The organism is uncultured Lutibacter sp. (assembly GCF_947493565.1).
Taxonomy (GTDB): Bacteria; Bacteroidota; Bacteroidia; order Flavobacteriales; family Flavobacteriaceae; genus Lutibacter; species Lutibacter aestuarii.
On record NZ_CANLRG010000007.1, the window covers coordinates 1 to 115,343 of the forward strand.

105 protein-coding genes and 1 tRNA gene (1 of these 106 running past the window's edge) are annotated in these 115,343 nt (G+C 29.9%); 54 read left to right on the top strand and 52 right to left on the bottom strand.

The window, feature by feature from the left end; all coding sequences use genetic code 11:
* Positions 1 to 4,874: LamG-like jellyroll fold domain-containing protein (locus tag Q0714_RS09850; RefSeq protein WP_298264583.1), on the top strand; the 4,874-nt coding region annotated here is incomplete at its 5' end.
* 16 nt (positions 4,875 to 4,890) lie between these two features.
* Here the strand turns inward: Q0714_RS09850 and Q0714_RS09855 are convergent.
* From Q0714_RS09855 to Q0714_RS09870, 4 genes are all read right to left on the bottom strand, one after another.
* Entirely contained in the window at positions 4,891 to 5,340 is a 450-nt protein-coding gene (locus tag Q0714_RS09855; RefSeq protein WP_298264584.1) for a GNAT family N-acetyltransferase, read from the bottom strand.
* 21 nt (positions 5,341 to 5,361) lie between these two features.
* A complete protein-coding gene (locus Q0714_RS09860) occupies positions 5,362 to 6,675 on the bottom strand; it encodes a phosphoribosylamine--glycine ligase (protein WP_298264585.1) in 1,314 nt (437 codons plus the stop codon).
* Between the two features lie 71 nt (positions 6,676 to 6,746).
* Positions 6,747 to 7,052: a hypothetical protein gene (locus Q0714_RS09865; protein WP_298264586.1), complete on the bottom strand. Its 306-nt coding sequence runs from the start codon at positions 7,050 to 7,052 to the stop codon at positions 6,747 to 6,749.
* Between the two features lie 450 nt (positions 7,053 to 7,502).
* Positions 7,503 to 8,813 carry a dipeptidase gene (locus Q0714_RS09870; RefSeq protein WP_298264587.1) on the bottom strand — a complete coding sequence of 437 codons (1,311 nt, stop codon included), beginning with the start codon at positions 8,811 to 8,813 and terminating at the stop codon, positions 7,503 to 7,505.
* A 156-nt stretch (positions 8,814 to 8,969) separates the two neighbouring features.
* Between Q0714_RS09870 and Q0714_RS09875 the strand changes: the two genes are divergently transcribed.
* The 12 genes from Q0714_RS09875 to Q0714_RS09930 all read left to right on the top strand — a co-directional run bounded on the left by Q0714_RS09875 (position 8,970) and on the right by Q0714_RS09930 (position 23,321).
* Positions 8,970 to 9,359, top strand: coding sequence for a hypothetical protein (locus tag Q0714_RS09875; protein ID WP_298264588.1), 390 nt, complete (start codon positions 8,970 to 8,972; stop codon positions 9,357 to 9,359).
* 34 nt (positions 9,360 to 9,393) lie between these two features.
* On the top strand, positions 9,394 to 11,730 hold the full coding sequence (locus Q0714_RS09880) for a PAS domain-containing hybrid sensor histidine kinase/response regulator (RefSeq protein WP_298264589.1): 2,337 nt from the start codon (positions 9,394 to 9,396) through the stop codon (positions 11,728 to 11,730).
* The gene (locus Q0714_RS09885; protein WP_298264590.1) at positions 11,723 to 12,091 is read left to right on the top strand and encodes a response regulator transcription factor; all 369 of its coding nucleotides are present in this window, start codon (positions 11,723 to 11,725) and stop codon (positions 12,089 to 12,091) included. Before Q0714_RS09880 ends, Q0714_RS09885 begins: the two co-directional genes overlap by 8 nt.
* Before the next feature lie 23 nt (positions 12,092 to 12,114).
* Positions 12,115 to 13,215, top strand: coding sequence for a hypothetical protein (locus Q0714_RS09890; RefSeq protein WP_298264591.1), 1,101 nt, complete (start codon positions 12,115 to 12,117; stop codon positions 13,213 to 13,215).
* Between the two features lie 2 nt (positions 13,216 to 13,217).
* On the top strand, positions 13,218 to 14,645 hold the full coding sequence (locus tag Q0714_RS09895; RefSeq protein WP_298264592.1) for a glycosyltransferase family 2 protein: 1,428 nt from the start codon (positions 13,218 to 13,220) through the stop codon (positions 14,643 to 14,645).
* Positions 14,646 to 14,660: 15 nt separating this feature from the next.
* Complete coding sequence (locus Q0714_RS09900; protein ID WP_298264593.1) at positions 14,661 to 17,087, top strand: sulfatase-like hydrolase/transferase; 2,427 nt, start codon at positions 14,661 to 14,663, stop codon at positions 17,085 to 17,087.
* Between the two features lies 1 nt (position 17,088).
* Entirely contained in the window at positions 17,089 to 18,351 is a 1,263-nt protein-coding gene (locus Q0714_RS09905; RefSeq protein WP_298264594.1) for a YaiO family outer membrane beta-barrel protein, read from the top strand.
* Between the two features lie 9 nt (positions 18,352 to 18,360).
* The gene (locus Q0714_RS09910; RefSeq protein WP_298264595.1) at positions 18,361 to 18,834 is read left to right on the top strand and encodes a CYTH domain-containing protein; all 474 of its coding nucleotides are present in this window, start codon (positions 18,361 to 18,363) and stop codon (positions 18,832 to 18,834) included.
* Between the two features lie 49 nt (positions 18,835 to 18,883).
* Complete coding sequence (locus Q0714_RS09915; protein WP_298264597.1) at positions 18,884 to 20,701, top strand: sodium:proton antiporter; 1,818 nt, start codon at positions 18,884 to 18,886, stop codon at positions 20,699 to 20,701.
* Between the two features lie 22 nt (positions 20,702 to 20,723).
* Complete coding sequence (locus Q0714_RS09920; protein WP_298264599.1) at positions 20,724 to 21,323, top strand: alpha-ketoglutarate-dependent dioxygenase AlkB; 600 nt, start codon at positions 20,724 to 20,726, stop codon at positions 21,321 to 21,323.
* A gap of 107 nt (positions 21,324 to 21,430) precedes the next feature.
* Entirely contained in the window at positions 21,431 to 22,294 is an 864-nt protein-coding gene (locus Q0714_RS09925) for a UDP-2,3-diacylglucosamine diphosphatase (protein ID WP_298264601.1), read from the top strand.
* 16 nt (positions 22,295 to 22,310) lie between these two features.
* Positions 22,311 to 23,321, top strand: a complete 1,011-nt coding sequence (locus Q0714_RS09930) for a glycosyltransferase family protein (protein WP_298264602.1) — start codon at positions 22,311 to 22,313, stop codon at positions 23,319 to 23,321.
* Here Q0714_RS09930 and Q0714_RS09935 read toward each other — a convergent pair whose 3' ends face one another.
* The 14 genes from Q0714_RS09935 to Q0714_RS10000 form a co-directional block, all read right to left on the bottom strand.
* Entirely contained in the window at positions 23,322 to 23,648 is a 327-nt protein-coding gene (locus Q0714_RS09935) for a hypothetical protein (protein WP_298264603.1), read from the bottom strand.
* 7 nt (positions 23,649 to 23,655) lie between these two features.
* The gene (locus Q0714_RS09940) at positions 23,656 to 25,059 is read right to left on the bottom strand and encodes an NADH-quinone oxidoreductase subunit N (protein ID WP_298264605.1); all 1,404 of its coding nucleotides are present in this window, start codon (positions 25,057 to 25,059) and stop codon (positions 23,656 to 23,658) included.
* A 45-nt stretch (positions 25,060 to 25,104) separates the two neighbouring features.
* Positions 25,105 to 26,592, bottom strand: coding sequence for a NuoM family protein (locus tag Q0714_RS09945; protein ID WP_298264606.1), 1,488 nt, complete (start codon positions 26,590 to 26,592; stop codon positions 25,105 to 25,107).
* Positions 26,593 to 26,601: 9 nt separating this feature from the next.
* A complete protein-coding gene (nuoL, locus tag Q0714_RS09950) occupies positions 26,602 to 28,521 on the bottom strand; it encodes an NADH-quinone oxidoreductase subunit L (protein WP_298264607.1) in 1,920 nt (639 codons plus the stop codon).
* Positions 28,522 to 28,533: 12 nt separating this feature from the next.
* Positions 28,534 to 28,851 (bottom strand): NADH-quinone oxidoreductase subunit NuoK, encoded by a 318-nt coding sequence (nuoK, locus tag Q0714_RS09955; protein WP_298264608.1) that lies wholly within the window; start codon positions 28,849 to 28,851, stop codon positions 28,534 to 28,536.
* On the bottom strand, positions 28,848 to 29,372 hold the full coding sequence (locus tag Q0714_RS09960) for an NADH-quinone oxidoreductase subunit J (RefSeq protein ID WP_298264610.1): 525 nt from the start codon (positions 29,370 to 29,372) through the stop codon (positions 28,848 to 28,850). The genes nuoK and Q0714_RS09960 overlap by 4 nt, the downstream gene beginning before the upstream one ends.
* Positions 29,373 to 29,376: 4 nt before the next feature.
* Complete coding sequence (locus tag Q0714_RS09965) at positions 29,377 to 29,853, bottom strand: 4Fe-4S binding protein (protein WP_298264611.1); 477 nt, start codon at positions 29,851 to 29,853, stop codon at positions 29,377 to 29,379.
* Between the two features lie 5 nt (positions 29,854 to 29,858).
* Entirely contained in the window at positions 29,859 to 30,923 is a 1,065-nt protein-coding gene (nuoH, locus tag Q0714_RS09970; RefSeq protein ID WP_298264612.1) for an NADH-quinone oxidoreductase subunit NuoH, read from the bottom strand.
* A 10-nt stretch (positions 30,924 to 30,933) separates the two neighbouring features.
* Positions 30,934 to 32,055, bottom strand: coding sequence for an NADH-quinone oxidoreductase subunit D (locus Q0714_RS09975; protein WP_298264613.1), 1,122 nt, complete (start codon positions 32,053 to 32,055; stop codon positions 30,934 to 30,936).
* Positions 32,056 to 32,060: 5 nt separating this feature from the next.
* Positions 32,061 to 32,522, bottom strand: coding sequence for an NADH-quinone oxidoreductase subunit C (locus Q0714_RS09980; protein WP_298264615.1), 462 nt, complete (start codon positions 32,520 to 32,522; stop codon positions 32,061 to 32,063).
* A 10-nt stretch (positions 32,523 to 32,532) separates the two neighbouring features.
* On the bottom strand, positions 32,533 to 33,093 hold the full coding sequence (locus Q0714_RS09985; protein ID WP_298264617.1) for an NADH-quinone oxidoreductase subunit B: 561 nt from the start codon (positions 33,091 to 33,093) through the stop codon (positions 32,533 to 32,535).
* On the bottom strand, positions 33,084 to 33,434 hold the full coding sequence (locus tag Q0714_RS09990; protein WP_298264618.1) for an NADH-quinone oxidoreductase subunit A: 351 nt from the start codon (positions 33,432 to 33,434) through the stop codon (positions 33,084 to 33,086). The genes Q0714_RS09985 and Q0714_RS09990 overlap by 10 nt, the downstream gene beginning before the upstream one ends.
* 503 nt (positions 33,435 to 33,937) lie before the next feature.
* Positions 33,938 to 34,951 (bottom strand): 2-oxoacid:ferredoxin oxidoreductase subunit beta, encoded by a 1,014-nt coding sequence (locus Q0714_RS09995; protein ID WP_298264620.1) that lies wholly within the window; start codon positions 34,949 to 34,951, stop codon positions 33,938 to 33,940.
* 2 nt (positions 34,952 to 34,953) lie between these two features.
* Positions 34,954 to 36,813 carry a 2-oxoacid:acceptor oxidoreductase subunit alpha gene (locus tag Q0714_RS10000; protein WP_298264621.1) on the bottom strand — a complete coding sequence of 620 codons (1,860 nt, stop codon included), beginning with the start codon at positions 36,811 to 36,813 and terminating at the stop codon, positions 34,954 to 34,956.
* Between the two features lie 171 nt (positions 36,814 to 36,984).
* On the opposite strand from Q0714_RS10000, the gene Q0714_RS10005 reads away from it, so the two are divergent.
* Together Q0714_RS10005 and Q0714_RS10010 are read left to right on the top strand one after the other, a co-directional pair.
* Positions 36,985 to 37,335 (top strand): 4Fe-4S dicluster domain-containing protein, encoded by a 351-nt coding sequence (locus Q0714_RS10005; protein ID WP_298264623.1) that lies wholly within the window; start codon positions 36,985 to 36,987, stop codon positions 37,333 to 37,335.
* A gap of 91 nt (positions 37,336 to 37,426) precedes the next feature.
* Positions 37,427 to 37,906, top strand: a complete 480-nt coding sequence (locus Q0714_RS10010; protein ID WP_298264625.1) for a regulatory protein RecX — start codon at positions 37,427 to 37,429, stop codon at positions 37,904 to 37,906.
* A gap of 36 nt (positions 37,907 to 37,942) precedes the next feature.
* Here the strand turns inward: Q0714_RS10010 and Q0714_RS10015 are convergent, their stop codons facing one another.
* Together Q0714_RS10015 and Q0714_RS10020 are read right to left on the bottom strand one after the other, a co-directional pair.
* A complete protein-coding gene (locus tag Q0714_RS10015) occupies positions 37,943 to 38,641 on the bottom strand; it encodes a hypothetical protein (RefSeq protein ID WP_298264627.1) in 699 nt (232 codons plus the stop codon).
* Between the two features lies 1 nt (position 38,642).
* Positions 38,643 to 43,478: a thrombospondin type 3 repeat-containing protein gene (locus tag Q0714_RS10020; RefSeq protein ID WP_298264628.1), complete on the bottom strand. Its 4,836-nt coding sequence runs from the start codon at positions 43,476 to 43,478 to the stop codon at positions 38,643 to 38,645.
* Between the two features lie 254 nt (positions 43,479 to 43,732).
* Here Q0714_RS10020 and Q0714_RS10025 point away from each other — a divergent pair, with 254 nt between their 5' ends.
* Complete coding sequence (locus Q0714_RS10025; RefSeq protein WP_298264630.1) at positions 43,733 to 44,089, top strand: nicotinic acid mononucleotide adenyltransferase; 357 nt, start codon at positions 43,733 to 43,735, stop codon at positions 44,087 to 44,089.
* A gap of 1 nt (position 44,090) precedes the next feature.
* On the opposite strand, the gene Q0714_RS10030 is transcribed toward Q0714_RS10025, so the two are convergent.
* On the bottom strand, positions 44,091 to 44,693 hold the full coding sequence (locus tag Q0714_RS10030) for a hypothetical protein (RefSeq protein ID WP_298264632.1): 603 nt from the start codon (positions 44,691 to 44,693) through the stop codon (positions 44,091 to 44,093).
* Between the two features lie 143 nt (positions 44,694 to 44,836).
* Here Q0714_RS10030 and Q0714_RS10035 point away from each other — a divergent pair, with 143 nt between their 5' ends.
* From Q0714_RS10035 to scpA, 9 genes are all read left to right on the top strand, one after another.
* The gene (locus tag Q0714_RS10035; RefSeq protein WP_298264633.1) at positions 44,837 to 45,793 is read left to right on the top strand and encodes an NAD-dependent epimerase/dehydratase family protein; all 957 of its coding nucleotides are present in this window, start codon (positions 44,837 to 44,839) and stop codon (positions 45,791 to 45,793) included.
* Between the two features lie 324 nt (positions 45,794 to 46,117).
* Entirely contained in the window at positions 46,118 to 46,525 is a 408-nt protein-coding gene (mce, locus tag Q0714_RS10040; protein ID WP_298264635.1) for a methylmalonyl-CoA epimerase, read from the top strand.
* Positions 46,526 to 46,542: 17 nt separating this feature from the next.
* Positions 46,543 to 48,102: an acyl-CoA carboxylase subunit beta gene (locus tag Q0714_RS10045; protein ID WP_298264636.1), complete on the top strand. Its 1,560-nt coding sequence runs from the start codon at positions 46,543 to 46,545 to the stop codon at positions 48,100 to 48,102.
* Positions 48,103 to 48,110: 8 nt separating this feature from the next.
* Complete coding sequence (locus tag Q0714_RS10050) at positions 48,111 to 48,461, top strand: OadG family protein (protein ID WP_298264638.1); 351 nt, start codon at positions 48,111 to 48,113, stop codon at positions 48,459 to 48,461.
* Between the two features lie 64 nt (positions 48,462 to 48,525).
* Entirely contained in the window at positions 48,526 to 48,945 is a 420-nt protein-coding gene (locus Q0714_RS10055; protein ID WP_298264639.1) for a biotin/lipoyl-containing protein, read from the top strand.
* Between the two features lie 55 nt (positions 48,946 to 49,000).
* Positions 49,001 to 50,323, top strand: a complete 1,323-nt coding sequence (locus Q0714_RS10060) for a sodium ion-translocating decarboxylase subunit beta (RefSeq protein ID WP_298264640.1) — start codon at positions 49,001 to 49,003, stop codon at positions 50,321 to 50,323.
* Between the two features lie 53 nt (positions 50,324 to 50,376).
* Positions 50,377 to 51,666: an acetyl-CoA hydrolase/transferase C-terminal domain-containing protein gene (locus Q0714_RS10065; protein ID WP_298264641.1), complete on the top strand. Its 1,290-nt coding sequence runs from the start codon at positions 50,377 to 50,379 to the stop codon at positions 51,664 to 51,666.
* A 41-nt stretch (positions 51,667 to 51,707) separates the two neighbouring features.
* A complete protein-coding gene (locus Q0714_RS10070; RefSeq protein WP_298264642.1) occupies positions 51,708 to 53,516 on the top strand; it encodes a methylmalonyl-CoA mutase family protein in 1,809 nt (602 codons plus the stop codon).
* A 5-nt stretch (positions 53,517 to 53,521) separates the two neighbouring features.
* Positions 53,522 to 55,654 carry a methylmalonyl-CoA mutase gene (gene scpA, locus Q0714_RS10075; protein WP_298264644.1) on the top strand — a complete coding sequence of 711 codons (2,133 nt, stop codon included), beginning with the start codon at positions 53,522 to 53,524 and terminating at the stop codon, positions 55,652 to 55,654.
* Between the two features lie 68 nt (positions 55,655 to 55,722).
* On the opposite strand, the gene meaB is transcribed toward scpA, so the two are convergent.
* From meaB to Q0714_RS10120, 9 genes are all read right to left on the bottom strand, one after another.
* Positions 55,723 to 56,736, bottom strand: a complete 1,014-nt coding sequence (meaB, locus tag Q0714_RS10080) for a methylmalonyl Co-A mutase-associated GTPase MeaB (protein ID WP_298264645.1) — start codon at positions 56,734 to 56,736, stop codon at positions 55,723 to 55,725.
* 170 nt (positions 56,737 to 56,906) lie between these two features.
* Positions 56,907 to 57,689, bottom strand: a complete 783-nt coding sequence (locus tag Q0714_RS10085; RefSeq protein ID WP_298264647.1) for an ABC transporter permease — start codon at positions 57,687 to 57,689, stop codon at positions 56,907 to 56,909.
* Positions 57,682 to 58,389, bottom strand: coding sequence for an ABC transporter ATP-binding protein (locus tag Q0714_RS10090; protein WP_298264648.1), 708 nt, complete (start codon positions 58,387 to 58,389; stop codon positions 57,682 to 57,684). Before Q0714_RS10090 ends, Q0714_RS10085 begins: the two co-directional genes overlap by 8 nt.
* Positions 58,376 to 59,614 carry a nitrous oxide reductase family maturation protein NosD gene (locus Q0714_RS10095; RefSeq protein ID WP_298264649.1) on the bottom strand — a complete coding sequence of 413 codons (1,239 nt, stop codon included), beginning with the start codon at positions 59,612 to 59,614 and terminating at the stop codon, positions 58,376 to 58,378. The genes Q0714_RS10090 and Q0714_RS10095 overlap by 14 nt, the downstream gene beginning before the upstream one ends.
* A gap of 2 nt (positions 59,615 to 59,616) precedes the next feature.
* Positions 59,617 to 60,063 carry a nitrous oxide reductase accessory protein NosL gene (locus Q0714_RS10100; protein ID WP_298264651.1) on the bottom strand — a complete coding sequence of 149 codons (447 nt, stop codon included), beginning with the start codon at positions 60,061 to 60,063 and terminating at the stop codon, positions 59,617 to 59,619.
* Positions 60,064 to 60,145: 82 nt separating this feature from the next.
* The gene (locus Q0714_RS10105; RefSeq protein WP_298264652.1) at positions 60,146 to 60,733 is read right to left on the bottom strand and encodes a hypothetical protein; all 588 of its coding nucleotides are present in this window, start codon (positions 60,731 to 60,733) and stop codon (positions 60,146 to 60,148) included.
* A gap of 168 nt (positions 60,734 to 60,901) precedes the next feature.
* Positions 60,902 to 62,881, bottom strand: coding sequence for a Sec-dependent nitrous-oxide reductase (gene nosZ, locus Q0714_RS10110; protein WP_298264654.1), 1,980 nt, complete (start codon positions 62,879 to 62,881; stop codon positions 60,902 to 60,904).
* Between the two features lie 40 nt (positions 62,882 to 62,921).
* Positions 62,922 to 63,386 (bottom strand): cytochrome c, encoded by a 465-nt coding sequence (locus tag Q0714_RS10115; protein ID WP_298264656.1) that lies wholly within the window; start codon positions 63,384 to 63,386, stop codon positions 62,922 to 62,924.
* A 33-nt stretch (positions 63,387 to 63,419) separates the two neighbouring features.
* Positions 63,420 to 63,998 (bottom strand): fasciclin domain-containing protein, encoded by a 579-nt coding sequence (locus Q0714_RS10120; RefSeq protein ID WP_298264658.1) that lies wholly within the window; start codon positions 63,996 to 63,998, stop codon positions 63,420 to 63,422.
* Between the two features lie 243 nt (positions 63,999 to 64,241).
* Between Q0714_RS10120 and Q0714_RS10125 the strand changes: the two genes are divergently transcribed.
* Both Q0714_RS10125 and Q0714_RS10130 read left to right on the top strand, forming a co-directional pair.
* Positions 64,242 to 64,841, top strand: coding sequence for a thioredoxin family protein (locus tag Q0714_RS10125; RefSeq protein ID WP_298264660.1), 600 nt, complete (start codon positions 64,242 to 64,244; stop codon positions 64,839 to 64,841).
* 44 nt (positions 64,842 to 64,885) lie between these two features.
* Complete coding sequence (locus Q0714_RS10130) at positions 64,886 to 65,374, top strand: ABC transporter ATPase (RefSeq protein ID WP_298264662.1); 489 nt, start codon at positions 64,886 to 64,888, stop codon at positions 65,372 to 65,374.
* A gap of 36 nt (positions 65,375 to 65,410) precedes the next feature.
* On the opposite strand, the gene truB is transcribed toward Q0714_RS10130, so the two are convergent.
* From truB to Q0714_RS10150, 4 genes are read right to left on the bottom strand one after another with little or no spacing between them, the layout of a single operon-like run.
* Entirely contained in the window at positions 65,411 to 66,094 is a 684-nt protein-coding gene (truB, locus tag Q0714_RS10135; protein ID WP_298264664.1) for a tRNA pseudouridine(55) synthase TruB, read from the bottom strand.
* A complete protein-coding gene (locus Q0714_RS10140; RefSeq protein WP_298264667.1) occupies positions 66,094 to 66,891 on the bottom strand; it encodes an undecaprenyl-diphosphate phosphatase in 798 nt (265 codons plus the stop codon). Before Q0714_RS10140 ends, truB begins: the two co-directional genes overlap by 1 nt.
* A 2-nt stretch (positions 66,892 to 66,893) precedes the next feature.
* The gene (locus tag Q0714_RS10145; RefSeq protein WP_298264669.1) at positions 66,894 to 67,139 is read right to left on the bottom strand and encodes a DUF3098 domain-containing protein; all 246 of its coding nucleotides are present in this window, start codon (positions 67,137 to 67,139) and stop codon (positions 66,894 to 66,896) included.
* 1 nt (position 67,140) lies between these two features.
* The gene (locus Q0714_RS10150; protein ID WP_298264671.1) at positions 67,141 to 68,019 is read right to left on the bottom strand and encodes a permease-like cell division protein FtsX; all 879 of its coding nucleotides are present in this window, start codon (positions 68,017 to 68,019) and stop codon (positions 67,141 to 67,143) included.
* A gap of 196 nt (positions 68,020 to 68,215) precedes the next feature.
* Here Q0714_RS10150 and rbfA point away from each other — a divergent pair, with 196 nt between their 5' ends.
* The 3 genes from rbfA to katG all read left to right on the top strand — a co-directional run bounded on the left by rbfA (position 68,216) and on the right by katG (position 72,172).
* The gene (rbfA, locus tag Q0714_RS10155) at positions 68,216 to 68,608 is read left to right on the top strand and encodes a 30S ribosome-binding factor RbfA (RefSeq protein ID WP_298264674.1); all 393 of its coding nucleotides are present in this window, start codon (positions 68,216 to 68,218) and stop codon (positions 68,606 to 68,608) included.
* 1 nt (position 68,609) lies between these two features.
* The gene (locus Q0714_RS10160; protein WP_298264675.1) at positions 68,610 to 69,812 is read left to right on the top strand and encodes an FtsX-like permease family protein; all 1,203 of its coding nucleotides are present in this window, start codon (positions 68,610 to 68,612) and stop codon (positions 69,810 to 69,812) included.
* 194 nt (positions 69,813 to 70,006) lie between these two features.
* On the top strand, positions 70,007 to 72,172 hold the full coding sequence (katG, locus tag Q0714_RS10165; protein WP_298264676.1) for a catalase/peroxidase HPI: 2,166 nt from the start codon (positions 70,007 to 70,009) through the stop codon (positions 72,170 to 72,172).
* A gap of 73 nt (positions 72,173 to 72,245) precedes the next feature.
* On the opposite strand, the gene dusB is transcribed toward katG, so the two are convergent.
* Positions 72,246 to 73,226, bottom strand: a complete 981-nt coding sequence (gene dusB / locus Q0714_RS10170) for a tRNA dihydrouridine synthase DusB (RefSeq protein WP_298264871.1) — start codon at positions 73,224 to 73,226, stop codon at positions 72,246 to 72,248.
* Between the two features lie 223 nt (positions 73,227 to 73,449).
* Between dusB and Q0714_RS10175 the strand changes: the two genes are divergently transcribed.
* Together Q0714_RS10175 and lepA are read left to right on the top strand one after the other, a co-directional pair.
* The gene (locus Q0714_RS10175; RefSeq protein WP_298264678.1) at positions 73,450 to 74,556 is read left to right on the top strand and encodes a hypothetical protein; all 1,107 of its coding nucleotides are present in this window, start codon (positions 73,450 to 73,452) and stop codon (positions 74,554 to 74,556) included.
* 77 nt (positions 74,557 to 74,633) lie between these two features.
* Positions 74,634 to 76,430: a translation elongation factor 4 gene (gene lepA, locus Q0714_RS10180; RefSeq protein ID WP_298264681.1), complete on the top strand. Its 1,797-nt coding sequence runs from the start codon at positions 74,634 to 74,636 to the stop codon at positions 76,428 to 76,430.
* Between the two features lie 72 nt (positions 76,431 to 76,502).
* Here lepA and Q0714_RS10185 read toward each other — a convergent pair whose 3' ends face one another.
* Genes Q0714_RS10185 through Q0714_RS10200 form a run of 4 tightly spaced genes read right to left on the bottom strand, consistent with a single transcriptional unit; the run spans position 76,503 to position 83,055 of the window.
* Positions 76,503 to 79,928 carry an efflux RND transporter permease subunit gene (locus tag Q0714_RS10185; RefSeq protein ID WP_298264683.1) on the bottom strand — a complete coding sequence of 1,142 codons (3,426 nt, stop codon included), beginning with the start codon at positions 79,926 to 79,928 and terminating at the stop codon, positions 76,503 to 76,505.
* Between the two features lie 29 nt (positions 79,929 to 79,957).
* A complete protein-coding gene (locus Q0714_RS10190; protein WP_298264685.1) occupies positions 79,958 to 81,094 on the bottom strand; it encodes an efflux RND transporter periplasmic adaptor subunit in 1,137 nt (378 codons plus the stop codon).
* A 12-nt stretch (positions 81,095 to 81,106) separates the two neighbouring features.
* Positions 81,107 to 82,447 carry a TolC family protein gene (locus tag Q0714_RS10195; protein WP_298264687.1) on the bottom strand — a complete coding sequence of 447 codons (1,341 nt, stop codon included), beginning with the start codon at positions 82,445 to 82,447 and terminating at the stop codon, positions 81,107 to 81,109.
* A 2-nt stretch (positions 82,448 to 82,449) separates the two neighbouring features.
* Complete coding sequence (locus Q0714_RS10200) at positions 82,450 to 83,055, bottom strand: TetR/AcrR family transcriptional regulator (RefSeq protein ID WP_298264689.1); 606 nt, start codon at positions 83,053 to 83,055, stop codon at positions 82,450 to 82,452.
* A 161-nt stretch (positions 83,056 to 83,216) separates the two neighbouring features.
* On the opposite strand from Q0714_RS10200, the gene Q0714_RS10205 reads away from it, so the two are divergent.
* Both Q0714_RS10205 and Q0714_RS10210 read left to right on the top strand, forming a co-directional pair.
* Positions 83,217 to 84,188 carry a polyprenyl synthetase family protein gene (locus Q0714_RS10205; protein WP_298264691.1) on the top strand — a complete coding sequence of 324 codons (972 nt, stop codon included), beginning with the start codon at positions 83,217 to 83,219 and terminating at the stop codon, positions 84,186 to 84,188.
* Entirely contained in the window at positions 84,185 to 84,532 is a 348-nt protein-coding gene (locus tag Q0714_RS10210; RefSeq protein ID WP_298264692.1) for a hypothetical protein, read from the top strand. The genes Q0714_RS10205 and Q0714_RS10210 overlap by 4 nt, the downstream gene beginning before the upstream one ends.
* Here Q0714_RS10210 and Q0714_RS10215 read toward each other — a convergent pair.
* Positions 84,516 to 85,037, bottom strand: coding sequence for an alpha-ketoglutarate decarboxylase (locus tag Q0714_RS10215; protein WP_298264694.1), 522 nt, complete (start codon positions 85,035 to 85,037; stop codon positions 84,516 to 84,518). The two genes, Q0714_RS10210 and Q0714_RS10215, sit on opposite strands and share 17 nt — an antisense overlap.
* A gap of 101 nt (positions 85,038 to 85,138) precedes the next feature.
* Here Q0714_RS10215 and Q0714_RS10220 point away from each other — a divergent pair.
* The 5 genes from Q0714_RS10220 to Q0714_RS10240 all read left to right on the top strand — a co-directional run bounded on the left by Q0714_RS10220 (position 85,139) and on the right by Q0714_RS10240 (position 87,525).
* Positions 85,139 to 85,212 (top strand) — tRNA-Ile (locus Q0714_RS10220).
* Between the two features lie 662 nt (positions 85,213 to 85,874).
* Entirely contained in the window at positions 85,875 to 86,309 is a 435-nt protein-coding gene (locus tag Q0714_RS10225) for a hypothetical protein (protein ID WP_298264696.1), read from the top strand.
* Between the two features lie 158 nt (positions 86,310 to 86,467).
* Positions 86,468 to 86,956 carry a hypothetical protein gene (locus Q0714_RS10230; protein WP_298264698.1) on the top strand — a complete coding sequence of 163 codons (489 nt, stop codon included), beginning with the start codon at positions 86,468 to 86,470 and terminating at the stop codon, positions 86,954 to 86,956.
* 52 nt (positions 86,957 to 87,008) lie between these two features.
* Complete coding sequence (locus Q0714_RS10235) at positions 87,009 to 87,170, top strand: hypothetical protein (RefSeq protein ID WP_298264699.1); 162 nt, start codon at positions 87,009 to 87,011, stop codon at positions 87,168 to 87,170.
* A gap of 151 nt (positions 87,171 to 87,321) precedes the next feature.
* The gene (locus Q0714_RS10240; RefSeq protein ID WP_298264700.1) at positions 87,322 to 87,525 is read left to right on the top strand and encodes a hypothetical protein; all 204 of its coding nucleotides are present in this window, start codon (positions 87,322 to 87,324) and stop codon (positions 87,523 to 87,525) included.
* Here Q0714_RS10240 and Q0714_RS10245 read toward each other — a convergent pair whose 3' ends face one another.
* A complete protein-coding gene (locus tag Q0714_RS10245; RefSeq protein WP_298264702.1) occupies positions 87,526 to 88,110 on the bottom strand; it encodes a riboflavin synthase in 585 nt (194 codons plus the stop codon).
* A 62-nt stretch (positions 88,111 to 88,172) separates the two neighbouring features.
* Between Q0714_RS10245 and pdxA the strand changes: the two genes are divergently transcribed.
* The 7 genes from pdxA to Q0714_RS10280 all read left to right on the top strand — a co-directional run bounded on the left by pdxA (position 88,173) and on the right by Q0714_RS10280 (position 93,677).
* On the top strand, positions 88,173 to 89,216 hold the full coding sequence (gene pdxA / locus Q0714_RS10250; RefSeq protein ID WP_298264704.1) for a 4-hydroxythreonine-4-phosphate dehydrogenase PdxA: 1,044 nt from the start codon (positions 88,173 to 88,175) through the stop codon (positions 89,214 to 89,216).
* Positions 89,217 to 89,294: 78 nt separating this feature from the next.
* Positions 89,295 to 89,870 (top strand): DUF177 domain-containing protein, encoded by a 576-nt coding sequence (locus tag Q0714_RS10255; protein ID WP_298264705.1) that lies wholly within the window; start codon positions 89,295 to 89,297, stop codon positions 89,868 to 89,870.
* On the top strand, positions 89,857 to 90,051 hold the full coding sequence (gene rpmF, locus Q0714_RS10260) for a 50S ribosomal protein L32 (RefSeq protein WP_298264706.1): 195 nt from the start codon (positions 89,857 to 89,859) through the stop codon (positions 90,049 to 90,051). The genes Q0714_RS10255 and rpmF overlap by 14 nt, the downstream gene beginning before the upstream one ends.
* A 152-nt stretch (positions 90,052 to 90,203) precedes the next feature.
* The gene (locus Q0714_RS10265; protein WP_298264707.1) at positions 90,204 to 91,199 is read left to right on the top strand and encodes a beta-ketoacyl-ACP synthase III; all 996 of its coding nucleotides are present in this window, start codon (positions 90,204 to 90,206) and stop codon (positions 91,197 to 91,199) included.
* Between the two features lie 27 nt (positions 91,200 to 91,226).
* On the top strand, positions 91,227 to 91,709 hold the full coding sequence (gene accB / locus Q0714_RS10270; RefSeq protein ID WP_298264709.1) for an acetyl-CoA carboxylase biotin carboxyl carrier protein: 483 nt from the start codon (positions 91,227 to 91,229) through the stop codon (positions 91,707 to 91,709).
* A 67-nt stretch (positions 91,710 to 91,776) separates the two neighbouring features.
* Positions 91,777 to 93,123 (top strand): acetyl-CoA carboxylase biotin carboxylase subunit, encoded by a 1,347-nt coding sequence (accC, locus tag Q0714_RS10275; protein WP_298264711.1) that lies wholly within the window; start codon positions 91,777 to 91,779, stop codon positions 93,121 to 93,123.
* Between the two features lie 89 nt (positions 93,124 to 93,212).
* Positions 93,213 to 93,677 (top strand): Lrp/AsnC ligand binding domain-containing protein, encoded by a 465-nt coding sequence (locus tag Q0714_RS10280; protein WP_298264712.1) that lies wholly within the window; start codon positions 93,213 to 93,215, stop codon positions 93,675 to 93,677.
* Between the two features lie 33 nt (positions 93,678 to 93,710).
* On the opposite strand, the gene Q0714_RS10285 is transcribed toward Q0714_RS10280, so the two are convergent.
* On the bottom strand, positions 93,711 to 94,409 hold the full coding sequence (locus Q0714_RS10285; protein ID WP_298264714.1) for a zinc metallopeptidase: 699 nt from the start codon (positions 94,407 to 94,409) through the stop codon (positions 93,711 to 93,713).
* Between the two features lie 78 nt (positions 94,410 to 94,487).
* Between Q0714_RS10285 and Q0714_RS10290 the strand changes: the two genes are divergently transcribed.
* The 6 genes from Q0714_RS10290 (at position 94,488) to Q0714_RS10315 (ending at position 98,902) form a co-directional block, all read left to right on the top strand.
* Entirely contained in the window at positions 94,488 to 95,525 is a 1,038-nt protein-coding gene (locus Q0714_RS10290) for an asparaginase (RefSeq protein WP_298264715.1), read from the top strand.
* A 292-nt stretch (positions 95,526 to 95,817) separates the two neighbouring features.
* The gene (locus Q0714_RS10295) at positions 95,818 to 96,567 is read left to right on the top strand and encodes a MotA/TolQ/ExbB proton channel family protein (protein ID WP_298264716.1); all 750 of its coding nucleotides are present in this window, start codon (positions 95,818 to 95,820) and stop codon (positions 96,565 to 96,567) included.
* 8 nt (positions 96,568 to 96,575) lie between these two features.
* A complete protein-coding gene (locus Q0714_RS10300) occupies positions 96,576 to 97,037 on the top strand; it encodes a hypothetical protein (protein ID WP_298264717.1) in 462 nt (153 codons plus the stop codon).
* 7 nt (positions 97,038 to 97,044) lie between these two features.
* Entirely contained in the window at positions 97,045 to 97,659 is a 615-nt protein-coding gene (locus Q0714_RS10305; RefSeq protein ID WP_298264719.1) for a biopolymer transporter ExbD, read from the top strand.
* Positions 97,660 to 97,667: 8 nt separating this feature from the next.
* Positions 97,668 to 98,138 (top strand): biopolymer transporter ExbD, encoded by a 471-nt coding sequence (locus Q0714_RS10310; RefSeq protein WP_298264726.1) that lies wholly within the window; start codon positions 97,668 to 97,670, stop codon positions 98,136 to 98,138.
* A gap of 86 nt (positions 98,139 to 98,224) precedes the next feature.
* Positions 98,225 to 98,902, top strand: coding sequence for a porin family protein (locus Q0714_RS10315; RefSeq protein ID WP_298264728.1), 678 nt, complete (start codon positions 98,225 to 98,227; stop codon positions 98,900 to 98,902).
* Here the strand turns inward: Q0714_RS10315 and Q0714_RS10320 are convergent.
* The 8 genes from Q0714_RS10320 to nagB form a co-directional block, all read right to left on the bottom strand.
* Positions 98,890 to 99,495, bottom strand: coding sequence for a hypothetical protein (locus tag Q0714_RS10320; RefSeq protein ID WP_298264729.1), 606 nt, complete (start codon positions 99,493 to 99,495; stop codon positions 98,890 to 98,892). The two genes, Q0714_RS10315 and Q0714_RS10320, sit on opposite strands and share 13 nt — an antisense overlap.
* Before the next feature lie 16 nt (positions 99,496 to 99,511).
* The gene (gene rpoN, locus Q0714_RS10325; RefSeq protein WP_298264730.1) at positions 99,512 to 100,975 is read right to left on the bottom strand and encodes an RNA polymerase factor sigma-54; all 1,464 of its coding nucleotides are present in this window, start codon (positions 100,973 to 100,975) and stop codon (positions 99,512 to 99,514) included.
* 77 nt (positions 100,976 to 101,052) lie between these two features.
* Positions 101,053 to 102,483: an asparagine--tRNA ligase gene (gene asnS / locus Q0714_RS10330; protein WP_298264732.1), complete on the bottom strand. Its 1,431-nt coding sequence runs from the start codon at positions 102,481 to 102,483 to the stop codon at positions 101,053 to 101,055.
* Between the two features lie 89 nt (positions 102,484 to 102,572).
* Positions 102,573 to 104,945, bottom strand: a complete 2,373-nt coding sequence (locus Q0714_RS10335; RefSeq protein WP_298264733.1) for an efflux RND transporter permease subunit — start codon at positions 104,943 to 104,945, stop codon at positions 102,573 to 102,575.
* Between the two features lie 55 nt (positions 104,946 to 105,000).
* Positions 105,001 to 107,511 (bottom strand): DUF5686 and carboxypeptidase-like regulatory domain-containing protein, encoded by a 2,511-nt coding sequence (locus tag Q0714_RS10340; RefSeq protein ID WP_298264734.1) that lies wholly within the window; start codon positions 107,509 to 107,511, stop codon positions 105,001 to 105,003.
* A 97-nt stretch (positions 107,512 to 107,608) separates the two neighbouring features.
* Positions 107,609 to 108,163 (bottom strand): ribosome recycling factor, encoded by a 555-nt coding sequence (frr, locus tag Q0714_RS10345; protein ID WP_298264736.1) that lies wholly within the window; start codon positions 108,161 to 108,163, stop codon positions 107,609 to 107,611.
* Positions 108,164 to 108,188: 25 nt separating this feature from the next.
* On the bottom strand, positions 108,189 to 108,896 hold the full coding sequence (pyrH, locus tag Q0714_RS10350) for a UMP kinase (protein WP_298264737.1): 708 nt from the start codon (positions 108,894 to 108,896) through the stop codon (positions 108,189 to 108,191).
* 199 nt (positions 108,897 to 109,095) lie between these two features.
* Entirely contained in the window at positions 109,096 to 111,024 is a 1,929-nt protein-coding gene (gene nagB / locus Q0714_RS10355; RefSeq protein WP_298264738.1) for a glucosamine-6-phosphate deaminase, read from the bottom strand.
* Positions 111,025 to 111,407: 383 nt separating this feature from the next.
* On the opposite strand from nagB, the gene Q0714_RS10360 reads away from it, so the two are divergent.
* On the top strand, positions 111,408 to 112,736 hold the full coding sequence (locus Q0714_RS10360; protein ID WP_298264740.1) for a sugar MFS transporter: 1,329 nt from the start codon (positions 111,408 to 111,410) through the stop codon (positions 112,734 to 112,736).
* 29 nt (positions 112,737 to 112,765) lie between these two features.
* Entirely contained in the window at positions 112,766 to 113,872 is a 1,107-nt protein-coding gene (locus Q0714_RS10365; protein ID WP_298264741.1) for a DUF5009 domain-containing protein, read from the top strand.
* Between the two features lie 57 nt (positions 113,873 to 113,929).
* Here the strand turns inward: Q0714_RS10365 and tsf are convergent, their stop codons facing one another.
* Together tsf and rpsB are read right to left on the bottom strand one after the other, a co-directional pair.
* On the bottom strand, positions 113,930 to 114,901 hold the full coding sequence (tsf, locus tag Q0714_RS10370) for a translation elongation factor Ts (protein WP_298264742.1): 972 nt from the start codon (positions 114,899 to 114,901) through the stop codon (positions 113,930 to 113,932).
* Between the two features lie 48 nt (positions 114,902 to 114,949).
* A protein-coding gene (gene rpsB / locus Q0714_RS10375) for a 30S ribosomal protein S2 (RefSeq protein ID WP_298264743.1) crosses the window boundary here: on the bottom strand, positions 114,950 to 115,343 show its 3' portion. Its footprint extends 341 nt past the window's final position; only the last 394 of its 735 coding nucleotides appear in the window; its start codon lies beyond the right edge, outside the window; it ends in the stop codon at positions 114,950 to 114,952.

Here is a 115,343-nt window from a genome sequence, read left to right on the forward strand (position 1 = left end):
TAAACAATGTGATTCTTACAGTAACTGATACCAATGGGCAATCCGCTACAGGGAATGCCACGGTAACGGTTGAGGATGTAACGGCTCCGAATGTAATTACTCAAAACATAACAGTTCAGTTAGATACAACGGGCATTGTAACGATAGCAGAAGATGCAGTCAACAATGGTTCAACAGATGCTTGTGGCGGTTTAACGTACGATACAGATATTACTTCATTTGATTGTTCAAATGTAGGCGTAAACAATGTGATTCTTACAGTAACTGATACCAATGGGCAATCCGCTACAGGGAATGCCACGGTAACGGTTGAGGATACAACACCTCCAATAACACCAACTTTAGCTACAATTAACGAACAATGTAGTGCTACAGTTCCTATACCTACAACAACAGATAATTGTGGAAAAACTATTACTGGAACAACAAATGACCCATTAACTTATACAACCCAAGGAGCTCATAATATAGATTGGACTTTTGATGATGGTAATGGTAATAGTATTACAGTTACACAAACTGTTGTTATAAATGATACTGAAGATCCAATAGCTTCTTGTAAGGATATTACAGTACAATTAAGTGATACTGATGGTACAGTTTCAATAACTGCGGCTCAATTAGATAATGGATCTTCAGATAATTGTAATTTTACAATTACGCTTAGTAAAACAGATTTTGACTGTACCGATATTGGGGATAATTTTGTGGTTTTTACTGTAACTGATAACAAGGGTAATAAAGATACCTGTACCTCGAAAGTTACAGTTACAAGTCCAAATATTGACGGAGGGACTTTAACAGGTTATCTTGATAATACTGAAACAAGTGCAGATGCGGATGATATTATAGAAGTGACTGCTTGTCCTGAAGGGGAGTTAAAAAATGCCTATTTAAATTTAACAGGAGAACAAGGAACAATTTCACATTGGGAATCTTCTACAGATGGTGGTTTAAATTGGGCGGTAATAAACAATACCAGTGATAATTATTACTTAACAGATATAACAGAAACAACTTTAGTTAGAGCAGTTGTTGAAATAGGCTCTTGTAAAGCAGCATCTACTATTGTTTTAATATCAGTAATACCTCCAGATATTAAACCTACCATTGTTGGCCCTTCACAATATGATACATGTATAGGAACGGCTGTAACTATACAGGCACAAAGTGAGTTTGGTGTAACTCCAGATTTTAATGAAGGAGGACTTTTTAACCAAGCTAATCTTAATACTTTAGGCTGGACTGTTGATGGTGCCGCTGATATGTCTGCTGCAGGTAGTACTACAAATGATACCTATTGGAAAGAAACTACAGGACCTAAAAAATTTAACGGACGTTGTTATGGTTCACCTGATGGAACTAAATTTGCAATTGCAAGTGGAATTCCACCTTATGAAACAGATCATACCATTACTCCAATAAGTACATTAGAAACATCAGTATTTAATACATTAGGTTTAACAACGGCAAGCTTAGAATTTGATCAAGCTTATTTTTTAGAAAGTGGAGCTTGGGTAAAAATTGAATTATCTTTAGACAATGGGGCAACTTATCCTATAACTCTTGACCCAGGGGCTTCCTATGATTATACAGGACCAAGCGATACTGGATTTTCAGATCAAGGGTTTACAGGACAATGTAAAAATTCTTTAGGAACTTTAGTAGATAACCATGTGTCAATTGATTTATCTGATTATATAGGTCTAATAGGATTGCGGATTAAATTCACCTATTCTGGAACCGCTAATAGTGCTTGGGCTTTAGAAAATATTTCAATACCACAAGCACCAGTTGATGAAGTAATTGAATGGACAGATGAAAATGGGGTTGTTGTTTCAACAGGAAGTACGGTGAATATAACTCCAGTAACTCCAGGTATTCAAACTTATGGGGTAACTTCATTAATAAATGGTTGTAGAGCTAATGGAGATGAAGGGACGGAGTATATTACTATGAATGTTAGTTCAGCATATGCGGGAGAAGACATTATACCAATTGCAGGTGAGTGTGGTCTTTCAATTGTTACTTTAGCAGCATATGACAATTCTTTATCAGCACTTCAAAATTATGCCAATGGAGTTTGGGATAGCGCCTACACTTTGCCAGATTTAAGTGCTGGGGATACAGATTATCCAGGAACAGGTGAAAGTGGATATTGGAGTTTGGTTTCTGCCAATGGAGTTTGTGCTAGTGCAAGTCCAGTATTTTCGGATATTAATAGTCCTAATTCTACATTTGCTGCTGAGCCTGGAGTTTATACTTTATCATGGAATGTAGCAGGTTGTTCAACTACAGTTGAAGTTACTATTGATAGTTGTGATAGCGTAGATTTTGATGGAAATAATGATTATATAACTTTTAAAGATAATTTTAATTTTAATGCTAATTTTAGTGTTGAGCTTTGGGTGAAGCCAGAATCAGTAAGTGGAAATCAAACATTATTTTCTAAAAGAGATGTTAATGACACTTCGAATGGGTACGATTTAACATTAAATAATGCAACTTTAGAATTTAATTGGAATAATTCTGGATCAATAAATTCTTCTACATATAATCTTGATACAAGCAGATGGTATCATATAGGTATTGTTTATGATTCTGGAACTTATATAATGTATGTAGATGGCATAGAGATTGAATCTACTTCAGGATCTTTACCAATTTCAAATAACGTGGAATGTTTATTAGGAGCTATAAAAGATGCATCTGTGTCAACTAATAATTTTAGCGGTTGGATAGATGAAGTAAGAATTTGGAATACTGCTATAACTCAAGAACAGCTTCAACAAATGATGAATCAAGAAATTAAAGATAATTCTTTGGTAGCAGGAGAAGTAATTCCTTTAGATGTCAATGGTTTAAACTGGTCAAATTTAGAAGGATATTATCGAATGAATATTAATTGTGGTTCTATTTTACCGTATGCAGGTTTAGTAAGTGGTAAACTGAGAAACATGTATTCATCACAAACAGAAAATGCACCAATTCCTTACGTATCTGCTAACAATGGAAAATGGAATACAAATACCACTTGGGCTGAGCCTATAGATTGGGATGTGCCAAATAGTCAAGGGATTGATGGTAGCTCAATAGATTGGAATATAGTGAAAACCAACCATACAATAAATGCTTCTAGAGATCTAAAGTTATTAGGCTTATTAGTTGAAAGCGAAGAATTACAAATGGATGGAACAACTACCTTGGGTTCTAGTTCAACAAGTTCAGGAACGGGGTATGGATTGTATATTTCCCATTATTTAAAGTTAGATGGAATTATTGATTTGGAAGGAGAATCTCAATTAATACAAAAAAGATATACACCTACTCAATTTAGTGAAAGTATTTTAGACGCAGCTAGTTCAGGTTATATAGAAAGAGATCAACAGGGAGATGGAAATAAATTCAGATATAATGATTGGTCATCTCCAGTACAGCAAATATTTAATGGAAGTACTTATTCAATTCCAGGAAACAACACTTATAATATTTGGGGGGTTTTACGAGATGGAACAACACCTTCAAACCCAAAGAAAATTACATTTATTGGAGGTTTGGATGGACAAAATACCGATCCAATAAAAATTTCAAATTTTTGGTTATATGTTTATACCAATTTTACACATGACGATTATTACAGTTGGTTACGAGCAGGAAGCAATTCAATTTTAAAAGTTGGAGAAGGTTTCTTAATGAAAGGAACAGGTGTGGGGTCAATAGATCAAAACTATGTATTTGTTGGTAGGCCAAATAATGGAGATATTGAATTAACAGTTAGTGGAGATAATGATTATTTAATTGGGAATCCATATCCTTCAGCCATAGACGCAAATCAATTTATATTAGATAATAAAACTTCTATAACAGGAACTCTGTATTTTTGGGATCATTATGGGGGCGATTCACATTATTTATTAGACTATCAAGCAGGTTTTGCAACGTATAATTTATCAGGAGGAATAGGAATTGGTACTGCAGCAGAAGTCCATCCAATCAATGACCCTACAGCACCAGACGGAACAAAAGTTCCTGAGCGGTATATAGCAGTTGGTCAAGGATTTTTTATTCAAGGAGCTGGAGGTGCAAGCCAAACCATTGAATTTAATAATAATCAAAGAATATTTCAAACCGAAGGAAGTGGAAATTCAATTTTTATGAGGCCTTCAAAAACTGCAACCTCAAAAGATGTTTCAAATGGAGATACAAGAACAAAATTTAGAATTGGGTTTAGTACTTCAGAAATTCACAAACAGTTGTTATTAACGATTGATGAGAATGCGTCTGATGAGGTAGACTATGGGTATGATGCGAAAATATATGAAATTACTCCAGAAGATATGTATTGGTTAATAGATGATGAAAAGTTTGTGATTCAAGGAACAAATACTATATCTAATGATAAAGAGTTTCCAATTGGTTTAGAATTGAGTAAAAAATCAAAAATATCAATACATATAGATAGATTAGAAAATAACGAACAATTTGATAAATTATATATAAAAGATGCTTCAACAGGTGAGACCTTTGAAATAACAAATCAACCATTTGAAATTGAATTGGAATCAGGTATTTATTCAGATAGATTTAAGTTAGTGTTCCAACCAAGGTTAAAAAGATTGGATGAAATTTCTTTAGAAAAAGGGATATATGTGTACATGAATAATGCTATTTCAGAATTAGAATTTAATAAAATAGTAGATACAGATATCAAAGGAATTACCCTATTCAACTATTTAGGACAACATATAAAAAATTGGAATTCTGGATTTTCCAATAGAAGGTTTTCGTTGCCATTAAATGAAGCTGCAGGTGTTTATATTGTTAAAATAGCCACTACTAATGGAGCAATAACTAAAAAAATTGTTGTAGAGTAAAGGATATTATAAAAAATTAAGGTATATAGGTTAATAACCATTCTTTTAAAAATGGATTTGAACTTTCTTTTAGAAGTTCAAATCCATTTTTTTTATAAAAAGAAGCTAATGAAAATTCTTCAATTGTAAGCCAATACTTTTGTTTTGGATGCTTGGTTTTTAAACTTAACAACCATTTTGATGCCAATTGTTGATTTCGTTTAGAAGGAATTACCCATACATAACCAATATAAAAATAACTGAGTTTGTATAAATAATCGTTTGAAATTTCAAATTCGTTTTTATGAGGATGGTTTTTTGAAAAAACAATGCCCCCAGCTATAATAGTATTGTTTTCTTTTAAAACATAAATTGTAGCAGAATTTTTAAAAATTGACCAATAAGGAACAATTAAATTTTGCCACTCTTTGGGTAAAATGTTAAAAAATGGTATTGGATTATTTATTTTATAAAATTTTGGAATCATTTTAATTAATTTAAACTAAAATTAAAGCAAGCCCCAAGACCAAAGTTTATCAGAATCTTCAAACCATCTATCTCCAATGTCAGTTCTGTAATAACTGTTGTTTACAATAATATTATTGATCCTGTTATACATCATTTTTTGAGCGTCTTTCATAGTTGTTCCAGTACCAGAAATTAATAAAGCAATGCCAGTATTACCTGTAATTAACCATTCATCATTAATATTTTTTAAATGCATTGGATGCACACCTTCTTTTAATTCTTTTTTAAAAATAACTACAGAATCTTTTGAAAATAAATTGAATGTTTTTTTGTCTTCAAAAGGAAAAGGAGGAACTACAATAAAAGCACCAATTTGAAATCCTTTTTTTACGTTGATAGTAAATTTTTCTCCATTCGCAATTTTATAAAGCAAATTACCAATAGGCTCATTTATACCAGCTCGTTGAATAAATATTTGAGGAAACCCAAACCTAGAAGTAAACTCTAAAGGGTAAATGCCATTGCCATTAACAATACAATTAAGGTCAATATGCCCAATAAAATGATTTTTCTCTAAAGTTTTTTCAAATTTCTTTAAGGTTGCTTCAAAAATTGGAGAGCTTTTTACCCAAAACATGCTAGTACCCATTTCTCCAGTAGAGACTCCCAATTCTTTAGGAAACAATTTTTTATGTTCAAAAGTAATGTTTAATGGTAACAAAAATTCTTTTCCATTAAAAAATGCTGAAACAGAAACCTCCACTCCTTTTACTTTGCGTTGGAGTTGAAATTTCCCAAAGTTATTTCCCCAAGATTTTTCATATGCTTGTAAAACCCTAATTACATCTAGCCCAGATTCATCGTTGCCAACAAATAATAGTTGTTTTAATTCTTGAATTTCACCGCAAGGTTTAATAACATACATATCTGGGTTTTGTTTGATGTACTTAATGGCATCTTCAAAATTTTGAAACTCTTTTGAAGGAAGTACTTTTACCTTATGTTTTTTAAGTTCATTTTGTCCAAAGTTTCTATCGAGTTCTAAAGAGTCTGTATATTGAGAACCTCCAAAAACAATTTTTTTTGCAGCTCTCAATTCTTCACAAATTTCACCATATCCAGTATAATCAAATACTACAATATCAGCCCATTGAAGATGTTTTTTCCAATCTTGAACTTTTTGAACAAAACCATGCCCAATTTCTTTTGAGGGTTTGTCTTCAATAAATAATTTTACAGAATTACCTTCTTGCTGTGTAGTATAAGCAATATCTAAAGATTCACCCCAACGAGATATAAATAAAAAATTTCTTTTAGAGTTTCCTATTTTTAATTGATGTGTAGTTTTTTTCACCTACTTATTTTTTAACTTCATTTGATTATTTTTTAAGAATATAAAAAATGGGAGGTTTAACTCCCATTAAATTATTCTTCCATTTCTAAATTAACAATAACATAGGCCTCATATTCTTCATCATATTCATCGGTCTTTGTTACAATTTTATAGGTTATTTTAAAATTTTTACCAATATATTTTTCTTCTGTTAGATTGTATTTTTTACTAGTTTCTTCGTTAATTTCTTCAAAACTATAAGTATTGTCATCTGTATCTGAAAAGTAATAATAGCCCTCTTCAAATCCGTCAAAAGCAGCTTTTACAGTTAAATTGTCTTGTGTATTTTTTACTGTAATTAATGAAATAAATGCAACTATTGTTAAGAGTGTTTTCATTGTTTTTAATTTTAAATTAGGGTAATAAAATAAGTTGTAAATTAATTTTGAATTATAAGATTTAATAATTCTTGAGCTTACTTTACACATCATTAGGATATGCTTTCAACTCTAGTTCTAGGATGAGAGATAAAAAATTTATTTAGCTAGAAAAGTTATAAAGTTAAACTTAGAAAAAGTTAATACATTAGCAAAGCTCAAATGAGTTGAAGTGTATTTTTGGATAGAAGTTAACTGTATGATTTGGCATTTTACACCGAAAATAATTTTTGAAAATAACTTCTGAATTTTCAAAAAACCAAATCTGAAAATTGTTTTCACGTTTTAAATCAACATGCTAAAATAGCAATTGAACAACACAAAGATAATTTAAAAACAAATAGGTTTTAAAAATATTTTTACAATATTTTAAAGAAATTTAACAAGTGTTAGTTATTGATATATAATAGGTTATAGCTGCTGAATTTCTTTAGCTATTTTTTGAACTTCGTCAAGAACGCGTAATAAATTTTCTCCCCAAAGTTTAGCTATTTCTTCTTCAGTATAACCTCTTTTTACCAATTCAATTGTTACATTTAGAGTCTCAGAAGCATCATTCCATCCTTCAACACCACCTCCACCATCAAAATCGGAACTAATACCAACATGATTTATTCCAATTTTATTCACTAAATAATCTATGTGATTTACAAAATCTGAAACATCCACAGGTTTAGCAATGTTATAAACTTCTTTCATTCTTGGTTTTGCAAGTTTTCTAATTTCAGTATACTTATTGAAATATATTTCACGGGCTTCTTTTTCCATTTTTCTAACATCACTCCAAGGTATAATTTTAAAGTTATGATCGCTCGCAATTTCATTTAAAATAGATTTAGTAGCATCGTTAAATTTTTTGTTTTTTTCTGAATTAACATAGGTGCCAAATGCTACCGTTTGAACAACGCCCCCATTTTGTTTTAGCCATTGTAATTGTTCATCATCTAAATTTCTACTGTGATTACACAAGGCTCTTGCTGATGAATGAGAAGCAATAATAGGAGCTTTGGATAATCTTATCATATCTCGCATTGCTTCTTTTGAAGGGTGAGAAACATCAATCATCATTCCCCATTTATTCATTTCAGTAATTACTTTTTCACCTAATTTACTAACACCATTATGTAACCAAACATTATCTTCTTCTCCAGTATTTGAATCGCATAACTGACTATGTCCATTATGACTTAACGACATATAGCGAGCACCTAAATCATAAAATTCTTTAACTCTGCTAATATCTGTTCCAATGGGGTAACCATTTTCTATACCAATCATAGCAACTTTTTTGCCTTTTTTATGAATTTCTTTCACATCTTTTGAAGTTGTAGCCAATTCAATTTCATTTGGCGCCAGTTCATTTGTTAATTTATGGATGGCATTAAATTTAGAAATGGCATTTTTGTATGCATTGTCATAACCTTCTTTATTTAATTCACCTTGACCCGTATAAACAATAAACCATGAAACATCAAGCCCTCCTTTTTTCATTTTTGGTAAGTTTACCTGATTGTCTAGTTCTTGAGTATAATTAAGACTATCTGTAAAATTTTTGATATTGATATCGTTATGAGTATCAATAGTTAAAACTTTTTCATGAATTTTAGTTGCTATAGTAAGCAAGTTAGGAGTTTCTTCAGTAGGTTTCACAATTTCTTTTTTTTCATTTTTACAAGAAACATTTAATAATATTAAAGAAAATAATAGCAAATATTTATTCATTTTTTTATTTTTAAGAGTTTAAAAATAAGTATTTTAAAATAATTTATGGAAATTTATTTCTAATTGTAATATTTTAGGGGTTTACATTTAATTTTTCTTAAAAAAAGAGTTGTTGATTTTTATAAAATTAAATGTAACTTGTAAACTTAATAACTAATGCAAATTTTTAAAATGCCATACTTAAAAACTTTAATTAAAACTAACTTTAAAATTTTAATAACACTGTTGTTTTTAACTTTTTTTATACAGAGTTGTAAGGTGTATAAAAACCCTACAACATTAAATCAGGCGGCTTTAAGTGAAGAGGAAGGTTATGTTAAAGTAACCATGTTAAATGGAGATGAATATATTTACGAAAGTATTATTATTCAAAATAATCAATACTATGGAATTAGCACAGTAGATGGAAAGAAAGTTGAAACAGCGCTTTTGAATGAACAAGTGCAAGATGTACAAAGAGTAAATAAAAAGTCTTCAAACTTTTTTGGTTTTTTTGGAATTTTAGTGGGAGTTGGCTCTATTATTTTAGGAGTTACAATGCTTTAGTTTTCTTTAAAATTATTTAACCCCAAATTAAACTTTGAATAGTAATAAAAAAATAGAGCAACTGAAATCAGTAGATTTATCATTAAATGAAATTAATTTAATTGCTGTTTCTTGTGATGAGAATGGTAATATTACCTACGTTTCTCCTGCTACCGAAAGCATCATTGGATTTAAGCCTGAAAGTTTATTGGGTGATAAATGGTGGGATTTAACCTATTTTTCAAAAGAAGAAGGACAAATTTTTAAGCAAAAATTATGTAAAACTATTGCAAAAAAGGAGACTTCAAATCCCAAACCATATGATAGAAAATTAAAATGCAAAGATGGAAGTTTAAAATGGATTGAATTTAGAGACTCTTTTACAGTAGATAATAGGTTTGTTTCTGTAGGAGTTGATATTACTGAATGGAAAAAAAATGAAGAAATTAAGGTGCAATCAGATACTATAATTAATAGTATTGATAGCATCGTTTTAGTTTCCGATATTGATGGAAATGTGATTTTCGCATCTCCTTCAGTAACAAAAATGATTGGCTATGCTGTTGATGAAATAATGGGTGATAAATGGTGGAAGGTAACCTATGACAATGAACACAATGCAAACTATATTAAAAACTCTATTTATAAAGAAGTATTTCTTGATCTGAAAAAAGATGCTAACTTTTCTAGACAAAAAATTAAAACAAGAGAAGGAACTTATAAATGGATAGAATGGCAAATTTCAAAAGGGGTAAATAATACCTATATATCAATAGGAACAGATGTTACAAGTAGAAATTTGACTGAAATTGAACTGAAAAAAGCCAAAGAATTTGCCGAAGAGTCTTTAAAAGCTAAAAATGAATTTTTAGCCAATATGAGTCATGAAATAAGAACTCCTTTAAACGCAGTTATTGGTTTTACCGACTTGTTATTAGAAACAAATTTAAGTGCTGAACAAATTGAGTATTTAAAAACAATGCAAAATTCGGGTAATATTTTACTTTCATTAATCAATAATGTTTTAGACCTTTCTAAATTAGAATCAAATAAATTAACAATTGAAGAAATTCCTTTCAATTTGCACAACAAAGTAAAAGAAGTTGTGAAATTAATGAAAATAAAAGCCGATGAAAAAGGAATAAATTTAAATTTAATAGTTGAAAACGGAACACCTACTCAAGTTAAATCAGACCCTACTAAAATTGGGCAAATTTTACTTAACTTAATTGGTAATGCTGTAAAATTTACCAACGAAGGATCCGTAATTCTAACGGTTAAACCATTACAAGAAGAAGGTAAGATTAGAAATGTTTATTTTGAAATTAAGGATACAGGAATAGGTATCGTTTCCAATAAAATAAACACTGTTTTTGGAGCTTTTACACAAGCAAAGAGTGATACTTCAAGAATATATGGAGGGACTGGGCTTGGGTTAGCCATTGTAAAAAAATTAGTAAGCCTTTTAAAAGGAACTATTAAAGTTGAAAGTGTTTTTGGAAAAGGAAGTGTATTTAAATTAACCTTGCCATTAAAGCAAATTTCAAAACAAGTAAGTGATGATAAATTAAATTTAAATCATTCGCAAGAACAACAGTTAGATTTAAAGGTATTATTAGTTGAAGATAATAAAACCAATCAGTTGTTAGCTAAAATTAGATTAGAAAAATGGGGATGTAAAGTTGCCATTGCTAACAATGGGATAGAAGGAGTTAAGCTAACACAAAAAGAGGATTTTGACATTATTTTAATGGATATTCAAATGCCTGTAATGGATGGTTTTGAAGCTACAAAAATTATTAAGAATGATATTTCAGAAAAAGCTTCCAAAATACCAATTATAGCGATGACAGCTTACACCTCCAATGCTGAAATTAATAGAGCTATGAATTATGGGATGGAAGATTATATTTTTAAACCATTTAAGCCAACCGAACTATTTGATATCCTTAAAAAATATGGGAATATAGTAAAAGCTAATCATGATAAAGAAAAGGAAAAAGAAGAAGTTCAAGTAACTCCAAAAAACAATAACTATAAAAAATATACAGATTTAAAATTTTTGAAAGAAGAGTCATTAAATGAAGATTCTATCTTAATTTTATTAATTGAAATTTTTATAAAAGATTTTGAAGAATATTTAAAAACATTTGAAATAGAGTTTAAAAATAAAAATTGGGAAAAATTACATGCTGCCACACACAAAATTAAACCTAATATTAGTATGTTTGGAATAGTAAAATTAGATCCAATAATTTTTTCTTTAGACACAAAGTTTAAAAATGAAACAAATTTAGAAGATGTAGAAATACTCTTTGAAAAGTGCAAAGAAATTTTTAAAATTGTTAAAGTTGAGCTTTTAAACGAACTAAAATCATTAAACCATGAATAATCTTAAAAAAGTTGTTTTAGCAGAAGATAATTCTACCCTTTCTTTATTATTAAAATTTAGGTTAGAAAAAGAAGGCTATGAACTTTTAATAGCTGAAGATGGTAAAGAAGCTATAGAGCTTATTGAAACGCATGAACCACAGCTTATATTAACAGATATTATGATGCCGTTTATAAGTGGCCTTGAAGTAATTAGTCATGTAAGAAATAAGCTGAAAGTTCAAACACCAATTATTGTTTTTTCAGCTGCAGGTCAAGAAGAAATGGTTTTAAAAGCATTTAATTTGGGGGCTAATGATTTTATGGGAAAGCCTTTTAGCCCAAATGAATTGGTGATAAGAGTTAAGCGACTTTTAGCATAATTTATTTTAATTTTAAGATTATAATGATCGATTTTCAACATCTTTTAACGTATTTAGAACAACTGCCATTGTTGGTAAAAGTCGTTTGGATTTTGATAGGGTTTTTAATTATTTTCATTATTCTTCTAATTTTTTACCTTAAATATTTAAGAGGGTATTTAAGAAAAAAAGAAACCATATCAAAAAAGCTCTTCACTGAATATGAAGCCAATCTCATTAATTTTTTATATTCTCAAACGGAAGAAGAAATTAATGAGGAACAACAAATAATAGTTGATAAAATGAAAACTTGTATTACAAACAAGTTTAAAAGAAAAATATTTATTTCGGTAATGTCTAAATTAAAAAATGACATTTCTGGGGAAATGGCTGATTCAATTAATAATTTATACATTAAAACAAATCTTATCAATCATTCCATTACAAAACTTAAAAGCAATAAATGGTATGTAATTACTGCTGGAATTAAAGAATTAAACCTTTTTGAAATAACCAATGTATTTGAACAGGTAAAAAAACATGAAAATCATCCAAAACAAGAAGTTAGAAATGAGGTTCAACTATATTTTGTTAGTTTATTTCACTTCAAAGGGTTAGATTTTTTAAATACGTTAAAATCTCCCATTTCTGAATGGAATCAAATACAACTATTAGAAATACTTCAAAAATTTGATGATCAAGAAATTTCTGACATCACTCCTTGGTTAAAATCAAGTAATGAGTCCGTGGTTTTGTTTAGCTTAAAATTAGCCAAAATTTACAATCAATTTCAAATAATTGATACCCTTTTAGAATTATTAAATCATCAAAGTAAAATAATAAGGTTAAAAACTATTGAGGTTCTTAATTATTTTCAAGTAAATGAAGCTAAGAAAATACTAAAAAATAATTTCAAAAATAGCAGTGAAGATGAGCAAATAGCCTTTTTTCAAATGCTAGAAAATACAGTTGAGATAACAGATGAAGAATTTATAGTGCATAACACAAAGCACGTTAATTTTCAAGTGAGAGTTTTAGCGTTAAAAATTTTAAAACGTTTAAATAATAAAAAATTACTAGATTTAAAAAATAAAGCAACCAATGATGAGGATAAGTTAATATTTAACTATTTGGAAAACAATTAATTATGGATAGTAATACGGTAAGAATCATTCTCTTAATAATACATTATTTATTTTTTATTTATGCCTTCTCTGTTGTAGTATCTTATATTTTATTGGCAATAATTTCAGCTATTGAATCATTTCATTATATGAAAAAAAATAGCTTTGTTAATTATAATGAAATTTTATCTTCAAATATTTCACCTTCTATTTCAATTATAGCTCCTGCCTATAATGAAAGCTTAAATATTGTTGAAAATGTTCGATCATTGCTCTCAAATCACTATGTAAATTACGATGTAATTGTGGTTAATGATGGAAGTAAAGATGATAGTTTAGAAAAACTTATTGAAGCCTACGATTTGGTAAAAATTGACTATTTAATCAATCCTCAAATTAAAACTCAACCGCTTAGAAATGGAATTTTTAAATCTACCAATCCAGCATTTGAAAAATTAATAGTTATTGATAAAGAAAATGGAGGAAAAGCAGACGCTTTAAATTTTGGGTTAAATATTTCGAACAATCAGTATGTTGTTTGCATAGATGTAGATTGTTTACTGTTAGAAGATTCGCTTCAAAAAATGATTAAACCATTTTTAGAAGTTACAGATTCTAAAGTAATAGCTTCAGGTGGAGTTATTAGAATTGCAAATTCTTGTACCATAAAAGAAGGAAAATTGTTAGACGTTAATTTGCCTAAAAAATTTATTGAAATTTCACAAATTTTAGAATACTTAAGATCGTTTTTGTTAGGTAGAATGGCTTGGAGTAGATTAAATGGTTTATTAGTAATTTCAGGTGCATTTGGTATGTTTGAAAAAAAATCTGCCATTGCTGTTGGAGGATATGATACTAGTACTGTAGGAGAAGATATGGAAATTATTGTTCGAATGAGAAGACATATGGAAGAACAAAAAGTGAACTATAAAGTTGCTTATATCCCTGACCCTTTATGTTGGACGGAAGCCCCAGATAATTATAAAATCTTAATTTCTCAAAGAAATAGATGGACAAGAGGAACTATTGAAGTACTAAAAAAACACAGAAAAATTGGTTTTAATCCAAAATATAACCTCTTGGGAATGCTTAGTTATCCTTACTGGTTTTTTTATGAGCGTTTAGCACCAATTATTGAGGTGGTAGGAATTATTTATTTTATCATATTAATAACGCTTAAAAATGTACGTTGGGATTATGCTTTTGCATTTTTTATTTTAGCATATTTATTTTCAGTTTTTTTTACTATCGTTGCTATCCTTTCAGAAGAATTAACCTATCATCAATATAAAAAGAAAAAAACGGGTTTTAAATTAATAGTGGCTACATTTTTAGAGCCATTCATTTTACATCCTGCAATTTTATACGCTGCCATTAAAGGCAATATAGATTACTATTTCAATAAAAAATTAAAATGGGGAGAAATGAAAAGAAAAGGATTATCAAATTAAATTATACAATTACAAATGAGATTTGAAATTTTAACAAAAGGTGTAAATAAAAATATTTATTTAATTCTTTCATTAATTGTAACCTTTTGGATGTTAAGTTTATATGAGGTTTATATGACAATTTCAAATGGAATCGAAATTTCAAATATTGGAACGCATATAGCCTTTAAATTTATAAATGATTTTTGGACAGGATTGATAATTGGATTGATACTATTACCTTTTCAGCTATTAATTAGTTTTTTATTTAAACGTACAGGAATACTATTTTTTAAAATAATATTTATAATTGTTGTAATTTCTCAGTATGCTCTTGTTAAATATAGTTTAACCACTTTATTAAATTTAGGAGGAGATTTACTAGGTTATTCATTCAATGATATTAAACTTACTGTTGCTACTTCAAAAGAAGTATCAATATTATCAAGTATCCAAATTTTTATATTTCCAGTATTATTTATTGTTAGTTATTATTTATTAAAGAAAAGTATAAATAAAAGTCAATCTGTAATTTTATTATTAGTATTTGCAATTTTTTTAGGAAGTTTTAAACTAGTAATTCCTAAACTATCAGAAGATGCTTATAAAAATAAAATTAGCTTTTTGGCAACGGATATTATTAGAGTACAAAGAGAAAAAAGTAGAATAAATTCGTATAATTTAAGTAGTAGGAATGACTATCCTTTTCTTAAGCCTAACAACCAAACAACAGATGTTTTATCTCCCTTTTTTAACTCAGGTGTTGATAAACCAAATATTGCTTTTTTAATAGTTGAAGGTTTAGGAAGTGAATTTATGGATGATAATAAATATAGTGGGTTTACACCATTTATTGACTCTCTAATAACAAAATCTCTTTACTGGGAGAATTTTTTAAGTACCACTGGAAGAACTTTTGGAGTTTTGCCATCACTTATGGGATCGCTTCCCTTTGGTGAAAATGGTTTTTTAGAACTTAAAAACACACCTTCTCATATTTCGCTAATTAGTGTTTTAAAAGCCAATGGTTATACTACTTCATTTTACTCAGGAGATAATTCTAGTTTTGATAGAAAAATTAATTTTTTAGAATACAATGGAATAGATAATGTAATTGATAAAAGTAAATTTGGAAATGAATATATAAGTACCAAAGAAAATGAAGGAGGATTTTCTTGGGGGTTCCCAGATAAAGAAATGTTTAAAAAAACCTTGAAAACTTTCGATAATTTAAAACTACCAAGGTTAGATATACTTATGACATTAACAAACCATGAACCTTTTGAATTTCCTTCTAAAGAAAAATATTTAACTAAGATAGATAGTATTTTAAACTCAAGTAATCATGTGAAAATTGAGGATGAAGAGGTAAATACATATAAAGAAATTTTTGCAGCATTATTATATACAGATGATGCTATAAAGAATTTTATAACAGCTTATAAAGAAAGACCTGAGTTTAATAATACCATTTTTATAATTACGGGAGATCATAGATTAATACCAATAACCCAAAAAGATAAATTATGTAGATTTCATGTTCCGTTATTAATTTACAGCCCAATGCTTAAAAAAGCTGAAAGGTTTAAATCAATATCGTCACATTTTAATGTAGCGCCTAGTTTGCTCGCTTATTTAATGAATAACTATAAATTTACCAGAATGGATGAAATATCTTGGATGGGTAAAAATTTAGATACAGCCAAACAATTTAGAAATATTCACCAAATACCTTTAATGAGGTATAAAGGAAATATTAATGATTTTGTATATAAAGAATATATATTATCAGATGAAAAACTATATGAAATCAATGAAAATATGGGGTTAAATAATATTATTGATGACCAACTGTTAAAAACAGTATCAGATTCATTATCAGAATTTAAAAAATTAAATGCCTATGTAACTTCTCAAAACAAAATTTTCCCAGATTCACTAAATATTTATATAGTGCCAAAATTAGAATTTACAAGCGAACAAACTGCTGAAATTGAAAAACTGACAAAAGATTTAAATTTTGATGAAATTTTTAATTTAGCTAGAAATTTAGCATTTGATAAAAAATATATAAAAGCGCGTTTATTGTGTGATTATATTTTAAATGAATTACCAAACCATGCAGATGCTAGAACATTAAAAGGTAGAACACTTGCCTGGGAAGGAAACTATGAAGAGGCCGAAAAAGAATTATTAAATGTAATAAAAAGAGCTCCTTATTATTACGATTGTTACCTAGCCTTGTTAGATCTTTATTGGTGGTCTGAGAAAGATGAAAAATCAATAGAAATCGCAAAAATAGCATACAATAATGAGTTAGATAATAGTGAAATTAGTTTTAAATTGGCAAAAGCCTATCAAAGGCTAAATAATACTGATAAGGCAATTAAAATAATGGATAGTTTAGTTAATTTATATCCAGAAAATATTACGTATCAATCTTATAAACAATCATTAAATTAAAATGAAAAAGTTCAAGATATTATTAGTTTTTGTGTTGTTATTAAGTATTAATTTATCAATATTTTCTCAACAAAAAGAGTTTAAAGGAAACCCAGATACGGCATTTGAGGTTGCAAGAGAACTAGCATTTAATGGAAAGCGTAAACAAGCTCAAGATTCGTTATTATTAATTTTAACCAAGTACCCTAACTACCATGACATCCGTTCATTTTTAGCAAGCACCTATTCTTGGGATGGAAATTACAAACAAGCAAAACAAGAATTTAAATATATTTTAGATAGAGATCCTAAAATTAAAACTACTTGGGTTGCTGCAATTAATAATGAGTTATGGTCAGATGCACCTTACAACGCTTTAAAAATGGCAAATGAAGCTTTAAAACACTTCACAAAGGATGAAGAAATTTTATTATTGAAAGCCAAAGCAGAACAAAATTCAGAAAACCCAGAAAATGCCTTAAAAACAGTAGAATCTATTTTAAAAAATAATCCAGAAAGCGAAAAAGGGAAAGCTTATAAAGCTAATTTAAATCAAGTACTACGATTTAATGCAATAGGAATAAGTTCATCGGTAGATTTATACTCTGAAGTTTTTGACCCAATGCAATATCATACATTCAAATATAAAAGACTTACAAAGTATGGAAGTATTATTGCTAAAATTAATTTTAATAGAAGATTTAATGATAATGGAGCGCAATTTGAAGTAGATTTATACCCAAGAATAGCCAAAGGATTGTATGCCTATTTAAATATTGGATTTTCAAACTCATATCTTTATCCTGATGTTCGATTTGGAGCAGAGTTGCACAAATCATTACCGCATAGTTTTGAAATGTCATTAGGAATTAGAACGTTAAAATATTCTTCAACAACAAATATATATACAGGTTCTATAGGTTGGTATACAGGAAATAGTTATTGGTCTTTCAGGCCATACATAACTCCAGGCGACTCTGGGTCAAGCGTTTCAGGTACTTTAAATTATCGTAAATATAGAAGTGATGCTGATAACTATTTTAGCATAGCAGCAGGAATCGGATTTTCACCAGAATTTAATCGTTTTAAATTTGATGGAGAAGAAGAAGAAATTATTAAGTTACAATCTCAAAAAATTAATTTAGGGTATTATTTTACTTCTAAAAATAAACAACATGCATGGGGAACCAAATTTGGAGTTGCTCATCAAGAAATTAGTTTTAATCCAGGCAGCTATTTTTGGATATATTCATTAGCACTTTCTTGGGAGTTAAAATTTAAATAACACAAATAAATGAGCAAAGAAATTGAACGGAAATTCTTGATTGTCAATACAAGTTTTAAAAAAGAAGCAATTAAAAGTTATAAAATTGCCCAAGGTTTTTTATCAACGGTACCTGAAAGAACGGTTAGAATTAGAATACAAGATAATCAAGGTTTTATCACTATAAAAGGTATTGGTAATAAAACTGGAACCACTCGTTTTGAATGGGAAAAAGAAATTGATATCAATGAAGCCAATAGCTTATTAGCAATCTGTGAACCTTCAATCATTGAAAAAATAAGGTATATAATACCAACTAATAATCAACTTTTTTTTGAAGTTGATGAATTTTTGGGCTTAAATAATGGACTTATAATTGCCGAAATTGAATTACCATCTGAAGATGCCGACTTTAATAAACCTTATTGGTTAGGCAAAGAAGTTACAGGAAAAGCATCGTACTACAATTCAATGTTGACAAAAAAACCGTTTACTAAGTGGTAAATAATATTTATATTGCAAATCTTATAAAAAAGCACCATAAAAATAGACTATGATTGAACTTGCAGGAATTATAATTTTAGGAATTATTGCACAATGGTTTGCTTGGAAATTTAAAATCCCTGCTATTTTACCACTTATTTTAATAGGTTTAATAGTAGGACCGCTTTCAACATTAGTTTCTTATGATGGTACTAAATGGTTAGAGCCTGTATGGAATGGAACGGAAGGACTATTCCCCGATGAAAAATTATTTAGTTTTGTTTCACTAGCCATAAGTATTATCCTTTTTGAAGGAGGTTTAACCTTAAAAAAAGAGGAGATTTTAAATGTTGGCCCCGCAATTGTTAAGTTAATTTCTATAGGCGCATTAATTACATTTTTAGGTGCTGGAATTGCCGCTCATTATGTTTTTGATTTAAGTTGGTCAATTTCTTTTTTGTTTTCGGCTTTAATTATTGTTACAGGACCAACTGTAATTGCCCCAATTTTAAGAAATATACCTCTTAAAAAAGATATTTCAGCTGTTTTAAAATGGGAAGGTATTTTGATTGATCCAATAGGTGCTTTGGTAGCGGTATTAGTATTTGAATTTATAAGTGTTGAAGCCGGTTATGAATACACCAAAGAAGCTTTAATTGAATTTGGAAAAATTGTAATCATAGGGCTTTCCATAGGTTTTACATCTGCTTATGCTTTGTTTTATGCAATTAAATTTAATATAATTCCTAGGTATTTATTAAATGTAATTACACTGGCAGGAGTATTAACAGTATTTGTTTTATCAGATTTATTTGCACACGAATCAGGCCTTTTAGCAGTAGTTGTAATGGGAATGGTACTTGGAAATATGAAAGTAAAAGAGTTAAAAGAAATTTTATATTTTAAAGAGTCCCTAAGCATTTTATTAATATCTATTCTATTTATTTTATTGGCAGCAAATATCAACTTAGATGATATGTTACTATTGTACAAATGGGAAACTTTAGTACTTTTTGCAATTGTAATTTTTGTGCTAAGACCATTATCAGTATTTTTAAGTACTTCAGGTTCTGGATTAAAATTGAATGAAAAATTATTTATTAGTTGGGTAGGGCCTAGGGGTATTGTAGCCGCTGGAATAGCTTCATTGTTTGGTTTAAAACTAGCTATGCAAGGTGAATCAGATGCAGAATATATTACGCCATTGGTGTTTATGATTGTTTTAGGAACCGTTTTGTTAAATGCTACAACAGCTCGTTTATTTGCTAAATTAGCAGGAGTGTTTTTAAAATCTTCTGAAGGTATTATTATTGTTGGCTCTTCAAATTTTGCAAGATTAATAGCTACTTATTTAAAGAAAAATAATAGAAGAGTTGTACTAATTGATAGTAATATTGAAAATATAAACAAAGCTAAATCTTTAGGATTAGAGGCTATTGAAGGAAATGTTTACTCTGATGAGTTATTAGAAGATATTGAACTAAACGATATTGGATTTTTACTAGCCCTAACCGGAAGCCCTGCAGTTAATAATTATGTAATAGAAAAATTCTCACCAATTTTTGGTGAGAATGGTGCTTTTAGATTAATCTCTACAGATGAAATGAAACAAGGAGAAGATGTTAAAAGCAATCAATTATTCACCCATAATGACGATTATATTAACTTAAGTGAAGTGGTGCGTGACTTTCCATTAGTAAATGAAGTAACTATAAATTCTCCTGAACATTATAAAAGTTTATTAAAAGAAATTAACGAAGAAACACACTCTATACCTATGTTTATTAAGGATAAGAAAGGTGAAATTCATATTATTTCTTCTTTAGATATGTCTTTTGTTATAGAAAAAGGAGATATTTTAATGTATTTAGGAAAAACAATTATATAAGAAGTTTTTCATTAATATTTTTATGGATTTATTTAATAACAATCCTAATCAAAACCTACTCCCTTTTGATGGAGAAGTTTTTTTGAGCCAGAATGTATTAAACATTGCCGAAATTGATTTTTTTTACCACACTTTATTGAATGCTAATTTTTGGAAACAGGATGAACTAATAATTTTCGGTAAACGAATAACTACTTCTAGAAAAGTTGCTTGGTTTGGTGACTTTAATTACAAATATTCGTATTCTAAAATTATAAAAAAGGCAAGGCTTTGGACTCCTGAATTACAATCCCTAAAAAAACTTATTGAACTAAAAACCGAAGAGAGTTTTAATTCATGTTTATTAAACTTGTATCATAATGGAAGTGAAGGAATGTCTTGGCATTCAGATAATGAAAAAGAACTAGGAGAAAATCCTATAATAGCTTCATTAAGTCTAGGTGCAGCAAGAAAATTTTCTTTAAAACATAAATTCAAAAACTATAAAGTAGATATTATTTTAGAATCTGGAGACTTATTGTTAATGAAAGGTGAAACTCAAACAAAATGGTTACATTGTTTACCTAAAACAAAAAAAGTAACTACTCCAAGAATCAATTTAACTTTTCGAAACATCATTTAAAATAACAGAGGTTTTGTTAACCAATAAGTAATAGTTTTTAAACTTTTTAATAACATACAAGTTGTTAATTGCGGTATAAAATTATAAGGGTACAAATAAAATTATTTGTGAATAATAAAAAAAACAAAAGAAAAATAGATATTGTAGTTATTTCTGATGTGCATTTAGGAACTTATGGTTGCCATGCAAAAGAATTATTACAATATTTAAAAAGTATCGATCCTACAATTGTAATTCTTAATGGTGATATTATTGATATTTGGCAGTTTAGTAAACGGTATTGGCCAAATTCTCATATGAAAGTTATAAAATATATTTTTGAATGGATTTCTGAAGGAAAAGAAACCTATTATATAACAGGTAATCATGATGAAATGCTTAGAAAATTTGTAGATTTTGAATTAGGTACTTTCACAATAAAAAATAAATTAGTCCTTAATATTAATGGAAAAAAAGCTTGGTTTTTTCATGGAGATGTATTTGATGTTACTATGCAACATTCTAAATGGTTAGCAAAATTAGGGGCAATTGGGTACGATACACTCATTTTATTAAATAAAGGTGCAAATTATTGTAGTAATTTATTGGGAAAAGGTAAAATATCACTTTCAAAAAGAATAAAAAACAGTGTGAAGTCTGCTGTTAAATTTGTCAATAATTTTGAAGAAACAGCAACAAATATTGCTATTGATAATTATTACAATTATGTAATTTGTGGTCACATTCATCAACCAGTTATTAAAAATTTCAAAAATAATAAAGGAAGTGTTCAATATTTAAATTCTGGAGATTGGGTTGAAAATTTAACAGCTTTAGAATTTGTGGAAAATAAGTGGAGTATTTATAAATATGACGACTCTCATTTTAATAATGTTGAATATACTTCAATTTCTGATGAAGTAGATGTTATAGATAAATCTACTAAAGAACTTTTTGGGGAGCTTGTTGCAGATTTTTATATTCATAAGTAATAATTAGCATCTATTTATGAAAATATTATACGCAATACAAGGAACTGGAAATGGACATTTGAGCCGAGCAAAAGAAATTATTCCTGCATTATTAAAAAGAGCTCAAGTCGATATCTTAGTTAGTGGAACACAGGCTGAAGTTACGTTACCATATAAAATAAAATACAAATTAAAAGGTCTTAGTTTTTATTTTGGAAAAAATGGAGGGGTTGATATTGCACAAACTTTAAATAAAAATAGCATTTTAAATGTATTTTCTGAAATTAAAAATTGCCCAGTAAAACAATACGATTTAGTCATCAATGATTTTGAACCTATTACTGCTTGGGCTTGTAAATTTAAAGGAGTAAAATGCATTTCTTTAAGCCATCAAGGAGCTTTATTTACTAAAGGTGTACCTAAGCCTTCACATAAAGATTTTATAGGGAGTTTTATCATAAAAAATTATGCAAAATGCAATCAAAATTTCGGATTTCATTTTAAAAAATACAATAATAAGGTTTATACACCTATAATTAGATCTGATATAAGATTATTGAAAAAAGTTGAAAAAGATCATTATACAGTTTATTTACCTTCTTATTCCGATGAAAAAATCATTCAGGTATTATCAAAAATTAAAGGAATAAAATGGAAAGTGTTTTCAAAAAATGCTAAAAAATATTATCAGAAAAAAAATGTATATATAAAGCCTGTGAACAGTAAAAAGTTTGAAAAAAGCTTGGCCTCCTGTAAAGGTATTTTATGTGGTGCTGGTTTTGAGACACCTGCTGAAGCTATTTACTTGAAAAAGAAATTGATGGTAATTCCAATGAAAAATCAATACGAGCAGCATTTTAATGCTACAGCTTTACAAGAATTAGGGGTGCCAGTTATAAAATCATTAAAAAAGAAACACCTTCCAACAATAGAACAATGGATAGAAAGAGGAACTACTATTAATCTAGATTTTCCTAATGAAACCCAACAACTAGTTGATCATATTTTACATGAATTTATTATTACTGAAGCATTGCAGTTGACCTAGTTATTTTGAATTTTTCCAATATTGAGGATTTGTCTCTTCAGTTTTTTGATTCCAATAATCTGGAGTTACTTTATGACCATCAAATGTTTTTAGTTTTCGTTCATATACCCATATTGTTGGATTGAACACCATGTCTGTAACTGCTATAGTGTATAATTGGGGATCTTCTTCTGATTTTCTTTTTTCTTCATCAACCACTACTTCAAAACCATTATGTTCTAATAGTTTTTTTAGAAAATCCATGCGAGTTTCGTCAATTTTTTTTTCAACAAAAGTTACTCTTGTATCTCCAATATTTCCAAAAGAATGTTTACCTTCTAAACCCATAATTTTTTTAATTATAAATACTACTTAATTCATAAATGTAGTCGTATAGCGGACTGTATAAGCCTAAAACTAAAATACCAATTACTGTAATTAATAAGCCTAAACGCATATAAAGTTTATTTTTAAAGAAAGGAATTGGATGGTCATTTTTTCTAATAAACATAGCTCTAACAACTAATAGATAATAATATAATGAAATGGTAACATTTACCACCGCTAAGAAAACTAATAGGTAATAACCTTTACTTGCAGCTGCAGTAAATAAGAAAAACTTACCAAAAAACCCAGCAACAGGAGGTATTCCTGCTAATGAAAATAGGGCTAACATCATTACCAAACTTAAGTTTGGATTGGTGCGATACAACCCATTGTAATCATCCATATTTTCTTTACCTGTTTTTAATGAAATAGCTTGTACTACCCCAAAAGCAGCTAAATTTGAGAAAATATAAATCAATATAAAATAAACTACTGTAGCAGTTCCTAATTGAGTTCCTGTAATTAACCCTAACAATATAAAACCCGCTTGAGCTATAGATGAAAAGGCTAAAAAGCGTTTCATATTTTGTTGGCGTAGTGCAAATAAGTTACCAATAAACATTGTAGCTAATGCAACTATATAAACAATGTTTTCCCAAGTATGTATTAAAGGTTTAAAAATAGTAAACATTAAAACCATTAAAATAAATGCTGCAGCTCCTTTTGAAATTACCGATAAGTAAGAGGCAACACTAATAGGTGCACCTTCATATACATCTGCGGTCCAAAAATGGAATGGCACTAAAGATATTTTAAATGATAAACCAGCAAAAAATAAGATAAATCCTAAAATTGTTAAGTTGGTTGAAGTGATAACCTCAATAATATTATGAAAAAATATGGAACCAGATGTGGCATATAATAATGAAATACCAAAAAGCGAAACACCTGAAGCTAACGCTGCTGAAAGTATTAATTTGATACCAGCTTCACTTGATTTTCTTTTTAGGGTTTCATAAGATGCCAACGCTGCAACAGGTAAAGTTGATAATTCAAGACCAATGTAAAACATTAAAAAGTCACCTGCGGAAATCATAAAATACATTCCCAATAATGAGGTGAATAATAATATAAAAAATTCAGTTCCTCTATTTTGATTAACGATCTTTTCTTGGATCCAATCTGCAGATTGTAGCAACAAGGTAAATACTCCAATATTTAATACGTTTTTAAAAAGATGAATTAAATTATTTGTTTGAAACGAGCCTCCAAAAATGCTACATTCATCAATGGCAAAAAAGCCAATAGCTGTATGAATTCCAAATAAGAAAATTGCTAAATGGACTAAACTACTTTTTTTGTTTTTGTTTATAAAAATTTCACCAATCAATAACAATAGTGTAATTGTTAATAGTAAAATCTCGTGTCTCATTAATAAAAAGTTACTAAAATTCATTTTAGTTATCTGTTTTAATTTTTATAATACTCCTTTAATAAAAGGATCTAAACTTGCCATTATCATGTCGCTTAACCAAAGTGGTGCAACACCCATTCCTACAATTGGAATTAATAATAATAAAATACCTGTTTTTTCATACCAAGTAACTTTCGGTAAATTTTTAAAATCTTCATTAACTAAGGGACCCATCATAATTTTCCCTACCAATCTAAGAATATAAACAGCCGTAACAACTATTGATGAAACAGCTAAAACTGTTAAAACTCTTTGAAACATATCAGGATTTTGAAATGCGCCAACAAAAATGTTCATCTCAGCAACAAAACCACTAAATCCAGGAAGTCCTAAGTAAGCCATACCTGTTATAACATAAATAGCTCCAATAAAAGGTACTATTTTCATTAAACCTCCTAATTTATGAATGTCACGCGTGTGAGTTCTTCCGTAAACCATTCCAATCAAGGCAAAGAACATGGCGGTTAATAACCCATGTGATAGTGATTGAAGAATTGCTCCGTTCCAAGCTATTTTATTTAAAGTTAACAAAGCAAACAGCACTAGACCTAGGTGACTTACCGAGGCGTATGCATTAATGTATTTTAAATCGGTTTGTTTAATAGCTCCAAAAGCACCATAAACTACACCTATTGCTGCTAATATAATAAAGAACCATGACCAATGGATAGTTCCTTCAGGTAGTAAAAACATGGCAACTCTAAAAACACCATATCCACCTAATTTCATCAGTACACCTGCATGGAGCATTGATACTGCTGTTGGTGCTGAGGCATGACCATCAGGTGACCAAGTATGAAATGGAAATAAAGCTCCTAAAACTGCAAATCCAATAAAAGTTAAAGGAAAAAACAACTTTTGAGCTTCAAAAGGAATGTTTACTTGAGCAATTTCTAAGATGTTAAAAGTTAAAGCTCCTCCATCAGCATTTGAATTGAAATAAATTCCAAAAATACCAACCATTAGCACTGCAGATGCTCCCATTAACATTAAGGTTAATTTCATTGCGGAGTATTCTTTTGGTCCGCTTCCCCAAATCCCAATTAACAAATACATTGGTATTACGGCTATTTCATAAAAAAGGAACATGGTAAATAAATCTATTGAAATGAAGAATCCATACACACCAGTTGATAAAACTAATAATGAGATAAAAAATTCTTTAGGTAGGTCTGCCATTTTCCAAGAAATAAATACACCAGCAAGTACAACAATTGTAGTTAATACTATTAAGGCTACAGAAATACCATCTACACCAATTGAGTAATGGATGTTAAACTGCTCAAACCAAACAAAATCTTTGGTAAAAACCATAATACTATCATTAATAGCTCGTTCTTTAAAATAAGCTATAACTAAATTTATTGCCATTCCCAGTTGAAATATACTTCCAACCATTGAGACTAAACGAGCCTGTTTTAAACCTTTGGTAAATAACAAAGCGATAATTGTTAAAACAGGTACAATTACAAAAAGTGATAAAATATCCATATTAATTTGTTAGTTTGTCCATAAATAAATAAAAACCAATGCTAAAACTACTGCCCCAGCTATGAAGGATAATGCGTAGTCTTGTACTTTACCAGATTGGATACCCTTAATTTTTTTGGAAATCACTACGGTTTTATTTCCTATGCCTTCCATAGTTCCATCAACTACTTTTTTATCGAACCTAGCTATAGGTCCAGCTATTCTATTAAAGATTATTTTTTTGGTGACAAATAAGTAAATTTCATCAAAATAAAATTTGTTAAACGTCCATTTGTAAAATATTCCAAAAGCATTTGAAAATCTATCAGCTAAATCATTTTCTTTTTTATAGAAAATATAAGCTAAACCTATTCCTATTAAACCTATAATGGTAGCAACAATTGCTAAAGGAATATTTAAATGAGCTTCAAAACCAGCTTTATCAGGAGTTATTAATTCGCTAAAAGGAATGAATCCACTAAAAATGCTAATAAAAGCAAGAATCATCAAAGGAAAAGTCATTGAAATTGGAGACTCGTGAGGGGTGTGTTTATACGTTGTATTTTTACCCCAAAAAATTCCAAAGTACAATCTGAACATGTAAAAAGCTGTTAAGCCAGCAACAAAAATTCCAACAAAGTAGATAAGTTTATTGTGTTCAAAAGCCGCAACTAAAATTTCATCTTTACTCCAAAACCCTGATAAAGGAAAAACTCCTGAAATGGCCAAAGCAGCCACTAAAAATGTGATATTAGTAATTGGCATATACTTGCGTAAGCTACCCATATCTTTTAAATAATTACTATGTACGGCGTGTATAACAGAACCTGCACCTAAAAATAATAACGCTTTGAACATGGCATGAGTAAATAAATGGAACATAGATGCCATATAACCTACACCCTCATGACCATCGTACCCAGAAACACCTAAAGCCAACATCATATATCCTAATTGCGACATGGTTGAAAATGCGAGTACACGTTTGATATCTGTTTGTGTGATGGCTATTATTGCTGCAAATAATGATGAAAAAGCTCCTACATAAGCTACAATATTTAAAGCAAAGCCATCTTCAACAAAATAATACATTGGGAATAATCTTGCTACTAAGTATACCCCAGCAACAACCATAGTTGCTGCGTGAATTAATGCAGATACAGGGGTTGGCCCTTCCATAGCATCGGGCAACCAAATATGTAATGGAAACATTGCAGATTTCCCAGCACCTCCCATAAAAATTAAGATCAATGCCCAAGTTATAATAGACAATCCCATAAAAGAAGATGAAGCCCAATTTAAAATAGTACTTCCTTCAGGGTTGTTTAGAGTTTCAAAATCGTAGGTTCCTGTATAATATCCGATGATTAAAATTCCTATTAAAAAACCTAAATCAGCAAAACGAGTTACTATAAAAGCTTTTTTAGCGGCAGCTACTGCTGAACTTTTAGTATAATAATATCCAATTAATAAAAAGGAAGAAACCCCTACTAATTCCCAAAAAATATAAATTTGGAATAAATTAGTTGCCAATACTAAGCCAAACATAGAGAATGAGAACAAGCCTAAAAATGCAAAGAAACGTGTATAACCATCATCTCCTTTCATATAACCTCGGCTATAAATATGAACCATTAGTGATATTGTAGATACAACCACCAACATCATTACTGAAATAGGATCGATTAAAATTCCCATATCAATAGCTAAAGTGTCGGTGAAATTCATCCAGGTTATTTTCTCAACAAATGTTTGATAAACACCATCTACTTTTCCTATTGTAAAAAAATAGGTATAAGCAGTATAAAAAGATAATGCTGCTGAAGTTGACAAGCCAGCTACACCTATATATCCAGATATGCCTGGTTTAATTTTTTTATTAAATATTCCTAATAGTAAAAATGATACTAGTGGAATTAAAGGTATTAATATTATGTAAGTAAAATTCATAATTTCAACATATTAATATTTCATAGTTTCAGTGTCTTTCACTTCTACTGAAGCAATTTGTCGATATAAATTAATTATAATTGCTACGGCTAATGCAGTTTCAGCTGCGGCAACTGCAATAATAAATATTGAAAAGAAGACCCCTTGTAATAAATCTGGATATAAGTATTTATTGATAACAACAAAGTTTATAACGGATGCATTCAATATTAATTCAATAGACATTAAAATTGAAATCAAGTTTTTTCTAGTAATAAAACCGTATACACCAATAAAAAATAAAATAGAGGTAACAGTTAAAATTTCATAAATGCTAATTCCGGCGATCATAATGTTGAATCATTTTTATCGGTTAATTTCTTTCCTTTTGCTATTACAATTGCTCCAATCATTGATGCTAACAAAAGCACACTAATTACTTCAAATGGTAAAATAAAGCCACCTGTTTCATAACTTAATAAGCCTAAACCAATATCTTCAGTAGTGGTAGTAATATTATTTTCAACCACGTTAAATGGGTGAGAATAAATAGTGGTTAAAAATACTCCTAAACCTATTAAACAGGCTAATCCTACTAAAATTTGCTTAGATTTTTTAGCAAGTTCTAATTCCATTTCAATATGATGAACTAGCACCACTGAAAATATAATTAGTACAATAATTCCACCAGCATATACGGTTAATTGAATAGCAGCAAGGAAATTATAATCTATTAAAAAATAGATTCCTGCAATACCACATAAAACAAATAATAAGTAAATCACTGATCGAAGCATTTTTTTGCTAGTTACAGATGCAATTGCAAAAACAATCATTATTAAAGCTAAGATGTAAAATATATATCTTTCCATAAGTTTAATCTTCTACACCAGGCATTAATTTAGAACCTGGTTTGTTTAAAACTCTTGTCAATTTTGTTCTGTCATAAACAGAATTTTCGAAATTTTGAGCCCATTTTATGGCGTCAGTTGGGCAAGCTTCAATGCATAAACCACACATAGTACACATTCCTAAATGGTAAATGTGTTTGTCTATCATTTTTTTCTTTTTACCTGTTTCAGGATCAATTTGTCTATCCCAAATAATTTCAATAGTTCCGTTTGGACAAGCCAATTCACATTTTTGACAACCAGTACAACGATGTTCGTTATTTTCATTATGTGGCATGACTACTTCGCCACGAAAACGATCAAACATTTTCAAATTATCTCTGTTGTCTGGATATTGTTGCGTAATGGCTCCTTTGCGTGAGGTTATAAAATACTTTCCGGTAACACTCATACCAGTAAGTAGTGTTTTTATTCCTTTATAGATGTCTCCAAAATAACTCATAATCTTTAAAATTGAATTGTTAGGTTTAACCAAACAATTAATGCCATTAAAATGATGTTTAGTAAGTTTAACGGTAATAAATATTTCCACTCAAGGGTTAGTAATTGATCAACTCTTAATCTTGGGAAAGTCCATCTAAACCACATCATTAAAAAGACCAATAACAAGGTTTTTCCTAAAAACCAAAAAGCACCTAACCAAGGAATAGCATCGGTAATTCCAAAAGGAGATAACCAACCGCCAAAAAATATGGTAGTTGCAATGGCTGCAATAATGAACATGTTTATAAACTCGGCTAAAAAGAAGTAAGCGAATTTCATTCCTGAATATTCTGTATGGAAACCAGCTCCCAATTCACTTTCAGCTTCAACCATATCAAATGGAGCTCTATTAGTTTCAGCAGTTCCTGCAATCATATATATCATAAATGCAATAACAGCAGGGATATGACCTTGTACAATTAACCAACCATTTTTTTGAACTTCAATAATTTCGGAAAGTTGTAAAGTGCCAGTAATTAAAACCATGGTTAAAAGTGAAAGTCCTACAGAAAGTTCGTAACTTATTGTTTGAACGCCACTTCTCATTGCACCAATTAAAGCAAATTTGTTATTACTTGCCCAACCTCCTAATAAAATTCCGATAACACCAATTGATGAAATGGCAATTAAAAAGAAGATTCCAATATTGATATCAAATGCTTGAAATTCTTTAGTGAAAGGAAAAACAGCCAATGCCATTAATGATGAAACTATTACAAAATAGGGTGCTAAATTGTATAAAAATTTATCTGCTTTTACAGTTCCTGTTAACTCTTTTGAAACCAGTTTTAATGCATCTGCCATTGTTTGTAGCAAACCCCACCAACCAACTCTGTTAGGTCCAATTCTTAATTGAAACCAAGCGGCAACTTTTCTTTCTAATAAAACTAAGTACAAACCAGCAACGGCAAAAATGGCTAAATAAATGAATGCAATTGTAACCATTGTACCTATGTTAGCTGCTCCTTCAGACATATATTCTGAAAGAAATTTGTAAATAGTTGTTGTAATACTTAATGTTATATTCATAGTATTAAATTTATCTGTCAATATCTGGTACTACAATATCTAATGTTGCCATAGTAGCAACTAAATCTCCAATTTTACCACCTACTGTTATATGATTTAACAGTGAAATATTTGAAAACCCAGGAGATCTAAATTTTACACGATAAGGATTTTTGGTTCCAGTGCTAACTACATATACCCCTAGTTCTCCTCTGGCAGTTTCTACTTTTTGATAAAATTCACCTTTAGGTAATTTTATAACCGCATTGGTAGCAACTTTATAATCACCTTCTGGAATATTATCAATTAATTGCTCAATTATTGAAAGAGATTCCCACATTTCTTCAACTCTTACTTGATAACGGGCAAATGTATCACCTTCAGTTTTTAAAATTTCTTTAAACTTTACTTTGTCTAAGGCACTATATGGATGGTGTTTTCTAACATCACAAGAATACCCCGATCCACGTCCAACTGGACCCGAAGCTCCAAATGAAATAGCATCTTCTTTGGTTAAAATACCCACTCCTTTTGTTCTTTTTTGAAAAATAACATTTCCAGAAAGCAAGGTGTCATATTCAGGTAATTTTGTCTTAAAGTGAGCAATAAAATCTTTAACTCTTTTTACAAAATTTGGATGAATATCAAACATTAAACCTCCAGGAATGTTGTAGTTCATGGTTAATCGTGCTCCACAAGTTTCCTCAAAAATATCGTTAATCATTTCACGATCTCTAAAGCCATAAAAATAAGTGGTAAGCGCACCAACATCCATTCCCATAACTCCCCACCAAAGTGTGTGTGATGCAATACGTGTTAATTCACCAATAATGGTTCTAATTACTTTTACACGTTCAGGAACTTCTAGCTCTAAAGCTTTTTCAACAGTTAAACAAACGGCTTCATTATTTATATGAGAAGATAAATAATCCATTCGATCTGTTAAATGCACAATTTGCTGATAGCTATCACGTTCACACATTTTTTCTATAGATCGATGAATATAACCTAAATCTGGTTCTACTTTTTTAATAATTTCACCATCAATGGTTAATAATAAACGCAAAACACCATGGGTAGCAGGGTGTTGAGGTCCCATATTAATAAAATATTCTTCAGATTTTAAGTTGCTATTTTTAATAGTTGTATCCATAATTACTATTTGATAACCATATTAATTTCATCTACATAATCTTTTCTAAGTGGATATCCGTCCCAATCTTCAGTTAAAAAAAGTCTTTTTAAATTAGGATGGTTGTTAAACTTAATTCCAAAAAAATCAAAAACTTCACGTTCATGAAATTCTGCAGTTTTCCAAATATCACACACTGTATCAAACTCAGGATTATCTCTATCAGTTGTTTTTACTTTTACAACAATAATATGTCTGTGAGTTGTAGATTCTAAATGATAAACTACGCCTAATTCTTTTCCCCAATCCATACCAGTTAAGCAAAACAAGTAATCGAAATTTGTTTCTTTATTGCTTTTTAATTGGTTCATTAATTGGTGTAAATTTTCAGGTTTTACTGAAATGGTTAAGAATTCTGAGCCTTCTTCTGTAAATTCCAATTCTGGAATCCAGCTGCTTATTATATTTTGTAATGCTTCGTTTTTCATAACTTCAGTTTTATAATCCTTCATCAAATCCTTCAATAGGATTTTCTTTATGTTTCATATTTTCAGTTCGGATTTTATCTTGAAGCATTAACATACCTTCCAATAAAGCTTCAGGACGAGGAGGACAACCAGGAACGTAAACATCAACAGGTATTACGTGATCGGCTCCTTTTACTACCGAATAAGAGTTGTAAAAGAATGGACCTCCAGAAATTGCACAAGCTCCCATGGCTATCACATATTTTGGCTCTGCCATTTGATCGTATAAACGGCGTAAAACAGGTGCCATTTTATTTACAATGGTTCCTGCAATTATAATTAAATCTGCTTGTCGCGGGGAAGGTCTAGCAACTTCAAATCCAAATCGAGAATAATCATGGCGTGCTGCTCCAGTTTGCATCATTTCAATGGCGCAACAACTTGTGCCAAAGTAAAGCGACCAAAGTGAATTTGATCGCCCCCAATTAATTATTTTATCTAATGAAGTAACAATTACGTTAGCTCCATTTCCTGCAGGAATTACTTTTCCTGGGAAATCTTCTGGAATTTCTTGTGTTTTTTCTATTCCCATTTTAATGCTCCTTTTTTCCAAGCGTATAATAGTCCTAATCCTAAAATTACTAAGAAGATGGTTATTTCAATAAAAGCAACAGCTCCTACATCTTTAAAAACCACTGCCCATGGAATTAAAAATGCTACCTCTACATCAAATATTAAAAATAAGATGGCAAAAAGGTAATAACCTACTTTAAACTGAACCCAGGTTGGCCCAATTGTAGTCATACCACTTTCATAAGGTTCTCTTTTTTGAGGGTTATCTGATTTGTGCGAAATTAGATTTGATAAAAAATTTGCTCCCGCAACCAAAACAATCCCAGCAATTAAAAATACAATAATGGCTTCTGATCCCATTTTTTAAACGCTTTTTATTAATCTACAAAAGTAGTAGAATATATAGATTTATTAAGAATTTTTTAAAGTTTTAAGAAATACGAATACAAATGTATATTAATATAAGAAAACGATAGCTGATAAAAATCAGTTATTCATGTTACATTTATCACTTAAAGTTTATAGGTTCTAATTGATAAGAATAAAACATCAGTTTTTTAAAGTTTAGAGTTATTTTACTTGCCTATTTAATGCCTTTGATCTTTTAACTAATATTGTATATTAATTAGTATTATTCCAATTATAATAAGCTATTGTGAAAAGTTAATTGGTTTAATATTGGTCTTTTTCTATGGAGATATAGAAAAAGTAAGCCCACTTAAATTAAGTATATTAAATATAATTTGTAATCTAAAATAGAGGATTAAATAGTTAGATTTTTTTAAATTATAAGAAACATAAGTACAGAGGTAAATCAATTAAAAAAGATAGCTGATTTTTATCAGCTATCTTTTTTACAATGATTATTTAACTTCATAGGTTTCGCCAGAGAAGAACAAATCATCAGTTTTTTTGAAATTTGAATTTGCTTTTACTTGTGCAGTTAGGGCATCTTCTCTTTCTTCAAGTGTTACATCATTATAACTTCTTATAATTCCAGTTGCAATAGGATACTCTAATCGAACTAACATTTGGTGTAATGTTGGATCTTTTTCTTTGGCATTATGTACTAAAATATCGTCTTCGGTAATTCCATTTTCGCCAATGGTAACTACTTCTAATTTAAGTCCGTTTAATACCAAACCTTTATTACGATCTTTACCAAAAATCATTGGTTTGCCATCTTCAAGAAATATTTGTTTGTCTTCTTTAACTGCTTTATCCGTTATATTGGTAAAACAACCATCATTAAAGATTACACAATTTTGTAAAACTTCAATTAATGAAGTTCCTTTAAATTTATGTGCTTCAACAAAAATATTAGACATTTCTTTAGGGTTATTTCCACCAATTCTTGCAAAAAAACGAGCTTGAGCTCCTAATGCTAATTCACCTGGAGAAAAAGGTGGTTGTGTATTTCCATAAGGAGATGATTTTGTTTTCTGCCCAACTAATGAAGTAGGTGAAAACTGACCCTTTGTTAAACCGTAAATTTCATTGTTAAATAGTACAATATTTAAATCAATATTTCTACGTAACACATGAATAAAGTGGTTTCCACCAATAGCCATAGCATCACCATCGCCTGTCATAACCCAAACACTTAAGTTAGGGTTTGCTAATTTAACTCCTGAAGCTATTCCGGGCGCTCTACCGTGAATACTGTGCATTCCATAAGTATTCATATAGTATGGAAAACGAGATGAGCATCCAATACCTGAAATAAATACAACTTCTTCTTTTTTAACCCCCATTTCTGGAAGTGCTTTTTGCATAGAACGTAAAATAACATAGTCATCGCAACCAGGACACCATCTTACTTCTTGATCGCTAGCAAAATCTTTAAATGTATATTTTTTTACAGCTGTTGTTTCCATAATTATTTTACTAATTGTTTAAATTTTTCAATTAATTCAGTGTTTCCAAATGGTAAGCCTTGAACTTTGTTATATTGTAAAAATTCAAACCCATTAAAATTCATTTTTAATACTTTAGAGAATTGTCCATTGTTTAATTCACAAACAACAATTTTTTTGAATTTAGTTAAAATTTCTTCCGTATTTTTAGGAAGAGGATTTATGTAATTAAAATGAGCAAAACCAATATTTTTATAACCTTCTTCTTCGTTTAGTTGTTTTACAGCTGAATGAAGAGAACCGTAAGTTCCTCCCCAGCCAATTACCAATAAATCACCAGTTTCTGCAAATTCAGTTTCTAAGTTTGGAATGTAATTTTGAACACGTTTAACTTTTTCTGCTCTAATATTAGTCATATATTCGTGGTTTTCAGGAACATAAGAAACATTGCCTGTAACCTTGTCTTTTTCTAAACCACCAATTCTATGTTCTAAACCTGGTGTTCCAGGAATGGCCCAATTTCTAGCTAAAGACTCTTCGTTTCTATCGTACGGGTGCCAGTTTTCTGTAACGTCTTTTACAATATTATTTTTTATTTCTGGCATTTCACTAACAGATTTCACTTTCCAAGGAGCGGAACCGTTTGCTATATAACCATCTGTAAGTAAAATTACAGGAGTCATATGTTCTAAGGCTAATTTTGCAGCTTGGTAAGCGTAATTAAAACAGTTAGCAGGAGTACTTGCAGCAATTACAATTACAGGACTTTCACCATTTCTACCGTATAATGCTTGCAATAAATCAGATTGTTCTGTTTTTGTAGGTAAACCAGTAGAAGGACCACCACGTTGAACATTTACAACCACTAAAGGTAATTCTACCATCATTGCCAAGCCTAAAGCTTCACCTTTTAAAGCTAATCCAGGACCAGAAGTTGTTGTAATTGCTAAATCTCCAGCAAATGAAGCACCAATTGCAGAAGCGATGCCAGCTATTTCATCTTCGGCTTGAAAAGCCTTAACACCAAAATGTTTATGCTTTACTAATTCGTGTAAAATATCTGTAGCTGGTGTAATTGGATAAGAACCTAAAAATAATTCTAACCCAGATTTCTCAGCTGCAGCTAAAAACCCCCAAGCAGTTGCTGTATTACCCATAATAATTCTATAGGTTCCAGAAGCCATTTTGGCTGGAGTAATGGTGTAAGCATTTGGAATTAATTCTAAAGTTTCAGCAAAATAAAAGCCTGCATTTAAAACTTTAGTATTAGCTTCAATGATGTTTGGTTTAGATTTAAATTTTTTGTTGAAAAAATCTATGGTATGCTGAGTAGATCTATCATACATCCAATATACCATACCTAAAGCAAACATGTTTTTACTTCGGGTAATACTTTTATTATCTAAACCTTCAACGTCTTTTAAAGCTTCTTTGGTTAAGCTAGACATTGCTACCTCAATAACTCTATAGTTTTCAAGAGAGCCATCTTCTAAAGGATTAGTTTGGTATTGAGCTTTTTCTAAATTTTTTTTGGTAAAAGCATCAGTATCAATAATAATTGTGTGCCCTGGTTTTACGGCATGTAAATTGGTTTTTAAACCAGCAGGGTTCATTGCTACCAATAAATCAACATTATCTCCCGGGGTGCTTATTTCTACACTACCTATGTGAACTTGAAACCCAGAAACTCCATATAAACTTCCTTGTGGAGCTCTAATTTCTGAAGGATAGTTTGGGAAGGTTGCTATGTCATTTCCAAACATTGCAGAGGTGTCAGAAAACTGAGTTCCTGTCAACTGCATTCCATCACCTGAATCACCAACAAATCGGATAACTACTGCCTCCAATATTTCGGGTTGATGCTTTGTTTTAGCTGTAACCATAATTTATGCTAATTAAAAAATTTTATTTAAATTTATTGAATTAAATTTTATGTTTAAATTTAAGAGTCAAATATATAGTTACTTTTTATAACAGTAAATGACTTTTGTCACATTGACTTGCATAAAAATGTATAATTTTGTAGAATAAATAAATATTAAAAATTAGTAAACATGGCTATTAAAATAACAGATGAATGTATAAACTGTGATGCTTGTATTTCTGAGTGTCCTAACAATGCAATTTACGAACCAGATAGTGAATGGGCGTATTCAGATGAAACAGCTTTAAGCGGAACTGTGACTTTACCTAGTGGAGGTGAAGCGGATGCTGATGAAATGAATGAACCATTATCTGATGAATTTTACTTTATTGTAACTGATAAGTGTACTGAATGTAAAGGTTTCCATGATGAACCACAATGTGCTTCTGTTTGTCCAGTTGATTGTTGTGTTCCTGATGAAGATCATGAAGAAACAGAAGAACAGTTATTAGGCAAAAAAGCTTGGTTACACGGAGAATAATTTATCATCATTTAATTATAAAGAAGCAGTCTAAAAAGGAAATTAATTTCTTTTTAGACTGCTTCTTTATTTTCAATTATTTTTGTAATTAATGAAAAATAAAAAATCATATACAGTAGATGAAGCTACTAAGGTGTTAGAATATTTTTGTAGTTATCAGGAAAGAAGCCATAAAGAGGTTGAAAAAAAGTTATATGATTTAAAGATGATACCAGCTGCAAAAGAAAAAATTATCCTTCATCTAATACAACATAACTTTTTAAATGAAGAACGTTTTTCTAAAGCATTTGCAAGAGGGAAATTTTCAATAAAAAAATGGGGTAAACTTAAAATTATTAATGAACTAAAGTTTAGAGATATTTCTTCTTATAATATTATAACAGCATTAAAAGAAATTGATGATCAAGAATATAAAAATACATTACAAGCGTTAGCAGAAAAAAAAATAAAATTGATAAAAGAAACTAACTATTTTAAAAAAAGAGCGAAGCTTTCAGCTTTTTTAATTTCTAAGGGATATGAAACATCATTGGTTTATGAAATAGTTAATCAATTATTTTCAGAGGAATAAAAAGAGGTAAATTAATTTACCTCTTTTTATTATAAACTAGTTTATAATTTTAAATTGAAAAATTTCAGAAGTTGATGAGTTATTACTATTGTCTTTAGTAATCACGTTCCAATAATAAGTGTTTCCTTGGCTAACAACAACGTTCTCTATTTTTTGAGTGGATGTAGTGCTTAGTAATTCAGTTGGTGGATTTACAGTTCCAAAATATACATCATATTCTTTTATATCGCCATCAACATCACTTCCATTCCATTCTAAAGTAACATTTTCACCGCTTATGGATGAGCCTAAACTAGGGTTAATTACTTCTGCAGGGAATGGGGCATAAGATTTTACAGCATCTCCAGCATTGTAGAATTTCCACTCAGAGCTTTTAGCAGTGTTGGTGGCTTCGGAATTTTTTGAAATAACCCACCATTTATAAGGAGTATTTTTATTTAATATAGCTGTGCTAAAGTTACTTGTGGTATTGGTATTGAAATTTGTATTGGTCAATAAATTTCTAATTACTAAGGTATATGAAGTGGTGTTGGTTGAAACATTCCATTCAAAATTTATTTTGCTTTGTGTACTATTAATGCTTTCACCAGTGTTACATTCTTCATTATTAATTGGAAAAGTTAGTATAGCAGCAGTTGGAGGATCTACAATTACTGGATCCGGATTGTCTTTACCGCCACAACTTAAAAAGATACTGATAATCCCTAAATTAAAAAGGATGTTTAATTTTTTCATATTATTCAATTATTATATTGAAGCTTCTAGTTACTTCTTTAGATTCTAAATTTAATATATACATTCCTTTAGGTAAATGTTTGGTGCTGATTTCAATTCTTTTTTGTGGATTGTTTAAATAAATATTGGTTGATAATATACTACCTAAAGTATTTAGAATTGAAATTTTAATGTTATTTGATTTGATATATCCAGTAGTTAAAAATAAGCTTCTATGTTGTTTTACAGGGTTTGGATATAATTTAATTCCTTCAAAAGGAACTATAAATGATTCCAAATGCTCACCTTGGCAAGCAGTTTCTGTAGTTACTTTAAGTTTGTTGATGCCTGGTTTTAATGCTAATTTTAACGAAGATTCAAATGTTTTGGTAGTTACTCCGTTTAAAGTTACAAAGTAATTGGTGCTACCGTTTAAGGTAACGATAACTGATTTTGAATGTGCATTAACTTTGGATGAAACAGCTAAATCTTCAGGTTCTGTTATTACTGCATTAAAGCAAATTTCATAGTCAGGTTGATCTTCAACAGTTATACATATCGTATAATTACCAGCTTCTAGGTTATTAAATGTAATGTTATTTGTAAATTCTTTAGAAGTTGAACTTCCACTTCCTGTAATTATTGCTGTGTAATTTAAATTTTCTGTAGCTTTTAATACAATATATCCATTATTATTTGCTCTACAAGTTTCTCCATAAATTTCTAATAAAAAGTTGGTTGTTGGTAAGCTAAATAAAGTACAGCCATTTACATCCACTGAATCATTAATAGGTGTATCGTTACAGCTATCATAATAATTCAGTACACCATCATTATCTATATCATCATCACAAATGTCGCCAATTCCATCATTATCAAAATCTTCTTGATTTGGATTTACTTTATAAGGACAATTATCGGTATCATTTGTAATACCATCTCCATCAATATCCTCATCACAAACATCACCTATCCCATCATTATCTGTATCTTCTTGGTTAGGGTTTGCAGTTAATGGACAATTGTCATTTGCATCTAATATTCCATCATCGTCATCATCGTCATCACATATGTTTCCAATTCCATCATTATCTGTATCTTCTTGGTTAGGGTTAACAGTTAATGGGCAATTGTCATTGTTGTCAAAAATAGTATCATTATCAGAATCTTCACAAACATCACCAACCCCGTTATTGTTAAAGTCATTTTGATCAGGATTGTAATTAAATGGACAATTGTCATTTACATCGAATATTCCATCGTTGTCGTCATCCTCATCACAAACATCACCTATCCCATCATTATCATTGTCTAGTTGATCTATATTAGCATTTTCAGGACAGTTGTCAATAAGGTTAACTATTCCGTCTTCATCACTATCTTCACAAATATCTCCAATACCATTGTTATTAAGATCAATTTGATTAGTGTTTGGGGTTAGTGGACAATTGTCATTCACATCTAAAATTCCATCATTGTCGTCATCTTCATCACAAACATCACCTATTCCGTCGGCATCAGTATCTAGCTGATTTTCATTTGGAGTGTATGGGCAATTGTCAATATCGTCAACTATTCCATCATTGTCAGCATCTTCATCACAAACATCACCAATTCCATCATTATCGGAGTCTTCTTGGTTTGGATTGGCTATTGTAGGACAATTATCATTTACATCTAAAATTCCATCATTATCGTCATCGGTATCATTTATTCCTTCTTCAACAATAATAAAATCATCAATTACAATACCTTCTTGGTTTTCTGCGGTATCAGAATGAAAAACAAATCTGAATAACACATTTCCTTTAGAGTTTAATGAAGATAAATTGTATGAATATTCTTTCATTTCAGTATCGGTACCTGTCCATTGGGCACCAGGACAATTTTGACAATCATTTGAAAAGCCAGAAGAAGCATTTGTTCTATTACTATTGTACCAACTAGGATCGTTATTAGTTCCTAAAATTTCCCAGTTTTTCCCATTATTTAATGAATATTCAATATAAATAATATCCCAATTTTCTTCTAAATCGTAAATCATTTTAAATTTAAAGGTAGGAGAAATTAATGAGGATAAATCATAGTATTTAGAAACTATGTAGCTCTTTTTTAAGTCGTTGTAATTTCCTGTTAAATTTGTTGCGTAAGCATTAGTCCCTGAACCTGTTGTATTAAGTAATGTTCCGTTTGGGTTACCAATGCTCCATTCTGTTGAAAAAATATCGTCTTCATTGTAGGATAGTAATTCTTCGTTTTCATCTTCAAAAGAATTTAAAATATTAGGTACTGTTTTTCTGTTTGAAACAAAAGAAGTTGATAAAGTGTTGTTTTCTGGGAAAGCATCTCCATCTACAGTTACTTCAATATTTAAGCTATGCTTTCCATATTCTATGGGTATATTAGGGATGGTAATAATACCCGTAGAGTTTTTACCAATTAAGCCATTCCATTGGTAACTTTTTTCTTCGTTAGTATCTAATTTATACTTAACAAAAACTTTATCTATAGGCTTTATACCTTTGTTTTCAGCTTTTAACTTAATAGTAAAATTGTCTTCTAAAATATTAGATATTGTAGGAGATACAATTTCTAATAATCTTATTTCAGATTCAGGAAGTTCCACAGAAATATCCGATTGCCAAATACCTCTACCATAGGTTCCTGCAGTTATTTTAGCATCATCTAGCGAAATTTCTAAATCTCGTATTGGTACTGTAGGTAAATTATTAGAAAAAGAAGCCCACTCATTAGCGGTGTCATCTAACCTAAAAACACCTAAACTTGTTCCAATATAAATAGGGTTATCTTTATGTCTTCCCTGATGTACTATGTCAAAAAAAGCTTGATTTGTTGGTAGATTGTAAGTAATATTAGTAAATGTTTCTCCATTGTCTACAGATTTATAAATACCTCTTTGTCCATATCCTGATGTACATACATAAATGATATTGCTATTACTACTATGAACAGCGATTGATGAAATATTAGCTTCAAAAGAGTGTTTTAAATTAAAATTTAAACCTTTATCAATACTTTGATAAAAGTTTTTATCTACACCTACATAAATACTATTAGTATCATTAGCATCAATTTCTAATTCATCAATTTTGCCTTCAAAAGTAGATGATACTTTAATAAATTCAGAGCCAGTAAAATGATATAAGCTTGTATAACCGGCGTAAAGTTCTCCATCCTTATTAATTTCTAAAGGAGTTACCCAATTACCTTCTTCTGGGCCTCCAAAACTAGAGATTCTATTTTCACCAGCATTGGTTGAAATGTTTAATGAACCTCCATACTGGGTAAACCCATAATATTTATTTTCATTATTTGGATCTACTGCATTGTCCATTCCATCACCTCCGTGATAATTACTCCAATCTCCATTATTTGTTAAGCCAAAGCCTCCATTGTCTTGTAATCCACCCGCAATTTTATTTGAATTTCTTGCTGAAACAGAAATTTTATAAAATTGTCCAATTTGCATGCCTTGAGTATAATCTTGAAAAGTAGTACCATGATCAGTACTTTTATAAAACCCACCATCAGTTCCTGCAAATAGTTCATTATTATAAAAACGTAAAAAATGGATATCTGCATGTGTAAATGAGGCTGTATGGTGCGACCAATTATTTAGTTTGTTAAAGCCTACACCACCAGACATAGATCTCCAAATATTTAAACAACCTACATATATTTCTTCAGGGTTTGTATCTGAAACAGCTAAAGCTAGGTCATACCAAGCCTGATCACTTTCTAATATATTTACAGTATTAGATGTTTTTGAAAAATTTTCACCACTATCTATTGATTTGTAAATGCCTTGATAATTATATTCTAAATCAGCACTTAATACATATAAATAACTAGGGTTTGCAGGTGTAACGTCTATAACTAATCTACCAGATGTAACTGGTAATCCAATAGTTTTTTGTTCAAAATTATTACCTCCATCAATCGATTTAAAAATTTTAGATTTAGTTGCAATATAAATAGTATTTGGATCTAAAGGTTTTAACTTAATATCTTTAATATTACCTGCAATTTTTTGGAGCCAAGTATCTCCTCCATTAGTTGTTTTATATAATCCATTATTTGTAGCTACCCATAATACTTCAGGGTTGTCAGGGTGGATATAAATATCATTCATTGAATCAGGTGTGTTGTTAGGATTTAAACCTGTTTCGTTCCAAGTTTTTCCACCATCAATTGATTTAAAGACTCCTGCACTATAAGTATCAGAGGCATCATCATCTCCTGTAGCAATGTAAATGGTATTGGAATCACTAGGATGAATTGCTATTCCTGAAACACCTATTTGTGGTAAGTTGTCTGAAAGAGGAACCCAGGTTAAACCTTTATCAATTGATTTCCAGATACCTCCAGCCGGAGTGCCTACATATATGATATTTTCATTATTAGGATCAGGAAGTATTACGTTTACCCTTCCTAAATTTGCAGTTGAAGTTTTATGATTAATTAATGTGTTAGGCCCAAAAGGCATCCAATTACTATCGTTAGAATTAGCATTTGTTTCAAAAGTTTGAATATTAGTTTTCCATGAATTCCATAATTTAGAAGAGTTTGGTAAATAACCATTTTTATCGGTAAAATGCTTCCAAAATTCTTCCCATCTTTTAAAAGGTTTGTAACCACTCCCTTTTTTAGTATAATCTTTACCTTTCCAATATTCATTAAACATTGATGATATTTCAGTTAATGAAAGTTGATCTGTACCTCCTTTTTTAAATTGGGTTTTATATTTGGATTGCATCCAAGGCGCTGTTTCATTGTACTGAGCTTGAACACTAGTAAAAGAAATAAACAACCCGAGCAATAGTAGAAAATTTTTCATAAAAAATAATTTCACCAAATGTAAAATAATATTTTTTTAAACGTATCTTAATATGCTAATTCAAATGAGTAATTATTAATTTTTATGAAATTAAAACTTGATTTCAAATTCAAGTATAACATTTATAATGAAAATTTAAAAACTTTCTTTTTTAATGAATAGTTGTACTTAGGGTGCTGATTTTAATCACAATTTATAATCTAGTTATTTAATAAATTTGAGTAATTATTTATGGTTGATCAAAATTATTAGTTATGAAAAAAATAGTTACACTTGTTTTACTAGCTTTAGCATCTATTAGCTATGCTCAAAATACATCATTAAAAGAAATCAATATTAAAGGAAATTTAACCGAAGTTACTCTGTTTTATGAAAATGGAATGGTCATGCAACATGGGTTTTATACAAAAGAAGGAAAATTACATGCTTCATGGGAAAGTTATAATCTAGATGGAAGTTTGAAATGTTATGCCACCTATAATAATGGTATTAAAGTTGGTGTTTGGACCTATTGGAGTGAAAATAAAATAACTAAGGTGAAATATAAAGACAATAGAATAATTAATATTATTGAGGTTGATAAAGATAAGCGAATCAAAAACAGTTATTAATTTAATTGTCTTTTTTTGAAGAGACCCTAGTAGGAATTTTTCTAATAGTTGGTTTTCTATGTTCAGGCTCTAATTCAATAGGTGTTTCGATATCAATTTCTAAAGAGTTTTGTAAGTCTTCAGCTTTGTAAATGGTATTAATTTTTGAATTAACGGACGCATATAAATTCAAAATTTTTCCAACTTCTTCATTTACTTCTTCTTCTGTAATAGATGGTATTTTTGCCATATCGGCCAATCGTAATGCTTCATTATGGAGCACATTAAAACGTGCAATAACATTTAAGGTATTTAGTTTATCAACTCTAATGGTATCTTTCATTAATTTTACTAAATCTGATAGTTCTTTAGAATATACCAAAGCTTCCATTGTTGAAATATTGTAATATTTCAACATAAACTCATCTAAGTTTTGATATTCTTTCCAATTAGCTAGCTCTTTTTTTGCTTTTGGTATTAAGGTTTCCCCAATAGTATTAACTATTCTACTCGAATCAATTTTTATTGAATCAATTACTTCATTAACATTTTTTGTCGTTTTGTTTTTATTGCACGAAGTATTTAAACTTAAAATAATGATTAAAAAACCAATTAGATATTTCATAATTATAGCTTAGAATTGTCAAAAGTACTAATAAATCTACTTTTAATTTTTAAAAATTCATTTTTAATAAAATTGCTAATAAAATAACTATAAATTTTAATTTTCAGTATCTTTGAAGCTAAATTAAACTGTTTTTTTATCAAATGAATAAGCGTATATTAATTATTGGTGCATGTGGACAAATAGGTACAGAATTAACTTTGAAATTGCGTGAAATTAATGGAGAAAATGCTGTAGTAGCTTCAGATATTAGAGAAGGTAATGAAGAGTTGATGAGCTCTGGTCCATTTGAATTTATAAACGCAATGGACTATAATTCAATTTTAAAAATTATTGAAAAATACCAAATCAATGAAGTTTATTTAATGGCCGCTATGCTTTCAGCCACAGGTGAAAAATACCCAGCAAAAGCTTGGGAATTAAATATGACCTCGTTATTTAATGTTTTAAATTTGGCTAAAGAAGGAAAAATTGAAAAACTATTTTGGCCAAGTTCAATAGCGGTTTTTGGACCAACAACCCCAAAAGAAAATACTCCACAAGAAACCATTATGGAACCTTCAACAGTATATGGTATTAGCAAACAAGCAGGTGAGCGTTGGTGTGAGTACTATTTTAATAAATTTGGAGTTGATGTAAGAAGTATAAGATATCCTGGAATCATCAGTTGGAAAGCGGATCCAGGAGGAGGGACTACGGATTATGCTGTAGAAATTTACCACAATGCATTGTTACACGGTAAATACGATTCTTTTTTGAGTAAAGATACAAAGCTACCAATGATGTATATGGATGATGCTATTGATGCAACTATTAAAATTATGGATGCTGATGCATCAACAATTAAGGTAAGATCATCTTATAATTTAGCAGCAATGAGTTTTACTCCTGAAGAAATAGCCATTGAAATTAAAAAAATTGTTCCAAAATTTGAAATTACCTACCATTCTGATTTTAGACAAAATATAGCAGATAGTTGGCCAAAAAGTATTGACGATTCTAGAGCAAGAGAAGATTGGGGATGGAAACATAACTTTAATCTTGAAAAAATGTCAAAAAACATGATTGAGAGTCTTCACATTAGATATGATGAAATGTAGTTAAATTATTAATATTTAATTAGAAAGGCTCGAAGAATTTTGAGCCTTTTTTGTTAAAAGTTATTACATGCAACGTTGTTTTATAAACAACTTTATTAACATTGAAAACAATAATTTAATTAAAATTATATGTAGTAGTCTATCAGCTATTTAAGTGTTTAAAAAATTTAATAAAACGTTTTAGTAATTTAATTTAAATTATGATATCTGTCATCTTTTTAAAATTTAGGATACCCTAATTTTGTTATTCAATTAGATAATAGATAAAATTCTAGCCTTTTTTTTAGGTATGGTATAAAAATAACTTACAAAAATATATTATTTATGAATATTTCACATATAGAACACATCGGGATAGCCGTAGAAAATTTAGACGAATCCATTAAATATTATGAAGAGGTCTTAGGAATGAAATGCTATGCGATAGAAGAGGTTGTTGATCAAAAGGTGAAAACAGCCTTTTTTTTGGTAGGTAACACAAAAATTGAATTATTAGAAAGCACTTCTCCAGAAGGACCAATAGGAAAATTTATAGAAAAGAAAGGGCAAGGCATTCATCACATTGCGTTTGCAGTTGATAATGCTACTGAAGCTTTAAAGTTAGCTGAAGAAAGAGGAGTAAAATTAGTGGATAAGGTTTCAAGAAAAGGTGCTGAAGGATTAAACATAGGTTTTCTTCATCCAAAATCAACACAAGGAGTGTTAACAGAACTATGTTCTAAAGAAGAGTAAAAAGAAAAAATATTACAATGGCAAATCAAGATAAAATTAACGAACTCATTGAAAAGAGAGTTAAAGCAAAACTAGGTGGAGGTGAAAAAAGAATTGAATCTCAACACGCTAAAGGAAAATTAACTGCGCGTGAGAGAATTGAAATTCTTTTAGATGAAGATAGTTTTGAAGAATTTGACATGTTTGTAACTCACAGAACTAAATCATTTGGGTTAGATAAACAAGTTTACCTATCGGATGGTGTAGTTACAGGGCATGGAACAATTGATGGAAGAATAGTTTATGTATTCTCTCAAGACTTTACCGTTTTTGGAGGTTCATTATCGGAAACTTATGCGTTAAAAATTTGTAAAATTATGGATATGGCCATGAAAATTGGTGTACCTGTAATTGGGTTAAATGATAGTGGTGGAGCTCGTATTCAAGAAGGAGTTAGATCTTTAGCGGGATATGCAGAAATTTTCCAAAGAAATATCATGGCATCAGGTGTAATTCCACAAATTTCATCAATATTAGGCCCTTGTGCTGGTGGAGCTGTATATTCTCCTGCGTTAACAGATTTTACAGTGATGACCGATCAAACTAGTTATATGTTTGTTACCGGACCAAAGGTGGTACAAGCTGTAACTGGTGAAGTCGTTACAACTGAGCAATTAGGTGGGGCAAATATTCACTCTACTAAATCTGGAGTTTCTCACTTTTTAGCCGAAACTGATGAAGAAAACTTAATGCTTATTAGAAAGTTAATGAGCTACCTTCCATCTAATAATTTAGAAGACCCTCCAGCAATTAAATGTGATGATCCAATTGATAGATTGGACGATATTTTAAATGAAATAATTCCAGAAAACCCAAATCAACCATATGATATAGTTGATGTGATTGCTACCATAGTTGATAATGGTGAGTTTACAGAAGTTCATAGAAATTATGCAAGAAATATTTGTGTTGGATTTGCCCGTTTTAATGGACGTTCTGTTGGTATTGTTGCAAATCAACCAAAATATTATGCGGGTGTTTTAGATACAGAAGCATCTAGAAAAGCAGCAAGATTTGTTCGTTTTTGTGACGCGTTTAACATTCCAATTGTAACATTAGTTGATGTGCCTGGTTTCTTACCGGGAACAGGGCAAGAATATGGAGGGATTATTTTACATGGAGCAAAATTATTATTTGCTTATGGTGAAGCGACAGTACCAAAAGTAACCATTACTTTACGCAAATCATATGGTGGAGCACATGATGTAATGAGTTGTAAACAATTACGAGGAGATTTAAACTATGCTTGGCCAACAGCAGAGATAGCTGTAATGGGAGCTAAAGGTGCAGTTGAAGTATTAGAAGGTTCTAACATAAGAAAAATTGAAGATGCAGAAGAAAAATTAGAATACATCGAAAAGAAAGAAGATGAGTATAACGATAAATTTGCAAACCCTTATGAAGCTGCCAAATATGGTTTTATAGATGATGTAATTGAACCTAGAAATACTCGTTTCAGAGTTATTAGAGCGTTGGAGTTATTAGCCAATAAAAAGGAAATAAATCCACCAAAAAAACATTCAAATATTCCATTATAATGTCACATATGCTTTTATATATAGATCAAATAAGTGAAGGTTATATTATCCTAATAACAGGATTGTTAATTGTTTTTAGTGCATTATTAACTCTTGCAGTGTTTTTTAAGTTTGGATTACCAGTTTTATTGTACATATACAAGGTAATAACCAAAAGAAAAGATAAGAAAATTAAAGACATATCTATTGAAGCCGATGAAAGTTTTACAGGTGAAGTTGCAGCAGCTATTTCAGCAGCAATTCATTTATATCTTCATGAACAACACGATAATGAAAATGCTATATTAACTATAAAACAAGCAAGAAAATTGTACTCTCCTTGGAGTTCTAAAATATACGGAACTCACAATAGGCTTTAACTGAATTATAGATTATTTGTTAATGGTTTTAAGTTAAAACTATCAACAAACAAACATAAAGAAAATGAAAAATTTTAAATTTAGAATACACGATAACAATTACAATGTTAGAATTGTATCGCATGAAGATAATATCATAGATTTAGAAGTAAACGGTACTTCTTATTCTGTTAAAATGAAGGAGGAAATCAAAAAAACGAAAACTCCTACTTTAGTTCGTTCAGCCTCTAAAAGACCATCTGAACCTTTAAAGGTTAATCCGAGTTCATCAACTACTAAAATTGTAGCTCCAATACCAGGAGTAGTTTTATCATTAGATGTAAAAGTTGGTGATACTATTAAAGTTGGTGATAGAATGTTAGTGTTAGAAGCTATGAAAATGGAAAACAATATTGTTTCTGAAAAAGCAGGTACTATTACTGCTGTTAATATTTCTGTTGGACAACAAGTATTGCAAAATGAAGTAATGATTGAACTAGAGTAAAAATTACACAATTATAGGTTTTTTTTAAGACGTATAATTCGTAAAAAATAAAAAAATGAAAAAAGTATTATTAATATTTGGAGTGATATCCTTGCTAGTTTTTATTAGACCTGCTTTAGGGTTAAACAAAGATATAAATCCAAATAATACCATCACATCAGTTCAAGCTGATCAAGTAAATCAGGTAGAAGAAGGGGTCTATGATGGAGCCTTTAAAGGAATCAAACAATTTTATAATTACACTGGTTTTGCAAATGCTTCTGCAGGCAATTTAATTATGATACTTATTGGTATTATATTTATATATTTAGGCATTAAGTTTGATTACGAACCCTTACTTTTAATCCCTATAGGGGCTGGTGTAATTATTGGTAATGTGCCATTTGTTGCAGGAAATCAAACAGGAATTTATGAAGCAGGTTCTGTTTTAAATTACTTGTATTTTGGAGTAGTAAAAGGTATATATCCACCATTAATCTTTTTAGGAATTGGTGCAATGACAGATTTTTCGTCGTTAATTGCAAATCCAAAATTAATGTTGTTAGGTGCAGCGGCACAAATTGGTGTATTTGCAACATTTTTAGGAGCACTTTATTTAGGTTTTAATTTACCTGAAGCTGGGGCTATAGGAATTATTGGCGGAGCAGATGGTCCAACAGCAATTTTCCTTTCTTCAAAATTAGCCAATGGGATAAATCTTTTAGCTGATGGAACAGTTGTAAAAAACTTGATTGGTCCAATTGCAATTGCCGCTTATTCTTATATGGCATTAGTACCAGTAATTCAACCTCCTTTAATGAGATTGTTGATTTCTAAAGAGGATAGAAAAATAAAAATGAAACCACCTAGAGCTGTATCTCAAAAAGAAAAAATGATTTTTCCAATTGTTGCTTTATTATTAACAACATTTATTTCTCCAAGTGCATTACCATTATTAGGAATGCTATTCTTTGGTAATTTATTAAAAGAATCTGGAAGAACGGAACGATTAGCAGATACAGCACGTACTAAATTAATTGATATTGTAACCATCCTTTTAGGAGTTACGGTAGGTGCATCAACGCAAGCAGACATTTTTATCACTAAAGATTCATTAATGATATTTGGTCTTGGGGCAATATCATTCGTAATTGCAACTATGGGAGGACTATTCTTTGCCAAGTTTATGAACTTGTTCTTAAAAGGTGATGATAAAATTAATCCATTAATAGGAGCTGCTGGAGTTTCTGCAGTTCCTGATAGTGCAAGAGTCGTTCATCATGAAGGGTTAAAATCGGATCCAACAAATTATTTATTGATGCATGCAATGGCACCAAATGTATCTGGTGTAATTGGTTCTGCAATTGCTGCGGGTATCATATTGAGCTTTTTAGGATAAATATAATTTTGATAAGTTGAAAAAATAAACAGCACATTTAAAGTTTTAATAAAATGAAAATACCAAATGTAATGACAGCCAAAGAAGCTGTTAAATTAATACAATCAGGAAATAGGGTTTTAATTCAAGGAGGGTCAGCAACACCACAAACTTTAGTCAAAGCAATGGTTGAAAGAGCTCCTGAGTTAAAAGGAGTTGAAATAGTACACCTTCATACAGAAGGAGAATGTGGTTATACAGCACCAGAACTAAGTGAAAGCTTTAGAACAAACGCTTTCTTTATTGGAGGAAACGTAAGAAAAATGGTAGGAGAAACGGTTGATTATATTCCAATTTTTTTGAGTGATATTCCAAGTTTGTTTCGTCAAGGATATATGGATTTAGATGTAGTTTTGGTAAACGTTTCACCACCAGACAAACATGGTTTTTGTTCTTTAGGTGTTTCAGTTGATATTGTTATTTCAGGAATTGAGCAAGGAAAAAAAGTGATTGCACAAATTAATCCACGTATGCCACGTACTTTTGGAGATGCTTTAGTACACGTTAATAATTTTGATGCTTGTGTACTAGTTGAAGAAGAAATTTATGAGATGAAATTTGTGGAACCTACTGAAGAAGAAAAAGCAATAGGTAAAAATATTGCCGAAATTATAGATGATGGGGCTACACTTCAAATGGGAATTGGAGGAATTCCAAATGCAGTTTTAACATTCTTACACAATCATAAAGATTTAGGAATACACACAGAAATGTTTTCTGAAGGCATTGTAGATTTAGTTGAAAAAGGTGTTGTAAATGGCTCTAAGAAAAAACTAAATCCTTATAAAATTATTTCAGGATTTGCAATGGGAACTCGTCGATTATATGACTTTATGGATGACAACCCAGAAATTGAAATGAATGATATTGCTTATGTAAACGATACGGCTGTTATACGTCAAAATCCAAAAGTTACAGCCATTAACTCTGCGATTGAAATTGATATTACGGGTCAAGTTTGTGCTGATTCAATAGGTTCTAGAATGTTCTCTGGAGTTGGTGGCCAAATGGACTTTATGCGTGGAGCTGCTTTATCAATGGGAGGAAAACCAATTATAGCAGTTACTTCAACTACGCACAAAGGAGTTTCTAAAATTGTTCCTATGCTTAAACAGGGAGCAGGTGTGGTAACAACCAGAGCTCATGCTAGATTTGTTGCTACAGAATATGGCGTTGCAGAGCTGTTTGGAAGAAACTTAAAACAACGAGCTCAATCTTTAAGAGATGTTGCACACCCAGACCATAGAGAGGATTTAGACAAAGCTATTTTTGAAAGATTTGGAAGTAGTTTAATGGTTAAATAATTTTATTTAAATTACGCATATCACAATTAATATAAACTATTATGAACGATAAAAACAAAACGCTTTTCTCTGAATTCAATCCTGTTTCAAAACAAGAATGGATGGACAAAGTGAACATTGATTTAAAAGGTGCAGATTTTGACAAAAAATTAGTTTGGAAAAACTTAAGCAAAATTGCAATTCAGCCTTTTTATACAAATGAAGATACCATAAATTGTTTAACAAATACTGGAGAAAACTCTCAGGCTTTAACAAACTACCGTGCTATTAGGGTTCAAAATGCTGAAAACGCAAATAAATTAGCGTTAAAAGCTATTGAAGAAGGAATGAACGGAATAATATTTGAAGTGGTTGAGCATATTGCTGTTTCTGAGCTTTTAAAAAATATTAATTTGAATGAAATTTCAGTTTCATTCATCCTATTTTCAAATGAACTTTCATTTGCAACGGAATTTATTTCATTTGTAAAACAAAATAATGTAGCTTCTCATAATTTGAAAGGGTATTTTGATACTCAACTAATTTCAAATTATGTTACAACTGGAAAATTAGACAATACCAATTTTGATGTAATTGCAGCTTTGATTAACTTAACAGCGGAGTTTCCTAACTTTAAAGCAATAACTTTATCAGGAAGTGAGTATTTAGACGCTGGTGCTAACCAAGTTCAAGAAATTGCATATACGCTAAATTCATTAGTTTATTTAATTGATGAACTTACCCAAAAAGAGATAAAAGTTCAAACTATTTTTGATAATTTAAACATCAATTTTGCAATTGGATTAGAGTATTTTATTGAAATTGGAAAATTTAGAGCATTTAACAATTTATTACAAGAAATTGCTACTAAATATGGGATTGTAGAATTTTCTAAAACAGTAACAGCTAAAACATCAATTTGGAGCAAATCTGTTACAGATGCCCATACCAATATGTTACGTGCTACTACAGAAGCTATGTCTGCTATTTTAGGAAATGTTGACGGTGTTTTAATTGATCCGTATGATAAAGAATTTAATAATCCTTCAGATTTTTCAAGTAGAATAGCAGGAAATATTTCAACTATTTTAAAAGAAGAATCTTACTTTGGAAAAGTTAGTAACCCTGTTGATGGTTCTTATTATATAGAAGAAGTTACATTTAAAATTGCAGAAAAAGCTTTAGAACTTTTCAAAGCAATTGAAGCAAACGGAGGTTTTTATACTTCATTTGAAGGAGAATTAATTCAAGAGCATATTGCTCAAATTCGTCAAGAAAAAGTAAAATTAATAAGTCAAAGAAGATTGCCTTTAGTTGGAGTAAATAAATATCCTAACTTAATGGAAAAAGTATCTTCAGAAATTCTTTCTGATAGTTACAAAATAACATCTACTAAGATTTTAAAACCTAGAAGAGCTTCTTTGGAAATTGAAGCTATTAGAAAAGCAACAGAAGAATTGGTTGCTGCAACCAACAAACGCCCAATAGTTGAATTGGCAAGTTTTGGAAATTTAACAATGCGTAAAGCTAGAGCGGCTTTTTCATATGATTTTATTGGAGTAAGCGGATTTAATGTACAGCAAGAAGAAAGTTACGCTTCTGCATTAGAAGCTGCTGAAACTAGTGCAAATTCTGAAGCAGATGTTGTGGTAATTTGTAGTTCAGATGAGGATTATAACGAGAGTGCCATTGCTTTTGTAAAAGCCTTTAGAGCCTTAAATAATACCAAAGTATTGTTATTAGCAGGAGCGCCAAGTAATATAGATGAATTAACTGAAGCTGGTTTAGATGGTGTTGTAAATATGAGATCAGATGTGATTACAACCATAGCTAGTATTCAGAAAAAAATTCAGCAAACAATTAAAGCTTAAGAGGTATGAAACCAGATTTTTCAGATATAACATTAAACTCAGCAGTAAAACAAACTACTGCAACTTCAGAGAATCAAGAAGTTTGGAATACTCCTGAAGGAATTCCTGTAAAAAAACATTTTTCTAAAGACGACATATCAGAAGCTGAACATTTAGGTTTTGCAGCAGGTATTCCTCCATTTTTAAGAGGTCCTTATAGTGCTATGTATGCTATGCGTCCTTGGACAGTACGTCAATATGCAGGTTTCTCAACAGCAGAAGAATCCAATGCTTTTTACAGAAGAAACTTAGCGGCTGGTCAAAAAGGACTTTCAGTTGCTTTTGATTTAGCTACCCACCGTGGTTATGATTCGGATCATCCACGTGTAACGGGTGATGTTGGTAAAGCAGGTGTTGCTATAGATTCTATTTTAGATATGGAAATTTTGTTCGATCAAATTCCTTTAGATAAAATGTCGGTTTCTATGACTATGAATGGAGCTGTTTTGCCAATTATGGCTTTTTATATTGCTGCTGCAAAAAAACAAGGGGTTTCTTTGGATAAACTTTCTGGAACCATTCAAAATGATATTTTAAAAGAGTTTATGGTGCGTAATACATATATTTACCCACCATTACCTTCTATGAAAATAATTGGAGATATTTTTGAATATACTACTCAAAATATGCCGAAGTTTAATTCCATTTCAATTAGTGGTTACCATATGCAAGAAGCTGGTGCGACCGCTGATATTGAGTTAGCATATACTTTAGCAGATGGTTTGGAGTATATTAGAACTGGATTAAAATCTGGTTTAAAAATTGATGAATTTGCTCCGCGTTTATCTTTCTTTTGGGCGGTAGGAATGAATCACTTTATGGAAATTGCTAAAATGCGTGCAGGGCGTATGTTGTGGGCAAAAATTATAAAGCAATTCAATCCAAAAAATCCAAAATCAATGGCATTGCGTACACATAGTCAAACTTCAGGTTGGAGTTTAAGTGAACAAGATCCATTTAACAATGTAGCACGTACGTGTATTGAAGCAATGGCGGCCGGTTTTGGAGGAACTCAATCACTTCATACCAATGCATTAGATGAAGCAATTGCGTTACCAACTGATTTCTCTGCTAGAATTGCGCGTAATACGCAAATTTTTATCCAAGATGAAACACAAATGACCAAAGCGGTTGATCCGTGGGCAGGTTCTTATTATGTAGAATATTTAACTCAAGAAATTGCAAAAAAAGCTTGGAAATTAATTGAAGAGGTTGAAGAGCTTGGAGGAATGGCGAAAGCTATTGAATCAGGTGTTCCTAAAATGAGAATTGAAGAAGCTTCAGCACGAAAACAAGCTCGTTTAGATTCTGGTCAAGATATTTTGGTGGGTGTAAACAAATATCAAACAAAAGAAGAGTCTAATATTGAAATTTTAGAAGTTGATAACACAGTTGTTAGAAATTCTCAAATAGAACGTTTGAAAAAATTAAAAGCAAACAGAGATCAAGCAATCGTTGACGCTAATTTAGCAGCGTTATCAAAATGTGCAGAAACTGGAAAAGGAAATTTATTAGCATTGGCTGTTGAAGCTGCAGAAAATTTTGCAACTTTAGGTGAAATTTCAGATGCTTTAGAAGTTCATTTTGGAAGACATAAAGCAAATACTAATTTAATAAGTGGTGTGTATAGTAAAGAAGTAAATAACGATAGTACATTTGTAAAAGCTCAAAAGTTGGCAGATAAATTTGCTGAAATTGAAGGACGTAGACCAAGAGTAATGATTGCCAAAATGGGTCAAGATGGGCATGATAGAGGAGCCAAAGTTGTGGCTTCAAGTTTTGCAGATTTAGGTTTTGATGTTGATATGGGATCATTATTCCAAACTCCTGAAGAAGTTGCGAAACAAGCTATAGAAAATGATGTGCATTTTGTGGGAGCTTCAAGTTTGGCAGCTGGTCATAAAACATTAATTCCTCAACTAATTGAAGAATTAGAAAAATTAGGAAGACCAGATATTATGGTATTTGCAGGAGGAGTAATTCCTGCTCAGGACTACAATTACTTATTAGAAAGAAAAGTAGCAGCCATTTTTGGACCTGGTACGGTAATTTCTGAATCAGCAATTACTATTATGGAAAAATATTTAGAACAAGAATAATTTCTAAATAATGAATAGAAAAGCCCAGCATTTTAATGCTGGGCTTTTTTGGTTTTAAGTAAGTTGCTTTAAAGTTTTAAAAATGATTTTTTAAATTCTTCAATAATAAATTGAGCGGCTTTAACAGGAGATATTTTTGCAGAGATAATAGCTTCTTCTAAAGTGTTTAATTGTGCTGCAATATTTTTAGAGCCGTAAAATAAATGTTTCAATTCTTCATTAATATTATTGTACATCCACTGTATTTGTTGATGATTTCTGTTTTTTTCAAAATAACCATTATCGGTTACTAGCTTTTTAAATTTTGTAATTTCTGTCCAAACTTTATCAATTCCAATATTTTTTATGGCAGAAGCGGTACTAACCACTGGAGTCCAGTCAGACTCGGATTGTGGAAATATGTGTAAAGCATTTTGATATTGAATTCGAGCTTTTTCACTCATTCTGATATTATCTCCATCGGCTTTGTTAATGACTACCATGTCAGCCATTTCCATAATTCCTTTTTTAATACCTTGTAATTCATCACCAGCACCAGCGAGCATTAATAATAAAAAGAAATCGGTCATGCCATGTACAGCTGTTTCAGATTGTCCAACACCTACAGTTTCTATTAAAATAACATCATAACCTGCAGCTTCACAGAGTAGCATAGTTTCTCCAGTTTTGTTGGCAACACCTCCTAAAGTGTCTCCAGAAGCTGATGGACGGATATAAGCTTCTTCAGAATTGGCCAATTCTTCCATCCTAGTTTTATCACCCAAGATGCTTCCTTTAGAACGTTGACTACTTGGATCAATTGATAGTATGGCCACTTTATACCCTTGTGTAATTAAATACTTTCCAAAAGCTTCAATAAAGGTGCTTTTACCTACTCCAGGAACTCCTGTTATTCCAATTCTAATAGAATTTCCGGATTTTGGTAAAATTTCTTGAATAATTTCTTTAGCTAGTATTTTATCACTTTTTAGGTTACTTTCAATTATAGTAATTGCTCTTGAAAGTAAAACTCTATCTCCTTTTAAAATACCTTCAATATATTCAGATGCTGTTAATCTATTTTTTGGTTTGTAGTTTTTCATTAAGTCTTCAATAAATATAAGATAGGTTTTAATTTATCTATAGGTGTTTAAAATATAACATTAGCAGGTTAAAAACTGCTATAACAAAGATACGGATATTGGTAAAAATTTACTGTTGAGCTTGGTTATTTTTTAAACATTATTTGTTGAAAAAAGGATGAAATTAAATGTTAAAAATCTTTTCTTTTTAGTTTATGATTCATTCTAAAAATTGGGAATAATACCCAAAGTATAAGTATCGACATTGAAATGAGCATTCCAAAATTTGTTCCAAAAAACTTTCTAAAAACGGCTCCTGTGTAACCTAATAAGGCAGAGATATCTAACTTGAGTAAAATTAAAATTCGAGATAAATCTATAGGGTTAAACATAGTGGCTATTAACGAAAATTTATCTAAAGGATATTCATCAAACATTACTAATGAAATTAAGAAAATACCATCATAAATAACTGCTAAAAATAACCACATTAAAATGGCGTAACCAAATCCTTTTATTTTGTTTTCGGTAGAGAGTGCAATATTGTATGATAATGCAACAAAAATAAAATTTAAGAAAGATCCAACAACTAATAGTAATGTAAAGTTAAAAATAGCTGTAGATTTTAATAAACCGTATAATACAAAAGGAATTCCTAAGCCAAGAACTAAACTAAGAGTTAAAGAAAATGAAATACCTACGTATTGTCCCATAAATATTTTTTTTCTGTTAATAGGCTGAGCCAGTAAGAGTTCGGTAAATTCTTTAGAATTGTAATAATACATCACTCCAAAAATAGTTCCAATTAAAGGAGTTAATACAATTATAATATTCATTAATGTAATTACAGCTTTATTTACGTCGTTGTTTAAAAAAAGTAATACAAATCCTAATAGTAAATAAAATATGAAGTAAACATAACTCCAACGGCTTCGCATTAAATCGTAAAAACTATATTTTAATATTTTAAGCATATTGTTTAGATATTAAATTGGCAATAGCATGTTCTAAATTATTGTTGTTGGTTTGTTTTTTAAGGGCATCTATACTTCCTTTGAAATAAATTTTACCATCTAATAAAAACACAATTTCATTAGCAACCTCATTTACAAAACTCATAATATGAGTAGTAATTAAAATGGTTTTACCTTTCTCTTTTTCTTTTTGTATAAGTTCTTTAAGGTGAATTAATGAAATTGGATCTAAACCTGTAGTTGGTTCATCTAAAATAATTAAATCACTATCAAACATAAAAGTTAACACTAAATTTACTTTTTGTTTTGTTCCGCCTGAAAGATTGCCAAGTTTTTTATTTAAAAAGCTTTTTAATCCAAAAAGCTGAATTAATTCTTGTTCATTTGAACTTTTTGGACGTAAATTTTTTACCATATTTACTAGTTCTATGACAGATAAGTTTGGAGGGAAGTTGGCAATTTGTGGTAAATAGTTTAAATTATTGCGATATTCCCATTTTTTTAAAACACTTTTCCCTTCAAAAAGAATGTCTCCTTTGTTAGGGATTACCATGCCTAATAAGCATTTTATTAACGTTGTTTTTCCAGATCCATTAGGACCTAAAATAGCAAAAATACCTCCTTCTTTAATATCCAAATCTAAACCATCTAATACGGTTAATTTACCAAAACGTTTATGTAAGTTCTTAAATTGAATCATTATTTTTTTTCATTAAAGGTTTTTTATCCATTAAATCATCGGGTGTAAAAACAGGAGATACTTTTTCAGAGAAATTAATAATATCTACAAACAAACTTCTCAACATTACCAAGGCCTCAGGAGTTTTATTAACCACGTACGAAAATAATTTGACTGGTCTATAAGGAACATCACCAATGCCATCATTATCTAAATCATAACCGGTATATTCACTCCAATAATTATTTTCAAATTTATTGTCATTTACCTTGGTGTTGTATGCCAAATCTAATGAATTATGCATAAAATCATTCTTTTCAAAAATATTTGTGTAACAAGCTCCAGCAATTTTAATAGCCCAACCATTTCTTAAAAAGGTGTTGTTTTTGTAGTTTATGCGAGTGCATCCTTCCCCTTTAATTCCAATGGTATTTTCTTGAAAAAGATTATTATAAATTTGTGTGTCGTAAATTTCTTTTAATAGAAGTCCATAAGAAGCTGAACCCCAATTATGAAGAAATTTATTTTGATACATAATAATGAATTTAGAAAACATTACAGCAACACCAGCTCCGTTATTTTTAAAAACATTATTGTAATAAGTGTCGTTATTTGAAAACATAAAATGTAATCCGTAACGAATGTTATTATGACTTAAATTATTATGAACTTTACTTTCGGTAACAAACTCGAAGTAAATACCATCTCGCATTCCAAAAACCTCATTACCTTCTACTTCCATATTAGAGCAGTGCCAAATATGAATACCGTTACCAGAATTGGCTTCATCTTTAGCCGTACTAGATAGTTTGTTTTTTAAAATTTTACCGTGATGAGATTTCTCAATTAAAATTCCAAAAAAGATTTGATCTAAAATTACATTTTCAATTACAAAATTTTTACATCTTACTACTTTTATGGCAGCGTGATCTTTTGTATAACTAACACCTACATTAATAATTTTTAAATTTTTAATGATAAAATTATTGGCTGTAATGTGGAGTACGCTTCCATTATTATTTCCATCAATAATGGTACCTTCTTCTCCAAAAAGGGTAATTTCTTTATTTACTTCAATATCATTTTCTTTATAAACGCCTTTTCTGATAAAAATTTCATCACCATTTTCAGCAGCATCAATAGCTTTTTGAATGGATGAATTTTCACAACTATTACAAACTTCAATTTGTTTGGCTTGTATTACTGAATAGGAAAATAATAAAAGAAGAATGCAGATTTTTTTCATGATTATTTATCAGAAAGTCTTTTTTTGAGAGTTTCCCAAGTGTAAAGCTCTCCTGAAAATTTTTGAAGTAATTCTGTTGCTTTTTCTTTGCTAGATACAGCTGATAAATTAGCTCCCATAGGGCTTTTTATTTTGGGACTAATTAGATAGGTTGCTGTTTTTGCATCAATCATTTTTCCTGGATCAGCGTAATCTGCTACTAATATAATTGCCAAATTATCTTCATTTTTTTCGCTTAAATCATTTACTAAACATTCAATGGCATCAAATTTAAACTGTTTACCTTTTTTAGTAACGTATTGTGCTGCATGAGTTTTGTCTACAATGTTCATAACGCAAAAATTACATTGATCTTTGCCATATTCAATTGGTTGAGGTTCCACCTTACAAGAAATGGTAAGCAATAGTATTGTTAAGCCAATAATTGACTTGTATATAGAAGATTTCATTTTTTTGATTTTAATAGTTATGTAAATATACATTAAAACGGACATATACGCTATATCCGTTTTTGTTATTTTATAATAAAAATTAAGCTTGATGTTCTTTTTTTCCTATAAAAAATGCAACTAAAGTTAATACCATTCCAACAAATAAAAAGTAGGCACCTGTTCTAGGATAAGAATGCGCTACAAAGTTTAAAATGGTTTTAGTTCCAAATAAAGGAGGTTGATAAGCCAAAGGTGATCCATCAGCATTGGTGAATTTAATTGCTGCCTTATCGCTTAAATTGTGTCCATAATCATATTCCCATAAGTAAAAATCATACATGCCAGCAATACCTAAAACGGTCATTAAAATGAACCAGAATAAATACCATTTATAATTTGCTTTAAATGCAATTAATAAACCAAGTACAATCATAAATCCAATTACAATTGGAAAGATATCGAATTCAATCATGTGTTCAGGAATGTCTTTCATTCCAACATAGTGGTTCATTAAATTAATGTTTTTAATGTCGTGAGGGTTCATATCAGCAATTTTTGTGATATAAATATCCATTCCAATTGGTTCAGGGTATTGAGGAGCCTCAAGTGTTATATTCCAAAGAGGAAATACAAATAATCCAAGTAATAGGAGGGTTCCTATTAGCATTAATAATTTAGATTTTTTCATTTTATGTACTAAGTTTTAAGATTAATTTAATTTCTGCTGAAAGTTAATTTTAGAAACTTATGTTGAAAATTAATACTTGGTTTTTTGATTTTTTATGGCATTTTAATTTAAACGGACAAGAAATAATTACTTGTCCGCTTAATTAGATTTTTAAAAGGAATCATAAATTTATTCCGCATCAACAGCATCTCCATCAAGTGTATAAGTAATAGGAACACTTGAACCTTTAGGAGAAACTCTTACATATCCTTGCATTTCTTGGTGTAATGCTGAACAGAAATCTGTACAATAGAATGGCCATACACCAACTTGTTTAGGTTCCCAAACAAATGTTTCTGTTTGTCCTGGCATAATTAACAATTCTGAGGTATTAGCACCAATCATTGAAATTCCATGAGGAACATCGTAATCTTGCTCTAAGTTTGTTACGTGGAAATATACTTTATCTCCAACTTGTATACCTTCAATATTATCAGGAGCAAAGTGAGAACGTATCATTGTCATATATATATGAACTTCGTTTCCATCTCTTACTACTTTAGCTTCAGCCTCACTTTTAACAGCATATTCATGTTCATTTTCTTCTAACTTAAATATTTTTTTAGAGTTAGGTTTTAATAAATCAGCTGGACAACCTGCGGCATAATGAGGTTCACCAATAGTAGGGAAATCTAATAATAATTCCATTTTTTCTCCAGTAATGTCATATAATTGAGCAGATTGTGTTACTTCAGGGCCAGTTGGTAGGTAACGATCTTTTGTAATTTTGTTCATTGCTAAAACATATTTACCAAATGGCTTACGGGAATTTCCTCCAGGAATCATTAAATGACCTACAGAATAATAAGTAGGTTTTCTATCTACCACTTCCCAAGTTCCTAATTTCCATTTTACAACTTCAGATGAAATAAAGAAAGTAGTATAAGCATTTCCTTGTCCATCAAATTCTGTATGTAATGGTCCTAATCCAGGTTGTTTAACTGCTCCAGCTAAAATTTCGTCATATTTTAAAATAGGAATTCCATAAGCTTCACCATCAAATTTTTCACCTTCAATTGCAGCTAACATTTTAGTAAATGAATGTGCTGTTAATTCGGCAGCTAATTTACCACTACCAATAATATACTCACCTGAAGGGTCTACATCACAACCATGTGGAGATTTAGGTGTTGGTAAGAAATATATTGCACCTGGAACTTCAGAAGGGTCTACTACCACTACTTCTTCTTTTATTGTTGAAGTTGCTGTATGAGTAGTTTCATTATAAACATTATGTGCATATCTTGTAGGAGCTTTTGTTCCACCACCATTATTTACATATTCTTCAATTTTTTTCCAGTTAATAGCTGCAATAAAATCTTTATCGTTTTGCGATGCATTTACCTCTAATAATGAATTAGCTTCTTCTGTATTATAGGTAGTAAAGAAAAACCATCCATGAGATTTTCCACGACCAGGGTGTGATAAATCATAGTTAAAACCAGGCATCATAATTTGGAATTTTAAATCCATTGCGCCATCTTCTGGATCTACAGAAATGAAGCTTAAAGCACCTTTAAAGTTTCCTTTGTATTCTTCAATAGGCATATCTCTTTGAGGATAAGGAACAGAAAAACGAGTTCCGGCAACCACATATTCTGTATTTTCAGTTACAAATGAAGAACTGTGATTCCCTGCAGAATTTGGTATTTCAATAATCTCTGTAGTTTCAAAAGTTGTTAAGTCAATTTTTGCAATACGAGGTGTATTGTTACCATTTATAAATACCCAACGACCATCCAATTCACCAGCTGTTTGAGAAATATCTGGGTGGTGTGAATCATCCCAAGGAATAAATCCGTGAGAAGTATTTAACATAGGTTTTGTTTCTTCGTTAAAACCATAAGCTTTTTCAGCATCAACAGAAAAAACAGGAATTACTTTGAATAAACGTCCAGAAGGTAAACCATAAACAGCTAACTGCCCACTAAATCCACCCGAAACAAAAGCATAGAACTCATCGTGTTCTCCTGGAGCTACATAAACTTTTTCTGCAGCACTTCCAGATAAGGCGCCTTGTGCTCCTTTTTTTGAGCCTCCATTTCCACAACTAGTAAATACTACTGAAAGTACGGTAATTGCTAATAAAGATTTTAAAATTGTTTTCATACTATATTTGTTTGTTTGATTGTTTTCTAAATTAAGAAAATTATTTTTCTTTTACAGTCCTAAAGTACTCTAAAATTAATCTAGCTTCTTCTTCGGTTAAACTCTGATTTGCCATTGGAGATAGATATTCTGCTAATAATTTTTTAGCTATTGGATTTTTTTCAACCATTTCTTCAGGATTTAAAATCATATTCATAATCCATTCAGGAGTTCTTCTTTCCGTTATTCCTGCTAAAGCTGGTCCAACAAATCTTTTACTCATTTTATGACAAGCAGAACATTTAGCTGAAAACACAGCTTTCCCTTTATCTGCCATAGCTTGGTCAATTTCAGTAAGCGTAACGCTAGTTATTGGACCAATACCTTTGTCTTTCATTGGATCTACTTCAACAACTTCCTTTTTTTCTTCTTTAGGAGCTGCTTTTTTATCCGATTTTTTTCCATCACTTCCACAACTTGATACCATTGCTACAACCAATGCTACTACTAATACTTTTAACTTCATTTTTTAGTTATTATTAAATTTATAAATTATTGATTATTCGGTTGGAACAAGTACGTTGTCAATTACATGAATCCAACCGTTACTGACTTGTACGGTTTTTAATATTTTTGTTCCTCCAACATAAATACCATCTTCTTTATTTTCAACGACTAAATATTTTCCAGAAGCCATATATAATTTGCGACCTTTTTTTGCTTCTTTTTTTAATTGCGTGTCTGGAAAATTTGCTGGAGCTACATGATTTTTTAATATAAAGGCTAATTGCTCTTTGTTTTCAGGTTTTAATAAATTCTCAACAGTTCCTTCAGGTAATTTTTCAAAGGCAGTGTTCATGGGTGCAAATATGGTTAATGGGCCTACATTTACTACTGCATCTTCAACTCCTGCTGTTTCAATAGCTACTACTAATGTTTTAAAATCATCTAATGATTTTGCTACTTGTAATGCATTTGCAGACGAAACATCGTCATTGACAGCTGATTGTCCTTTTCCTTCAGGTTGAACCTCTGAAGTTGTTTCTTCTTTTTCTTGTTTTTTTTCATTTCCCCCACAGGAAACCATAAAAAACACAAGTACTGCTAAAAGTGTAAAGGTTAGTTTGATTTTTTTCATTTTTCTTCTATTAACGTTAATAAATATATCACAAAAGTAATGTTGTACAGTCACTTAAAAGATGATAAAAATCATCTTTTAAAGATTAAAAGATATTTTAGTCTTTTATTATTGTAACAATAATTACATTTATACCTTGATTACAAGACTTATCTTTGTAATTAAAATAGTATATAACATTTTGTTGTAAGTAATTACAATAAAAAACGTCATAAATTAAGTATTAAAAATAGTAAAAAAATAATGAATAACACAATAATAACCAATAGTATAAGTAAGTCATTTACTTATGAGCAATATCGTTTAAAAATAAAAAATCTATTGGATGAGAGAAAGTCAACAGGCTTGGAACAATCTGAAATATTATTAGAATACAGTTTATTAAATGATAAAAGAATGGATAGGTTGGATAAAACTTTAAAAGTAACCGATGAAACCTTAAACTCTTTAAGCCAATTAAATAAACCTTTTACTTTTTTAGTGATTTCTGAGGGTTGGTGTGGAGATGCAGCACAAATAGTACCAGTATTAAATAAAATTGCAAGTGCATCAACAAAGATTAATTTAAAAATTGTTTTTAGAGATGAAAATGAAGAATTAATGAATCAGTTTTTAACAAATGGAAGTAAATCAATTCCTAAAACAATCTTATTAGATGCTAATAATCAGGTAATAACCTCTTGGGGGCCTAGACCTTCCATAGCTACTAAAATGGTGTTAGATTATAAAGAGAAAAATGGAGTTATTGATGATGAATTTAAAAAGAACCTGCAATTATGGTATAATAAAGATAAAGGGAATAGTACTCAAAACGATATTATTAAGTTATTGAAAGCATCTTAAATTAATGAACTAATTTAGATATATTTACCGTCTAAATTTTAAAAATGATTGTAGCTTATAATAAAATTCCAAATTGGTGTAAATTATGGGTTTTTCCATCGAGTAGAAAATTTTATGCTCAAGAAATTTCTACCTTAAAAGAAGCCATTGAAAATTTTTTAAATAACTGGAATAACCATGGGCAATTTTTAAATTGTTCCTATCAAATTAAATACAATCGATTTATTATTATTACGGTTGATGATTCTGAGCTTAGTTTAAGTTTAAAGTCACACGATCAACTAGTTTCTTTTATACAAGAACTTGAAGCTAAATATGAAATTATTTTATTAGATAAAATTAATGTTTGTTACAAGCAAGGTGAATTTGTGCAATATAAAGAACTAAAAGAATTTAAAAAAATGATTAAAAATAAAGGAGTTTCTCAAAAAACCATTGTTTTTAATAATATGATTATCACTAAGGAAGAGCTAGAAACTAACTGGGAAATTAATATTATGGATAGTTGGTTAGGAAGATTTTTACAAAAGTAAAATATAAAATATAAGTTTAAATTGAGGAGGTTGTAATTATAAGTTAGTAATAAACTCTTCAATTTTTATACTGTTTTTTACATTGAAATTTCCAATTTTAGTTCTACGAAGCTCAGATAAATAAGCTCCAGAATTTAAAGCTATCCCAAAATCATAGGCCAAAGAACGGATATAGGTTCCTTTGCTGCAAACGACTCTAAAAGTTATTTTTGGAAGGTTTATAGTGGTAATTTCAAAAGCTTCAATGGTTATTTTTCGGGTTTTTATTTCAGTGGTTTTACCTTCTCTAGCTAATTCATACAAACGTTTTCCATCCTTTTTTAAGGCTGAAAAAATTGGTGGTTTTTGTTCAATTTCGCCCATAAAATTTTTAGCGGTAGAATGAATTAAATCTTCAGTAATGTGATTTATAGAGTAGGTTTCATTTACTTCAGTTTCCATATCGTAACTTGGGGTAGTTGCACCTAAAGTAATTTCGCCAGTGTATTCTTTAATTTGACCCTGATACTCTTCAATTTTTTTTGTGAACTTTCCTGTACAAATTATTAATAAGCCTGTTGCTAAAGGATCTAATGTTCCAGCATGACCAACTTTTATTTTCTTTATATTAAAATGTTTCCTAATATGCCAACGCAACTTGTTTACTACTTGGAATGAGGTCCATTCTAAAGGTTTATCAATTAAAATAACTTGTCCGTTTTTGTAATCTTCTAAAGTCATTATTGTTTAGTTAATGTAATTGCAATGGCAATAATACCAATAATAAAACAATACAAAGCAAAATATGAAAGTTTACTTTTTTTAACAATTGCTATCATCCATTTACAAGCAAATAAACCCGCAATAAATGAGGCCAAAAAGCCAACGGATAAAACCCCAATTTGCGAACTATGAAAGTTGATAGATCCTGATAAAACATCTTTACTAATTTTACCAAAAATTAAAGGCACTACCATTAAAAAAGAAAATCGAGCTGCTTTGGTTCTGTCAATTCCCAATAAAACTGATGAAGATATGGTTGCTCCAGACCTAGAAATTCCAGGTAATATTGCCAAAGCTTGTGAAATACCAATTACAAAAGCATTAAAAAATGAAACATTTTTTGTAGTGTTAGCAGCTTTATCAGCAAATAATAATAGCAATGATGTAATAATTAACATAAAACCAACCAGTAAAATTTGACCGCTAAAAAAGGCTTCAAATTGGTCTTCAAAATAAAGGCCAGCAAAAACTGCTGGAATCATTGAAATGCAAATTTTTAAAGAAAATTTTAGTTCGTTATTCCATTTAAATTGAAACAAGCCTTTTAAAATTTGAAATACTTCATTTTTAAAAATAACAATAGTACTTAATGCAGTAGCAAAATGTAATACTACGGTAAAGGTTAAACTTTCTTCGGGTAATGAAGTGTCTCCTAAAAGTACTTTCATTAATTCCAAATGACCGCTAGAAGAAACAGGTAAAAATTCGGTTAATCCTTGAATAATACCTAAAATAATTGCTTCAAAATAACTCATGGTTATTTTTTTGGTTTCGCTAAAATAGCGTAAATTTCAATAGCTAAACCAATAATAACTAGGGTTGGAGCCAAACGAATTCTTCTAAAATTATAAATTTCTTCATTAAAAACTTCGGGATTGTCACTACCACCACCAGCCATTAAAATAAATCCTAGTGCAATAAATACAATTCCAACTAGCATAATGCTATAATTTCTTTTACCAAATAAGAATTGGCGTTTGTTTTGTTCTTTTTTCTTATTCATTTTAATAATAAAGTTCGTCTGTTCTTAAATTTAAAAAACGCTGAGTGGCAAAAAATGTACTTATCCAAGTAATTAAAATTCCTAAACCTATAACAGCTCCAAATAGGGTAGCTAATATTTTATAGTTATTTAATAACTCAATTTCAGGAATCATTTTATTTAGATACAGAATAAATGCTATTAAACCAGCGATTGCTACTAATGCACCTACAATTCCTAATTGAACACTTTTCCAAATAAACGGGATTCTTATAAAGCCTTTTGTAGCTCCAACCATTTGCATAGTTTTTATGGTAAAGCGTTTAGAGTAAACAGAAAGTCTGATAGAACTATTAATTAATACAACAGCAATTAAAGTGAAAACTCCACTAAAAAGTAGCATCCAAAAACTAATACGATTGATATTTTTAGTAAGTAGCTCAATTAAAGGTTTATCATAGGAAACTTCTGCAATGATACTTCTTATCAATAAACTTTTTTCAATTTCTTCCATTTTTTCTGGAGTCACAAATTCAGATTTTAAGGAAATATCGATGGCATTTTTTAAAGGATTGTCACCTAAAAATTCAACAAAATCTTCTCCAATATCTTCACTGTATTTTTTGGCAGCTTCTTTTTTTGAAATATAATGAACAGCTTTGGTGTATTCTGCTTTTTTTAATTCAGCTTGTAAAATTTCTACATCAGAAGATTTAGCATTGTCATTCAAAAAAATGGTGATTGCTACTTTTTCTTTAAAATGCTTCGTTATACTATTTGTTTTCAATACAATTAATCCTAATAAACCTACTAAAAACAATACTAAAGCAATACTTATAATTACAGAAAAGTATGATGATCTTAATCTTCTTTTTTGATATTTGTCAAACGAATTATTCAAAGGGACTAGTGTTTAATAAAGGTGCAATATACAAATTGTTGTTGAATGGTTGAATTGTTTAATAATTCATTTTTTTGTAATTATAGATTTAATTAAATGAATTTAAATTTAAGCTATTTATAACTAACGATAAAGTTCAGATTTTATTTAATACAGAAAACAAAAATTGTGTACATTTAAATCTTATTTTTGCAATATGGAAACAAACAGACAAAAAAAAATAGCAGGTGTTTTACAAAAAGACTTGGCAGAAGTTTTACAAAGCGCAGCACGTGACGGAATGAAGGGAGTTATAATATCTGTTACCAAAGTTAATGTTACAACCGATTTATCTCAGGCAAAAGTGTACTTGAGTGTATTTCCACAATTAAAACGTGATATTATTTTAAAAGGGGTTCAAGAAAATACAGCTTCTATTAGGTATGAAATGGCAAAACGTACACGTGAACAACTTAGGCGTATGCCAGAACTAACTTTCTATATTGACGATAGTTTAGATTATATTGAGGATATTGATAACGCCTTACAAGGTAAAAAGGAAAATCCAATCAAAAATCCTGATATTTTAGACAAACGTCAAAAAAGATAAATTGAATTTTCCTTTATACATAGCAAAACGATATTTATTTTCCAAAAGCAGTAACAATACGATTAACATTATTACTTTTATTGCAGCTATTGGCGTTATAGTAGGTACATTGGCATTATTTATAGTGCTTTCTGGGTTTTCTGGCTTGCGTGAATTTAGTATTGGTTTTTTAAACACTTCAGACCCCGATATTAAAATTACCTCCAAAAAAGGAAAATCGTTTTTAGTTTCGAAAGAAATAAATTCGATTTTAGATAATGAAAAAGGGATAGCATTTTATTCAAAAGTAATTGAAGAACGTGCTTTTTTTGATTTTAAAAATAAAACGCACATTGCATATATTAAAGGTGTAGATTCTAATTATATAAAAGTAAATAGAATAGACACAACAGTATATGTGGGTACTTGGTTAGATAAGGAAATCCCCTTAGGAGCTGTTGTTGGTAATGGAATCTCCAATTTATTATCCGTAGGTGTTTTTGATTTTTTAGAACCTTTAAAAATTTATGTTCCTAAACCAGGTGAAGGTTATATTACCAATCCAAACAATGCTTTTTCAAAAATAAATACACAGGCAATAGGTGTATTTTCATTAACTGATGAAATGGATAGAAAATTTACTTTTATTTCATTAGCTGTTGCTCAACAATTATTAAATTATACTCCAAATCAGGTTTCAGCAATTGAAATTAGGGTAAAAAGTATTGAAGATAGAGAAGTTATTATTACAAAAATTAAAAGTGCTTTAGGTGATGATTTTGTGGTGGAAAATAGAGAGCAATTAAATGCTGTTTTGTATAAAATGTTAAATACAGAAAATTTTGCATCTTATTTAGTTTTTACTTTGATTTTAATTATTGCCTTATTTAATGTGATAGGAGCTATAATTATGATGATTTTAGATAAAAAAGATAACCTTAAGACCTTGTATAATTTAGGAGCTACTATTAAAGAAATAAAAAGAGTATTTATTTTACAAGGCTTTTTATTATCTGTTGTTGGATTGGTAATTGGACTTTCTTTAGGGATACTTTTAGTGTTGTTGCAAAAAAAGTATCATTTATTTATGATTACTCAACATTTGGCATATCCTGTTGAGTTCACACTTTTTAATGTACTCACTGTTGTTGTAACCATTTTAGTATTAGGCTTTTTAGCATCTAAAATAGCAAGTAGTAGAATTTCTAAAAAATTAGTTGAATAATATTGTTTTTGTTAATTGAAATAATCAAAACATTCTGTCTAATTTAATTGATTATCAATCCGTAATACATTAAATTTATACTTCATAAAATTTTAAGTATAAAATCTATTCAATTATAATTAATACCTATAATTATTATTTTTTAATAAAAAATATTTATGTTTATTTTGAAACAAATTAAAAATTAAAAAATCATGAGCAATTCAAAAGAAGGTAAATGTCCTGTAATGCATGGTGGAAATACTTCATCAGATAAATCTGTAATGGATTGGTGGCCTAAGGCATTAAATTTAAATATTTTACACCAACACGATACAAAAACAAATCCTTTAAAAACCAATTTTAACTATCGTGAGGAATTAAAAAAACTGGATGTTCTAGCATTAAAACAAGATATAAATAATTTAATGACTGATAGTCAAGAATGGTGGCCTGCAGATTGGGGACATTATGGCGGATTAATGATTCGTATGGCTTGGCATTCAGCTGGAACCTATAGAATTGCTGATGGACGTGGAGGTGGTGGAACAGGAAATCAACGTTTTGCGCCGCTTAATTCTTGGCCAGACAATGTTAATTTAGATAAAGCAAGACGTTTACTTTGGCCAATTAAGAAAAAGTATGGTAATAAAATAAGTTGGGCAGATTTAATTATTTTGGCTGGAACCATTGCATATGAAAATATGGGATTAAAAACCTTTGGTTTTGCCTTTGGTAGAGAAGATATTTGGCACCCTGAACAAGATATTTATTGGGGAGCTGAAAAAGAATGGTTAGCACCAAGTGATAGTCGTTACGAAAATTTAGAAAAACCATCTTCCATGGAAAACCCTTTAGCAGCAGTACAGATGGGGTTAATATATGTAAATCCTGAAGGAGTAAATGGGAAGCCCGATCCATTAAAAACTGCAGAACAAGTCCGTGAAACTTTTAAAAGAATGGCCATGAATGATGAAGAAACAGTAGCATTAACTGCTGGTGGACATACTGTTGGAAAAGCTCATGGAAATGGAGATGCAAGTGTTTTAGGACCAGATCCAGAGTCTGCAGGTGTTGAAAAACAAGGCCTAGGTTGGTCTAATCCAAACAAATCAGGAAAAGGTCGTTATACTGTAACAAGTGGTTTAGAAGGTGCTTGGACTACTCATCCAACAAAATGGGATAATGGATTTTTTGAAATGTTATTTAACCATGAGTGGGAATTGAGAAAAAGTCCAGCAGGAGCTTGGCAATGGGAACCTATAACTATAAAAGAAGAGGATAAACCAGTTGATGTAGAAAATTTTTCTATTAGACATCATCCAATAATGACCGATGCTGATATGGCTATGAGAGTTGATCCAATTTATAAAGAAATTTCATTGAAATTTAAAAATGATTTTGAAGCTTTTTCTAATACTTTTGCACGTGCTTGGTTTAAATTAACACACCGAGATATGGGACCAAAATCTTGTTACTTTGGATCGGATTTTCCTAAAGAAGATTTAATTTGGCAAGATCCAATTCCAGAAGGGAAAAAAAACTATGATATTGAGGCAGTTAAAGAAAAAATAACAAACTCAGGATTAAGTATTTCTGAAATGGTTTCTACAGCTTGGGATAGCGCTAGAACATTTAGAGGTTCAGACAAACGTGGAGGTGCTAATGGAGCTAGAATTAGGTTGAGTCCTCAAAAAGATTGGGAGGGAAATGAACCAAAAAAATTGTCTAAAGTATTATCAGTTTTAGAACCAATTGCGGCAGAATTTGAAATAAGTATCGCAGATACTATTGTTTTAGCTGGAAATGTTGGTGTTGAAAAGGCTGCTAAAAACTCAGGAATGACTATCACAGTCCCTTTTGAACCTGGACGAGGTGACGCATCTAAAGAAATGACCGATGAAGAATCATTCGAACCATTAGAACCATTAGCAGATGGTTATAGAAACTGGATGAAAAAAGAGTATATGGTTAGCCCAGAAGAATTAATGCTCGATCGCACACAATTAATGGGATTAACAGCTCCTGAAATGACTGTTTTATTAGGAGGGATGCGTGTTATAGGAACAAATTATGGAGAAACTAAACACGGAGTATTTACAGATCATGTTGGAGCTTTATCTAACGACTTTTTTGTAAACTTAACAGACATGAGTTACGCTTGGGAGCCTTTAGAAAATGGACTTTACAACATCCGTTGCAAAAAAACAGGAAAAGTGAAATTTACAGCTACACGAATTGATTTAGTATTTGGTTCAAACTCTATTTTACGTTCTTATTCTGAATTTTACGCACAAGATGATAATAAAGAGAGATTTATTAATGATTTTGTAAATGCTTGGGTGAAAGTAATGAATGCTGATAGATTTGATTTAAACTAAAGGAAGATACAAACAATAAAAAAGCAGTTTAAATTTTAAACTGCTTTTTTTATAAACATTTAAGACATTTATATCAAGCAAACTTTTGTAAAACTTCATCAAAAACATTAAAAACATCTTGTGCAGAATCGGAAGTAACCATTTTTAAACGGTAATCTTTAAAATGTGGAATTCCTTTAAAATAATTGGTATAATGTCTTCTGGTTTCCATGACTCCAACAATTTCGCTTTCTTTCCAATCAATTTCAAGTTGAAGGTGGCGTTTCGCCATTTCTACACGTTCTGCTATAGTAACTTCAGGTAAATGTTTACCAGTTTCAAAAAAGTGCTTTACTTGTTTAAAAAACCAAGGATTTCCAATGCTTGCTCTTCCAATCATAGCGCCATCTAAACCATATTTGTCTCGCATTTCAACCGCTCTTTCAGGAGTGTTAACATCACCATTACCAAACACAGGAATATGCATTCTGGAATTGTTTTTTACTTCAGCGATTGGAGCCCAATCAGCTTCACCTTTATACATTTGAGCCCGTGTTCTTCCGTGGATGGAAATGGCTTTACAGCCAACATCTTGTAGTCGTTCAGCAACTTCTATAATTTTAATAGAATCGTGATCCCAACCTAATCTTGTTTTAACTGTAATTGGTAAATTAGTATGTTTAACCATTGCATCTGTCAAACTTACCATAAGGTCAATATCTTTTAAAATACCAGCGCCAGCTCCCTTGCTTACTACTTTTTTAACTGGACATCCAAAGTTAATATCAATAATATCTGGATTGGATTTTTCCACAATCTCAACCGTACGAAGCATAGACTCTAAATTTGCTCCAAAAATTTGAATACCAACTGGACGTTCTTTTTCATAAATATCCAATTTTTTCACGCTTTTTGCAGCATCTCTAATTAAGCCTTCTGAAGAAATAAATTCGGTATAAACAACATCTGCACCTTGTTCTTTACACAAGGCTCTAAATGGTGGGTCACTTACATCTTCCATTGGAGCTAACAACAATGGAAAGTCATTCAATTTTATGTCTCCTATTTTTACCAAATCTAAAATTTTCGGCAAATTTACTAATTATTTTCAATAGTAGACTTATTAGGGCGTTCCCTTTCAGGACGGGCTCTTTATTATATCTTTTACAATCATTTAATACTATTATATGATTGTAAAAGGATTTCACCTCAATCCCTAACGTAATAAATGTCTTTTTTTTAATTTTAATTTGACTTCAAAATAAATTGTATTTTTGAGAAACTAAATCAATGAACTTATGAAATTTAAACTAATCGCTTTAGGTGTAATTAGCTGTTTTTTTGGATGTAAATCTTCACATCAGAAAGCCAATTACGACGCACAATCTGGTGCAACCAAAATTGTAAATACCATACATTATTCGCAAGAAAAACACTTAAAAAATATTCAACAATTAACTTTTGGAGGAGACAATGCAGAAGCTTATTGGAGTTTTGATAATTCAAAATTAGTATTTCAAGCCACGAACAAAGATTGGAATTTACAATGCGATCAAATTTTTACAATGAATATAAATGAAGATTTAAGCAAAGGAAAAATTCCACAATTGGTAAGTACAGGAACAGGTAGAACAACTTGTAGTTATTTTTTGCCAGGAGACTCAACTATTGTTTATTCTTCAACACATTTAGCAGATAAAAACTGTCCGCCAACTCCAAAAAAGGAAGATTATGGGAATAAATATATTTGGCCTGTTTATGAAGGGTATGATATATTTATAGCAGATACTAAAGGAAATCAATTGAAACAATTGACTTTTGAAAATGGGTATGATGCAGAACCAACGGTATCACCAAAAGGAGATAAAATTGTATTTACATCTACACGTACAGGAGATTTAGAATTATTTACTATGAATATTGATGGCTCAAATGTGCAACAAATTACACATGAATTAGGTTATGATGGTGGTGCGTTCTTTTCTCCTAATGGAAAGCAATTAATTTTTAGATCGTCTCGACCAAAAACTCCTGAAGAAATAAAAGAATATAAAAGTTTGCTAAAACAAGGACTTGTTCAACCAACTCATATGGAACTTTATATATGTGATGTAGATGGAAGTAATTTGAGAAAAATAACAAATTTAGGAAATGCCAATTGGGCTCCTTTTTTTCATCCTTCAGGAAAGAAAGTAATATTTTCATCCAACCATAAATCAAAAAGAAGTTTTAATTTATTCATGATTAATGTTGATGGAACGGGCTTGGAGCAAATAACTTTTGATAAAGTTTTTGATGCTTTTCCAATGTTTTCACCTGATGGTAAAAAAATCGTCTTTTCTTCCAATAGAAATAATAATGGAACTCATGACACTAATTTATTTATTGCAGATTGGGTAGAATAACAAACATTTAAGCAATTGTATTTTTAAACGCTTATTTCGTTATATTTGCGGCAATTAAGTAGACAGGAAAACGAAGTATGAAAAAAATCAGGAACTTTTGCATTATTGCACATATTGATCACGGAAAAAGCACATTAGCAGATAGATTATTAGATTATACAGGTACCGTTACAGCTCGAGAAAAAAAAGAACAGTTATTAGATAACATGGACTTAGAGCGTGAACGAGGTATTACTATTAAAAGTCACGCCATTCAAATGGATTTTGTTTATAAAGGTGAAGACTATGTACTTAACTTGATAGATACTCCAGGCCACGTAGATTTTTCTTATGAAGTATCTAGATCTATTGCTGCTTGTGAAGGAGCATTGTTAATTGTGGATGCGGCACAAAGCATTCAAGCACAAACCATATCCAACTTATATTTAGCCTTAGAACACGACTTAGAAATTATTCCAGTACTAAATAAAGTAGATTTGCCCGGAGCTAATCCAGAAGAAGTTACCGATGATATTGTTGATTTATTAGGATGTGATCCTGAAGATGTAATCCATGCAAGTGGAAAAACGGGTTTTGGTGTAGATAATATTTTAGAAGCTATTATTGAAAGAATTCCACATCCAAGTGGAGATGTAACTGCACCATTACAAGCTTTAATTTTTGATTCAGTTTATAATTCTTACAGAGGTGTTGAAACGTACTTTAGAGTTATGAATGGCGAAATTAAAAAGGGTCAACGTATTCAATTTATGGCTACTGGTAAAACGTACAATGCAGATGAGGTAGGAACTTTAAAATTAACACAAGTACCAAAACAAAGTATAAAAGCGGGCGATGTAGGTTATTTAATAACAGGTGTTAAAACCGCAAGTGAAATAAAAGTAGGAGATACTATTACTGATGCCGTAAATCCAACAGAAAAAAGAATTGAAGGGTTTGAAGATGTAAAACCGATGGTCTTTGCTGGTATTTACCCCGTTGATACGGAAGATTATGAGGAGTTGAGAGCTTCTATGGAAAAATTACAGCTTAATGACGCTTCCTTAGTATTTATTCCGGAGAGCTCTGCAGCATTAGGGTTTGGATTTAGATGTGGATTTTTAGGAATGCTGCATTTGGAAATTATCCAAGAACGTTTAGAGCGTGAATTTGATATGACGGTAATTACTACGGTACCTAACGTTTCATATAATGCATTTACAAATAAACATCCAGATGTACCTATTTTAGTAAATAACCCATCTGATTTACCTGAGCCTTCAAAATTAAATAGAGTTGAAGAGCCTTATATAAAAGCAACTATTATTACAAAATCCGATTTTATTGGACCAGTAATGAGTTTGTGTATTGAAAAAAGAGGACAAATTACCAATCAAACTTATTTGACTCCTGAACGAGTTGAATTAACGTTTGATATGCCGTTGGCTGAAATTGTTTTCGATTTTTACGATCGTTTAAAAACGGTTTCTAAAGGTTATGCTTCGTTTGATTATCATCCAATTGGAATGAAGACTTCAAAATTAGTTCGTGTTGATATTTTATTGAATGGACAATCTGTGGATGCTCTTTCTGCGTTGATTCATGCTGATAGCGCATATTCAATTGGTAAAAAAATGTGTGAAAAACTACGTCAGTTAATTCCACGTCAGCAATTTGATATTCCAATTCAAGCTGCTATTGGAGCTAAAATTATTTCACGTGAAACCGTAAAAGCGTTAAGAAAAGATGTAACTGCAAAATGTTATGGAGGTGATATTTCACGTAAAAGAAAATTATTAGAAAAGCAGAAGAAAGGGAAAAAACGTATGAGACAAGTTGGTAATGTTGAAATACCTCAAGAAGCTTTTATGGCAGTTTTAAAGCTGAATGATTAGTTTTAAAAACAATTTACTATAAAAAGAAATCCCATCAATTTTGATGGGATTTCTTTTTATAGAACAATTTAATTATTGCTTTCTATTTAATCTTAATTTTAAATTATTTAATAACGAATACATAATTGGAACAACAATTAGTGTTAAAAAAGTAGCAAATGTTAATCCAAAGATAATTGTCCAAGACATTGGCCCCCAAAATACCACATTTTCACCTCCAATATAAAATTGAGGGTCAAATTCAGTAAATAGCGTCATAAAATTGATGTTAATTCCAATGGCTAACGGTAGTAAACCTAATATGGTTGTAATGGCAGTTAATAAAACAGGACGAAGCCTAGTTTTTCCACCTTCAACTATACTTTCATAAATTAATTCTTTAGTAAGAGTTCCTTCTTCTAAACCATTTTCTAATCGTTTTCTTTTCATTATTAAATTGGTATAATCAATAAGTACAATGGCATTATTAACCACAATACCAGCCAGTGAAATAATACCAATCATCGTCATCATAATTATAAATTCCATTCTAAAAATGATAAGCCCAAATAACACCCCAATTAAACTCAATAATACAGATAATGAAATGATGATTGGAGTTGAGGTTGAATTAAATTGCCCCACAAGAATTAAGAAAATTAAAAATACAGCAATCATCAATGCTTTACTTAAAAAGGCCATTTCTTCAGCTTGCTTTTCTTGCTCTCCTGTAAATGAAATGGAGATGTCTTTAGGTAAATGATATTGCTCTAAAGCTTTTTTAATTTGATCGTTAACATCTGTAGGATTGTAATTTTCGATCACATTAGAAAAAACTGTAATTACCCTATTTAAATCTTTACGCTTAACGGCGCTAAAGGTTGAAGAAGTTTCGGAATGTGCAACAGCAGAAATAGGAACCTGTACAATTTCACCATTTGATTGATTTCTAAAGGTTATTTTCTGATTTACTAAAGCATCTTTATTATAACGATACTTATCCATTAAACGAATATTTATTGGGTAATCATCTTCGCCATCTTTAAATGTTGAAACTTCTTTACCAAACAATGAAGTTCTTAAAGCATCACCAATTTGGCCTGTAGAAATATTTAATCTTCTAGCTTTTTGTCTATCAATAACAATTGGTAATTCAGGCTTGCCTTGTTCAACATCCAATTTTAAATCTTCAATACCAGCAATGTTAGTTGCATTGATAAATTGTTTAATATCTTCTGCCGTTGCTAATAGTTGCTCGTAATCATCGCCTGAAACTTCAATATTTATAGGAGCACCAGTTGGGGGGCCGTCTGCAGGCCTATCAACAGTAATATTTACTCCAGGAAAATCATGTAATAATTTTCTTATGTCAACTAAAACATCTTCAGTTTCAATACCATCACGTTCAATAAACTTTACAAAATCAACAGTAATACGAGCTTTATTTGGAGTTGTTCCTCCTTGTTGACCTTGGTTAGGGTCACTAGTTCCTTCACCTACTTGACCAATGATTGAGGTAATTAAGAAATTATTTCCATTCACCTCGTATTTTTTTAAATATTCCTGAATTTTAGCTTCTACTTGATGCGAAAGTTTGTTAGTTTCCTCAATATCTGTACCAATAGGGTATTCTAAATATACATACACTTGTTTTGGAGGAGTTTCTGGAAAGAAAAGTATTTTAGGAGGAAATGCTCCAAAAAGCATTATAGCAAAAAATAGTAAACCAAAAGTTCCTAAAAATAGCGTTCTTGGTCTTTTTCCTTTTAATACAAATTTTAAAGTATTCTCATAGATGATTTCTAATTTTGGGAGAAATATGTTTTGAAACCATATAGTGCTTGGTGTAAGTAGTTTTGTATTAACAATACGTAAAACTCCAGCTAATGCTAAAATTAAACCTAACGCATTTAATCCTTTTATACCAGTAGATAACCCACCTATAATAAAGAATACACCAATAGTAAATAGGGCTGAACTAAAAATTAAAATTCTTTTAAAATTAACTTCATCTTCTTTAATTTTCATATATACTGAAGTTAACATTGGGTTAATTACCAATGCAACAAATAGAGAAGAAGTAAGTACAATAATTAAAGTAATTGGAAGATAACGCATAAATTCTCCCATCATACCTGGCCAAAATGCAATAGGTAAAAAGGCTGCTAAAGTAGTTGCAGTTGAAGCTATAATAGGCATAGCTACTTCACCTACTCCATATTTTGCAGCATCAATTTTAGAATATCCTTCATCTAATAATCGATATACATTTTCAACAACAACAATTCCATTATCAACCAACATTCCTAAAGCAATTACTAATGAAAATAACACCATAGTATTTAAAGTAACTCCTATAGCGCTTAAAATAATAAACGAAATAAACATTGATAAAGGAATGGCTATACCTACAAAAAGTGCATTTCTAATTCCAAGGAAAAATAATAATACTAAAACAACTAAAATTACTCCTAAAATAATACTGTTTTCTAGGTCAGCAACCATAGTTTTGGTATCATTTGTTTGATCGTTTGTTTTAGATACATATAAATTTGAAGGAAAATAATTTTCTTTTGCTTTAGTAATAATTTTGTCTATTTGTGTGGAAGCATTAATTAAATTTTCACCACCTCTTTTAGTTACATCAAGCATCACTACGGGTTGTAAAAATTCACGAGCGTAGCTTTCTTTTTCTTGCTCTTTAAAAGTTACCGTTGCAATATCTCTTAAATAAACAATATTGTTATTCTCTTGCTTTACAATAATATCCTCAATTTCTTTGGCGTTTTTAAATTCTCCAATTACACGTACATTTCTTCGGATACCATTTTCCAATAAATCGCCTCCTGAAATGGTCATATTCTCATTTTGAATAGCCATGGCAATGTCATTAAAGCTAATTTGCGAAATTTCCATTTTGTACAAATCAACGCTAATTTCCATTTCTTTATCTTGGATTCCTCTAATATCAACTTTTGAAATTTCAGGAACTTTTTCAATTTCATCTTCTAAATATTCTCCATATTCTTTTAATTGATCCATTGAAAAATCACCAGATAAATTGATATTCATTATAGGAATTAATTCAGCAAAGTTCATTTCTTGAACATTTGGGTCTGCAGGTAAATCTTTTGGAAAATCTTTATCTGAAGTAGCGGCATCTACTTTGTCTTTAACTTTACGTAAAGCTTCTGTAGGAGTTACACTAAAATCAAATTCTACTTGTATAGATGAAAACCCTTCAATTGAAGTTGAAATAATTTCATTTACCCCAGAAATTCCATTAATTTCTTTTTCTAAGGGGCGCGTAATTAGTTTTTCAATATCTAGTGCAGAATTTCCAGGATAAGGTGTGGCAACATAAATTTGTGGCACAACAATTTCGGGAAATGCTTCTCTAGGCATACTTTGGTAAGAAAATATACCAGCCAAAAAAATCATTCCAATTAATACAAATACGGTCATTTTATTATGAATGGCCCATGTAGATAATTTAAATTCTTTTAATATTTTATTCATGCTTAATGTTGTTGTAAGTTAGTTGTTAACTAATTGCGGTTAATTTTAACCATGTCTCCAGATTTTACCAATCTAGCTCCAGCATTTACCAATACATCATTTTTTTGCAATCCTTCACTAATAAATGCAGTGTGGTTGTACTCTTTTTTAACAGTAACTAAACTTTTTACAACTTTATTTTCATTAGTTTCCATAGTTACTGTAAAAACGTAGTTGTTTCCGTTTTGATCTTGTTGAATTAATGTTGATGGAATGATGATTCCTTCTTCTTTAAAATCTAAAATTTTTAAATCTGCTAATAAGTTTGGTTTAATAGACTGGTCTGTATTATTAATATTTATGCGAGTTTTAAAACTTCTATTATCAGGATTTATATAATGCCCAATTTGTGCTATTTTTGAAGTAACTTCTTTATGAATTGAAGTAAAATTAACAATAGCTTCTGTTCCTATTTTTACAACAGGTAAATAAGATTCTGTTACGTCTGCTTCTACATAAACTTTATCTAAATTAACTAATCTAATAATTGGTGTTTGTGGATTAGTAAGTTCTCCGTTTTTAGGAAAAATTTCATCTACAATACCACTAAAAGGTGCGCTAATTTTCATTTTATTATTTTGAGTTTTTAAAGAAGCCAAGCTGTTCTCTAAACTTTCTTTTTGAGCTTTTGCCTGAAGATATTGCATTTCAGAACCTATTTTTTGATTCCATAATCGTTCTTGACGTTCAAAAGTGGTAATTGCTAAAGCTAATTGTGTATTAAGTTCATCAATTTTATTTTTAATTTCAGTATCATCTAATTGTACTAAAAGTTGACCAGCTTTTACTTTTTGTCCTTCTTTTACTAAAATTTGCGTAACTGTACCGCCTAATTCAGGACGGATTTCAATATTTTTATCAGCTTGTACAACACCTTGTATTTCAACATAATGTTTAAACATATCGTATTGTACGGGAAGTGTTGTTATAATAGGTAATCTTTTTGTAGTATCTAATTTTGAAATCTCACTTTCAACAATTTTTAATTCATTTGTGAGGCTATCAATTTTAGCAACTAATTTAAGTTCTTTGTTTTTTAATTTTTCTAATGAAGTTGTAGTCTCTTCTTTTTGTCCACACGAAAAAGTTAGTATGGCAGAAATTATAAGTATATTTATTTTTTTCATTTTGTTAGTTTTCTAGTTGTTAATAGGGTTATTTAAGGCACTGTCTAATGCTGCTTTATTAGCAATCACATTTAACATTGCTTGTAAATAATTTTGTTGCATAGTGTATAATTGGCGTTGTGCTTCAGACAATTCAAAACTTGTTGAAATTCCTTCAAAAAATTTAATTTGCTGTTTGTTTTCAATTCGTTCAGCTAATTTTAAGTTTTCTTTTGAAGTTTCCAATTCTTCAATACTGTACTGGTATTCAGTTTTAGCATTTTCAAGTTGAAGAGCTATTTTTTGTGCTGTTTCAGTTAACGTTGTTTTAGATTTTTCGAGTTCAATTTTGGCCTGTTGTGTTCTTGAGCTTCTTGCTAAACTGCTAAAAATTGGGATGTCTAAGCTTATTCCCAATAATGAAGAATCAAACCATTGTTGTTCTTTTTTTAAGAAGTCAAAATTTTGTCCAAAACCTGCGTACCCAAAGTTAACAAAACTACTTAAAGAAGGTAAGGCTTTACTTTGTTCAAGTTTCACTAATAGTTCATTAGCTCGTTCTGTATTTTTTGCAATTTTATAATCAATATGATTTTCAATTAATAAGTTAGATGTTAATAATTGTAAATCTGTATTTTTTGCTGCTAAATTAATTAGAGAATCTGTTAAAGTTACGATAGAATTGATTTCTATTCCTAAGGTAATGTTTAACATTTTGTAAGCAATATTCTTTAATTTTTTAGCTCTAGAAAGATTGCTTTTAACAGAAGATAATGTAATTTTAAGTTGCTCTACATTTTCTTCTTCAACAAAACCATTTTTAAAAATTTGGATGGTTTCTTCTAAGTTTTTTTCTAAAGTTTTAATGTTTTTTTCAAGTATGATAATGCTTTCTTCGCTAAGTAATACATTTCCATAAGCATTAATAACGGCTTCTCTTATACCTAATTCTGTTTTTTCTTTAGCTTGTTCACTAATTTGCAAATACGTTTTTGCCGATTGCAATCCTACTAAATAAGAACCATCAAAAATTAATTGATTTAGTGTTGCGGTGGCATTCATATTATGTTTGGTGCCAAATTCAACTTCAACAAATTCTCCTGCATTGCCGCCAAAAAAATCAGCAGGTATTAAAGAAACTTGCTGTTTTATCCAGTTTTGATAATCAATTTTAGCACTTATTTGTGGTAAGCCTATGGTTGTTGTTTCCCATTTTTTCTTTTTTGCAGCATCAATATCTCTTTCGGCATTTATTGATGCGTAGCTGTTTTTTAATGCATAATCAATAGCTTGTTCGAGTGAAAGTGAAATGCTTTCTTGAGCATTTATAACGTAGCTACTTAGTATTGCAATAATTAATAATGTCTTTTTCATTCTTAATATTCTGTGTTATTTATTTGTTCTTCTAAAACTATTAATCCTTTTAAAGTACTTATGGCTCTAGTATGATATTCTAAAACGCAGTATTCTAATTTTTTGATGGTATTTTTATTATAGGTGTACATGGTAGTGTCATAAACACTCATCATTAACGAAAAGTAAAATTTTGAGGCTAATTCAATGTTTATGTCCTTTCTATATAAACCCTCGTTCATTCCTTTTTGAATGTTTTTTGAAATACATTCTTTGAAAATTGAAAATTCTTTGGTCATAATTTTATGATACGTTTTGGGGTAATACTTCTCTAATTGATACATTGGAGAATCATCAGAGTTTTTAAACATATCTTTGAATATTTTTTTTATTTCATAATTTTCTTCAATGGCGTTGTACCCCTTTTCACAGATGCATAAAATACTATTGTGAATGTTTTGATGTACATAGGCAGTCGTTTCATCAACAAGTTCTTCCTTGTTTTTAAAATATTTATAGATAGTTTTTTTGGATACTGCCAAACTATTTGCAATATCATCCATAGTCACACTTTTAAAACCAAATTTTAAAAATATTTCTCCTGCTTTATTTAAAATTTTCTCTCTCATGGATAATTTAATCACTTATTTTGAATTGCAAATATAGAAAAGGAAACTTTAAACACAATAAAAGTTTCCGAAGTTTTAACACTTTAATAACATTTAATTTATTAAGGTGTTTGAAATAGTTAAAATTGAATGATGTATTTTTACCATAAATTACAATTAGAATGAGCACCATTGAAACATATAGAGAAGAGTTTTTAACATATTTACATAAAATAAACACAGTTAAAGAGCCTGTAAATTTATACGAGCCTATTAATTATATTTTAAATATTGGAGGTAAAAGATTAAGACCAATACTTACGTTATTAACTTGTGATATTTTTGGAGGAAATTATACTAAAGCATTAGATGCCGCTGTAGCAGTAGAGGTGTTTCATAATTTTACGTTACTTCATGATGATATAATGGATAGTGCACCAATTAGAAGAGGAAAGCAAACAGTACATACTAAGTGGAACGTTAATACAGGAATATTATCTGGAGATGCAATGATGATTATGGCTTACCAAAGCTTTGAAAGCTATGAGCCTGAACTTTTCAAAAAATTACTAAAGCTTTTCAACCAAACTTCATTAGAAGTATGCGAAGGACAACAATTAGATGTAGATTTTGAAAATAGAACTGATGTAACCATTCCTGAATATTTAAAAATGATTACAAATAAAACATCTGTTTTGGTTGCTTGCGCAATGAAAATGGGAGCTTTAATTGCAAACTCAAGTGATGAAGATGCAGAAAAAATATATAAATTCGGATTGTTTTTAGGACTTGCTTTTCAACTTCAAGATGATTATTTAGATACTTTTGGTAATGTGGAAGATTTTGGAAAACAAATAGGAGGTGATATTATGGAAAATAAAAAAACCTTTTTATATCTTAAAACTATTGAATTAGCAAACTCCAAAGATAAAAAGCAACTACATAATTTATATAACACTTCTACTGAATTACAAGAGAAAGTAACGGAGGTTAAAGATTTATTTATAAATTATAGAGTAGATAGAAATATTAAAAATGAAATTGAAAATTATACTCAAAAAGCATTTGACATTTTAACAGAAATTCAATTACCTATTGAAAAAAAACAAGAATTAATTGCTTTTGGAAATTGGTTAATGAAACGTAAAGTATGATTCCAGTTGTAAAAAATACCAATCAAATACTACAAGAAATAGATAAGCTGCACTTTTTTGAGGCTATTAAAAAACAATTAAATAAAGATTTTAATTTTTCAGGAATTATATATCAATTCCAAAGTAACTCACCACATAAATTAATTGAAGATTTAAGGTTGCAATTACATCAATTAATTACTTCAAACTTTTCAGGCTATTTAAACTTATTATATAGGATTGATGTTTCTGAAGCAGAAATTAAAAATATAACTGAGGTGGATATCAACGAAATAATTGAGCATGCTACATTTTTAATACTAAAAAGAGAATTTCAAAAAGTGTGGTTCAAAAGTAAATTCTAAATACAGGGTTTAAGGCTGAAGCATATAAAAAGTTTTTTGTTTTATCGTAAAGTACATCGTAGCGAAGTCCGATTGCTATATTTCCAGAAACATATTCAAGACCAAAATATAAGGCATCTTGCCAGGAAGAAATATCGTTTGCAAACACATATTTTTGATCTAGTTTTAAGCGTTCATATTCTGAAGAAACTTGAATATTACTAATAGGTTTATAAAAAGAGAGAATACTGCCTCCATAAAGGTTTGAAGTGGATTTTTGTGTAGTTGATTTATTTTTTACATACAAATAGCTAAAACTTACTCCTGAGCTAAACTGATCTGAAAAATCATAAATTACACTAGGAGAAATTGAAAATGTTGAGTAATTATTGCTAAACCCCATTGAAAACCCTCCACCAAATCTTAAATTTTTGGAGAAAGTATGTTGGTTGGGAGTTGTATTTTGACCTAAAATTGAAAAATTAATACCAATTAATAATGATAGTAAGCAGATAGTTTTGTGCATGTTATCAATTTTTTTACTAAGATAAGAATTTCTTTCAATTTTTTTATCAAATAATTATTGTGCATAAAGTAAATATGTATTATTTTTGCCACCAGTTTAAGGGACCCATAGCTCAGCTGGTTAGAGCACCTGACTCATAATCAGGGGGTCGAAGGTTCGAGCCCTTCTGGGTCCACAAAAAAGAAAGACTTTACAATTTTGTAAGGTCTTTTTTTATGATGTAAAAATTTGTATATCAATATATTATATTGGTATAATTATTCAATTAACTTCTTTTTCTAATCAAAGCTTTATTAAGTTTTTAACTAAAAATGGCATAGAAAAGGTGTCAGAAAAGGTATTCCTTTTTTTAAGTGGTGCCCCATTCTAATAATTCCTAAAATTTCAATTAGGTTTTATATAGATAAGTCTAAAATAAATAAAAAGCTGAGCCTGATAGATAATAAAATCCGTCAGGCATTTTTATTGCTTCAAGCTTCAGGAACTACATTTAATGTGTATCATATTTTAGAAAAGCAAACAAAAGAATATAGCGTCATAGCTTATTTTAATGTTTTTCTAAATAAGCTTAAAAGACTTATTGGAATTGATATTAAACAAGCTACTTATGATAAATATGAAAATGTAATAAAGAGTATTTAAAAGATTTACAGTTTCTCCTTACTTTATAATTTTGATTATTTAGGTGCACATTATAATTCGATTGCTTTAAAAAAAGTTAATAGAAAAATTCAAACTTTTCAGAATTTAATAAATCCAAATTATGATAAAATAGCTTGGATTGAAAGACAAATAGAAAATTACAAATCAAGAATTGAAAAAGAAAAAGAAGAAAATATGATTACATTCTTTAATTCTAAAATTAATCAATCCGAATTAGAATTATCAAAGCTTAAAAATAAAAATACTGAATTCAGAGATCAAAGCTTTAATCTTACTTGGAAATTACTTGAATTAAATAAAGGGATAATTTCAAAAATTGATTTATTATTACAAGAAAGAAATTCAATTTCAATTGAATTTACTAAAAATAAGAATAATTTATTAATTTCAATTAATGAAAATCATTTTAAGATTCTAACTCATGGAAAAGAATATCAAATTGAAATGAAAAATCTAGGTTTTATAAATTTGGATGGCAATTATATTTTAGAGATTAACAACTTTAATAATTTAAAAGTAAACAAAGTTTTAGAAATAAGTTCTAGAATAATATTTGACATTTTCTATTATAAAAACTTAGATAATCCAATTAATTTACGTTATGAATAAAACCAATAGGCAACAATACATATGTTTTATAACTAATTTCAAGTACATTTACAAAAATCTTTTAGGAATTTTTTGTACGTTTTTATTTGTTAAATTAGTTGCTCAAAAACTAACGAAATCATAACTAAAACTGCTGTGAGCAATTAAAACTAACCAATATGAAAAAAATAAAATTATCTTTACCTCTAATTGTCCTATTGTATACTGCTCTTGTTGGGTGCAAAAATGATACTAAATTAGAACCTCAAGTAAAAACTTCTGATTTAGAGTTAACTGCTTTAATAACAAAACAAGTTGATAGCCTCTATTCAGTATATGAAAGATTTGATTACGATTGGATTGAATTTTTTGCTGATGACTATACAGCAATTTATCCAAATTCACCAATAAAACAGATGACTAAAGATTCATTAAAGGCTCAATGGAAAAGAATTTATAACAAATTTGATGTAAAACTTCTCCATCGTGGTAAGCCAACTATTATACCATCTGAAGACATGGCTATTTCCTATAATACATACAATGAAATTTTCATTAACAAAAAAACCTCAGACACAATAAAAAATGTTGGAACCTATATTATAAATTGGAAAAAACAACCAGATAATTCTTGGAAAATAGTATTTGAAACATTACAAAATCATTAAAAACTGTACACAATAGAATCTATTGTCTTATTTGATAAAGATGGATTTTCAAGTGACGAAAAATATTTTTTTAAAATGGAATATAAAAATTGTTGGTGCTTGGGGTAAAAGCAAGCATACACTAAATGAACCAAGTTTTGAAAAAGTAAAAGGCGTGTGGAAATACTATCATGAAAACGGTAAACTTGCATTAGAAGGAAACTTTTTGTTTTAATTAAGGTAAAAATGCAGATATATTGAAGTTTAGAATATTAAATCTATTTTGTCAATAATAAGATGAAAATTGTTTCGTTGTTAAAAAATAGTATCTTTGTAAAATAGGTTTAGAAACCAAAGTTATAGAATTACGTTATAAACCCCTCTGAATGAAAAGTAAGTTTAACATATTAATGTTAGGGTTTTGTTTTATGCTAAATAGTTTTAAAGCATTTGCAATATCAGATCCTCCTACACCTACGTCGTGGCCTGGAGGAGGTGAGCCTGGACTTCCAATAGGGGGGCTACTTCCTTACTTAATAATTTCAGGTGTATTTTATGGTATTTATGAGCTAAGAAAAAAAAGGGACTAACTATTTTTCTAACAATCGAGCAACATATTTTCCTATAACATCAAATTCTAAATTCACTTCTGTTCCAATTTTAAAAGTATAAAAGTTGGTATTTTCAAATGTATAAGGAATTATAGCTACTGAAAACCCATTTTTTTTAGAATCCACAACAGTTAAACTAACTCCATTTAAAGTAATGGAACCTTTTTCAATGGTAATATTATTTAAATTTGTATCATATTCAAAGCTAAAAACCCAGCTTCCATCTTCTTCAATAATATTTGTACAAGTGGCAGTTTGATCCACATGACCTTGAACAATATGGCCATCCAATCTAGCACCTAAAATCATTGCGCGCTCTAAATTAATAACATCTCCAATTTTTAAGTGTTTTAAGTTAGATTTTTCAAGAGTTTCTTTTATGGCAGTTACAGTGTATGTGTTATTTAAAATTTTAACAATGGTTAAGCAAACACCATTATGTGCAACACTCTGGTCAATTTTTAATTCAGATGTAAAATCGCTTTCAATTGTAATGTGAAAATTTTCACCTTCCTCCACAATATTTTTTACCGTTCCTAATTTTTCTATTATACCTGTAAACATACTTTTTTCAATTTAATTGATTACTTTTGAAGTCTCAAAATTAAGCATAATAAACTTTTTTTATGGATAAATCTGAAAAAATTAAATTAGGAATTTCTATTGGAGATTTTAATGGTATAGGGATAGAAATTATCTTAAAAACATTTTTAGATAAACGAATGTTAGATTTTTGTACTCCAATAATTTTTGGGTCAACTAAATTAATAACTAGTTATAAAAAAAATACTAACATTAATGTGCTATTTAATGGTATTAAACAAGTAGATAAAGCTATTCAAGGTAAAATTAATATTGTTAACCTTTGGAAAGAAGATATTGATGTTGAATTAGGAAAACCAACAAAACAGTCTGGTAAATATGCATTTCTTTCTTTAAAAGCTGCTACAGAAGCTTTAAATAATGGAAGTATAGATGTATTGGTAACAGCTCCAATTAATAAAGACAATATACAATCTGAAAATTTTAAATTCCCAGGGCATACCGAGTATTTAGAATCGAAAATTGAAGGAGATAGTTTAATGATTTTAATGACCAATAAAATTAGAATTGGATTAATTACAGGGCATATTCCAGTTTCTAAAATTTCGGAAAATATCACACCAGATTTAATCAAACAAAAAGTAGCTATTTTATATACTGCTTTAAAACAAGACTTTGCAATTCAAAAACCCAAAATAGCTATTTTAGGATTAAATCCACATTGTGGAGACCACGGAGTTATTGGTTTGGAAGATGATGAAATAATTAAACCTACAATTTTAGAAATTCAAGAAGAAGGTAAATTAGTTTATGGTCCATATGCAGCAGATAGTTTTTTTGGTTCAGAAAATTATAAAAATTTTGATGCAATTTTAGCAATGTATCATGATCAAGGATTGGCACCGTTTAAAACACTCTCATTTGGTGAGGGCGTAAATTATACAGCAGGGTTAGCAAAAATAAGAACCTCACCAGATCACGGAACAGCTTATGAGCTGGCAGGAAAAGGGCAAGCCAGTATTAATTCTTTTAAAGAAGCGGTTTTTAGCGCTATTCAAATTTTTAGAACAAGAGAAGAATATAAAAGTTTGACAGAAAACACTTTAAAAATAACCCATCAAAAATAAAAAGAATAAAAATTAAGAATTTATTTTAAAATAATAGGTATATTTTTATATCTTTGCACGCTCAAATTGAAGTTCGAAATGAAAGATTTAAAAGAATTTGAAATTTCTTTTGTTGGTTTAAAAGAAGGGGTACATCATTTTGAATATATAATTGAGAAAGAGTTCTTTGATTTTTTTGAGTACGAAGAATTTTACAATTCAAATGTAAAAATAGATTTGTCTTTTTTAAAAAAAGCTACGATGTTTGAATTAGAGTTTTCTATTTTAGGATGGGTTGAAGTTGCTTGTGATGTAACAAATGAATTATTTCAACTACCAATAAATTCTAAAATGGATTTAATTGTGAAGTTTGGTGATGAATATAATGATGAAAATGAAGAATTATTAATCATACCCCATACAGATTATAAACTGAATGTAGCACAATTTATTTATGAAACAATTGTTTTGTCAGTACCATTAAAAAAGATTCACCCAGGAGTTGCAGATGGGACTCTAAAATCGGAAGTACTAGAGAAGTTAAAAGAATTTGAAATAAAAGAAGAAGTTGAAAAACAAACACCTGATGAAAACATCAATGAAACTATTGATCCAAGGTGGAATAAATTAAAAGATATACTAATAGACAAAAATAAGAGTAATGGCACATCCTAAAAGAAAAATATCAAAAACTAGAAGAGATAAAAGAAGAACTCATTATAAAGCAGTAGCTCCTCAAGTGGCTATTGATCCAACAACAGGAGAAGCTCATTTATACCACAGAGCCCACTGGCATGAAGGAAAACTTTATTACAGAGGTCAAATAGTTATTGATTCTGAAGAACTTCAAGCTTAAATTCAAAAGATTTAAAAATAAAAAAACTCTCATTTTTGAGGGTTTTTTTTATTTTTTACAGTGATTTTAGCTAAAAAGTGATAAAAATCGCTTATAATTAAAAATAATTTTCATTACTTTGAACCTCTTTTTTGATTAAAAGAAAACCAATTATGACAAAAATTACCGCAGCAATAACCGCCGTTGGCAAGTATCTTCCTGAAGATATTTTATCTAATGAAATGTTAGAAAAAATGGTTGATACAAATGACGAATGGATTTTTACTAGAACAGGAATTAAAGAGCGAAGAATATTAAAAGGAGAAGGTAAAGGAACTTCTTTTATGGCTATAAAAGCAGCCCAAGAACTTATAGAAAAGAAAAAACTAAATCCCAAAGAAATTGAGTTAGTAATTGTTGCAACTGCTACCCCAGATATGCAAGCAGCAGCTACAGCAGCTTATGTGGCAACTCAAATTGGAGCAGTAAATGCATTTGGTTTTGATTTAGAGGCTGCTTGTTCAAGTTTTTTATATGGAATGTCTGTAGCTTCTAAGTATATTGAATCTGGAAAATACAAAAAAGTATTATTGATAGGTGCAGATAAGTGCTCTTCAATGATAGATTATACAGACAGAGCAACCTGTATAATATTTGGAGATGGAGCTGGAGCTGTTTTATTTGAACCAAATACAGAAGGATTAGGATTGCAAGATGAATATTTAAGGAGTGATGGGTCTGGAAGAGAGTTTCTTCAAGTAAAATCTAGTGGGTCAATGTACCCAGTTACAAAAGAAACTCTAGAAAATAGAGAGAACTTTGTTTTTCAAGACGGTAAAACAGTATTTAAAAATGCTGTTTTTAACATGGCAGATGTGGCAGTAAAAATATTAGAAAGAAATAATTTAACTAAAGAAGATGTTTCATGGTTGGCAGCTCACCAAGCTAATAAGCGGATTATTGAAGCAACAGCCAATAGAATAAAATTAGAAAGCTCAAAAGTAATGATGAATATTGAAAAGTATGGAAACACTACTTCTGCAACATTACCATTACTATTAGCAGACTATGAAGAACAACTAAAAAAAGGAGACACTATAATTTTTGCAGCATTTGGAGGAGGGTTCACTTGGGGATCAATATACTTCAAATGGGCTTATAATTCATAATAAATTAACAACTAAAACTAAATGAATATGGAATTAAAAGATATTCAAAATTTGATAAAATTTGTTGCTAAATCTGGCGCAAGTGAAGTAAAGTTAGAAATGGAAGATATAAAAATCACCATTAAAACTGGATCAGAAAAAACGGAAACAACAATTGTACAACAGGCTCCTATGGGGATGCCTCAGATGCAAATACCTAGTCAAGCAGCAGCAACATCGTCAGTTGAAACTCATGTAGCCGGAACAGAAAAGAAAGATGAAGCTTCAAATTATATTGAAATAAAATCACCAATTATTGGAACGTTTTATAGAAAACCATCTCCGGACAAACCAGTTTTTGTTGAGGTAGGTGATACTGTTAGTCCTGATACAGTTGTTTGTATTGTTGAAGCAATGAAGCTTTTTAATGAAATTGAATCTGAAGTTTCAGGAAAAATAGTTAAAATACTGGTAGAAGATGGTACTCCAATTGAATTTGGACAACCATTATTTTTAGTAGATCCTTCATAAAACAATTTCAATTTTCATATTCAATAAAATCAAGTTGAGATTATTGAATTGAATAAAATTACGCATTATGTTTAAAAAGATATTAATTGCCAATAGAGGTGAGATAGCATTACGTGTTATTAGAACTTGTAGAGAAATAGGAGTAAAAACAGTTGCAGTTTATTCAACTGCTGATGCTGAAAGTTTACATGTGCGCTTTGCGGATGAAGCAGTATGTATTGGACCACCTCCAAGTAGTGAGTCTTACTTAAAAATGTCAGCAATTTTAGCTGCGGCTGAAATTACCAATGCCGATGCAATACATCCAGGATATGGCTTTTTAGCTGAAAATGCTAAATTTTCTAAACTTTGCGAAGAACACGGCATAAAATTTATTGGTGCTTCTGCAGATATGATTAGCAAAATGGGAGATAAAGCATCAGCTCGTGCAACAATGAAAGCTGCAGAAGTTCCTACAATACCTGGCTCAGATGGTATTTTAGAAACTTTTGAAGAAGCTGAAAAATTAGCGGATGAAATGAAATACCCTGTAATGCTCAAAGCAACTGCAGGTGGTGGAGGTAAAGGGATGAGAGCAGTTTGGAAAAAGGAAAAATTAAAAGACGCTTGGGATTCTGCTCGTCATGAAGCTGCTGCAGCATTTGGAAATGATGGTATGTACATGGAAAAATTAATTGAAGAACCAAGACATATTGAAATTCAAGTTATTGGTGATTCATTTGGAAAAGCCTGTCATTTATCTGAAAGAGATTGTTCAATTCAACGTCGTCATCAAAAGTTAACTGAAGAGGCGCCATCACCATTTATGACCCCTCAGTTAAGAAAAAAGATGGGAGAAGCTGCTGTAAAAGCTGCAGAATATATTTCATATGAAGGCGCAGGTACAGTAGAGTTTTTAGTAGATAAACACAGAAATTTCTACTTTATGGAGATGAATACTCGTATACAAGTAGAGCACCCAATTACAGAGCAGGTTATAGATTATGATTTAATTTATGAGCAAATAAAAGTGGCAGCAGGTATCCCTATTTCAGGAAAGAACTATATGCCAAAATTACATTCTATTGAGTGTAGAATAAATGCAGAAGACCCATATAATGATTTTAGACCTTCTCCTGGTAAAATAACGACTTTACATACACCAGGAGGTCATGGAGTAAGAGTTGATACTCACGTTTACGCTGGTTATTCAATCCCGCCTAATTATGATTCTATGATTGCAAAATTAATAACGACTGCTCAAACAAGAGAAGAAGCTATTAATAAAATGAAAAGAGCATTAGATGAATTTATAATTGAAGGAGTTAAAACAACTATTCCATTTCATAGGCAATTAATGGATCATCCAGATTATATAGCAGGGAATTATACTACTAAATTTATGGAAGACTTTAAAATACAGCTAGAGGAATAGAGTAGTAGTGTTTCAAATTAAAATTAAAATAAAGGATATGAGAACTCATATCCTTTATTTTTTTAAATTTACTTTCAATTAGAAATCTTATGAAGCAAAAAGAGTTGCATATTGATGGTATAGATAAGGTAATTTTAAAGCATTTAATGAAAGATGCTCGTACACCTATCTTAGGAATTGCTCGTGAAATAGGAATCTCTGGAGCAGCTATTCATCAGCGATTAAGAAAGTTAGAATCTGTTGGACTTATAGCAGGTTCAAAATTTATAATAAACCCTAAAGTTTTAGGGTATAAAACTTTAGCCTTTGTTGGAATATTCTTGGATGCAGCAAGTAAATATTCAGCTGCAATTAAAAGATTGAAAGAGATTCCAGAAGTAATAGAAAGTCATTATACAACAGGTAACTATGCAATTTTTATTAAAATTTTATGCCGTGATAACGAACATTTAATGCATCTGTTAAATCAAGACATTCAATCTATCAAAGGAGTTGCAAGAACAGAAACTTTTATATCCTTAGACCAACAAATAGACAGACAGATTAATTTATAAAAAAAACCAGTTTAAACTGGTTTTTTTTATAAATTAATCTCTAGAGCCTAAAATTCTAAACCCCCAATATAATAACATTGCTAATGATCCTAATGCTGCCACTAAATAGGTTCTGGCAGCCCACTTAAGAGCATCTTTAGCCCCGTCTTGCTCACTATTGGTAAGCATATTATTAGTTTTTAGCCAAGCTAGCGCTCTATTACTTGCATCGTATTCAACAGGTAGCGTTATAAAACTAAACAGTGTTGCAATAGCCATCATAACAAGTCCAGCAACAGCAATTAAAAATCCAATTCCAGTTGTTCCAGAAGCAGCCCCTAATAAAATACCTCCAATTACTAACCATAATGAAAATTTTGAAGTAACACTTACAACAGGAACAATTTTAGAGCGCATAGTTAACCATTGGTATGCTTGAGCGTGTTGTACTGCATGACCAACTTCATGAGAAGCTACTGCAGCAGCAGAAGCATTTCTTTGGTTGTAAACAGCCTCACTTAAATTTACAGTCTTGTTAACAGGGTTGTAATGGTCTGTTAATTGACCAGGTGTAGAAATAATCTTCACGTCAAAAATACCATTGTCATGTAGCATTTTTTCGGCAATTTCTCTTCCAGTTAATCCATTTTGTAACTGTACTTTTGAATAGTGTCTAAATTTGTTTTTTAATTGCTGACTAACTAGCCAACTAATTAATGAAATTCCTCCAATTATAATATAATATCCAATCATAAATTTCTTCTTTAGTTTATGTTTTTAATTTTGGTAAATTTACATCATAAATTATTCCAAAAAAAAGGAACAGACAAAATGACAAAAACGCCAAACATTCTTTTAATTTATACTGGTGGAACTATTGGTATGGTTAAAGATTACAAAACTGGAGCACTAAGAACGTTCAATTTTGATAAATTGTTAAAACATATTCCCGAAATAAATCATTTAAAATGTACCATTAGCAGTGTTTCTTTGAGTGAGCCAATAGATTCTTCCAATATGAATCCTGATAATTGGGTGTTAATTGCTGAAATTATTGAAGAAAATTATGAAGCTTATGATGGTTTTGTGGTTTTACATGGCTCTGATACGATGTCTTATACAGCTTCGGTAATAAGTTTTATGTTAGAAAATCTTTCAAAGCCCATTATTTTTACAGGTTCACAATTACCTATAGGTGATTTAAGAACAGATGCTAAAGAAAATTTAATTACTTCAATTGAAATAGCTGCTTCTCAAGATAAAAATAAACCAGTTATTTCGGAAGTATGCTTGTACTTCGAATATAAATTATACAGAGCTAATAGAACAATAAAAATAAATGCAGAACATTTTGAGGCATTTACTTCGCCTAACTATCCAGCTATTGGTGAAAGTGGAGTTCATTTGAAATTTAACAAACAATTGATATATAAATCTAAAAGTAGTAAACCTTTAAAAGTTAGAAAAAAATTAGACAATAATATTGTTGTTTTAAAGATTTTTCCCGGAATTACAAAATTAGTTGTTGAAAGTATATTATCAATAAAAAATTTAAAAGGAGTTATTTTAGAAACTTATGGTTCTGGAAACGCCCCAACTGAAAAGTGGTTTGTAAACTTGTTAAAAGCAGCAATTAAAAATGGTATCCACATTGTGAATGTAACTCAATGCGCTGGAGGAAGTGTAATTATGGGACAATATGAAACCAGTGTTGAGCTGGAAAAAATAGGAATTATAAGTGGGAATGATATTACAACAGAATCAGCCATAGCAAAGCTTATGTACTTATTGGGGGAAAATATTCCAAAAAAGAAGTTTAAATCTATTTTTGAAACAGAGTTAAGGGGTGAAATGACAACTGCAGAGTGATTTTTTTTTAATTATTTAAGAAATAACGTAATTAATATTTAATAAAACATCTGATAGTAGAAATATTTTTATTGATATTTTAAAAAAAATCAATTTCTAAAAAAATAATTTAAAGTGCTTATAAAATTTTCAGAATTCAACATTTTTTTGTTACTTGCCATTCGCAAAAGATGTCGAGGATTGGAGTTATAAGAAAGTTTACAACTTTAGAGTTTTCTCTCCAATAGACAAATTTGTTTTAAAAATATTTTATATTTAACCCGTAAAAAATTAATAAATTAACTATTACACGATGAAAAGAGTATTTACTATCCTTGCAATTACAGGATTACTATTATTTGGAGCAGCACCTAAAGCAATTGCACAAGATGCAGCTAACACTGAACAAGTTGCAGATGATGCAGCTGAAGCAAAAACATTTCACCAAGAATTAAAGCAACGTTTTATTGAAGGTGGACCATTCTTTATGGGAATTGTATTAGTAGCCTTAATTTTAGGATTAGCTATTGCAATTGAAAGAATTATTTACTTGAATATGGCAACTACTAACACAAAAAAATTAGTAAATAAAGTGGATGATGCATTAGCATCTGGTGGTGTAGAAGCAGCTAAAGAGGTTTGTAGAAATACAAAAGGGCCTGTAGCATCTATTTTTTATCAAGGTTTAGATAGAATGGACGAAGGTGTAGATGCAGCTGAAAAAGCAGTTGTTGGATACGGTGGAGTTCAAATGGGATTATTAGAAAAAAATATTTCTTGGTTATCTTTATTTATTGCATTAGCACCAATGCTTGGTTTCATGGGAACTGTAATTGGTATGATTAAAGCCTTTGACTCTATTCAAGCAGCTGGTGATATTTCTCCAACAGTAGTAGCAGGAGGTATTAAAGTAGCGTTATTAACTACAGTATTTGGTTTAGTTGTTGCAATTATTCTTCAAATATTTTATAACTATATTATTTCTAAAGTAGATAGTATTGTTAACAATATGGAGGATGCATCAATATCACTTGTTGACCTTTTGGTTAAACATAAAAAATAATAACAATTATGAATAAGAATTTATCAAAAATATTAACACTAATTGCAGGACTAATTGGGGCTATAGGGTTTGTTTTCTTCATAAGAGTTATTATGGCTGGAGATGATGCTATTGAGAACGATGCTGCTGTTCAAGCAAGTATTGTATCTCCTTTTGTCCTTTTTGCAGAAGTAGTGTTAATAGCAACAGCAATAATTGCTGTTATATTTTCAGTAGTGAATTTGCTAAAAAACCCACAAGTTTTAAAAAGATCGTTAATTGCCGTAGGTGTGTTAATAGTATTTTTAGTAATAGCATATTCAATATCTTCTGATGCAGCTGTTACAGATACAGTTGGAAAAGTATTAGAAGATGGTGAAGCAGGAAGTGTTTCAAAATGGGTAAGTACTGGAATTAACTTTAGTGCAATTTTAGGTATTATTGGTTTTGGAGCCTTTTTTATTGACTTTGTAAGATCACTTGTAAAATAAACGAATTATGGCAAGAAGAGAAAATTCAGAAATAAATGCTGGTTCAATGGCAGACATTGCGTTCTTGCTTTTAATATTTTTCTTAGTGACAACTACGATGGATGTGGACTCTGGAATTGCACGTAAGCTGCCAGAAAAAAGTGAAGATACACCTGAAGTAACTATAAAAGAGAAAAACGTTTTAGATATTGTTGTTAACCGTAACAATCAACTTTTAGTTGAAAACGAATATGTTCAGGTTGCAGACATCAGACGTTTGGCTATGGAGTTTATTGATAATGGTGGAGGTTTGTCAGCACCAAAAGATGATCAACCAGGTAAACCTTGTGATTATTGTAATGGAGCTAAAGATCCAGAATCTTCAGATCACCCAACTAAAGCAATAATATCTTTACAAAGCGATAGAGGTACAACTTATGGAATGTACGTGTCTATTCAAAATGAAATTGAAGCGGCATATAATGAGTTGAGAAATAAATTATCATTACAAAAGTATAAAAGACGTTATGATGATTTATTGAAAGACTATAAAGACAATCCTACTGAGAATTTAAAAGTAAAAATTGATTTTTTGAAGGATAGTTATCCTCAAATAATTACAGAACCTGAACCAATTAAATAATATCAGATATGAGTAAGTTTAAAAAGAAGAAAAAAGGGTTACCTGCAATTTCTACGGCATCTTTACCTGATATTGTATTTATGTTGCTATTCTTTTTTATGGTTTCAACTACAATGAGAGAGACTGATTTATTAATTAAAAAGCCAGTTCTTCCTACAGCTAGTGAAGTAAAAAAATTAGAGCATAAAAGTTTGGTAAGTACTATTTATGTTGGTAAATCAAAAGATACAAGAATATCTGGAGATAAAATTCAAGTAAATGATAAAATTATAGATGTAAATGACATCCCAAATTTTATATTTGCAGAAAGAGCTTTAAGAAAAGAAGAAGAAGTTAAATTTATGACTACTTCAATTAAAGCTGATAAAGAAGCCAATGTGGGTACCATTCTTGATATTAAAGAACAATTAAGAGATATCAATGCTTTAAAAGTTAGTTTTTCTACCACTAAAGGTAACAATATTAAAAGTAACTATTAAAAGCAAAGTTAACTTTATATAACTAAAAAAGGCAATCAAAATACTTTTGATTGCCTTTTTTAGTTATATAAAGTATATTTGTTATTATGCGTAAATATCTATTACTATTTTTATTTTTTAGTAGCTTTTTAAAGTTACAGTCACAAGTAAAAAATGATACTATTGATTCTAGTTATTTAGAAGATCAAATTTATGTAGCATTGACTTATAATATATTATTTAATAAGCCAAATGGTATTGAGCAAAAAGGTTTTTCAGGAGGTTTTTCTATCGGTTTTATAAAAGATCTACCTTTCAATAAGCAGCGTAATTTAGGAATTGGTTTAGGAGTTGGTTATAACTATAATGCCTATATTCAAAACTTAAAAATAGTTGGTGATATTAATAAAACTTTATTTGAATTAGCTGAAAATTATTCGATTAATAGATTTGGGATTAGTTCTATTGAAATGCCATTTGAATTGCGTTGGAGAACTTCTACTGCTTCAAAATATAAATTTTGGAGAATTTATACGGGTGTTAAATTTTCGTATGCTTTAACTACTAAATCTAAATATAGTGACGAAAATAGTACAATTAGAACTAAAAATATTCCAGATTATAACAAATTCCAATATGGATTAGTTTTTTCGGGAGGTTATAGTAATTGGAATTTATACTTGTATTATGGATTAAAGCCTCTATTTAAAAATAATGTTACGTTTGATAATCAAAAGTTGAGGTTGAATGAATTTAATCTAGGATTGAAATTTTATATAATGTAAATTGTATAAGCTAAAAATTGACTTATTAAACCTAAAGTAAACCCCCAAAAAACTTCACTAAATTTATGCGCTTTTAACCTAAGTCGGGCAGTAGATATTAGTCCTGCTAAAATAAAAAAGATAGAAATTATAATTAATAAGTTCAACTTGTAATGATAGCTAAAGTATATTAAAAAACCTATCAGCCCAGCAATAGCAGAAGAATGTAGGCTTATTTTGATTTTTAGAAATAATAAAATATAAGATATGATTAAGCTTAGGCCATAACCAAAAAATAGTAAGGTAAGTAAATTAACAATAGTCAATTTATATAACCAGTTTCCAATAATATAGGATAATGCAATAAAAAGAAGTGTTGGAAATTTACGCTCTTCAATGCTAGTCATATGGTAACTCTTTATCATTCCAAACCTTTTTATGGTGTACAAAAAGATAATAGGAAATAAATAGGTTCCAATAAAAATTACTGATAAAATGGTGTATTCTTGTAGCTTAAATATATGCCTTGGAACAAATAGGAAGTACAATAAAGCTCCAATAATTGGAAAATTAATAGGGTGAAAAAAATAAGAGATAAATTTAGATATTTTCATAACTTTTATAATTCCTTTATATCATTTTTTTTCTTAATCTTGCAACAGGAATATCTAATTGTTCTCTATATTTGGCAATAGTTCTTCTAGCTATAGGGTAACCTTTTTCTTTTAAAATAGCAGCAAGCTTATCATCAGTTAAGGGCTTCTTTTTATCTTCTTCCTTAATGACATTTTCTAGTATAGTTTTTATTTCTTTAGTAGAAACGTCTTCTCCTTGTTCGTTTTTCATAGATTCAGAGAAGAATTCTTTGATTAATTTAGTACCATAAGGTGTTGATACGTATTTGCTGTTAGCTACTCTTGAAACAGTTGAAACATCCATATTAATTACATCTGCAACATCTTTTAAAATCATTGGTTTTAACTTACGTTCATCACCAGATAAAAAATAATCCTTTTGATGTTGCATAATTGCATCCATAGTTAAAAGCAATGTTTGCTGGCGTTGTTTTATTGCATCTATAAACCATTTTGCAGCATCAAGTTTTTGTTTAATAAATGTAACAGCGTCTTTTTGTGATTTAGATTTATCTTTGGAATCTTTATAACCTCTCATCAAATTGTTATATTCTTGAGAAACATGTAATTCGGGAGCATTTCTTGAGTTTAAGGTAAGTTCTAATTCACTTTCAATAATTCTAATAGTAAAATCAGGAACAATTTGTTCGGCAATTTTATTATTACCAACGTACGAACCTCCAGGTTTTGGGTTTAATTTTTCAATTTGATGAATAGCTTCTTTTAATTCACTTTCTTTAATATGATGTTTTTGTAATAATTTGGAATAGTGTTTTTTAACAAATGAATCGAATGAATTTTCTAAAATGTTAATTGCTAAATTTATGCTTGGTTTCTCGTCTTTTCTTTTTAGTTGAATTAGTAAGCATTCTTTTAAATCTCTTGCACCAACACCAGCAGGATCTAATTGTTGAACTTTTTGTAATAATCGTTCTAATTCTTCTTCGGTTGTAAAAATATTTTGAGTAAATGCTAAATCATCTAAAATATCAAGTAAACTTCTTCTTATATAGCCGCTTTCATCTATGCTACCAATTAAAAACTCTACAATGGCTTCTTCTTCCTCGGTTAAACGGTAAGTGTTCATTTGAGTTTTTAAATGCTGCGTAAATGAAGTTCCTGAAGCATAAGGGATATTTTTATCCTCATCATCAGAAGAGTAATTATTAGATTGTGTTTTGTAGCTAGGAATTTCATCATCACTTAAATATTCATCAATATTAATATCTTCTGTATTTATATTTTCATTTCCAGAGTCGTCAAATTCATCATTTAATTGAGCGTTTTCAAATTCATCAACACTAGTTTCTTTGCCACTTTCTAACGCAGGGTTTTCTTCTAATTCTTGCTTTAATTTTTGCTCAAATGCTTGTGTAGGCAATTGAATCAATTTCATTAATTGAATTTGCTGAGGAGATAATTTTTGTAATAATTTATATTGTAAACTTTGTTTAAGCATGTATTAAATTGAAATAGCTTTTGATAAAAATACAAAAAAACTTATTATGAAAAATAATAAGTTTTTTAACGTTTTATTTAAAATTCTGCGTTTTGTGGTGTACGAGGATAAGGGATTACATCTCGTATATTTCCCATTCCTGTTGCAAATTGAACCAAGCGTTCAAAACCTAATCCAAAACCACTGTGAACTGCAGTTCCAAATTTTCGAGTGTCTAAATACCACCATAGTTCTTTTTCATCAATATTTAGAGCTGCAATTTTTTGTTTTAAAACATCTAAACGCTCTTCACGTTGGCTACCTCCAACAATTTCACCTATTCCTGGGAATAAAACATCCATAGCTCTTACCGTTTTACCATCATCGTTTAAACGCATATAAAAAGCTTTAATATTTGCTGGATAATCAAATAAAATAACAGGACATTTAAAGTGTTTTTCTACAAGGAATCTTTCATGCTCACTTTGTAAATCTGCTCCCCATTCATTTATTATATATTGAAATTTTTTCTTTTTGTTTGGTTTACAATTTCTTAAAATATCAATAGCTTCGGTATAACTTACTCGTTTAAAATTGTTTTCTACTACAAACTGTAACTTTTCTAATAAGGACATTTCACTTCTTTGTGCAGCGGGTTTTCCTTTTTCTTCTTCTAAAAGTCTGTTGTTTAAGAAAGCCAAATCATCTTTACAATTTTCTAGAACATAAGAAATAACCGATTTAATAAAATCTTCGGCTAAATCCATATTATCATCTAAATTGTTAAAAGCTACTTCAGGCTCAATCATCCAAAATTCAGCTAAATGTCTAGTTGTATTTGAATTTTCAGCTCTAAAAGTAGGTCCAAAAGTATATACTTTTCCTAAAGCCATGGCGTAGGTTTCAGCTTCAAGTTGACCAGAAACGGTTAAATTTGTTTCTTTTCCGAAAAAATCTTTGGAGTAGTCAACCTTTCCATCTTCGTTTTTTGGCAAATTATTTTTATCTAGGGTTGTTACATTGAACATTTCTCCTGCTCCTTCAGCATCAGAACCTGTAATGATTGGTGCATGAAAGTTGTAAAAACCATTTTCTGTAAAATATTTGTGTACTGCAAATGAAAGGGCAGAACGTAAACGCATAACTGCACTAAATGTATTAGTTCTAATACGTAGATGGGCATTTTCGCGTAAAAACTCGAAACTGTGCTTTTTGGGTTGTATTGGATATTCTTCAGGATTAGAATCTCCTAAAATCTCTATATCAGATACTTGAATTTCTACACTTTGCCCCTTTCCTAAGCTTTCATTTAAGGTTCCTTTTATTGCTATAGCAGCACCTGTAGTGATGCGCTTTAAAATACTTTCATCGGTATTTTCAAAGTCAACAACACATTGTATATTATTAATAGTTGAACCATCATTTAAAGCTATAAAGCGGTTTGCTCTAAAAGTTTTAACCCAACCTTTAATTTGTATTTCTTGTAAAAAATTTTTTGAACTTAAAAGTTCAGCAACATTGGTTCTCATTATAATCAAATTTTTAAGAACTGCAAAGATACATGAACTAATGAAAGTTGGAAAGTCTAACCTTTGAAAGTTTACTTGTTTTGTTATAATTAGTTATCTCCGTTTTCTTCTGGTGTAAGGATGTCTAATGTAGGTTCTTTAAATGTTTTTTTATTGGCAATTGTTTTTTCCAATGAAAGCAATAAAGAAGGTAATAATAATAAATTAGAAACCATAGCAAATAACAAAGTAACGGAAACTAATCCACCTAGTGCAATGGTGCCTCCAAAACTCGAAACTGTAAAAACTAAAAAGCCAAAAAACAGCACTATTGAGGTATAAAACATACTTACGCCCGTTTCTCTTAGGGCTGCATATACGGATTGTTTAATTCTCCAATTATTAGCTTTTAATTCTTGTCTATATTTTGCTAAAAAATGAATAGTATCATCAACTGAAATTCCAAAGGCAATACTAAATACCAAAATAGTTGAAGGTTTTATAGGAATACCTAAATACCCCATTAAGCCAGCCGTAATTAACAGAGGAAATATATTTGGTACTAATGAAATTAAGATCATTCGGAATGATCTAAATAAAAAAGCCATAAAAATGGCAATTAATAAAATTGCTAGAGATAATGATACAACAAGATTATTAATTAAAAAATTAGTACCTTTTAAAAATACAAGCGCTTTTCCAGTCATAGCAACATCGTATTTTTCTTTTGGAAATTCTTTCTCAATTTTTTGTTGAATACGTTCTTCAATAACCTCCATTTTATCAGTTCCAATGTCTTTCATAAAGGTGGTAATTCTTGCGTAACGACCCGTAGAATCTACAAAATTATCTAGTAGTTCAGAGTTGTCAGTAGAATTTTTAGTATATGATAAAATCCAATTTTTTTCTTGATTGTTAGGAAGTTGATAGTATTTTGGCTTACCGCTATAAAATGCTTGTTTTGAGTATTTTACAAGGTTTAGAACTGAAATGGATTTAGATAATTGTGGAATTTCATCTATGGTTTCATCAAGTTTATCCATTCTTTTTAAGGTGGATAAATTCATTACACCATTTTCTTTCTTAGTATCAATAATTATTTCTAAAGGCATAATGCCTCCAAATTCATTTTCAAAGAAAACAATGTCTTTAAAAAACTGTTTTCCTTTTGGCATGTCTTCAATAATACTACCAGAAACGCGAATCATATAAACACCAATCATACTTGCTATAATCAATACGATAGTACTTGCATAAACTGCAAATCGATGATTTTTTACAATGGACTCCATCCAACTTACAATGGCATCAATCCATTTTCTTTCTAAATGTTTTAGGTGTTTTTCTTTTGGTAGAGGCATAAAACTATACATGATAGGAATTATCAGTAATGCCAGAATAAATATTCCTAAAATATTAATAGAAGCTATGATTCCAAATTCTTTTAATAATTGACTTTTGGTAAAAATGAATGTTGCAAAACCTGAAGCTGTAGTTACATTTGTCATTAATGTAGCATTACCAATTTTAGTAATTACACGTTGTAATGATTTTGCCTGATTGCCATGTTTTTTAACTTCTTGTTGATATTTATTAATTAAAAAGATAGCATTTGGAACTCCAATCACAATTATTAATGGAGGAATTAAAGCCATTAAAACTGAAATTTCATACCTAAATAAACCAATAAAACCAAATGCCCATATAACACCAATACTAACAACCAATAAAGTAATAAAAGTTGCCCTAATTGACCTAAAAAAGAAAAAGAAAATAAGAGCGGTTATCCCTAGCGCTAATACTACAAAAATACCAATTTCATCAATAATATTTTGGGAGTTCATGGTGCGTATGTAGGGCATTCCTGATACTCTAATATCAATATTATTGTCAAGTTCAAATTTTTCAATTTCAGGGTTTAAAACATTAAAAATAAAATCTTTTCGAGCTGGAGTATTAACGATTTCTTTTTTTAGATAAACAACTGTTCTAATGGTGCCACTTTTTTTGTTGAATAAAAAATTATCAAAAAAAGGTAAGTTTTCAAAAAGCTCTGTTTTAATTTTTAATACTTCTTCAATAGTTTCTGGAGTTTTATTGTATAGGGGTTCTACATCAAATTTTTGAGCTTCTTGGTTTTTCTTTAATTTTTTAATGTCTCCAATAGCTATCGTAAAATCGATTTCTGGAAAACTGTCAAATTTTTTTGATAAATTATTCCAAGCATTAAATTTTTGTGGGGTAAATACTGTAGAATCTGAAGTAGCTAGAATGATTAAATTTCCTTCTTCTCCAAATAATTCTAAGAATTTATCGTATTCAATATTTATTTTATGATCTTTAGGAAGTAAATTTGCTTCTGTATAAGAAAAACGCATGTACTGCATTTGAGAAGCTAAAAAGTAGGTGAAGGCCGCAATTAGAACTAATACAACATATCTTCCTTTTAAAATTAGTCTAGAAACCCTTGTCCAAAAATTCATTCAAAAAAATTTTCGCAAAGGTAACAAAATAGTTTTGGTTTTAATGAATTGATTATTAAAATCCAAGGTTAAGTTTAAAAGTAAGTTTTAATGCTAAATTATCACTCCATACAGGATTTTTATATGGGCCATATCTGTAAAAAGCACTTAATCCAAACCCTTTAAATAGGCTGTTTATTTCAAGTCCACTTTCAAAATAGCCTTTATTCATTTTTTTAAACGCCAGTCCGTTATGATATTCTAAATTATCAATATCGCCTATAGCAGCTCTTGTTGCAAATGAAATTTGAGGTTTAAATTTTGGACTAATTTTAAAGAGTTTCAGATTGTGAGAAATATGTATTGCAGCAAATCTATCAGAAATAAACTCGTTATATCCCATAGTTTCAAAACTATTTTTACCAGCAAAGGTGATTCTTTTTATCCACGGATTTTTATAGGTATAATTAGGTGTTGCATTAAATAAATGGGTAATTGGCGCATCGCCAATTACAATTCCACCTTCAATTAAAATGTTAGTTGTTGCTTTACGTAAACGCTTAATTTTATGAAAAATTCTAGCATTTATTTGTGTGAAATTAAAATCGCTTTCAAAAATATTTTCAAAACTTTTAGTGACTTGAAATGTGAATTGTGGATATTCTTTTTTAATGGTTAATTTCCCTAAAGGGGAATTCATATATTCACTTTTTGGATTGTATTGAAAGCCTATTGATGCTGTTGTTAACGAATAATTGACTAAATTTTTAGAAGGCGAGTTGAATTGGTAATTAAAAACTGGAAGATAATCTCCAGTACTTAGTTGTATTTTTGTTTCTAAATTAGGTTGAATATCGTGCGTTAAAAATGTATTTATAGTTTTGTAATTATAAAACTCTGAAATGTTTAAATTTCTTGGATTTACTGGGGAAAATGAGGTGTTTTTGGCTATAAAATCTAATGAAGCTGCTTCTTTTAAATCGTTGGTAAAATTGCCTCCTATCCAAGTGTTTGTGTTTTTATTCAATCTACTTGATATGCCCAAACTGTACTTAAAATCTTTATCTTTTGTACCATAGGCTATATAAGATTCAATTTTAAAAGTATTAGAAAAATTTGGATTGGTTTCTCCACCAAATCCAATTCGTAAACCTTCGTAATTGTTTAAATTAATTATTTTCCCAAGATTTAAATTGATATATTTAGTGGGGTAGTATCCATTTAAAATATTTCGAACAATACTTATTTTTTTCTCAATACCTTCACTTTTTGCTACACTATCTAAAAAAATATAGGTAGATTTCCCTCTATCTGTTAAACTATCCGCTCTATAGTTGTTCCAAAGCTCTTTAGGTTGTTTATGAGCATTGTCATTAAATTGAATAGTGGTAGAAGATCCTTTTACAATTACTGGAATATTAATTTTAATATTAGAGTTTAAAGACTTTGAAATAAAATAGGTAATATCTGAAGGATCATTAGTTTTTGATGTTTGTATTGAATCGTTTTTTTTATCGGTTTCAAATTTTACGGTTCCTCCAAACAAATTTATGTTTTCATTAGTATCACCTTTTCTTAAAACGATTTCCATTTCGTTAGGAAACCAAATATTATATTTTTTTTGAAATTGATAATTTTGAGTTGCTTTGATATTCACAACTCCTTTTAATTCGACAATAGCTTTTGTAATTGCAAAATTTTTGTTGTCTATAAATAAAACACCTTCTAAACCAGCTTTTTTTTGCTTTTTTTTAGGTTTAAAATAAATTAAAATTGAATGCCCAATTTCATTTTTTACAGTATCTAAAATTTTGTAATTATAGTATTTTAAAGCTTGCTTAGCAATGGGGTTTTTATATTTTGTTCCAGCAACGGTATAGTATTCATTGTAAAATGAAAAATCTTGAAATGTTACTGCTAAAAACTCATAAATTGGTTGTTGTAAACCTGCCATTCTTGAAGCAACTACTATTTCTTTTTTCTTTTTGCCTTTTTGAAATTGAAACTCAGAAATTTTTTCAGAAATATATAAATGTTTCGTTTTTATTTCTTTTTTAAACTCATAATTAGTAGAATCAAGTTTAAGAAACTTTTTTTTGCCTTTTTGTACGATAAAAACAGAATCAATTTTGTCACTAATTGAATCTGGATCTGCTGTTACTAAAGTTTTATTATAGGCATTAAATTTGAAGGAGTTTAATGCGGTTTCAATATTATTTTTAGGCTTATTATTGATGGTATTTCTAATAATTTTAAGTGCCGGATTTTCTTTGGCTGTAATTAGCACTTCTTTTAAATTTTCAACACTAGGGACTAATTTAACAGTTATAAACTTATTGTTTTTAGTAATTGGTAGGGTTACCGAAGAGTAGCCGATATAAGAAATAGTTATTTGATGAAATGGTTGTTTTGTGCGAATTTGAAACCTCCCATCAACATTTGTTAATGTTCCAAAATTAGTATTGGTAGTTATTGTAGCAAATGGAAGCGGATTTTTAGAATTGTTATCAATAATTATTCCTTGAATTTGAGTTTGAGAAAAAGAGAATAATGGAATTAATAACAATAAAAAATGTATTTTTTTCATCTAAAAACGTACTTATTAGAGTCGCAAATATAAGAGAATAAAAAAGCACTCAATTGAGTGCTTCCTTTTTTTTGATAAGTTTAACTATAAAATATAATTATACTTTCATAATTTCTTGATCTTTAATTTTATAGTGCTCGTCTACAATCTCAATATATTTATCGGTAAGATTTTGAATATCAACTTCAGCATTTGTTTTCATATCTTCAGAAGCATCAGTTTTTTTAATCTCATTCATTGCTTCTCTTCGATCATTTCTAATACTCACTTTAGCAGTTTCAGCTTCAGCTTTTGCTTGTTTAGAAAGTTGTTTACGTCTTTCTTCGGTTAAAACAGGAACATTTATAATAACCATTTCACCATTGTTCATAGGGTTGAATCCTAAATTAGCAATCATAATTGCTTTTTCAATTTCATGAAGCATATTTTTTTCCCAAGGTTGAACAGTAATGGTATGTGCATCCATAGTTCCTACATTGGCAACTTGAGAAAGAGGTGTTTGAGCCCCATAATAGTCCACAGTTACACTGCCTAACATTGCAGGGCTAGCTTTTCCTGCTCTAATGTTTTTAAATTCTTTTTCTAAGTGAGTAATGGCCTTGGCCATTAGTTCTTTGGTACTATCTATAATAAAGCTTAATTCTTCATTCATAATTGAAAAATTTAAATTATACGATTTATTTATCAACTATTGTTCCAATATTTTCACCAGAAATTACTTTTTCAAGATTTCCTTTGGTATTCATATCAAAAACTACAATAGGTAGGTTGTTTTCTTGGCTTAATGCAAATGCTGTCATATCCATTACTTTAAGCCCCTTGTTCATTACGTCTTTATAAGTAATAGAGTCAAATTTGCTAGCATCTTTGTTTTTTTCAGGATCTGAAGTATAAATTCCATCTACACGAGTTCCTTTTAAAATAACATCAGCATCAATTTCTATAGCACGAAGTACAGCCGCAGTATCTGTTGTAAAATAAGGGTTACCAGTTCCACCACCAAAAATAACTACACGTCCTTTTTCTAAGTGACGAACAGCTCTTCTTTTAATAAAAGGTTCAGCAATTTGTTCCATTTTTATGGCAGTAAGTAATCGAGTTTGTAATCCAGCATCTTCAAGAGCACTTTGTAAAGCTAAACCATTAATTACGGTAGCAAGCATTCCCATATAATCTCCTTGAACTCTATCCATCCCATTACTAGCTCCAGAAACACCTCTAAAAATATTTCCTCCACCAATAACAATAGCAACTTCAATCCCTTTTTCTACTATTTTTTGAATTTCACTAGCATACTCAGCTAAACGTGTTGGGTCAATACCGTATTGACGGTCTCCCATCAGTGCTTCTCCACTTAATTTTAAAAGTATTCTTTTATAAGCCATAAGTTTTTTAAAAGTTATGCAAATATAAGAAATACTTTAGAAGTTTATAATGATTGTTAATGTTGAATTTTTGATTTTTAATCCAATTTTACAGCATCGTAATAATTTATTCTTTAGATTTTTTATAATTGGTAAATAAATAGTCCTTAACTTGAATACATTTCAATTAATAGAAGAATGAGTTTTTTCTTGTGCTATTTTAATAATAATACCTTTTAAATGCTTCTAAAGCAGCGTAATCAGCTAAACCAAGTTGATGATATTTTACGGCAGTTTCATTATTTCTTTCTTCTGCTCTTACCCAAAATTCTCTAGTATCATTTCCTTGAAACATTACCCCATCTTTTTGTGATTGATGATAAAATATAGCTCTTCTTTTTCTTAAAACTTGATCGGGACTCATAGGAACAGCCATATCTATTTGATCAATATCCCATTCATGCCAAGCACCTCTGTATAACCATACCCAACAATCATCCATATAACCATTAGGTTTTAATTTTTCCAAAGCAGCAAAAATGGCATCTAAACAAACTTTATGTGTGCCATGAGGATCTGCTAAATCACCTGCTGCATAAATTTGGTGTGGTTTTGTTTCACTTATCAAATCTGCAACTATATCAATATCAACTTTTGAAATAGGGTTCTTTTTAATAGTTCCTGTTTCATAAAATGGTAAATTTAAAAAGTGTACATTTTTATCTGGAACACCTAAAAATCTTGTTGCAGCAAAAGATTCTCTTTTTCTGATAAGTCCTTTTAGTTTTCTAACTTCAATAACATCTTCTATATCACCTTTTTTAGAATTTAGCCCCTTAATAACTAAATCAATTTCGACATCGTTAGGAGTCATATCTTTAATTACTTCAGCATATTTTAAGGCTTCATGGTCAGAAACTGCAATATTTCCAGAAGTTTGGTAAGCAATATGTACTTCATGTCCTTGTTCAACTAATCTGTCAAAAGTACCCCCCATTGAAATTACATCATCATCAGGATGTGGACTGAAAATTAGTACTCTTTTTTTATGTGGATTTGCTCTTTCTGGTCTAGAAGAATCATCCGCATTAGGTTTTCCTCCAGGCCAACCTGTAATTGTATGCTGTAATTTATTAAACATTTTGATGTTTATGTCATAGGCTGATCCTTCTTGAACAAGAAGACTTGACATTCCATTGTCATTATAATCTTTATCTGTAAGTTTTAAGATAGATTTTTTTGTTAAATCACACAACCAAACAATGGCTTTACTAATTAATTGATCACTCCAAATACAAGGGCCAACTAACCAAGGTGTTTTTATTCTTGTCAATTCTTGAGAGGCTTCATCGTTTAATATAAACGTAACATTGTTATGTTCTTGTAAATAAGATGCTGGCACATCAGGTGTTATATCGCCTTCAATCGTTTTTTTAACTATAGAAGCTTTATTGTGTCCCCAAGCTAATAAAATAATTCTTTTAGCTTTTTTTACAGTACCAATACCCATAGTTATCGCTTTTTTAGGCACTTTGTCTATTCCTAAAAAAGAGGTAGCAGCATCTACTCTTGTTAAATGGTCTAAAGTAATACTTCTTGTGCCCGAATTGTAATGTGATCCAGGTTCATTAAAACCAATATGACCAGTTCTACCGATACCTAAAAGTTGAAAATCTAAACCTCCATATTCTTTAATTTTTAAATCGTAATCAATACAATATTGATGTAGCTCTTCGGTTGAAATCGTTCCACTTGGAATATTTATATTTTCAGGATCAATGTCAATATGATTAAATAAATGTTGGTGCATAAAATAGTAGTAACTATGTACACTACTTTTATCCATCGGATAATATTCGTCTAAGTTAAATGTTACTACATTTTTAAAACTTAAACCTTCTTCGTTATGCATTCTAACTAATTCTTCATAAACTTTTATTGGCGAAGAACCCGTTGCCAGTCCAAGTATACAAAGCTCATTTTTAACCTGTTTACTTTTAATTAAATCTGCAATTTCTTGGGCTACACAAATAGAACCATTCACAGAATTAGCAAAAACTATATTATGGATTTTTTCAAATCTAGTTTCTTCAAATTGACCTGAAGGTTGATGTTTAATGCTGGTTTTAGTTAAAGTTTGATTTTTCATACTTTTATAATTGATAATTAAGTAAAATTATCAATTAATAATGATTGCTTATTAATTTTTTCGACCAAGAGCAATGGAATAGCTGTTAAAAACAACATGAAATTTTACGAACTTTCTTCTTATTTATTAATGAGTTATACTGAAATAAATTTATTTTAACAAAAAGTATCTCCAAATTACCAAACAAAAATATTCAACAACTCAAATTTAAATGAGTTAACAAAATTATATCCAAAAATATTATGTTAATATGTAAAATTTGTTAATTCAGCTATAATTATGTGTTATTTGGAGAAAATAAGTTATAAAATATTTTAAAAACGCTATTTTAGAAGAATTATTGAAAATTTTAATAAGTATAATAACCAATCTATAAATTAACTATGTCAAATTCTAACAGCTTATCTAATAATACAGGGAAAAACACCTTTATTCCAATTCTTATTATTGCTGGATTATTTTTTATTTTCGGGTTTGTAACTTGGATTAATGGAGCCTTAATTCCATTTATGAAAACAATTAATGAGCTCACCTCCGCTCAATCTTATTTGGTGGCTTCAGCATCCTATATTTCTTTTGTGGTAATGGCTTTACCTGCATCCTATATTCTAAATAAAATAGGTTATAGAAAAGGAATGTCTTTAGGTTTATTTATAATGGCTGTTGGAGCACTTGTTTTTATACCTGCTGCAGAAGCAAGAACTTATTGGGTATTTTTATCAGGTATTTTTATTCAAGGTATGGGTATGACATTGTTACAAACAGCTTCAAATCCTTATATTACAATTTTGGGACCAATTGAAAGTGCCGCAAAACGTATAGCAATTATGGGGATTGCAAACAAGGTGGCAGGCGCATTAGGGTCTCTTATTTTTGGAGCTATTTTATTATCTGGAATTGATAGTGTAAAAGATAGATTAAGCACAGTTTCTCTAGTTGAAAAAGGGCATTTATTAGATACTATGGCCGATAGTGTAGTAGTGCCTTATGTAGTAATGGCGGTTGTTTTAATGGTTTTAGGAATTTTAATTAGAAAGGCACCACTACCTCATGTGGAAGCAGAACCAATTGAAGAAACGAGAAATGGTGAAACTTCTAAAACTAGCATATTCCAATTTCCACATTTGTGGCTTGGTGTTTTAACGCTTTTTGTGTATGTAGGTGCTGAAGTTATTGCTGGAGATACTATTATTGCTTATGGAATATCTTTAGGGTTTCCTGCTGCCGATGCTAAATTTTTTACCACTTTTACACTTTTAGCCATGGTAGCAACTTATGGATTGGGAGTGTTTTTAATACCTAAATATATCAATCAAGCTTTTGCTTTAAAAGCAAGTGCTGTTTTAGGAATTGTATTAACATTTTGTATTGTATTTACCACTGGGTTTGTATCCATAATATTCGTCGCAGCCTTAGGTATAGCAAATGCGTTAGTTTGGCCTGCTGTATGGCCATTAACTCTAAAAGGTTTAGGCAAGTTTACTAAAACAGCTTCTGCATTGTTAATTATGGCTATTTCAGGAGGAGCAATTATACCACCTTTATATGGAAAACTTGTAGATAGTAATAAAGCTGAATTGGTTGCGCAAGGTTTAAGTGATGCTGCAGCTACAGCAGAGTCAGCAACCTCGGGTTATTGGATTTTATTACCTTGCTATGCCATTATTTTGTATTATGCTTTAGCAGGACATAAATTAGGTTTAAAAAAGTAAGAACAATGAACTTATAATTTTTCTTATTTATGGTAGCTAAAAGATTAATTGCACTCGATGTTTTAAGAGGGTTAACTATAGCTTTAATGATTATGGTTAATAATCCTGGAAGTTGGAGTTATGTTTACCCTCCGTTACGCCATGCAAAATGGCATGGGTGTACACCAACCGATTTAGTTTTTCCTTTTTTCTTGTTTATTGTTGGGGTATCAATGTGGTATTCATTTAAAAAGTTCGAAAAAGGAATTACAAAGGCTAGCCTTTATAAAGTTTTAAAAAGAACTTTAATTATTTTTTTACTAGGGTTATTTTTAAACCTTTTCCCAAAATTTGACTTTGAACATGTTCGAATTTTAGGTGTTCTACAACGAATTGCTATAGCTTATGGTATAACTGCATTGTTGGGTTTACAATTTGATATTAAAAAACTAAAATTTTTATTTGTAATTATTTTAGTTGGGTATTGGTTATTACTTTTATTAGGAGGAAACTCAATAGACCCATTTGCAGAAACTGGAAATATTGTTCAGAAAATAGATTTGCTAGTTTTAGGTGAAAATCATATGTATAAGGGGTTAGGGTTTACTTTTGATCCTGAAGGGTTATTATCGGCTATTCCATCTATTGGAACAGTTTTGTTAGGTTATTTCACAGGAAGGATTATCGATACATCTTCTAATACTATGAGAGCAATTAAAAACTTACTTTTTTATGGTTTTATATTAACCGTAATAGGGTTAGCTTGGGGAATTGTTTTTCCAATCAATAAATCGTTATGGACAAGTACTTATGTTTTATATGCAGGAGGTTTGGCAATGCTATTTTTAGCATTGTTATTATGGATTATTGATGTGCAAAAAATAAATAAATGGTCTAAACCTTTCATTCACTTTGGAACCAACCCATTATTTATATTTGTATTTTCAGGTATTTATATTAAAATTATTATTTATTTAGTGAAAATAACAACAGTAGATGGAGAAAAACTTACAGGCTATTCTTACTTATACCAAAGTGTTTTTGTACCGCTAGCTGGCAATATGAATGGTTCATTACTATTTGCTGTAACACATATAATATTCTTTTGGTTTTTAACGTATATACTTTATAAAAAGAAGATTTTCATTAAAATTTAACATAAAAAAAACCTCGCAATTCGCGAGGTTTTTTTTATCACAATAAATGTGTATTTTTTATACTAAAGAAACCCTTTTAAAGTCAATTACAGAAACATCATTACCAATAGTTTTAACATATTCGGCAACTGTTTTCTTTTCATCTTTAATAAAGTTTTGATCTAAAAGACATTGTTCTTGGTCTAAAGTAGTATTGTCAGAGATAAATCTTTCTAATTTACCTGGTAAAATTCTATCCCAAATAGCTTCAGGTTTTCCTTCTGCTTTTAATTCTTCTTTTAATCGTTCTTCAGTTTCAGCTATAATTTCATCAGTTAATTGAGCTCTTGAAATATAGGTTGGTACATTTTTAAGTGTTTTACCTAATCTAGCAAGTTCAATATTATCTTTTTCAATTACTGCAATTCTAGCTTCAGTTTCAGAAGCAACGTAAGCAGGGTCAAAATCTTTATAAGATAATATACTTGCTCCCATTGCTGCAGCTTGCATAGAAATGTCTTTAGCAACAACATCAGCTCCATCAACATTAGCAGATAAAGCTGTAATAGCAGCTATTTTGTTACCTGCGTGAATGTAAAATCCAACATAAGGACCTGATACTTTTTCGAAAGCACCGATTTCTAATTTTTCACCAATTACACCAGTTTGCTCAATTAATTTTTCAGCAACGGTTATTCCTCCAAAATCAGCATTCAAAAATTCTTCTTTTGAATTGTAATTTACAGCAGTTTTTGCAAAATCGGTAGCTAATGCTACGAAATTATCATTTTTAGCAACAAAGTCAGTTTCACAGTTTAAAGAAATAATAACACCTTGAGTATTATCATCATTTACATATGCTATAGCAGCACCTTCTGAAGAATCTCTGTCTGCTCTTTTTGCAGCAACTTTTTGTCCTTTTTTACGTAAAATATCTACTGCTTTGTCAAAATCTCCTTCTGCTTCAACAAGTGCATTTTTACAATCCATCATACCTGCACCGGTAGATTGTCTTAGTTTATTTACTTCTGCGGCTGTAATTTTTGCCATTTTTTTAATATTTTTTGTTGAACTTGGTGTTCAACTATTTTACATTAATTATTTTTTTACTTCTGCTTTGTCTTCAGCTACTTTTTCTTTGTTTGCTTTTCTATCAGCTAAACCTTCAGCCATAGAGTCAACAACATAACCTAAAACCTTATTAATTGATTTTGAAGCATCATCATTTGCTGGTACTACATAATCAATTCCTCTAGGGTCAGAGTTTGTATCAACCATTGCGAAAATTGGAATGTTCAAGTTTTTAGCTTCAGCAACTGCAATGTGTTCTTTTTTAACATCAACTACAAAAATTGCACCTGGTAAACGTGTCATATCAGTAATAGAACCTAAGTTTTTTTCTAATTTTTCACGTTGACGGTTAATTTGAAGTTTTTCTCTTTTAGAAAGGGCATCGAAAGATCCATCTTGCTTCATTCTGTCAATAGATGAC

Coding starts and splice junctions, on each gene's coding strand:
- Q0714_RS09855 (WP_298264584.1), bottom strand. CDS start 5,340: ATGATTCCAAAATTTTATAAAATAAATAATCCAATACCATTTTTTAAC.
- Q0714_RS09865 (WP_298264586.1), bottom strand. CDS start 7,052: ATGAAAACACTCTTAACAATAGTTGCATTTATTTCATTAATTACAGTA.
- Q0714_RS09870 (WP_298264587.1), bottom strand. CDS start 8,813: ATGAATAAATATTTGCTATTATTTTCTTTAATATTATTAAATGTTTCT.
- Q0714_RS09875 (WP_298264588.1), top strand. CDS start 8,970: ATGCAAATTTTTAAAATGCCATACTTAAAAACTTTAATTAAAACTAAC.
- Q0714_RS09885 (WP_298264590.1), top strand. CDS start 11,723: ATGAATAATCTTAAAAAAGTTGTTTTAGCAGAAGATAATTCTACCCTT.
- Q0714_RS09890 (WP_298264591.1), top strand. CDS start 12,115: ATGATCGATTTTCAACATCTTTTAACGTATTTAGAACAACTGCCATTG.
- Q0714_RS09895 (WP_298264592.1), top strand. CDS start 13,218: ATGGATAGTAATACGGTAAGAATCATTCTCTTAATAATACATTATTTA.
- Q0714_RS09900 (WP_298264593.1), top strand. CDS start 14,661: ATGAGATTTGAAATTTTAACAAAAGGTGTAAATAAAAATATTTATTTA.
- Q0714_RS09905 (WP_298264594.1), top strand. CDS start 17,089: ATGAAAAAGTTCAAGATATTATTAGTTTTTGTGTTGTTATTAAGTATT.
- Q0714_RS09910 (WP_298264595.1), top strand. CDS start 18,361: ATGAGCAAAGAAATTGAACGGAAATTCTTGATTGTCAATACAAGTTTT.
- Q0714_RS09915 (WP_298264597.1), top strand. CDS start 18,884: ATGATTGAACTTGCAGGAATTATAATTTTAGGAATTATTGCACAATGG.
- Q0714_RS09920 (WP_298264599.1), top strand. CDS start 20,724: ATGGATTTATTTAATAACAATCCTAATCAAAACCTACTCCCTTTTGAT.
- Q0714_RS09930 (WP_298264602.1), top strand. CDS start 22,311: ATGAAAATATTATACGCAATACAAGGAACTGGAAATGGACATTTGAGC.
- Q0714_RS09935 (WP_298264603.1), bottom strand. CDS start 23,648: ATGGGTTTAGAAGGTAAACATTCTTTTGGAAATATTGGAGATACAAGA.
- Q0714_RS09940 (WP_298264605.1), bottom strand. CDS start 25,059: ATGAGACACGAGATTTTACTATTAACAATTACACTATTGTTATTGATT.
- Q0714_RS09945 (WP_298264606.1), bottom strand. CDS start 26,592: ATGGATATTTTATCACTTTTTGTAATTGTACCTGTTTTAACAATTATC.
- nuoL (WP_298264607.1), bottom strand. CDS start 28,521: ATGAATTTTACTTACATAATATTAATACCTTTAATTCCACTAGTATCA.
- nuoK (WP_298264608.1), bottom strand. CDS start 28,851: ATGATCGCCGGAATTAGCATTTATGAAATTTTAACTGTTACCTCTATT.
- Q0714_RS09960 (WP_298264610.1), bottom strand. CDS start 29,372: ATGGAAAGATATATATTTTACATCTTAGCTTTAATAATGATTGTTTTT.
- Q0714_RS09965 (WP_298264611.1), bottom strand. CDS start 29,853: ATGAGTTATTTTGGAGACATCTATAAAGGAATAAAAACACTACTTACT.
- nuoH (WP_298264612.1), bottom strand. CDS start 30,923: ATGAATATAACATTAAGTATTACAACAACTATTTACAAATTTCTTTCA.
- Q0714_RS09975 (WP_298264613.1), bottom strand. CDS start 32,055: ATGGATACAACTATTAAAAATAGCAACTTAAAATCTGAAGAATATTTT.
- Q0714_RS09980 (WP_298264615.1), bottom strand. CDS start 32,522: ATGAAAAACGAAGCATTACAAAATATAATAAGCAGCTGGATTCCAGAA.
- Q0714_RS09985 (WP_298264617.1), bottom strand. CDS start 33,093: ATGGGAATAGAAAAAACACAAGAAATTCCAGAAGATTTCCCAGGAAAA.
- Q0714_RS09990 (WP_298264618.1), bottom strand. CDS start 33,434: ATGGGATCAGAAGCCATTATTGTATTTTTAATTGCTGGGATTGTTTTG.
- Q0714_RS09995 (WP_298264620.1), bottom strand. CDS start 34,951: ATGGAAACAACAGCTGTAAAAAAATATACATTTAAAGATTTTGCTAGC.
- Q0714_RS10000 (WP_298264621.1), bottom strand. CDS start 36,813: ATGGTTACAGCTAAAACAAAGCATCAACCCGAAATATTGGAGGCAGTA.
- Q0714_RS10005 (WP_298264623.1), top strand. CDS start 36,985: ATGGCTATTAAAATAACAGATGAATGTATAAACTGTGATGCTTGTATT.
- Q0714_RS10010 (WP_298264625.1), top strand. CDS start 37,427: ATGAAAAATAAAAAATCATATACAGTAGATGAAGCTACTAAGGTGTTA.
- Q0714_RS10015 (WP_298264627.1), bottom strand. CDS start 38,641: ATGAAAAAATTAAACATCCTTTTTAATTTAGGGATTATCAGTATCTTT.
- Q0714_RS10020 (WP_298264628.1), bottom strand. CDS start 43,478: ATGAAAAATTTTCTACTATTGCTCGGGTTGTTTATTTCTTTTACTAGT.
- Q0714_RS10025 (WP_298264630.1), top strand. CDS start 43,733: ATGAAAAAAATAGTTACACTTGTTTTACTAGCTTTAGCATCTATTAGC.
- Q0714_RS10030 (WP_298264632.1), bottom strand. CDS start 44,693: ATGAAATATCTAATTGGTTTTTTAATCATTATTTTAAGTTTAAATACT.
- Q0714_RS10035 (WP_298264633.1), top strand. CDS start 44,837: ATGAATAAGCGTATATTAATTATTGGTGCATGTGGACAAATAGGTACA.
- mce (WP_298264635.1), top strand. CDS start 46,118: ATGAATATTTCACATATAGAACACATCGGGATAGCCGTAGAAAATTTA.
- Q0714_RS10045 (WP_298264636.1), top strand. CDS start 46,543: ATGGCAAATCAAGATAAAATTAACGAACTCATTGAAAAGAGAGTTAAA.
- Q0714_RS10050 (WP_298264638.1), top strand. CDS start 48,111: ATGCTTTTATATATAGATCAAATAAGTGAAGGTTATATTATCCTAATA.
- Q0714_RS10055 (WP_298264639.1), top strand. CDS start 48,526: ATGAAAAATTTTAAATTTAGAATACACGATAACAATTACAATGTTAGA.
- Q0714_RS10060 (WP_298264640.1), top strand. CDS start 49,001: ATGAAAAAAGTATTATTAATATTTGGAGTGATATCCTTGCTAGTTTTT.
- Q0714_RS10065 (WP_298264641.1), top strand. CDS start 50,377: ATGAAAATACCAAATGTAATGACAGCCAAAGAAGCTGTTAAATTAATA.
- Q0714_RS10070 (WP_298264642.1), top strand. CDS start 51,708: ATGAACGATAAAAACAAAACGCTTTTCTCTGAATTCAATCCTGTTTCA.
- scpA (WP_298264644.1), top strand. CDS start 53,522: ATGAAACCAGATTTTTCAGATATAACATTAAACTCAGCAGTAAAACAA.
- meaB (WP_298264645.1), bottom strand. CDS start 56,736: ATGAAAAACTACAAACCAAAAAATAGATTAACAGCATCTGAATATATT.
- Q0714_RS10085 (WP_298264647.1), bottom strand. CDS start 57,689: ATGCTTAAAATATTAAAATATAGTTTTTACGATTTAATGCGAAGCCGT.
- Q0714_RS10090 (WP_298264648.1), bottom strand. CDS start 58,389: ATGATTCAATTTAAGAACTTACATAAACGTTTTGGTAAATTAACCGTA.
- Q0714_RS10095 (WP_298264649.1), bottom strand. CDS start 59,614: ATGAAAAAAATCTGCATTCTTCTTTTATTATTTTCCTATTCAGTAATA.
- Q0714_RS10100 (WP_298264651.1), bottom strand. CDS start 60,063: ATGAAATCTTCTATATACAAGTCAATTATTGGCTTAACAATACTATTG.
- Q0714_RS10105 (WP_298264652.1), bottom strand. CDS start 60,733: ATGAAAAAATCTAAATTATTAATGCTAATAGGAACCCTCCTATTACTT.
- nosZ (WP_298264654.1), bottom strand. CDS start 62,881: ATGAAAACAATTTTAAAATCTTTATTAGCAATTACCGTACTTTCAGTA.
- Q0714_RS10115 (WP_298264656.1), bottom strand. CDS start 63,386: ATGAAGTTAAAAGTATTAGTAGTAGCATTGGTTGTAGCAATGGTATCA.
- Q0714_RS10120 (WP_298264658.1), bottom strand. CDS start 63,998: ATGAAAAAAATCAAACTAACCTTTACACTTTTAGCAGTACTTGTGTTT.
- Q0714_RS10125 (WP_298264660.1), top strand. CDS start 64,242: ATGAATAACACAATAATAACCAATAGTATAAGTAAGTCATTTACTTAT.
- Q0714_RS10130 (WP_298264662.1), top strand. CDS start 64,886: ATGATTGTAGCTTATAATAAAATTCCAAATTGGTGTAAATTATGGGTT.
- truB (WP_298264664.1), bottom strand. CDS start 66,094: ATGACTTTAGAAGATTACAAAAACGGACAAGTTATTTTAATTGATAAA.
- Q0714_RS10140 (WP_298264667.1), bottom strand. CDS start 66,891: ATGAGTTATTTTGAAGCAATTATTTTAGGTATTATTCAAGGATTAACC.
- Q0714_RS10145 (WP_298264669.1), bottom strand. CDS start 67,139: ATGAATAAGAAAAAAGAACAAAACAAACGCCAATTCTTATTTGGTAAA.
- rbfA (WP_298264674.1), top strand. CDS start 68,216: ATGGAAACAAACAGACAAAAAAAAATAGCAGGTGTTTTACAAAAAGAC.
- katG (WP_298264676.1), top strand. CDS start 70,007: ATGAGCAATTCAAAAGAAGGTAAATGTCCTGTAATGCATGGTGGAAAT.
- Q0714_RS10175 (WP_298264678.1), top strand. CDS start 73,450: ATGAAATTTAAACTAATCGCTTTAGGTGTAATTAGCTGTTTTTTTGGA.
- lepA (WP_298264681.1), top strand. CDS start 74,634: ATGAAAAAAATCAGGAACTTTTGCATTATTGCACATATTGATCACGGA.
- Q0714_RS10185 (WP_298264683.1), bottom strand. CDS start 79,928: ATGAATAAAATATTAAAAGAATTTAAATTATCTACATGGGCCATTCAT.
- Q0714_RS10190 (WP_298264685.1), bottom strand. CDS start 81,094: ATGAAAAAAATAAATATACTTATAATTTCTGCCATACTAACTTTTTCG.
- Q0714_RS10195 (WP_298264687.1), bottom strand. CDS start 82,447: ATGAAAAAGACATTATTAATTATTGCAATACTAAGTAGCTACGTTATA.
- Q0714_RS10200 (WP_298264689.1), bottom strand. CDS start 83,055: ATGAGAGAGAAAATTTTAAATAAAGCAGGAGAAATATTTTTAAAATTT.
- Q0714_RS10205 (WP_298264691.1), top strand. CDS start 83,217: ATGAGCACCATTGAAACATATAGAGAAGAGTTTTTAACATATTTACAT.
- Q0714_RS10210 (WP_298264692.1), top strand. CDS start 84,185: ATGATTCCAGTTGTAAAAAATACCAATCAAATACTACAAGAAATAGAT.
- Q0714_RS10215 (WP_298264694.1), bottom strand. CDS start 85,037: ATGCACAAAACTATCTGCTTACTATCATTATTAATTGGTATTAATTTT.
- Q0714_RS10225 (WP_298264696.1), top strand. CDS start 85,875: ATGATTACATTCTTTAATTCTAAAATTAATCAATCCGAATTAGAATTA.
- Q0714_RS10230 (WP_298264698.1), top strand. CDS start 86,468: ATGAAAAAAATAAAATTATCTTTACCTCTAATTGTCCTATTGTATACT.
- Q0714_RS10240 (WP_298264700.1), top strand. CDS start 87,322: ATGAAAAGTAAGTTTAACATATTAATGTTAGGGTTTTGTTTTATGCTA.
- Q0714_RS10245 (WP_298264702.1), bottom strand. CDS start 88,110: ATGTTTACAGGTATAATAGAAAAATTAGGAACGGTAAAAAATATTGTG.
- pdxA (WP_298264704.1), top strand. CDS start 88,173: ATGGATAAATCTGAAAAAATTAAATTAGGAATTTCTATTGGAGATTTT.
- Q0714_RS10255 (WP_298264705.1), top strand. CDS start 89,295: ATGAAAGATTTAAAAGAATTTGAAATTTCTTTTGTTGGTTTAAAAGAA.
- rpmF (WP_298264706.1), top strand. CDS start 89,857: ATGGCACATCCTAAAAGAAAAATATCAAAAACTAGAAGAGATAAAAGA.
- Q0714_RS10265 (WP_298264707.1), top strand. CDS start 90,204: ATGACAAAAATTACCGCAGCAATAACCGCCGTTGGCAAGTATCTTCCT.
- accB (WP_298264709.1), top strand. CDS start 91,227: ATGGAATTAAAAGATATTCAAAATTTGATAAAATTTGTTGCTAAATCT.
- accC (WP_298264711.1), top strand. CDS start 91,777: ATGTTTAAAAAGATATTAATTGCCAATAGAGGTGAGATAGCATTACGT.
- Q0714_RS10280 (WP_298264712.1), top strand. CDS start 93,213: ATGAAGCAAAAAGAGTTGCATATTGATGGTATAGATAAGGTAATTTTA.
- Q0714_RS10285 (WP_298264714.1), bottom strand. CDS start 94,409: ATGATTGGATATTATATTATAATTGGAGGAATTTCATTAATTAGTTGG.
- Q0714_RS10290 (WP_298264715.1), top strand. CDS start 94,488: ATGACAAAAACGCCAAACATTCTTTTAATTTATACTGGTGGAACTATT.
- Q0714_RS10295 (WP_298264716.1), top strand. CDS start 95,818: ATGAAAAGAGTATTTACTATCCTTGCAATTACAGGATTACTATTATTT.
- Q0714_RS10300 (WP_298264717.1), top strand. CDS start 96,576: ATGAATAAGAATTTATCAAAAATATTAACACTAATTGCAGGACTAATT.
- Q0714_RS10305 (WP_298264719.1), top strand. CDS start 97,045: ATGGCAAGAAGAGAAAATTCAGAAATAAATGCTGGTTCAATGGCAGAC.
- Q0714_RS10310 (WP_298264726.1), top strand. CDS start 97,668: ATGAGTAAGTTTAAAAAGAAGAAAAAAGGGTTACCTGCAATTTCTACG.
- Q0714_RS10315 (WP_298264728.1), top strand. CDS start 98,225: ATGCGTAAATATCTATTACTATTTTTATTTTTTAGTAGCTTTTTAAAG.
- Q0714_RS10320 (WP_298264729.1), bottom strand. CDS start 99,495: ATGAAAATATCTAAATTTATCTCTTATTTTTTTCACCCTATTAATTTT.
- rpoN (WP_298264730.1), bottom strand. CDS start 100,975: ATGCTTAAACAAAGTTTACAATATAAATTATTACAAAAATTATCTCCT.
- asnS (WP_298264732.1), bottom strand. CDS start 102,483: ATGAGAACCAATGTTGCTGAACTTTTAAGTTCAAAAAATTTTTTACAA.
- Q0714_RS10335 (WP_298264733.1), bottom strand. CDS start 104,945: ATGAATTTTTGGACAAGGGTTTCTAGACTAATTTTAAAAGGAAGATAT.
- Q0714_RS10340 (WP_298264734.1), bottom strand. CDS start 107,511: ATGAAAAAAATACATTTTTTATTGTTATTAATTCCATTATTCTCTTTT.
- frr (WP_298264736.1), bottom strand. CDS start 108,163: ATGAATGAAGAATTAAGCTTTATTATAGATAGTACCAAAGAACTAATG.
- pyrH (WP_298264737.1), bottom strand. CDS start 108,896: ATGGCTTATAAAAGAATACTTTTAAAATTAAGTGGAGAAGCACTGATG.
- nagB (WP_298264738.1), bottom strand. CDS start 111,024: ATGAAAAATCAAACTTTAACTAAAACCAGCATTAAACATCAACCTTCA.
- Q0714_RS10360 (WP_298264740.1), top strand. CDS start 111,408: ATGTCAAATTCTAACAGCTTATCTAATAATACAGGGAAAAACACCTTT.
- Q0714_RS10365 (WP_298264741.1), top strand. CDS start 112,766: ATGGTAGCTAAAAGATTAATTGCACTCGATGTTTTAAGAGGGTTAACT.
- tsf (WP_298264742.1), bottom strand. CDS start 114,901: ATGGCAAAAATTACAGCCGCAGAAGTAAATAAACTAAGACAATCTACC.